A 111,424-nucleotide genomic window follows, 5' to 3' on the forward strand; every position below is an offset into this window, starting at 1 on the left:
GAGCTGGTCAAAGAAACCGGCATCAACGCCGTCACCCTGCGCACTTGGCGTGATGCAGTCCGTCAGGAAGGGTGCTGCGTGCCCGCTGACAAGCCCAGGGAGCGCTGGAGCAGCACCAAGAAATTACAGGCAGTTCTGCAGACAGCGCCGCTCAGTGAAGAGGAGATCGCGACTTAGTGCCGAACCAGGGGCATCTTGCCCGAGCAGCTGCAGCAATGGCACCAAGCCTGTGAACGGGCCAACGGCGGCGCAGCTCCTGTACATGAACAGGACCCTGTGATCAGCTCTGACACGCAGCAGCAGCTACGCAATCTCGAGCGGGAACTGCAGCGCAAATCCGAGGCGTTGGCGGAGGCAGCAGCGTTGCTGGTTCTCAGAAAAAAGGCGGATGCGATCTGGGGCAGGGACGAGGACGTCTGATCAATACCCAAGATCGCAAACAGGCCATGGAGTTGATCGACGAAGCCATTGGCGGTGGTGCCCGGCACGGACAGCCAACAAGCTCGGCGAAGCCGAACGTCAGCCTGTGCTCGATGTCGCCAATCGGGCCGACTGCGCCAGTCTCACGCCACACCAGATCGTGCCAAAGCCGGCCGACTAGGGCCTGCATCTGGCCAGCGAATCGACGTTCTACCGCGTGCTCAGGGCTGCAGGCGTGAACCGGCGACGGGGACGCAGCAAAGCGCCGGTGGCGCGGCCCTTGACCACGCACTGAGCGGATGCACCCAAGCAGCTGTGGAGCTGGGACCACCTGGATGCCAGGCACCGTCAAGGGCCGCTTCTTCTACTGGTACATGGTCAAGGACACCTACAGCAGGAAGCTCGTTGCCAATGAAGTGCACGAAGCAAAATCCTCGCAGCATGCATCCCAACTGCTGCACAAGGCATGCCTGCGTGAGCAAACGGCAGGTAGCCCGCTGGTGCTGCATTCGGACAATGGCTCGGTAATGAAGGGCGGCAATGCAGACCCTGGGCGTGGTGCCGTCATACAGCCGGCCTCGGGCCAGCAACGACAACGCCTACGCCGAGGCCTTGTTCCGCACGGCCAGATACTGTCCGCTGTGGATCGCCCGCCCGTTCGGCAACGTGCAGCAGGCCAGGCAACGGGTGCTGCGCTTTGTAGCTTGGTACAACGAAGAGCATCGCCACAGCGCGCTGAAGTATGTAAGGCCAGGCCAGCGTCACAGAAGGCAGTACCGGCGGTTGCTGCAGCAACGCATGCAGCTGTACGCGCAGGCCAGAAAGCACAACCCGCAGCGCCGGAGCGCGGGGCCGCTCAACTGGCATCGGCCGGATGAGGTGTGCCTCAATCCGGAGCGTGCGCAAAACGAGATGAGCAGGCGAGTGGCCTGACTACTGACGCGACAACTACCTTGGCACACGCCGCATTTCAATAGCAAGCTATCTAATGAATTCCGTGTTTTCGACGATTCATCTTTGTCAGCTCAATCGAGGCGAAATAGGCTCAAATAGGGTGATCTGAAAAGTCAACCTGAATCGGTGCGGGACGATTCCTATTTTTCAGAATTCAGGTGCGGGTCGCCGACAAGAGTCTGAGTTCGGGGGGACATGCCGCTGCGGCGTCGGCATGCCGGTGAAAAGCTTGAAATGACGGCCGGCCTGAGGATGGCCGGCCGCCTCTTTTACTGCCGCGCCGAGCGCACGTTGGCCGGCAAGGCGCCCGGGTGGCTGGTGCGGAAGGGGTTGATGTCCAGGCCGCCGCGGCGCGTATAGCGGGCGTAGACGGCCAGCTTGATGGGTTTGCAGCGGGTCCAGATGTCCATGAAGATGCGTTCCACGCATTGCTCATGGAATTCGTTGTGGTTGCGAAAGCTCACCAGGTACTGCAGCAGACCTTCCTGCTCGATCTGCGCACCGCTGTATTGAATCTGCACACTGCCCCAGTCGGGCTGGCCGGTGACCAGGCAGTTGCTCTTGAGCAGGTTGCTGACCAGGGTTTCGCTGACGGGGGCTTCGTCATGGTTGGCGCGCAGCAGCTCGGGAGCCGGCGTGTACTGGGTGCACTCCACATCGAGGCGGTCCAGCAGCAGACCGTCGAGCTCGTGCACTTGCTGGGCATCGAACTGCTGCGCTTCCAGCAGTCGCACGCCCACGCTGCCCTGGGTCTCGCTGCCGCGCCAGGTGGCTTCGGACAGATCGGTGCGCAGGCGCGCCAGCACCTCGCTGGCGTCGGCAAAACGGGTGTTGTTGAAGCTGTTCAGATACAGCTTGAAGGACTTGCTCTCGATCAGGTTGGGCGTTTCGCAAGGGATGGTGAAATGCGCCAGCGCCACCTGGGGCTTGCCGCGCAGGTTGAGCCACGAAACTTCGAATGCCGTCCACAGATCGGCACCAAAGAAAGGCGGGTTGATGGCGGCGCCGATTTCCTCGCGCTTGGCGAGGCGTGGCAGGGGAAAGAGCAGGGATGCGTCGTACTGGTCCACATAGGCCGAGCTTTTGCCCAGCTGCGATTGTTCAGGGGTGTGCATGATTCAAAAACAAAATGGCCAGCAGTAGAAAAGATAGCTGCTGGCGCTTTATGGGTAAGGGTTGGAGCCTGTTTTTACTTGAACTCTCGTTCGCGCAGCCACTTGGTGGCAATCCATTTTTCGCCCTCCAGCACGGGAGCGCCGCCGTGCAGGGTCTTGGTGGCCGGGTCGGGCCGGTTATAGCTGAAGAATACGGCATTGCCACGACGCGGAACGACCTGCAGCCCTACATCGGGAAAGGTGGTTGCGCCGCCGCGCGCGGGCTCGTTGAGATACACGACCAGGGTCCCCACGCGCTGGCCACCACGCTTGAGTATGGTCGGCGTGCCGGGCTCGTTGGGCGCAAAGTAGTCGTAATGCGGCTTGTATTCGGCGCCTGGTCGGTAGTGCAGCACCTGCATGCCTTCGCCGTTTTCCAGCGGCCAGTTCAGCAGTCGGGCAATGCGCTGCTCCACACGGCTGATGAGGTCGTTCTCACCGCGCTGGAAGAACATGCCATTGCTGGTGCGGTCGTCATTGACGGCCTCGCCGCCGCTCTGGTTGTCCACGGTCAGCGAGCGCTGCATGCGCGGGCGCGCTGCTGCGATGATGGCATCGCATTCCTCGTTGGAGAGCAGGTTGCCGAACACCACCACTCGCGGGTGGCGCACGCTCATCAGCACATGGACATCGCGATCGCCGGCATGGACGCAGCAGGGATCGGTCAGCAGATCGGGCTCGGGAACGCCCGACTCATGGACCTGCACTGCCACTTCGGCTTCGGGCCTGGCTGCTGCGAAAGGCAAGGGCAGTTCACCCTCTTCGGGCAGGGCCAGCGCGCGGCGCGCCAGATGCTCGGCCCAGCCTGCCTTGCGCATGGATTGCAGCAGCGATGGCAGTGGCACGCCAGAGGCCCTTTGTGTTCGCACCCATTGCATCAGCTCGGGTGTCAGGCCGGGAGGTGTGACGAACTCGTCTTGGGTGGAGGTGCTCATGTCGACAATGCTAGTGTGCACTGATGCCGATTTCAATGCGCAGCGTCAGTCTTGCTGCTTGCGGCGGAACACCAGCTTGCCGGGCGTGCTGGCCTGCTCGGCCAGTGCATAGCCTTCCAGGTCGAACTTGCGCAGGTCGGCCACCTTCCTGGCCTTGTGTTGCACGGCCCAGCGCACCATCAGCCCGCGCGCGCGCTTGGCATGGAAGCTGATGATCTTGTATTTGCCGCCCTTGAAGTCCTCGAAAACGCATTCGACCACGGGGACCTTGAGCGCCTTGAGATCCACGGCCTTGAAGTATTCCTGCGATGCCAGGTTGACGACAATGCGCTCGGTCTGGGCATCACCGTGCTCGGCTTGCGCACCACTGCGCTCGTTCAGATAGTCGGCAATCTGGGTTCCCCAGAACTGATAGAGGTTGCTGCCCTTGGCGTTTTCCAGCCGGGTGCCCATCTCCAGGCGATAGGGCTGCAGCAGGTCCAGCGGGCGCAGCACGCCGTAGAGGCCGCTCAGAATCACGACATGCTCCTGGGCCCAGTCCAGCTCCTTGGGCTTGAGGCTGGCGGCATTCAGACCCTCATAGACATCGCCATTGAAGGCCAGCACCGCCTGGCGTGAGTTCTTGGCGGTGAACCTGGCACTGAACGCTTCGTAGCGGCCCACATTGAGTACGGCCAGCTTGTCGCTGATGCTCATGAGCTCCGAAATCTGCTGGGGCGATTTCTCGCGCAGCACTTCAATCAGTTCCAGGGGCTGCTTTTTGAAAACCGGCAGCGTGTGCGGCAGTTCGGCGGAAATAGGGCTTTCATAGTCCAGCGATTTGGCTGGAGAGATCAGAAACAACATGGCTTGACGTTCACTCAATCAAAGAAAGGGCGCATGAAAAAGGGCCAAGGCCCCATCCACCGAAGTGGACAGTCCCCTTGGCCCTGTGATGCCGGAAGGCAGTCTGCTTAGGCGTTGACGCCTGCAGCCTGTTCTTCCTTCTCGAATGGCAGCTGCATCAGGCTCAGATCCTTGCGGGTCTCGACCAGAATCAGCGGGCCTTCGTCGAGCACCACCACGGGTGGGCGCTCGCGCGGAATGCGCACGGGCTTGGGCTCGGCGGCAATCGCAGCCTGGACGGCGGCGATCTTTTCGGCATCGGAGTTGATCCATTCCAGGCCCGATGCGGCTGCCAGGGCTTGGAGTTCGGCAATCGGCAGCGCATAGCTCTGAGCCTTGGGCGTTGCGACTGCCGGGGCAGGAGTCACGGTTTCAGCCACAAGCTCCACGGCGGCAGCTTGAGGCTCTGCGGCAGCAGCAGGCTCTGCCTGCACGGGCTGAGAGAGTTCTGCAACAGGCGCGACAGCTGCTGCCACGGCTTCTGCAATCACGGGCGCCTGCACTTCTGCAGCAACAGGTGCCTGTTCTGCTTGAGCCTGAGGTGCAACAGCATCAAAGTAGCTGCGGCGTGCCGGCTGCTCGCCAGCGTCGGTGGCAGGCGCTTCGACCGGAGCCTGGGCTTCGGCAGTCTGCTCTGCAGCCTGGCCTTCTGCCTGGGCATCGCGCGGTGCACGGTCACGGCGGTCACGACCATAGCGGTCACGCGAACGGCGCTGACGGGGCTCGCGAGCCTCGCCGCCTTGTGTGCCATCCTGCGCCTGAGCGTCAGAACCTTCGACCTGGGCGGTGTTCAGCGCCGCTTCGTCGACCACGGCCTGCATGGCGGGCTGGGCGTCGGCGTTGCGATTCTGGCGCTCGCGGCGGCCTTCACCGCGTTCGCCGCGCTCATTGCGTTCCGCACGGTCACCACGTTCCTGGCGGTTGCGCTCGGGCTTGGGAGCTGCGTTGAACTCTTCGCCGTTCAGAGCGGCTTCTGCCACCTGGGGCTGGCGGTCGTCGCGGCGCTCGTTGCGTTCGCCACCGCGGCGGTTGCCGCGCTCGGGGCGGTCCTGACGCTGTTGCTGCTGCTCGGGACGCTCGTTGCGTTGCTGCTCATCACGGCCCTGGGCATTGCGGCGGTTGTTGCGGTCTCCGCGTTCGCTGCCATTGCGCTCTGCGCTGTTGCGGTCGCTGCGCTCGTTGCGGTCACCTCCACGGCGATTGCGATCGCCGCCACGGCCTTCGCCTCGGCGGCCGTCGCGGCTGCCTTCACGGGCGGCAGGAGCGGGAGCCTCGACCACGGCAGCGGGCGCTGCCACGGGGGCGGGTGTGCCGAAGCCGAACAGATTCTTGAGCCAGGCAAAGAAGCCTTGCTCGCGCACCACCGGGCGGGCCGCAGCGGGAGCGGGCGTCGCAGCGGCAGCGCGAGGCTGGCGGGGTGGACGAGGCTCTGCAATCGGTGCGGGAGCATCGGGCAGGACCCCCTTGATGACGGGAGTCTGCTTGTTGGTGGGCTCCTGCGAGCGGCGGGTGACGGTGGTCACCTCTTCGGGCTCGTCGGCCAGCTTGTAGCTGGCTTCCATGGATTCCAGGCGCGAGTCGTCGTGCTTGAGGCGTTCGAGCTTGTAGTGCGGCGTGTCCATGGACTTGTTGGGCACCATGATCACGTTGACGCGCTGCTTGAGCTCGATCTTGGTGATTTCGCTGCGCTTCTCGTTGAGCAGGAAGGAGGCCACTTCCACGGGCACCTGGCAGTGCACGGCGGCCGTGTTGTCCTTCATGGACTCTTCCTGGATGATGCGCAGAATCTGCAGCGCCGAGCTTTCCGTGTCGCGGATGTGGCCGGAGCCGCCGCAGCGCGGGCAGTTGATGTGGGCGCCCTCGGACAAGGCGGGCTTGAGGCGCTGGCGGCTCATTTCCATCAGGCCGAACTTGCTGATGGTGCCGAACTGCACGCGGGCGCGGTCCTGGCGCAGGGCATCGCGCAGGCGGTTTTCCACTTCGCGGCGGTTCTTGGCCTCTTCCATGTCGATGAAGTCGATCACGATCAGGCCGCCCAGGTCGCGCAGGCGCATCTGGCGTGCCACTTCGTCGGCTGCCTCGAGGTTGGTGCGGGTCGCGGTTTCCTCGATATCGCCGCCCTTGATGGCGCGAGCCGAGTTCACATCCACGGAGACAAGGGCTTCGGTGTGATCGATCACGATGGCGCCGCCCGAGGGCAGGGTCACGGTGCGCGAGTAGGCGGACTCGATCTGGTGCTCGATCTGGAAGCGCGAGAACAGGGGGGCGTCGTCGCGGTAGCGCTTGACGCGGGCAGCGTGCTCGGGCATCACATGTGCCATGAACTGCTGGGCCTGTTCGTAGATGTCATCGGTGTCGATCAGGATATCGCCGATGTCATTGTTGAAATAGTCGCGGATGGCGCGGATCACCAGGCTGGATTCCTGATAGATCAGGAAGGCGCCCTTGGAGGCCTTGGCGGCGCCGTCGATGGCGCTCCACAGCTTGAGCAGGTAGTTCAGGTCCCACTGCAGCTCGGGAGCCGAGCGGCCGATACCGGCAGTGCGTGCAATGATGGACATGCCCTTGGGGTACTCGAGCTGATCCATGGCCTCCTTGAGCTCGGCGCGGTCCTCGCCCTCGATGCGGCGCGAGACGCCACCGCCACGGGGGTTGTTGGGCATCAGCACCACATAGCGGCCGGCCAGAGAGATGAAGGTGGTCAGGGCTGCACCCTTGTTGCCGCGCTCTTCCTTCTCGACCTGGACGATCAGTTCCTGACCTTCGCGGATCACGTCGTTGATGCGGGCCTGGCTGGGCGAGACGCCTTCGGCAAAGTATTGCTTGGAGATTTCCTTGAAGGGCAGAAAGCCGTGGCGGTCTTCGCCATAGTCCACAAAGCAGGCTTCGAGAGACGGCTCGACGCGGGTCACGACGGCCTTGTAGATATTGCCCTTGCGTTGTTCGCGACCTTCGATTTCGATCTCGTAGTCCAGCAGCTTCTGGCCGTCCACAATGGCCAGGCGGCGTTCTTCAGACTGCGTCGCGTTAATCAGCATCCGTTTCATGATGCACTTCCTTTATTCGTTTTATGGGGCACGTTGGTCACAGACCAACGCACCTTTGACTGGTAATCAAAGACAGGCTCAACAGGAGCCGTGATGCCAGACGAACGAGTTGAAACGGATGAGGAATCTGGGGCGGTACAGGACGGCGCTACTGGCCTGATCTCAAGTCAGTAGCGGAGGTACAGGCCGGGGGACGAGCGGGAGAGGACGCGCATGCAGACGGGGTACAAAAGAAGCCGACGCGCGTGCTAGGGAGGTGGGTGGTTTCTTCGAGACACGACTCGTCCCGGGGGCCGGCCGTGCCTTGCCCCAGAGGTTGATCAGCAATGTCCAAAAGATCCACATGCTCGTTGAGAGAACCGGCAGTTGCAGGCTGCTTTTGCCTGGACAACTACACGGTATGAGATTCCGTATCAGTGTTTCAATTCGTCAGCCTTTGCCAGGCTTTCACAGGCTGCTGCAGCTCATCTTGACTGCAATTTGCGTGTGCAAAACTGGCGGGCATCGACCTGCCTGTGCGGTGGGAAATGATTGTTTGGACTAAACTCCATGCGAATCAATCACTTACAACTAAGCTCGGCACAGGTGAAACACATTATAGAGGGCAAACCGGCACAGGACCGGTCCCAGAATACGGCCACGGCCTCGGTACGGCTGATCGAGGTCGATGAAGACTCCGCCGGACAGCGACTCGACAACTTTCTCATGCGCCACCTCAAGGGGGTGCCCAAGACCCATGTCTACCGCATCATCCGCAGTGGTGAAGTACGGATCAACAAGGGACGCGTGAGTGCCGAGACCCGGGTTCAGCCTGGCGATGTGGTGCGTCTTCCTCCGGTCCGGATCTCCGACAAGGTGGCTGAAAAAGCAGAACGCCCGGCGCCGGCTAAGGACTTTCCCGCCCTGTTGGATGACGAACACATGCTTGCGTTGTCCAAGCCTGCCGGCGTGGCCGTGCATGGAGGCTCGGGCGTGAGCTTTGGCGTCATCGAGCAACTGCGCCAGGCGCGTCCCGATGCCAAGTTCCTCGAGCTGGTGCACCGGCTGGATCGCGAAACCTCGGGCATTTTGCTGGTCGCAAAAAAGCGCTCCGCACTCATCAATCTGCAGGACCAGTTTCGCGAACGCGAGACCGGCAAGACCTATCTGGCACTGGTGCAGGGGGCCTGGCCGGCCAACAAGAAGGTCATTGACCTGCCACTGCACAAGTATCTGCAGGCGGACGGCGAGCGTCGCGTGCGTGTGACCACGGCCGATGACCCGGACGGAATGCGATCCATCACCCTGGTCAAGGTCAGAAAGCTGATCGAGCCGCGCCCTCTGCAGGGACTGCCTGCCATGAGCCTGCTGGAGGTGACCATCAAGACGGGCCGCACCCACCAGATTCGCGTGCATCTGTCGTCTCAGGGGCATCCCATCGTGGGCGATGACAAATATGGTGATTTTGATCTCAACCGTCGTGTGCAAAAGCAGGGCCTCAAACGCATGTTTCTGCACGCCTGGCGGCTACAGTTCAATCATCCCGCCAGTGGCGAGCGTGTCGAGCTGCGCGCCGAGCTGCCGCCGGAGCTGGCGGATTTTGTGAACTGACTAGGCTTCATGACTACTGAAAACCATAGCGCCCGGCGACCACGCCGCTTCGATCTGATTGCATTCGACTGGGACGGGACCGTGGCGGATTCCACGGCCATCATCAGTCGCAGCATCCAGGAGGCAGTGCGTGATGTGGGGGGCATCGTGCCCAGCGACGAGCAGGCTGCCTATGTGATCGGCATGGCGCTGATGCCGGCACTGGCGCGCGCGGCTCCCGATGTGCCACCCGAAAAATACCCGGAGCTGGCCAATCGCTATCGCTTCCACTTCTTCAAGCATCAGGACGATATCTGCGTGTTTGACGGCATCCTGCCGTTGCTTGCCGAGCTGCGCGAGCGGGGGCACTGGCTGACCGTGGCCACCGGCAAGAGCCGCATGGGACTCAACCACGCGCTGCAGGACCCGCAGCTCAAGGGATTGTTCGACGGTTCGCGCACGGCCGACGAGACCGCCGGCAAGCCCAGTCCGCTGATGCTGCACGAGCTGATGGCCGAATTCGGTGTGGATCCCGAGCGAACACTGATGATTGGCGACACCACGCACGATCTGCAGATGGCGCAGAATGCCGGCTGTGCCTGTGTGGGGGTGTCCTATGGTGCCCATGCACCCGACGGCTTTGCCCAGTTCGATCCGCTGTTCGTGGCCGATTCCGCGGCGCAGTTGCGGGCCTGGCTGTTGGCCAACGCGTGAAGCCAGATATGACAGATGCCGTGGAGCTGTGCGCCAGTGCCGATCTGGTCGACGGCGGCCGGGCGGTGAGCTTTGATGTGCTGTATGCCGGTCAGAGCAACCGCGCTTTTGCGATTCGCTACCAGGGGCAGGTCTATGCCTATCTGAATCGCTGCAGCCATATTCCCATGGAAATGGACTACCAGGAAGGTCAGTTTTTTGACGATTCCGGTCGCTGGCTGTTGTGTTCTACCCACGCAGCGGCCTACGAACCTGACAGCGGTGCCTGTGCAGGCGGTCCTTGCCGTGGCGGGCTGGTAAAAATCGCCTTGAGCGAAAGCGATGGCGTGGTGCGCTGGCATACTGGGCCACAACTGAAACCTCCAGAGTTTTGAGATGAGTTCCCCAAACACCCCTGACAACCATGACTCCCAGCCGCATGTGACGCCGGGCGCGGACCTGTGGTCCAAGGCTTCTGCCGCATCCGCAGAGGCGCCCGCCGCAGCCAAGGCCTCCGGGAATGGGGGCTGGGAGCGCGATGTGCTGGAAAAGCTGGTATTCGCTTCCATCAAGGAACAGCGAGCAGCACGGCGTTGGCGCTTTTTCAGCCGTCTGCTGTGGTCCGTGGTGGTGTTGCTGGTGCTGTGGGCAGTGTTCTTCAAGGATACGGCCACCAAGACCAGCACCTCGCCCCATACCGCAGTGGTGGAGATCAAGGGCGAGATCGCCTCGGGAGCGGACGCCAGTGCCGAGTTCGTGGTGGCCGCCATGCGCAGCGCCTTTGAGGATTCGGGTTCGCGCGCCGTGGTGCTGCTGATCAACTCGCCCGGCGGCAGCCCCGTGCAGGCAGGCATCATCAACGACGAGATGACGCGTCTCAAGGCCAAGTACAACAAGCCTCTGTATGCGGTGGTCGAAGAGTCCTGCGCCTCGGCGGCCTACTACATCGCGGCGGCGGCCGACGAGATTTTTGTCGACAAGGCCAGCATCGTGGGCAGCATCGGCGTGCTCATGGACGGCTTCGGCTTCACGGGGGTGATGGACAAGGTGGGTGTTGAACGCCGTCTGCTGACGGCTGGCGAGAACAAGGGCTTTCTCGATCCGTTCAGCCCCATGTCGGCGCAGCAGAAGGAATTTGCGCTGCAGATGCTGGAGCAGATTCACCAGCAGTTCATCGGCGTGGTCAAGGCCGGCCGCGGTGACCGTCTGCATGAAACTCCCGAAATGTTCAGCGGACTGTTCTGGACCGGCCAGCAGGCCGTGGAGCTGGGTCTGGCCGACAAGCTGGGCAGCCTCGACTTTGTGGCACGTGAAGTGGTCAAGGCCGAGGAAGTCATTGACTACACCCGTCGGGACAATGTGGCCGAACGTCTGGCCAAGCGATTTGGTGCCGCCATTGGCGAGGGATCGGTAAAAGCCATGCGCGGGCTGGTGCCCAGCATTCGCTGATCGCGCATCAGAGAGGTGCCAACCATTTCTGGATAAGCGTCGGTAGCTATCAAAAAAGCCTGCGGTTTGGCTGCAGGCTTTTTTGTTTCTTGGCGCTCAACGGCCTATGGCAAACACCACCGGCGTGCGATTGTCGGGTGGTGCATTGCGCTGGCGCCATTCGCGCACCAGATGGCTTTCAATGCGCGCTGTCTCCAGCGTCAATCCGCTGGCCAGAGCCAGCCTGGTATTGGGCTGCAAGGTTTGCAGCAGCGCCTGCCAAAGGGCTGCGTTGCGGTACGGCGTCTCGATGAACTGCTGGGTCTGGCCATGGCGCAGGGCCAGGCTCTCCAGTTCCTTGATGCGGGCCGTGCGCTCGGTGCCATCCTGAGGTACATAGCCGACAAAGGCGAAATTTTGGCCGTTGAGGCCGCTGGCCGCCAGGCCCAGCAGCAGCGAGACTGGTCCCGTCAGCGGCACGACACGAATGCCCAGATCATGGGCGGCACGCACGATGGAGCTGCCGGGGTCGGCCACGGCGGGCATGCCCGCCTCGCTGATCAAACCCATGTCCTGCCCGGCCAGTGCCGGTGCCAGCAGGGGTTTGGGGTCGAAGACGGCGCCGCCCTTGTTGCCATGGTCGCCTTTTTTGTGGGCTTCGCGTGGCAACTCGGCAATGTTCTGGGACTGCAGCGGAGCAGCGAGCGGGAACAAGGCGTCGATGCGCTTGAGATAGGCGCGTGCCGTCTTGGCGTTTTCGCTGATCCAGTGAGTCAGAGAGGCGGCACGGCGCAGCGTGCCTTCGGGCAGCACCTCGGTCAAAGCAGTCTGGCTTTCGCAGCCGAAATCGAGTGGGGCGGGCACCAGATAAAGGGTGCCCGCTTTGCTTCTTGATGTTTCGCTCATGGCAGAACCACTCCTGCGGCACGCAGCAACTGGCAGGTGCGGATCAGCGGCAGACCTATCAGTGCCGTGGGGTCGTCGCTGACGATGGCGTCCAGCAGGGCGATGCCCAGGCCTTCGCTCTTGGCCGAGCCTGCGCAGTCATAGGGCTGCTCGGCGCGCAGATAGCGCTCGATCTCGAGGTCGTTCAGTTCGCGAAAGCGCACTTGTACCGTGACCACGCTGGATTCCGTGAAGCCGGTTTCGGCACAGCTCACGCAGACGCCGGTGTGGAAATTCATCTGGCGACCGCTCATCTGGCGCAGCTGTTCGGTGGCGCGCTCATGGCTGCCGGGCTTGGACAGGGGCTGGCCATCGAGCTCGGGCACCTGGTCGGAGCCGATCACGATGGCGTCGGGGTGCAGTTGGGCCACGGCCTGCGCCTTGGCTACGGCCAGGCGCAGACTCAGCCCGTGGGGTGTTTCGCCGCTGAGCGGGGTTTCATCCACTTCCGGAGACACCGTCTCGAATGGCAGTTGCAGGCGGCTGAGCAGCTCACGACGGTAGCGCGAGGTGGAGCCAAGAATCAATGGACGCTCAAGTCGTCCGGCAATCAATAAGTCGGGCATTGCGGGATTCTCTTACACTGGCTGCATGAGCAAGGATTTTTCTGCGACCCGGCTGGATGTGCGTGCTTTCGCGCAGGCTGAAGGTCATCTGCATGGTCAGGCACCATTGTCGGACTTCAAGCGTCTGGCGGCCGATGCGCTGGCGATTACCGGCGAGCAGCCCCTGGTGCGCTGGGAAGCCGAAGGCGAGCTGGTGGAGCAAAAAGGCGGCAGCGGCCATGTGTGGCTGCACCTGAGCGCCGAGGTGGCTTTGCCGCTGACCTGCCAGCGCTGCCTGACCGAGGCCGATATTCCCCTTTACGTGGATCGGTCATTTCGCTTCGTTCCGGACGAAGCGACGGCAGAACTGGAAGATGACGACAGCGATGAGGATGTGCTGGCATTGAGCAGCGAGTTCAATCTGCTGGAGTTGATCGAGGACGAGCTGCTGATGGAAGTGCCTGTAGTGCCTCGCCATGAGGTCTGCCCGGTACCCGTCAAGCTGGAGGTCAGCGACGACGCCTTCGAGCAGGTCAATGAGCAAAAGGAAAACCCTTTTGCCGTGCTGCAATCTCTCAATGTAGGCAAGTCTGCCGACTGATCCATCCCATGGCGCGGTGGGGATTTGATTTTGTATAGGCTGCGAAAAGCGTTTGCGCTATAATCGTGAGCTTCGCGCGAAACCCCCTCGTGTCTTTAATGGGCTGATCGCGTTTTTTTAGGACTTGCACAGACAAGGGCGCTCTCTAGATAGGTGCGTCAAAAGGCAGAGTTTTTTGCCCGGTCTTGCTGTGTGGGTCGTGTTACCAACCCTTTCAAGATACACAGGAGCCATCATGGCTGTTCAGCAAAACAAGAAGTCTCCCTCCAAGCGCGGCATGCACCGTTCGCACAATGCACTGAATGTGCCTGGCATCGCTGTTGAAGCCACTACTGGTGAGACACACCTGCGCCATCACATCAGCCCCAACGGCGTGTACCGTGGCCGTCAAGTGCTGAAGAACAAGTCCGAAGCCTAAGCGACGACTGCATTCGCAAAGCCTGTTGCTACATTTTTTGTAGCAACAGGCTTTTGTTTTTATGGAAGATATTTGCAAAACCTGTCATGGCGGGCCTTGCTGCAAAATCTCAGCGCCGGTTTTGCAAATAACTTCTGTTGCGGTCCTCGGATCCTTCAATTCATCATCCCAAGCCTAATTGGATTTGTCAGTCGCCCATGATTAATTTGGCTGTTGACTGCATGGGGGGCGACCATGGCCCCCGCGTCACGCTGGTCGCGTGCCGTCAGTTTCTGAATTCACACCCCGATGCGCATCTGCTGCTTGTCGGCAAGGCCGAGGAGTTGGCCGGCTTCAAGCATGAGCGCGTGACCATCGTTCCCGCCACGGAAGTGGTGAGCATGGATGACCCTGTGGAAATAGCCCTGCGCAAGAAAAAGGATTCGTCCATGCGCGTGGCCGTACAGCAGGTCAAGAATGGTGCGGCTCAGGCTGCAGTGTCGGCGGGCAATACCGGGGCGCTGATGGCGATCTCGCGCTATCTGCTCAAGACGCTGGATGGTATTGACCGTCCTGCCATTGCCTTTGGTTTGCCCAACGCCAAGGGTAGCGACACCACCATGCTGGACCTGGGGGCCAATGTGGACTGCACGGCGGAGCATCTGCTGCAGTTTGCGGTCATGGGCTCGGCCCTGGTGTCGGCGCTCAAGAACACGGAAGCACCCAGCGTCGGCCTGCTCAATATCGGTGAAGAGCTGATCAAGGGCAGCGAAGTCATCAAGCGTGCCGGCGAGCTGCTGCGCGCTGCAGGCGATGCGGGCAACCTCAACTTCTACGGCAATGTGGAAGGCAACGACACCTTCAAGGGTGTGGTGGACATTGTCGTGTGCGATGGTTTCGTTGGTAACGTCGCGCTCAAGACCACCGAGGGGGTTGCCTCGATGATCTCGGGGATTCTCAAGGAAGAGTTCAAGCGCAACATCTTCACCAAGATTGCTGCCATCATTGCCTATCCGGTGCTATCTGCGCTGATGAAGCGTGTTGATCACCGTCGTTACAACGGTGCCGCGTTGCTGGGTCTGCGAGGGCTGGTCTTCAAAAGCCATGGCTCGGCCGATGCAATGGCATTCGAGCATGCTTTGAACCGCGCGTATGATGCGGCACGCAACAACCTGCTTGACCGTGTCCGCAGCCGTATTGCTGCTGCCGCACCATTGCTGCTGGCAGCACAGACGGAATCTGGAACTTCGGCGCCCTGATAGAAGACATGAGACGCTACGCACGCATCATTGGCACCGGCAGTTACCTGCCGCCCCGCCGCCTGACCAATAACGACCTCGCAGCCGAGCTGGCTCAGCGCGGCCTGGAAACCTCGGACGAGTGGATCGTCGAGCGCACAGGCATTCGTGCTCGCCACTTTGCCGAGCCCGATGTGACCAGCAGCGACCTGGCTCTGGAAGCCAGTCGCAAGGCTATCGAGGCTGCAGGCATAGAGGCTTCGGATATCGATCTGATCATTGTCGCCACGTCCACTCCGGACATGGTGTTTCCCTCGACGGCCGCCATCCTGCAGCACAAGCTGGGCATCAGCAACGGTTGCCCTGCCTTCGATGTGCAGGCGGTGTGCAGCGGTTTCGTCTATGCCCTGACGGTGGCCGATTCCATGATCCAGACCGGCGCTGCCAAGCGCGTGCTGGTGGTGGGCTCGGAAGTCTTCAGCCGCATCCTGGATTTCAATGACCGCACGACCTGCGTGCTGTTCGGCGACGGCGCCGGCGCCGTGGTGCTGGAGGCGTCCGACGAGCCCGGCATTCTGTCCACCGAGCTGCACGCCGATGGCAGTCATGTCGGCATTCTCTGCGTGCCGGGCAATGTCTCCGGCGGCAATGTGCTGGGCGATCCCTTGCTCAAGATGGACGGTCAGGCCGTGTTCAAGCTGGCAGTGAGCGTGCTGGACAAGGCGGCTCGCTCCGCACTGGAAAAGGCAGGTCTGACGGATGCCGACATCGATTGGCTGATTCCGCATCAGGCCAATATTCGCATCATGCAAAGCACGGCGCGAAAGCTCAAGCTGTCCATGGACAAGGTGGTAGTGACCGTTGATCAGCATGGCAACACCTCGGCTGCGTCGATTCCCCTGGCGCTGGACCATGGCGTGCGCAGCGGTCAGGTCAAAAAAGGCCAGACTGTGCTACTCGAAGGTGTGGGTGGTGGCTTCACCTGGGGTGCTGTGCTCCTCAAAATGTAGCTTTAAACGAAATATAGATAAGCGTTTCAGGCAATTTTTATACTAAGAAATATGAAGAAGTTCGCATTTGTATTTCCTGGCCAGGGCTCTCAGTCCGTAGGCATGCTGGACGGCTGGGGTGACCATCCTGTCGTGGCCCAGACCGTGGCTGAGGCCTCCGAAGCTCTGGGTGAGGATGTGGGTCTGCTGATCAAGCAAGGCCCCAAGGAAGCGCTGGCGCTGACCACCAATACCCAGCCCGTGATGCTGGTGGCCGGTGTGGCGGCCTGGCGTGTCTGGCAGGCCGAAGGCGGTGCGCTGCCCGATACCGTGGCCGGTCACTCCCTGGGTGAATACTCCGCGCTGGTTGCGTCCGGCGTGCTGACGCTGGCTCAGGCCGCACCCCTGGTGCGTCTGCGTGCTGCTGCCATGCAGGATGCCGTGCCTGTGGGCACGGGCGGCATGGCGGCCGTGCTGGCGCTGGATGCCGAAAAGGTCAAGGCAGTCTGTGCCGAAGTGACGGCCCAGCTGGGCGGCGCTGAAGTGGTGGAAGCCGTGAACTTCAACGACCCTGGTCAGACCGTGATTGCCGGCAGCAAGCTGGCCGTGGAAAAGGCCTGCGAAGCGGTCAAGGCGGCCGGTGCCAAGCGCGCCCTGCCTCTGCCGGTCTCCGCACCTTTCCACTCCAGCCTGATGAAGCCCGCTGCAGAAAAGCTCAAGGCCGCGCTGGCCGAGCTGACGCTGGCTGCACCCTCGATTCCCGTCATCAACAATATCGACGTCACCGTCCAGACGGACGCTGATGCGATTCGCGATGCCCTGTATCGTCAGGCCTTTGGTCCGGTGCGCTGGGTGGAGTGCGTGCAGGCCATCAAGGCACGCGGCGTGACCCATATCGTGGAGTGTGGACCCGGCAAGGTGCTGGCCGGCATGGTCAAGCGTATTGACGCCGACCTGACGGGTGTTCCCCTGTTTGATGCAGCCACCCTGGCTGACGTGAAAGAATTGCTCGCATGACTGATAACCAGACCAAGCCCCAGGTTGCCCTGGTCACCGGTGCCACCCGTGGCATTGGTGCCGCCATCGCGCAGGAGCTGGCCTCCAAGGGCTATCAAGTGATTGGCACTGCCACCTCGGATGCCGGTGCTGAAAAGATCAGCCAGGCGCTGTCCGCCTTCGGTGGCCGTGGTGTCACGCTGAACGTGACCGACGGCGCTGCCGTGGATGCCCTGATCGACTCCATTGTCAAGAATGACGGCGGCCTGCATGTGCTGGTCAATAACGCCGGCATCACCCGCGATACCCTGGCGATGCGCATGAAGGATGACGACTGGGATGCCGTCACCGACACCAATCTGAAGGCTGTTTTCCGAGTCAGCCGTGCGGCTATTCGTCCCATGATGAAGCAGCGTTTCGGCCGCATCATCAGCATCACCAGCGTGGTCGGTGCCTCGGGCAATGCCGGTCAGGCCAACTACGCCGCAGCCAAGGCTGGCGTGGCTGGCATGACCCGTGCCCTGGCCAAGGAACTGGGCAGCCGCGGCATCACCGTGAACTGCGTGGCTCCCGGCTTCATCGCCACGGACATGACGGCAGATCTGCCAGAGGCGCAGAAGGCTGCGCTCAAGGCCCAGATCGCCATGGGCGATCTGGGTCAACCCAGTGACATTGCCCATGCCGTAGCCTATCTGGCTTCTGCTGGTGCCGGCTATGTGACGGGTCAGGAACTGCACGTCAACGGCGGCATGTACATGTAAGAAATTTCGGCAGTTTGCGCGGCGTTTGTCGCACTTGCTGCCAGAAGCTGAACACTTTTGCAAGTTCAGTGGCCGTTTCCTCGCGACGGCCAGCCGCCAAGGGGCTTCTCCCGAAACGGCTAGAATCGCGGGTTCATTCACAACCCCCTGAGGGAAACCATGAGCGATATCGAAGCACGTGTCAAAAAAATCATTGCCGAACAACTCGGCGTTGAAGAGTCCCAAGTGACCAACGAAAAGGCCTTTGTGGCTGACCTGGGCGCTGACTCCCTGGACACAGTGGAACTGGTGATGGCCCTGGAAGATGAATTCGGCATCGAGATCCCTGACGAAGACGCAGAGAAGATCACGACGGTGCAAAACGCCATCGACTACGCCAATACCCACCAAAAGGCCTAAGGTCTTTTTTCAGCGATCAGTTAAAGGTTTGAACGCATGAGCCGTCGTCGCGTTGTCGTGACCGGTCTGGGCTGCATCTCCCCCGTGGGTAACACGGTGGGCGAAGCCTGGGCCAATCTTTTGGCCGGCCAGTCCGGTATTGACCTCATCACCAAGTTCGATGCATCGAACTTCTCCTGCAAGATTGCGGGTGAGGTCAAGGGATTTGATGTGGAGAAGTACATGAGCGCCAAAGATGCGCGCTCCATGGATACCTTCATTCATTACGGCATCGCGGCTGCGGAGCAAGCCGTTCTGGACGCAGGCCTGCCCACAGGTGAAGCCCTGTCCGAAGACCTGGCCACACGCATTGCCTGCGTGATCGGCTCGGGCATTGGCGGCCTGCCGCTGATCGAAAACACTCACGCAGAACTGGCTGCCCGCGGTCCTCGCCGCATCACGCCGTTCTTCGTGCCTGCTTCCATCATCAATATGGTGGCAGGGCATGTGTCCATGCGATTTGGCTTCAAGGGGCCGAATCTGTCGATCGTGACAGCCTGCACCACAGGCCTGCACTGTATCGGCGAAGCCGGACGCATGATCGAATACGGCGATGCTGACATCGTCGTGGCCGGTGGTACGGAAGCCACCGTCTCGCCTCTGGGGGTCGGCGGCTTCGCTGCCATGCGTGCGCTTTCCACGCGCAACGACGACCCCAAGGCTGCCTCGCGCCCCTGGGACAAGGATCGTGACGGCTTCGTACTCGGCGAAGGTGCCGGCGTGCTGGTGCTCGAAGAGTACGAACATGCCAAGGCCCGTGGCGCCAAGATTTACGCGGAGCTGGCAGGCTTTGGCATGAGTGCCGACGCAGGTCACATGACGGCTCCCAACATGGACGGCCCCCGCCGCGCCATGCTCAATGCTTTGCGCAATGCCGGTGTGAACCAGGATCAGGTCAACTACCTGAATGCGCACGGAACGTCCACGCCGCTGGGCGATGCGAACGAGTCCAATGCCATCAAGGCGGCCATGGGCGAGTTTGCGAAGAAGAATCTGGTGGTCAGCTCGACCAAGTCCATGACGGGTCACCTGCTGGGTGGCGCAGGTGGTATCGAGAGCGTTTTCACCGTGATGGCGCTGCACGACCAGAAGATTCCTCCGACCATCAACTTGATCAACCAGGATCCCGAGTGCGATCTGGACTATTGCGCCAATACGGCGCGTGACGCCAAGCTGGAAGTCGCCGTGAAGAACAACTTCGGCTTCGGTGGCACCAACGGCACGCTGGTCTTCAAGCGCGTCTGAGTCGCTGCTAGCCGCTTCTGCACAAGCCCGCACAGGCCCAGGCCTTGCGGGCTTTGCTCTATGTGCGGCTTGATCGTGCTTTCCCTAGCTTTGCGGCAGCCGGTTTTTCGCACATGGTCAGCCCATGAGTGCCCGCTACCATGCTCCTGCCGTTGCCTATGTCTTCTTCCGGCCTGGCTGGGCCGGAGGGGTGCTGCTGCTGACCGGGATAGTATTGCTGATGGCCCTGCTGGTCTGGTGCCTGCACGTCCAATCGGGCTGGTTGCAGGTGTTGCTGGCTTTACCCGCCTTGATCCTGACTGCGGTGCTGCTTTGCGGACAGTGGCGTAACTGGCCGCAAGGACGTCTGCTCTGGAATGGTGAGCATTGGATGCTGGAGGCCGAAAACCTGTCAACCGCTCGGTCACTGCCTGTGCGGCTGGCGGTGGGGCTTGATGGTGGCCACTGGCTTTGGCTCAGTGTTTCGGATGTTTTGGTGTTCAGGACCAAGGGCGGCAGGCGCAAGGTGCTATGGATTTTCCTGTCTCAGCGACACAGCCCTGAGCAGTGGGGAGACTTGCGGCGTGCGGTATATTCCTCCATCGTGCCGCTGGCAGAGCAAGGCTAGGCCTTCGCCGGTTATGGCAGCACGCCGCTTGGCCTTTCATGACACCTCCCGATTTTCCCACTCCCTCTGCCGACAGCGATCTGGCTCTGGTCGAACGAGCCAATGCTGGCGACACGCGGGCTTTTGAGCTGCTGGTCATCAAGTACCAGCGTCGTATCGAACGTCTGGTGGGCCGCATGGTGCGCGATGTCGATCTGGTGCCCGACATCACGCAGGAAACCTTCATCCGCGCCTATAAGGCCTTGCACCAGTTTCGCGGCGAGGCCCAGTTCTACACCTGGCTGTACCGCATTGCCGTCAACACGGCCAAGAAGGCCTTGATGGAAATGCATCGCTCGCCGGTGATGACCGAGAGCGCGTTACACACTGGGGACGATGAGGATGAAACTTCTGTTCACAGACAGGAACTAACGACTCAGGAAACCCCGGAAACAGTGTTGGCGGCGCGTGAAATTGCCGAAGCCGTCAATGCCGCCATGGAAGCTTTGCCCGAGGATTTGCGCCAGGCGGTCACGCTGCGCGAAATCGAGGGGCTAAGCTATGAGGAAATCGCGCAGGCGATGGACTGTCCCATAGGCACGGTGCGCTCGCGCATCTTTCGGGCACGCGAAGCGATTTCGGCCAGGGTCAAGCCCCTGCTGGAGCGCCAGGGTGGAAAGCGTTGGTAGTACAGGCAAGACGAGCAGGTGAACTTCATGAATGACGATCTGATCAAGCAGGAACAGTTGTCGGCCCTGGTGGATGGCGAAGCCTCCTCGGTCCGGATGCAGGCCGTGCTTTCCTATGCGGAAAGCGACGAAGGCCGGCAGTCCTGGGCCATGTATCACCTGATTGGCGATGTGCTGCGTTCTCCCGAACTGGCCCATCACAGCCAGCACGATATTCTGAGCGGCGTGCGCGCCCATATGGAGCGCGAGCCGATTCGCGGCATCCATCTGCCCGGAGTGACCGCAGATGTGGCCAGTTCCCTGGGCTTGGGCGGTCTGGAGCAGATCACTGCAGCCGAGGAGCGGGGCCAGGCACTGGGCAACGGCGCAACGGTGGTCAGCCTGCCTGCCCGTCAGGCGGCCAATGCATCGGTCTTTCGCTGGAAGATGGCAGCCGGCTTTGCCTCGGTTGCAGCCGTGGCCGCCGTTGGCTGGGGAGTCATGCTTGCAGGCTCGGGGGGGCTGTACGGTCGCCAGGGTGGGGCGCAACTCGCCGCTCTCAGCCCGAATGCCGTGGTGGCCGCCGCGCCTGCCGCATCGCTGGGCTTGAGCCAGCCTGTTTCTGGCAGTGAGGAGACGGCCATGCCCTTGGGTTCGGAAGCCCAGTCTTCCACCGTGGTGGCAGTTGCTGGTCCCAACGGCCAGACCGTGATGCTGCGTGATCCGCGTCTGGACGAGCTGCTGGCTTCTCACCCTCAACAAAGCAGCGCGCCCAATCTGCAGATGCCTGCCAGCTTTTTGCGCAATGCAGGCTTTGCTACGGCTACCCGCCATTGATGCTTCTTCGCACAGCAGTCTTAGGCCTGAAATGCATGGTTTCAAGCCTAGGCTTTTATGCTGCTTGCGTACGCAGCTATTGATTTAGGATCAGTTGGGCGCAGATACTGTTTTATCTGTGCCCAATTTGACGGGCCGGAGCGCTTTCGGTCGATGGCGGCTTTTGCCAGAATGCGCTTCAATGCTCTCACCTGTTTTCTCTCATGGGTCTGATTTGGCGACCCGTTCTGTCCGACGACTCGAACAAGGAATAAAAACGATGCGCACACCAGCCTGGATGACGCTCAAATCCCGTGTTTCGGCTACAGCCATTGCCAGTTCGATGGCGATCGCGGCCCTGATCGCAGGAGGCATGCTGCCGGTTACTGCTGCTCATGCCCAAAGTGCTGCAACGGCGCGCGGCCTGCCGGACTTCACGGATCTGGTCGATCAGGTCGGTCCTTCGGTGGTCAACATTCGAACGCTGGAGAAGGTCTCCAACAACAGCGCCGAAGCTCTGGGCATGGATGAAGACATGCTGGAGTTCTTTCGCCGCTTCGGCCTTCCCGTGCCCAATGTGCCGCGTCAGCGCTCGCCCAAGGGCGGTCAGTCCGAGGAAGAGCAGCCACGTGGCGTGGGATCCGGATTCATCCTCACGGCTGACGGCTATGTGATGACCAATGCCCATGTGGTTGATGGCGCCGATGAGGTCATCGTCACGCTGACCGACAAGCGGGAGTTCAAGGCAAAAATAGTCGGCGCAGACAAGCGTACCGATGTGGCCGTGGTCAAGATCGATGCCAAAGGGCTTCCTGCAGTCAAGATCGGCGATGTGAGCAAGCTGCGCGTGGGCGAGTGGGTCATGGCGATAGGCTCGCCCTTCGGGCTCGAAAATTCGGTCACTGCCGGCATTGTCTCGGCCAAGCAGCGCGATACCGGCGACTATCTGCCCTTTATCCAGACCGACGTGGCCATCAATCCCGGCAACTCGGGCGGACCGCTGATCAATATGCGCGGCGAGGTGGTGGGGATCAATAGCCAGATCTATTCGCGCTCGGGTGGCTTCATGGGCATCAGCTTTGCAATTCCCGTGGATGAAGCGATTCGTGTCAGCGATCAACTGCGTGCCACTGGCAAGGTCACGCGCGGGCGTATCGGCGTGCAGATCGGCCCCGTGACCAAGGATGTGGCCGAGTCCATAGGCCTGGGCAAGCCAGAAGGCGCCCTGGTGTCGGCCGTCGAGCCGGACTCTCCTGCGGCCAAGGCCGGTGTGGAGGCGGGCGACGTGATCACCAAGTTCGATGGCAAGGCCATCGAGAAGGTCTCCGATCTGCCGCGTCTCGTGGGCAATACCAAGCCCGGCACCAAGAGCAGCATTACCGTGCTGCGCCGTGGCAAGCTCAAGGAGTTGAGCATGGTGATTGCCGAAGTGCCTTCCGACGAATCTGCCAAGACCAAGGCTGGCAGCGGCGGTGCAGGCAAGACTCCATCCGGCACGCTGGAGAACAAGTCGCTGGGTCTGACGCTGAGCGAGCTGACGGCTGCGCAGAAGAAGGAGCTGGCCATCAAGGGCGGCGTGCGCGTGTCGGCTGCGGTGGATGCCGCAGCCCGTGCCGGCCTGCGTGAAGGTGATGTGATCCTGCAACTGGCGAATGCGGAAGTCTCGGATCTCAAGAGCTTCGAGGCCGCCTGGGCCAAGGCCGACAAGTCCAAACCCGTCAATGTGCTGGTGCGCCGTGGTGACTGGGCGCAGTATGTGTTGATTCGCCCTGCCAAATAACTGTGGTGAAAAGCCTGCATGGGCTTGTTGCCATTTCGTGATCTGAAATGACAACAAGCCCTCAGCCTGTCAGTGCCCCTATGCCATTGGGTAGAATCCCACGCAAATGCATGGTGGTTGGACGCAAAAAATCACGCTGACAGGCGGTTTTCAAGCGGTGCAAAAGCCTTTGCAATCTCCGGCTGCTGATGGCTAAACGGTGTTTTCTGGTTTGTGGATAATTTGTTGATAAATGAATTCGAAGATCACAAACCGAAACTTGTCAAGCCTTGCTGGGTCTTGGCTTGCGGCCAGTTTTGCCTACAATAAAGTCCCAACTATCGCAGTTGCCAGAGATTGTTGGTTAAGGGCGCGCCGCTTGAGGGACGCGCCCTTTTTTCTTGCTGCTGCAGGCCACTTTTTTCAATTCCAAGCTGTCTTTCTCGTTGATGAATCACATCCGTAATTTCTCCATCATTGCGCACATTGACCATGGCAAGTCCACGCTGGCGGACCGCCTGATCCAGCGCTGCGGCGGCCTCGCCGAACGCGATATGGAAGCCCAGGTGCTGGACTCGATGGACATCGAGAAAGAGCGCGGCATCACCATCAAGGCCCAGACCGCGGCCCTGCAGTACAAGGCCAAGGACGGCAATGTCTACAACCTGAACCTGATCGACACCCCCGGTCACGTGGACTTCTCCTATGAAGTCTCGCGTTCGCTGTCCGCCTGCGAAGGCGGTCTGCTGGTGGTTGATGCCTCCCAGGGCGTGGAAGCCCAGACCGTGGCCAACTGCTACACGGCGCTTGATCTGGGCGTGGAGGTATTCGCCGTTCTCAACAAGATGGACCTGCCCCAGGCCGATCCCGAGAATGCCAAGGCCGAGATCGAGGACGTGATCGGTATCGATGCCAGCGACGCCATTCCCTGTTCGGCCAAGACCGGCATGGGCATCGACGAGATTCTGGAAGCCATCGTGGCCAAGGTGCCGGCCCCCAAGGGCAATCCCGATGGCCCTCTGCGTGCCATGATCGTGGACAGCTGGTTCGACCCCTATGTGGGCGTCGTGATGCTGGTGCGCGTGGTGGATGGCGAACTCAAGAAGAACGAGCGCTTCAAGATGATGGCCAGCGGTGCTGCCTATGAAGCCAACAGCATCGGCGTGTTCACTCCTGCCAACCAGCCGCGCGACGTGCTCAGGGCCGGTGAGGTGGGTTACATCATTGCCGGCATCAAGGAGTTGAAGGCCGCCAAGGTGGGTGACACCATCACGCTGGAAAAAAAGCTGCCCAACAATCTGGGGCCTGCCGACAAGCCCCTGCCTGGCTTCAAGGAGGTCAAGCCCCAGGTGTTTGCGGGGCTGTACCCCACCGAAGCCAGTGAGTATGACCAGTTGCGTGATGCACTGGAAAAGCTGCAGCTCAACGATGCGGCACTGCAGTTCGAACCCGAAGTCTCGCAGGCTCTGGGCTTTGGCTTCCGCTGCGGTTTCCTGGGCCTGCTGCACATGGAAATCGTGCAGGAGCGTCTGGAGCGTGAATTCGACCAGGATCTGATCACCACGGCCCCCAGCGTGGTCTACCAGGTGGTCAAGGGTGATGGCGAGCTGATCGACGTGGAAAACCCGTCCAAGATGCCCGATGTCGGCCGCATCCAGGAGATTCGCGAGCCCATCGTGACCGTGCACCTCTACATGCCGCAAGACTATGTGGGCCCGGTGATGACGCTGGCCAACCAGAAGCGTGGCGTGCAGATGAATATGCAGTACCACGGCCGTCAGGTCATGCTGACCTACGAGATGCCGCTGGGCGAAATCGTGCTGGACTTCTTCGACAAGCTCAAGAGCGTCTCGCGCGGCTATGCCTCCATGGACTATGAGTTCAAGGAATATCGCGCGTCCGACGTGGTGAAGGTCGATATCTTGCTCAACGGCGAAAAGGTGGATGCACTGTCCATCATCGTGCACCGCTCGCAGTCCGTGTATCGCGGCCGCGCCGTGGTTGCCAAGATGCGCGAGATCATCAGCCGTCAGATGTTCGATGTGGCCATCCAGGCTGCCATCGGTGCCAACATCATTGCGCGTGAAACCGTCAAGGCCATGCGCAAGAACGTGCTGGCCAAGTGCTATGGCGGCGACATCACGCGTAAGCGCAAGCTGCTCGAAAAGCAGAAGGCCGGCAAGAAGCGTATGAAGCAGATCGGTTCGGTGGAAGTGCCGCAGGAAGCCTTCCTGGCCATTCTGCAAGTGGAGGATTGATGCAAGTCATGCAGTGGATCACGGCCGCCATCCTGGCGGCCTTTGTAGGCTATATCGCGGCCTGGTACACCGGCTCCATCGAGGGCAACTTCGCGCTGCTGCTGTTTCTGGCAACCGTGGTGACCGGCGTGTACTGGCTGGCCGAGCGCTTTTACTTCTGGCCTCGGCGCCGCGCGGCTGCGGCTGCGCTGGAGCAGGCCGCCGTCGAGCGCCGCGCCGAGCTGGATCGCATGGGCATTGCCAAGACTGACATCGAAGTCTCCGAAGACGCCAAGGGTCGCATTCTCATGCAGCCCTGGTGGCTGGACTGGACCGCCGGTCTGTTCCCGGTGATCGCCATCGTCTTCGTGCTGCGCTCCTTCCTGTTCGAGCCGTTCAAGATTCCCTCGGGCTCCATGATTCCGACGCTGATGGTGGGCGATCTGATCCTGGTCAACAAGTTCACCTACGGCATCCGTCTGCCCGTGATCAACAAGAAGATCACCGAAGGCAACAAGCCCCAGCGTGGCGATGTGATGGTGTTCCGCTACCCGCCCCAGCCCACGCTGGACTACATCAAGCGTGTGGTGGGCGTGCCCGGCGATGAAGTGGCCTATATCAACAAGCGTCTGAGCATCAACGGCAAGGAGCTGCCCACGCGCGAGCTGCCGGACTTTCTGGACCGTGACGTGATGCGCTACTTCAAGCAGTTCGAGGAAACTCTGGGCGAGCAGGCGCACCGCGCCATCGTCAACAACGATGTGCCGGCCTTCATTCAGGGGGCAAGCAACTTCGATTTCAAGGAAAACTGCCGCTACAGCGTTGAAGGCGTGACCTGCAAGGTGCCAGAAGGCCATTACTTCATGATGGGCGACAACCGCGACAACTCGCTGGATTCGCGCTACTGGGGCTTTGTGCCGGACCAGAACATCGTGGGCAAGGCATTCTTTGTCTGGATGAACTTCGGTGATCTGGGCCGTATCGGCCGTTTCCACTGAGCATTGGCAATCGTTTCGTCATTTTTCTGGGATACACGGGCAGGAACATGCCCGACTTGCGAGGGGAAAAGCATGAAAAATCTGGCATCGCGCTCCAGGCAGCGTGGTCTGTCCTTCATCGGTCTGGTGTTTCTCGTGGCCATCATCGTGGCGGTTGCCGCAATTGGCGCACAATCGGTGCCCGTCTTCCTGGAGTACCAGGCCATCACCAAGGCGGCCAACAAGGCCGCCGCTGAAGGCAGTACCGTTGCCGAAGTCAAGGCCAGCTTCGATCGTTCGGCCTCCATTGATGATTTCAAGTCCATCTCCGGCAACGATCTGAACGTGACCAAGGTCAACGACAAGATCGTCGTGGGCTTCGAGTATTCCCGTGAGATTCATCTGGCAGGCCCTGCCTACCTTGTTTACCGTTTCAAGAAATAGACCTTTCAGGTGGAACCTGCTCTAGTCGCTCTGCAGCAAAGGCTGCAACATCAATTTGCCAACCCGGCGCTGCTGCAGCGTGCCATCACGCACCGCAGCTTTTCGGCCGACAACAACGAGCGACTGGAGTTTCTGGGCGACTCGGTGCTCAGTCTGGCCATCTCCAGCTTGCTCTATGCCAAGCTGGCTTCCATGCCCGAAGGCGATCTCTCGCGTGTTCGGGCCAATCTCGTCAAGGAAGGCACGCTGCACAAGATTGCGCTGAAGCTGCAGCTGCCTGATTTGCTGCGCCTGGGTGAGGGCGAAGCCAAGTCCGGTGGCAAGCAGCGCCCGTCCATCCTGGCCGATGCCGTGGAGGCGCTGATCGGTGCCGTCTACCTCGATGCCGGCTTTGCCGCAGGCGAGAAAGTCGTCCACCACCTCTTCGAGGGCGTGGACATCAACCCCCATATGCGTGCGGCCGACAAAGACCCCAAGACCGCACTGCAGGAATTGCTACAGGGCAAGCGCATGAAGCTGCCGCAATACCATGTGGTGGAAATCAGTGGCGCGGCGCACAAGCAGACCTTCAAGGTCGAGTGCACGATTGCCGAATGGAATATCAGCGCCCAGGGCTCGGGAGCATCCCGTCGCATGGGCGAGCAGGCAGCCGCCGCTGCCTTGCTGGAAAAAGTGAAAGCCAAAAATCCATGACCGATGCTGCTAAGAAAAAGATAGCGGGCACCGCAGGTGCAGAAAAAGCCAAGGGCCAAAAAGGCCCCAAGTCTGTGACTACCGATATCAGCGACCCCAGCCTGGACTACATCAGCGCCATGCTGGCTGCTGCCAAGCCCGGCAGCACGCCGACCGCCATCCGCGACCAGGAAGAGGAGGCTCCGGCGCGCGTCTACGCGCCCGAAGAGCAGCGCTGCGGCCTGATCGCCATCGTCGGCAAGCCCAATGTGGGCAAGTCCACGCTGATGAACGCACTGGTGGGCCAGAAGATCTCCATCACGTCGCGCAAGGCCCAGACTACGCGCCACCGCATCACCGGCATCCGCACCAAGGACGAGACCCAGTTCGTCTTTGTGGATACCCCCGGCTTCCAGACCAAGCATTCCACCGCCCTGAACAAGTCGCTCAACAAGACCGTGATGGGCGCCATCGGAGATGTGGACCTGATCCTGTTCGTGGTGGAGGCGGGCAGCTTCACGCTGGCCGATGCCAAGGTGCTGAGCCTGTTCAAGCCCGGCATTCCCACGCTCCTGATCGCCAACAAGCTCGATACCGTGGGTCGCCGCGCCGAGATCGCTCCCTGGCTGCGCGATATGCAGGAGCGCCATCCTTTTGCCGAGTTCGTGCCCATGTCGGCCAAGAACAAAAAGGATATCGAGCGCATGTATGGCATCTGCGCCAAATACCTGCCGCAGCAGCCCTGGTTCTACGGCGAGGACGAACTGACCGACCGCAGCGAGAAGTTCCTGGCTTCCGAGACCCTGCGCGAGAAGCTGTTCCGTTTCACGGGCGACGAGCTGCCCTATACCTCCACCGTGGTCATCGACAAGTTCGAGGAGGAGCCCAGCCCCAAGTTCGGTCGCTTCATGCGCGTTGCCGCCACCATCGTGGTCGAGCGCGACGGCCACAAGGCCATGGTGATCGGCCAGGGCGGCGAGCGCCTCAAGCGCATCTCCACCGAAACCCGCCAGGAACTGGAAAAGCTGCTCAACGCCAAGGTGTTCCTGGAAGTCTGGGTCAAGGTCAAGTCCGGCTGGGCCGATGACGAGGCCCGGGTCAAATCCTTCGGCTACGAGTAAACTTTTTTGACCCCCACGCTCGCTCACTGCGTGTGCTCGCTGCCCCCGAGGGGACCCTGACCCGGCTTAGGCCGGGTTTTGCCTTGGGGCGGCCCGGCGGCAAAACCGCCCCCTTCACATTCTTGTTGTGGTACGGAGCAATTCATGGCTAGCGCCAAACGCGTCGGCGACGAACCCGCATATATCCTGCACCAGTACGACTGGAGCGAATCCAGCCTGATCCTGGAGGTGTTCACGCGCCATCGCGGGCGCGTGGCGCTCGCGGCCAAGGGAGTCAAGCGTCATACCTCCAACTTTCGCCCCGTGCTGCTGCCGCTGCAGCCGCTCAAGCTCAGCTACACGCTGGGTGCGGAGGGCAATGCCGAGATTCACACGCTCAAGGGCGCGGAATGGGCGGGCGGCCATGTCATGCCCCAGGGCGATGCACTGTGGTCGGGCATGTACCTGAACGAGCTGCTGCTGCGCCTGCTGGCGCGCGATGATCCGTATGCGGCGCTGTTCGACATCTATGCCGGTGTGGTGCGCGTGCTGGCAGGCCAGCATGGCGGTACTACCGAGGCCATCGAACCCGTGCTGCGCGCCTTCGAGCTGGTGCTGCTGCGCGAACTCGGTCACCTGCCCGATCTGAGGCAGGAAAGCGCCACACTCAGCCAGGTCAACAGTGTTTTTCGCTACACCCTGGTGGCCGACGGTGGCCTGCGCCAGGCCGCAGGCTACGAACGCGCGGCGCTGACCGGCCTGCAGTGGCAGGGCATAGAGCTGGCGCTGCAGGCCGAGCAGCCATTTCCGCGAACCCTGAACGCGCTGGCCGAGCCCGAAGTGGCCCAGGCCCTGAAGCCGCAATTGCGCCATCTTCTGCAATACCATTGCGGCTCAACCATGCTGCGCACCCGCCAGCTGATGATGGATCTGCAATCGCTATGAATACCTCTGCCTCCCCCCGCACCGCGCTTTCGGTCAATGTCAACAAGGTGGCGCTGCTGCGCAATACCCGCCATCTGGGCATTCCATCGGTGACGCGTGCGGCGCAGATCTGCCTTGAAGCGGGAGCGCAGGGCATCACCATTCACCCGCGTCCCGATGAGCGCCATATCCGTGCGCAGGATGTGTTCGAGCTGCACGAGCTGCTCAAGAACTGGCCTGAGGCCGAATTCAATATCGAAGGCAATCCCACGCAGAACCTGATGGATTTCATCCGCCAGACGCGTCCGCATCAGGCCACCTTCGTGCCCGACAGCGAAGACCAGTTCACCAGCGACCATGGCTGGAGCTTTCCCCAGGATGCCGAGCGCCTCAAGCCGCTGATTGCCGAATGCAAGGCGCTGGGCGTGCGCGTGAGCCTGTTCATGGACCCCATTCCCGAGCAGATGGCGGCTGCCAAGGCCGTCGGCGCCGACCGCGTGGAGCTCTACACCGAGCCTTTTGCCGCCAACTGGGGCAAGTCCGGGCAGGAGCAGCAACTGCAAGCCTATGCCATGGCCGCCCAGGCCGCGCTGGATGCGGGCCTGGGCATCAATGCCGGCCATGACCTGAACCGCGACAATCTGGCCGTCTTTGTAGCCCGGGTGCCCGGTCTGGCCGAAGTCTCCATCGGCCATGCCCTGATCGCCGATGCACTGGAGCTGGGCTATTCCGAGACCGTCAAGGCCTACCAGGCCTGCATCGACTCTGGCATGGCACAGAAGAAGTCCTGAAAATATAGCTTTCAACGCTTGGTAGATAAGCGCTTGCAGCATTTTTCTCTATAAGGAGCCAGGGATGATCTACGGCATCGGAACCGATATCTGCGATGTGCGCCGCATACGCGCAAGCCTGGAAAAGCATGGCGAGCGTTTTGCCCGCAAGGTTCTGGCCGATGGCGAATTGGCGACCTGGAAGGCGCGCAGCGAGCGCTGGCCCGAACGAGGCATCCGCTATATGGCCACGCGCTTTTCTGCCAAGGAAGCGTTCAGCAAGGCCGTGGGAATGGGCATGGTCATGCCCATGACCTGGCGCCATTGCGAAGTCATCAAGCTGCCCAGCGGCCAGCCTGCGATTCGTCTGCATGGCGAACTCAAGGAATGGTTTGAGAAGAACAATCTGACGGCCCATCTTTCAGTCACCGATGAGTCCGACTATGCAGCCAGCTTTTGCGTGGTCGAAAGAAAAGAATGAAATATGGTGCTGGCGCTTAATGGATAAGCGCTAGTAGCTATCAAAAACAAAGTACATCATGAGCATGCACGCCCCTCTCATCATCGATATTGCAGGTACATCGCTGACCGATGTGGACCGCGCACGCCTGGCCCATCCTCTGGTGGGTGGCATCATTCTCTTCAAGCGTAACTGGGAGGACCGCAGCGCGCTGGTCCAGCTGTGCGCCGATATCAAGGCCGTCAAGCCCGACCTGCTGATCAGCGTGGACCATGAGGGCGGCCGCGTGCAGCGCTTTCGCACCGATGGCTTCACGCATATTCCGCCGATGCGCGCCTTTGGCGAGATGTGGATGGATGACGGCGGCAAGGGCAGGAAGTACCGCGAAGGCAGTGGCGCCATGCGTGCCATGAACGCCGCCACGGCCGCCGGTTATGTGCTGGGGACGGAGCTGCGCGCCTGCGGTGTGGATTTCAGCTTCACGCCCGTGCTGGATCTGGATTATGGCGAATCCTCGGTCATCGGTGACCGCAGCTTTCACCGCGACCCGCGCGTGGTGGCAGCCCTGGCCAGGAGCCTGATGCACGGCCTGTTGCAGGCCGGCATGGGCAACTGCGGCAAGCATTTCCCCGGTCACGGCTTTGTCAAGGCGGACTCGCATGTGGACATTCCCGTCGACAAGCGCAGCCTGACGGCCATTCTCGACGAAGACGCTGCCCCCTATCCCTGGCTGTCCAGCGTGCTCACCGCCGTCATGCCTGCCCATGTGATCTACCCCAAGGTGGACAAGCGCCCGGCAGGCTTCAGCGAAAAATGGCTCAAGGACATCCTGCGTGCTCGCTTGCGCTATGACGGTGCCATCTTCAGCGACGACCTCAGCATGGAGGGCGCGCGCCGTATCGGTGGCGAGCTCATCAGCTACACCGATGCTGCGTTGACGGCCCTGAATGCGGGCTGCGACATGGTGCTGCTGTGCAACCAGAGCCTGGGTCTGGGCGAGCATGTGGATGAGTTGCTGGACGGCATGGACGCTGCGCTGCGCGATGGCCGCTGGGTGCCCGATATCGACTCCGAATCGCGCCGTGTCTCGTTGCTGCCCGATACCGAACCCCAGGCCTGGGAGGATCTGATGCGCCAGCCGGCCTATCTGCAGGCGCTGGATCTGTTGCCCTAGACGGTACTGGGCCGACCCCGCCATCCGCTGCCTTTGACGCAAGGGCAGCGGATTTTTTTATGTCTTTCGAAGGCCGGGCAGGGCGCTGCCGGCATTTAAGTCTGGCCTCAGCTAGCCGGCTTAGGGTGTGCTCAGAAGCCTGGCAGCGGCATCACCGCTGCGCCAGTTGTTCATGAATCACCGAAAGCCTGCATGAATTCCAAGAGCCCGGGACTTGAGTCCTGCAAACACCGGCCAGGCGTGCTGCGCCAGGCCTTTACCCTGACCCGGCCCTATTTCCAGTCCAAGGAGAAATGGAGGGCCTGGGGGCTGCTGGCCGCCATCGTAGGCCTCAATCTCGCCGCAGTGTTCATGCTGGTGCAGATCAATGAATGGAACCGTGTGTTCTACGACGCATTGCAGAACAAGCAGGCCGAGGTGTTCTGGCAGCAGCTATGGCGCTTTCTCTGGCTGGCCCTGGTGTATATCGTCATCGCGGTCTACAAGTTCTATCTGACGCAGTTGCTGCAGCTCAACTGGCGGCGCTGGCTGACCGAGCACATATTGCAGCGCTGGCTGTCGGCCAAGGCGTTCTACCGGCTGGAGCTGGGGCGCTATGGCGTGGACGGCAATGCCAAGGCCCCCGACAACCCCGACCAGCGGATTCAGGAGGACCTGAATCTCTTCACCACCTATACCGTGTCGCTGTCCATGGGGCTGCTGAATGCGGCCGTCACCTTTGTGAGCTTCGTCGGCATTCTGTGGAGCCTGAGTTCCGTCGTCGATATCGGTCTGCCGGCCCTGTTCGGCGGCGGACAGCTGCAGATTTCCGGCTTCATGGTCTGGATGGCGGTACTGTATTGTCTGGTCGGCAGTGCGATCACCTTCTGGATCGGCAAGCCTCAGGTCCGTCTCAACAACCGTCAGCAGCAGCTGGAGGCCAATTTCCGCCACCACCTGATCCGCGTGCGCGAGCATGCCGAAGCCATCGCCCTGGACGGTGGCGAGCGCGTCGAGGGAGCGCAGATCGGCCTGCGTTTTGGCGACGCTCTGAGCAACTACCTGAACCTGATCAAGAAGCAGAAGAGCCTGGGCTGGTTTACCAATTTCTTCGGCCAGGCCGCGGTGGTCTTCCCTTTCATCATTGCGGCGCCGCGCTTTTTCAGCGGCGCCATCCAGCTGGGTCAGCTCATGCAGATAGGCTCCGCCTTCAATCAGGTGCAGGATTCGCTGAGCTGGATCGTCAACAACTACTCCGATATCGCTGCCTGGCGGGCCACGACTGAGCGTCTGGCGGGATTTGACGAGAGCTTGCGCGAGCAGGAAGACAGTCAGGCCGGTGTGCAGCTCGTGCCGTCGGCCCAGTTGCAGACCCGGGCTCTCGATGTGTTCCTGCCCGCAGGCGGTCGCATCGTGACGGATGCCAGCCTTGAGATACGGCCGGGCCAGAGGTTGCTGATCAGCGGGCCTTCGGGCAGCGGCAAGTCCACCTTGCTGCGGGCGCTTGCTGGCATCTGGCCCTATGCGCGAGGCCAGGTGCAGCGGCCTCTGGACGCGATGTTCATTCCTCAGCGCCCCTATTTTCCCGACGGCAGCCTGCGCGATGCCCTGGCCTATCCGGAGCCGGCGGCAAGCTACAGCGACGCCGAGCTCAAGCAGGTCTTGCGCGAGGCGCAGCTGCCGCAGCTGCAGGAGCGGCTGGACAGCCAGGCGGCCTGGAACAGCAGCCTGTCGGGGGGAGAGCTGCAGCGGCTGTCCGTGGCGCGAGTCTTGCTCAAGCGTCCGGCCTGGGTGTTTGCGGACGAGGCCACGAGTGCACTGGACAATGCTGCCGAAGCACAGATCTACAGCCGGCTGGTGCAGCTGGTGCAGGGCAGAGGCGGGGCGCTGGTCTCGGTGGCCCACCGCGACAGCGTGACGGAATTCCACACAGCCCGCTGGTTGCTGCAGCCGCAGCAAGAGGTCCGGGAGGCTGTACTGCCCTAGAGCCGCTGAAGCAGGTGGGGTCGGGGACAAGCAGTCTCAACTGCGGTGCAGGCCTGGGAGGCTTTGGCAGCGACTTTCTCGTGGGATGATGTGCACTCGAGAATCTTTGGAGAGCGAGCCCATGCGCGTTGGTGTGCTGACCGGTGGCGGCGATTGCCCCGGCCTCAATGCGGTGATCCGTGCGGTCACCAAGTCCCTGATCAACCATGGCCAGTGCGAGGTGCTGGGCATTGCCGACGGCTTTGAAGGGCTGATGGATGCGAGCCCGCGCGTCAGAGCTCTGAGCTGGGACGAGGTCAGCGGCATTTTGCATATTGGCGGCACGATCCTGGGCACCAGCAACAGCGCCAACCCGCTGCGCGATGCGGCCACGCTGGCCCAGGTGGGGCGCAATGTCAAGGCGCTGGCACTGGATGTGGTGGTCGCCATCGGCGGCGACGGCACCATGAGTCTGGCCCACGGCCTGGCACAGGTCGGCCTGCAATGCGTGGGGGTGCCCAAGACCATCGATAACGACATTGCCAACTGCGAGCGCAGCTTCGGCTTCGATACGGCCGTGGCCACGGTGACCGAAAGCCTGCGCCGCATCGAGAGCACGGCCATGAGCCACCACCGAGTGATGATCGTGGAGACCATGGGCCGCCACGCGGGCTGGCTGGCGCTGGAGTCCGGTATCGCCGGTGCCGCCGACATCATCTTGCTGCCCGAGATCGATTACGACCTGCAGTCCATCATCAAGGTCTGTCAGGAGCGTGAGCGGCGTCAGCGCTACACCATCATCTGTATCGGCGAGGGGGCCAAGGAAAGCGGCCAGAGCCTGACGGTGCGTGAACGGATTGCGCACAGTCCCGACCCCGTGCGCCTGGGCGGCGTCGGCCATGTGCTGCGCGAGCGCCTGCAACCCCATCTCCAGAGCGAGGTGCGCACCACGGTGCTGGGCCATGTGCAGCGCGGCGGCGATCCGACGCCGTTTGACAGGGTGCTGGCCACGCAGTTCGGCCACCATGCGGCGCAACTGGTGCTGGGCGGCCAGCTGGGCCATATGGTCACGCTGCAGAACGGCCGCATCGGCAGTGTGGCGATTGCCGATGTGGCCAATACCCAGCGCACCGTGCCGCTGGACAGCCCGCTGCTGACCATGGCGCGCGATATCGGAATTTGCTTCGGCGAGGCCTGAGCTGCGCTAAGGTGTGAGCCTGCGCGCACTTTCGGCGCGCCGGAGAAATTCAGCATGGACCGACATGAAGAAGCCGTGATGCAGCTGCTCACGGCCAACGGTGAGACTTTTGTGGCCCCCAAGTACGAGGTGGCCGATGGCTGGCAATGCCCGGCCTTCGTGGCATTGCGCCCGGCTCGTCGCCAGGTCTATGTGGTCGAGGTATCGGCTTCCGGCTATCCGCTGGCGCTGGTCAACCGTCTCAACGAGCGGGTCGAGAAATGGTATGCCCCGCTGCTTTCGCAGCTGCACGGCCTGGGCATCACGCAGCCCGACTGGGAGATCGCCTGCCTGGTATTTGTGCGCAGCGATCAGATCGACTGGCTCAAGGAACGCGTCAAGGACTTGAGCGGCGTTCATGTGCTCGGCCTGGAGCAGGCCAGCAGCCCCTGGGTCTGGGACGATGCGGTCTGGACTTCCGAGATGCGGTTCGACGCGGGAAGTATTCCGCAGCGTGGGGGCAAGGCCGTCGGTCTGACGCATTGATGTCATCTGGATATTTCCATGAAATTGGCCTCAATCCATTTTTATGGAGGCTTTTTTTGCTATCAATGTGATAGTTTTAAAAGCCATGAACACCACTCGCTTGCAGGTAGGCAGATGACTCTTTTCCGAATTCTGATCGCGGCGGCTTTGACCGCCTGCGCCGCTGCCGTCCAGGCTGCTGACTGGCAGATCTGCGATCTCAAGGTGCAGGTGCGAGAAAAGCAAAGCGGTGGTCGTGCGTTGCAGACCCGCGTGCTCGAAGCCAAAGCCAGCGGCGATGCCGAGTGTCCGCAACCGGGCACGGCGCTGAGCTTCAGGCCAGAAACGGTGGACTATCAAAGCGAGCTGCCGCGCAGGCAGTGGCCCAGTCCTGGCGCAGCCGTGACGGTACGCTACCGCTATCTGGACGGGCAATGCAAGAATCGCGGTGCCTGCCGCATCGAGCATTACTCGCCGATGCCGCACTGAATCTTCAATCAGCCGCGCCATGCGCTTCATAGCTCGGCGCTGAAAGCGGCTGAATTGCCAAGCCGCAGCCAGGAAAGGGTTACCTGCTCGCCTATGATCGGGTGCTTGGCCCCATATATGCAGGATGCAACCATGACCACCCTAGGAACCCCTCTCTCCCCCAATGCCACCAAAGTCATGCTGCTGGGCAGCGGCGAACTGGGCAAGGAAGTGCTGATTGCCCTGCAGCGCCTGGGCGTGGAAACCATTGCTGTGGACCGTTATGAAAACGCGCCTGGCCAGCAGGTGGCCCACCATGCGCGCACCATCACCATGAGCGATCCGGCCCAGCTCAAGGCGCTGATCGAAGAGGTCAAGCCCGATCTGGTCGTGCCCGAGATAGAAGCCATTGCCACGCCCATGCTGGAAGAGCTGGAGGCCGCAGGCATCATCACCTGCATTCCCACGGCCCGCGCCGCGCGTCTGACCATGGACCGTGAAGGTATTCGCCGTCTGGCTGCTGAAACCCTGGGCCTGCCCACCAGCCCCTATCGTTTCTGCGACTCCCTGGCCGAGCTGCAGGCCGCGATCGACGGCAGCGACGGCCAGCCCGCCATCGGCTACCCCTGTGTGGTCAAGCCTGTGATGAGCAGCTCGGGCAAGGGCCAGAGCAAGATCGACGGCCCGGCCGATGTGGCCAAGGCCTGGGATTACGCCATGGCCGGCGGCCGTGTCGCCAAGGGCCGCGTGATCGTCGAAGGCTTTATCGACTTCGATTACGAAATCACCCAGCTCACCGTGCGCGCCAAGGGCGCGGATGGCCAGATCGAAACCCATTTCTGCGACCCCGTGGGTCATGTCCAGCAGGCCGGCGATTATGTGGAAAGCTGGCAGCCTCACCCCATGCATCCAGCAGCGCTGGAGAAATCGCGCCAGATTGCCAAGGCCGTCACCGACGACCTGGGCGGCCTGGGTCTGTTTGGCGTGGAACTGTTTGTGAAGGGTGAGCAGGTCTGGTTCAGCGAAGTCTCGCCACGCCCTCATGACACAGGTCTGGTGACGCTGTGCACGCAGTGGCAAAGCGAGTTCGAGTTGCATGCCCGCGCGATTCTGGGTCTGCCTGTGGATGCCAGCCTGCGCAACCCCGGAGCCAGTGCCGTGATCTACGGCGGTCAGGATGCCGAAGGCCTGGTGTTTGATGGTGTGGAGCAAGCCCTGGCAGTGCCTGGCACCGATTTGCGCCTCTTCGGCAAGCCCGAGAGCTTTGTCAAGCGTCGCATGGGCGTGGCCCTGGCGCGCGCCAGCGATGTGGAGCAGGCCCGTGTGAATGCCAAGCTGGCTGCGAGCAAGGTCAGGCCGCGTCTGCCTTGATGGAATCAAAAAAGGGCTTCTCAGGAAGCCCTTTTGCATGGAGGCCGGGTCTCAGCCGCTCTCAGCCCGAGGCAGCTGCGCTGCCGCCAGGAGTCGTGATTGCCACGGCGCACGCTTCTTCCTGGCTGGTGGCTGGCGTGTTCTCCGTCACCATCGGCATCCCGCCTTTCCAGCGGCGAATGACACGCTGGAAGATCAGTGAGTTGGGAATCTGCAGCAGATTGGGCATGCCTGCCGGTGCGCTGTCATCCTGCAAGGTGATGTAGAGCATATTGAGATCGATCACGCGGCCCTTGGCGCCAGGCTTCTCGGCAGTGTCGAGCACCTCGATATAGTCGCCCAGGCGGAAGGGACCGACGGTGACGATCAGCAGCGCGCAAAACAGATTGGAGAGCACGCTCCAGGCTGCGAAGAAGGCAACGGCACCCACTGTGGCAAAGCCGGTGAAAGCCGTCCAGAGCACGGTAGCCGACATGCCCAGGCGCTCCAGAATCGCCAGTATGGCGGCGGCGATGATGATCCAGCGAAACACGCCGCGCAGCGGCATGAGCAGCTCATGAGGCAGGTCATATGCCTTGCCTGCGCGCGAGATGATGCGCTTGATGAGCCAGTTGATCAGCCAGGCCACCAGGATGATGAGAAAGATCTGAACCCCGGGAATCAGGATTTCAAGCCAGTCCTGCATCCAATCGGGCAGGCGCATTTGAAGACGACGCATAACCAGTCACTCGAGAAAAACGGCAGAGGTCAGCCCCGAAGGGCTGACAGGACAATGCGCCAATCCTAGCGTCTCTTGAGAGCGGAGCTGGTAAGTGTCGATTGGGTAGGCCGTGCCGCAACGCTGCCTGGCGGACTGCTAGATCTGTCTCTGCTCTATGGTGTCCATCTGCATCTCGAAGCTGAAGAAGCGGTTGCGCCCTTGAGACTTGGCGGCATACAGGGCTTCGTCAGCCCGCATCAGCATGGATTCGGCGCTGGTGTGCTCGTCGGGAATGCAGGTGGTAATGCCGCCGGAGAGGGTCAGCGGAATATCCTCGGCGGCTCCTGGCGGGCGAATCTTGAGGAACTTGAGCATTTGGCCGAGAGCGCGTGCGAAGGTCATCGAGCCGGAGCGCGGGGTATTGGGCAGGATCATGGCAAACTCTTCACCGCCGTAGCGTGCGGCGATGTCGCGCGGGCGCACGCAGACTTCGCGCAGCAGACGCCCGACCTGCTTGAGGCATTCGTCACCCTGGACATGGCCGTAGGTATCGTTGAAGTGCTTGAAGTGATCGAGGTCGCAAAGCATCAGCGTCAGTGGCCTGCTCTCGCGCCTTGCCGCAGCAATTTCGGCATGCAGCATGCGATCGAGGCCCCGGCGATTGACCAGACCCGTGAGCGCATCGAGCTCCACCATTTCGTTGAGCTTTTGATTCGCCAGATGCAGCTCTGCAGAGACCGTGACCAGGCGGCGGCGCATGTCCAGCAGGCGGCGCATGGCGCGCAGCTTGGCGACCAGCACAATGGGTTTGACGGGTTTGACCAGATAGTCGTCGCCACCCGCTTCAATGCCGCGCCAGACGTCAAGATCGTTGTCCAGGCCGGAGAGAAAGATGATGGGGGTCCACTCCCCGGGCTCGGCCTCGCGCAGCTGACGCGCGACCCAGTAGCCGTCTTCGCCGGGGAGGCGGATGTCCAGCAGCACCAGATCGGGTCTTTCGCTGCGAAACAGTGCCAGCGCGGTGCGGCCGTTTTCGGCTTCCAGCACCTGGGTCACGCCGGCCTGGCGAAGTTCCGTCACCAGAGCAGCGCGCATGACTGCCTGATCCTCGACGACCAGTACGGAGAATGGGGTTGCAGAATCGGGTGACGAGAACCGTGCCCCGCTGGATTCGATGGCAGACAAAGCTGATGCGGAAGATGGCTGAGCTGTCATGGGAGGAAGATCAGGGTCGGACGCATCTGTGGTTCAGGCATGTTCCGAAAAATATATTGTTACCTTATACGCCGGTTTAGGGCAACAGGCTTTGCGAATGGTCACGGAGATACTCAGGCCAATGCCAGCGTGGAGTGCGCCTTGCTGCTTTCATCGTGCCAGATGACAAAAGTCTGTGCCGTCGGGCACTGCGTCGTCGCACCCAGCTGGTCGATAAAGCGACAGGCCGCGAACTGCGCCGATCTGGCCTCGTAGTCCGATACCCACTGCTGGCGCGAAGCCTGTGAGGCGGCCGGCAGGGGCCAGCGCCTTTCCTGGGTGGACAGGCCATTCAGGCCCATGCGCCAGGGTTTGCCGCTGACACGAGCGCGAAAGCACTGCTGCTGGTTGCACAGCATGGCGTAGAGAGGGTCAACCTCGAGTTGCTGGAACAGCGCCTGAACCTCGGGGGAAGAGGGGCTGAATGCGGCGTGAGTGACAATGACGCGCAATCCTTTGGGCGTTTCGTAGACGCGCAGGCCCCAATCCGGGTGTCCGACCGCAAAAGCCTGAACCTTTGCCAGAGCGGCATCGATGGGCGGTGGCTGCAGGGCTTCGGCGCGCCGCGCATGGCGGGCATGCAACCATTGCTTGAGGCCCGACCAGAAGACCAGGCCGATGCCGGCCACCAGCAGCATCAATATCGCGGCACCGAGACTCCAGGTCAGCGGGGTCATCCACAGCCAGGGCAGGGCCAGAGCCAGCAGCAGCGACGAGATGACAGGGAAGCGGGCAGGCTTTTTCTGCCGCGGAAAGTCGATATCGGCAATGGCCACGTTCTCTGTATTCAGGCAGTGTGCGCCATAGCTGTTGCGGGTCAAGACGGACTCATCACGCCGCTCCAGCACCTCTTCGCGAATGGGTGTGCCGCCGTCCAGCCCGTATTCACCACGCCATTCCATGCGCTCGAACCCCGCATCGAGGTGGCGTTGCGTGGGGGCGGCCAGCACGGCGTCCAGCGCGTCCTGGGCTCGTTGCTGCGCATGGTTCTCTGCTTCCTGCTGGCTGTGGTCGGACCAGCCCCAACGCTGGACGGTCGCGCCGTGGCGTTGGCCGGTTGCATGGCGCAGCCGCGCTTGCGCCCAGTATTGAGGGATATGCATGGTGGGCCAGTATAGCCATGGGGCTGATGCCACTGTCGCTGGCCAGATGGCCGACAGCGATTGGATGAGCTTGCGCCGGGCTTTGGCTTGCGCGGCTGAACAGGCTCTCAGGATTGAATGGGCGCGAACGGCAGGTAGTCGATCTGCGTGCCACGCACGACGATCGCCGTCGACTCGGGCACCTGTGCCCAGGCCTGCGGCAGATCGACCAGCGGCTCGGACACGATCAAATACGCATCGTCACCAACGGCCGCGATGCGCGGGTCGTCGGGGTAGAGCGCGTGAAGATGCTTGAAGGAGGTGCTGTGATAGAGCGAGCGCGGCGACTGGCCTTCGCTCGCGTAGCGCACGGCCACCAGTTGCTCGCCATCGCTGGCACACACGGTCATGCTCAGCGGGTGAGCTATCCCGTGGCTGCGCGCCGTGGTCTCGACAAAGCCCGCCATGCGCGCGATGGCCGGCACAGGACTGTGCTCCAGCCCGAAACTCATGGCCAGAAGAAACATGGTCTCCGAGTCCGTCGAGCCTTCCAGCGAGGTGAAGAACTGCGGATCGATGGCCATGAGCAGATCGCGCCGTACCAGAGGAAAGTCCTCGATCATGCCGTTGTGCATGAACATCCAGCGCCGGTGGCGGAAGGGATGGCAGTTGGTCTCCTGCACAGGCGTATGCGTTGCCGCGCGAACATGCGCAAGAAACATGGGCGCCGACACGGCGCGCGACAGCTCGCGCAGGTTGTGATCGTGCCAGGCCGGCTGGATGCAGCGATAGCGAAAGGGCATGTCGCGCGGATGCTGGTACCAGCCCAGTCCGAAGCCATCGCCATTGGTCGTCGTCGCTCCGAATCTCGAATGCAGGCTTTGGTCGATCAGCGAATGGCGTGCGTGGAACAGCATTGTTTCCAGGGAAACAGGATTGCCGGTATAGGCCAGCCAACGACACATGGCGCTCTCCTTGTGGACATGGAACCGAGGATTCATCCTATCGGCACCAGACGCCACCGGGGCAATACCGGTATTTTGCTGATTTTTAATAGCTGGTAGCGCCTGCTCTGCCTGGTTTTCAGTAATAAAAGTATCTGAAAACCAAGACAGTCAAGCGCTAACAGCTATCAATTTTCAGGCTTACTGTTCGCGGCGCAGGGCAGGGAACAGAATCACGTCGCGGATGCTGGCGCTGTCGGTCAGCAGCATCATGAAGCGGTCGATACCGATGCCGCAGCCGCCGGTGGGGGGCATGCCGTACTCGAGTGCGCGCACAAAGTCGTGGTCGAAGTACATGGCTTCGTCGTCGCCGCCGTCCTTGGCTTCCACCTGGGCATTGAAGCGGGCGGCCTGGTCTTCGGCGTCATTGAGCTCGGAGAAACCGTTGCCGAATTCGCGGCCGGTGATGTAGAGCTCGAAGCGCTCGGTCACTTCGGGACGCTCGTCGTTGGCACGCGCCAGTGGCGAGATCTCGGTGGGGTGTTCCATGATGAAGGTGGGGTTCCACAGCTTCTCTTCCACCACCTCTTCGAAGTACAGCACCTGCAGGCTGGCCAGGGTGCGGGTGGACAGCTTGTCCTTGTCTTCCTTCATGCCCAGCTTCTTCAGGGCATTGGTCAGCCATTCGCGGTTGGCCACGTTGTCGCCGGCTTCGGTGTACTTGACGATGGCTTCGGGGATGGTCAGGCGCTCGAAGGGCTTGGCCAGGTCCACGGGCTTGCCGCCATAGCTCAGCGAAAGAGTCCCCACGGCCTTGATGGCTGCGTCGCGGATCAGCTTTTCGGTGTAGTCCATCAGGTCCTGGTAGTTCCAGTAGGCCGCGTAGAACTCCATCATGGTGAACTCGGGGTTGTGGCGCACCGAGATACCTTCGTTGCGGAAGTTGCGGTTGATCTCGAACACGCGCTCGAAGCCGCCGACGATCAGGCGCTTGAGGTAGAGCTCAGGCGCGATGCGCAGGTACATCTCCTGGTCCAGCGCATTGTGGTGGGTGATGAAGGGCTTGGCATTGGCACCGCCGGGGATGGGGTGCAGCATGGGTGTCTCGACTTCGAGGAAGCCGTGTTCGACCATGAAGTCGCGGATGCCGGCCACAGCCTTGCTGCGGGCCACGAAGCGCTTGCGAGCCTCCTCGTCGGTCATCAGGTCCACATAGCGCTGGCGCACCTTCTGCTCCAGGTCTGCCATGCCGTGGAACTTGTCGGGCATGGGGCGCAGGCTCTTGGTGAGCAGGCGGATTTTCGTGGCCTTGATCGACAGCTCGCCGGTCTTGGTCTTCATCAGCTGACCTTCGACGGAGATGATGTCGCCCAGATCCCATTTCTTGAAGTCGGCGTAGACCTCTTCACCCACGGCATCGCGGGTGACATAGGCCTGGATACGACCCGTGGCGTCCTGTACGGTGGCAAAGCTGGCCTTGCCCATCACGCGCTTGAGCATCATGCGGCCAGCCACGCTGACGGCGACGGCTGCAGCGTCCAGAGCTTCGGCATCCTTGTCGCTGTGCTCGGCGATCAGGGCTGCGGCGCGGTGCTCGGGCTTGAAATCGTTGGGAAAGGCAACGCCGCCGTTGGCCTTGGAGGACTCGCGCAGGGCTTTGAGTTTTTCGCGGCGCTCGGCGATGAGTTTGTTTTCGTCCTGAGGGGCGGTGTTTTCTGCCGCAGAAGAGATGTTTTGTTCAGTCATGAAAAGAGAGCGCCAGCGACAAGCGCCGGTTGGAGGCCAGGAATAAGGGCGCGGCAAGGATAGCCGCTGCCCGAAACCGGTGATTTTAAGTTTTTTGCCGAGTCAGCGGTAAGCGACCGGGCAAAGCGCTCGCAGGAACTGCGGAATGTCGCCTCCATGGCCCAGACTGCCGCCGGGCAAGCCAGCTGAATGCTGCCGAAAAAGTAGTGTTTCTACGCCGCCGCTAAAGGGAGGAGCCCAATTCAGGCTTCCTCCTGCGGGCCTGATCCGGTAATGCCGCTTTGCTCCAGCACATCGGCAATCAGCTCCAGTCGCAGCAGCGGGGCATCCAATGTCATGAGCTGCTGCTTGACCCGCACCGGCAGGGGCAGCATCTCGGCCCAGCGATTGGCAACCCAGGCGCAGTCGTGCATCTGCGTCGGAGTGGGCAGTTGCGCGTGGTCGGGGTCGTGGGCCTGCAGGTTCAGCAAGGCCTGAGCCAGTGCATAGGAGGTGCTGAGCAAATGCTTGGGAACAGTGACCTTGGGGTCGTCGGGCAGCATGGCGACATCGGCTACCCACAGGCCATGCGGCAACTGCCAGCAGCGCTGGATATGAAAGCGCTGGATGCCCTTGCATTGCAGGTGTAGCAGTCCGGGCTGGGGGGAGTCGAGCCGGGCGATATGGGCCAGCACGCCCTCCGAGTGCAGGCGCTCGGTCTGGGCGCCGGCCTTGCGTACCTCCTGTCCCGACTGCAGCGCAACCACGCCGAAAGGGGCGTCGGCATGCTGGCATTTGCGGATCATGTCCAGATAACGCACCTCGAAGACCTGCAGGCTCAGCAGGCCTTCGGGAAACAGCACCGTGTTCAGCGGGAACAGGGGCAGGGAATGAAGACTTTGCGTATCGGTCATGGTGCCCGGCTATCATCCCACGAATGGGTGAGTTGCTCACTGTTTTCTGAATTGGGTCACATGCTGTTTGAAATCGTTCTGTTCCTGCTGGATGTCGTCGTCGGCTTGATCACCGGCGCCTGTCTGCTGCGCATGTATATGCAGGCGCAGCGCGTGCCGTTCGGCAACCCCGTGGGGCAGCTGGTCTTTGCGCTGAGCGACTGGATCGTCATGCCGCTGCGCAAGATCGTGCCCGCCAAGGGCCGCTGGGACAAATCCAGCCTGATTGCTGCCCTGCTGCTGCAACTGGCGCAGGTGCTGCTGATCTGGCTGCTGCTGGGTGCCAAGGGCTCGGTGCTGGCGCTGCCCTGGCTGGCTTTTTGCGGACTGGTCAAGGTCATCCTGTCCGGCATGATGGGCATCTTGCTGATCTACGCCATCCTGTCCTGGGTTCAGCCCTATTCCCCCATCTACGGCGTGCTGCAGCGTCTGGCGGAGCCGCTGGTGGCACCGATCCGCAAGGTGGTGCCCCTGATAGGCAATGTGGACTTTTCTGCTCTGATTGCCCTGATCGGCCTGCAGGTGCTGCTGATGGTGCTCAACTATGTGCAGGCCGGCGGTCTGTCCATGATTGCAGGTGTGCGCTAAGGGCGCTGCCCGGGCCGGGAAAGCCGCATCGCCTTGAGGGAAGTCTCGTCAGTTCCAAAGCCTCTTCTGAGGTTCTTTGTGAATGTCCCGAGGCGATGAAGCCGACAAAAAAAACGGCTGACGCAGATGAATGCTGCGTCAGCCGTTTTGCTTTTTGCTCGTCCGGGCTTATTGCACGGCGTCCGCAGGCAGACGTTGCAGCATGGCCAGAGAGCTGGAGACGCGATCGCGCAGCTCGCGGCGGTCGACGATCATGTCCACGGCGCCCTTGTCCTGCAGGAATTCGGCGCGCTGGAAGCCTTCGGGCAGCTTCACGCGCACGGTGGTTTCGATCACGCGAGGGCCGGCAAAGCCGATCAGGGCCTTGGGTTCGGCGATCACGATATCGCCCACGAAGGCGAAGCCGGCGGACACACCGCCCATGGTCGGGTCGGTCAGCACGGAGATATAGGGCAGGCCCTTCTTGGCCAGACGTGTCAGTGCTGCATTGGTCTTGGCCATTTGCATCAGCGACAGCAGGCCTTCCTGCATGCGGGCACCGCCGGTGGCAGTGAAGCAGATGAAAGGCACTTTCTGCTCGATGGCGGTTTCCACGCCGCGCACAAAGCGTTCGCCGACCACGGAGCCCATGGAGCCGCCCATGAAGTCGAACTCGAAGCAGGCTACGACCACATTGATGCTCTTGACGGAGCCACCCATGACGATCAGTGCGTCGGTCTCGCCAGTGTTCTCCAGCGCTTCCTTCAGACGCTCGGGGTACTTTCGGCTGTCCTTGAATTTCAGCGGGTCGACAGGAATGACTTCCTGTGCGATTTCATAGCGGCCTTCGGCGTCGAGGAAATGGTTCAGACGCGCGCGCGCACCGATGCGGTGGTGGTGGCCGCAGGTCGGGCAGACGTTCTGGTTCTTTTCCAGATCGGTCTTGTACAGAACGGTTTCGCAGCTGGGGCACTTGATCCACAGACCTTCGGGAATCTGCTGGTGGCGTTCCGTCGGATTGGTCTGCTGGATTTTTGCAGGCAGAAGTTTTTCAAGCCAGGACATGGTTATTTCCTTTTCAGTTTCCACTGCACTGCGCGCCACCCGCAACCCATGAGAGCGGCGCGGCGCAGGCACTGGCGCAATCCCGGTCAGGGACAGCGAGCAAGGGCCGCCCCGCTGCGAGGCTGTCGTCCCCCTTCAAGGGGGAAGCGGCAAAGCCGCTCAGGGGGTGGCTGATTTCAGGGCTGCATTATGCGTCGAGAGCCTTTCGCACACCACGCAGAAAGTCTATTGCCAGAGGCACGATCTTCTCGTGGGGCTGGTTGTCGAGCAGGTCAATGATGCGGCTGCCGATGATGACGGCGTCGGCAACCTGGCCCACGGTCTGTGCGGTCTGGGCATCGCGAATGCCGAAACCCACGCCCACGGGCACGCTGACATGCTGGCGAATGCGCGGCAGCATGGCCTCCACGGCCGAGGTGTCCAGAGCGCCCGAACCGGTCACGCCCTTGAGCGAGACATAGTAGACATAGCCGCTGGCCACGCGCGCCACCTGCTGCATGCGCTCGTCCGTGCTGGTGGGAGCCAGCAGGAAGATCAGGTCCATGTCGCGGGCCTTGAGCTTGGCTGCAAACTCCTCGCATTCCTCGGGCGGATAGTCCACGATCAGCACGCCATCGACGCCGGCTGCGGCGGCATGGTTGACGAAGGCATCTTCGCCATGGATCTGATCGTAGCGCTCCACGGGGTTGGCATAGCCCATGAGCACCACGGGCGTGGTCTGGTCCTTTTTGCGGAACTCGGCCACATAGGCCAGCACCTGGCTCAGACCCACGCCGTTGGCGATGGCCTTGTCGCCCGCACGCTGGATGGTGGGGCCGTCGGCCATGGGGTCGGAGAAGGGCACGCCCAGCTCGATCACGTCGGCACCGGCTTCCACCATGCCGTGCATGAGGGGCGGGGTGATGGCGGCGAACGGGAAACCTGCTGTCACATAGGGAATCAAGGCCTTGCGGCCTTCTTCCTTGAGCTTGTTGAAGGTGGCGGTAATTCGGCTCATAACTTGTTGCCCCCTGCGGCAGCCTTGGCCGCATCATGTCCGGGAGCGCCCTTGACGGTGAGGCCGCGCATGGAAGGGCGGTCGAAGTATTCGGCACCCGACAGGTCGGCCACGGTGCCGATGTCCTTGTCGCCGCGGCCGGAGAGGCTGACGAGAATCGACTGGTCGGCGCGCATGGTCTTGGCCAGCTTCATGGCATAGGCCACGGCGTGGCTGGACTCCAGAGCCGGGATGATGCCTTCGGCGCGGCACAGATAGTGGAAGGCATCCAGTGCTTCCTGGTCGGTGATGCCCACGTACTGGGCGCGACCGATTTCCTGCAGCCATGCATGTTCGGGGCCCACGCCGGGGTAATCCAGGCCGGCGCTCACCGAGTGGGTCTCGGTGATCTGGCCGTTTTCGTCCTGCAGGATGAAGGTGCGGTTGCCGTGCAGCACGCCCGAGCTGCCTTTTTGCAGCGAGGCCGAGTGTTTGCCGGATTCCAGGCCTTCGCCAGCCGCTTCCACGCCGAACAGCTTGGTGTCTTCGTAGGGGATATAGGGGTGGAAGATGCCCATGGCATTGCTGCCGCCGCCCACGCAGGCGACTACCGCGTCGGGCTGCTTGTCGGCGCCCAGGAACTCGGGCATCTGCGTCAGGCACTCGTCGCCGATGACCTTCTGGAAGTCGCGCACCATCATGGGGTAGGGGTGTGGGCCGGCCACGGTACCGATGATGTAGAAGGTGTTGTCCACATTGGCCACCCAGTCGCGCATGGCTTCGTTGAGCGCATCCTTCAGGGTCTTGCTGCCGGACTCCACGGGCACCACGGTCGCGCCCAGCAGCTTCATGCGGTAGACATTGGGGCTCTGGCGCTTCACGTCCTCGGCACCCATGTAGACGATGCACTCGAGGCCGTAGCGTGCACAGATGGTGGCTGTGGCCACGCCATGCTGGCCGGCGCCTGTCTCGGCAATGATGCGCGGCTTGCCCATGCGCTTGGCGAGCATGGCCTGGCCGATCACATTGTTGATCTTGTGTGCGCCTGTGTGGTTGAGGTCCTCGCGCTTCAGATAGATCTGCGCGCCGCCCATTTCACGGCTCATGCGCGAGGCGTGATAGACGGGCGAGGGACGACCTACATAGTGGGCCAGCTCGGACTGGAATTCGGCGATGAATTCGGGGTCGTTCTGATACTTTGCGTAGGCCTCACGCAGCTCGGTGAGAGCGTGGGTCAGGGTTTCGCTGGCGAAGCTGCCGCCGTAGCGACCGAAATGGCCGTGGACGTCGGGATACTGGTATTCAAACATGTGTCAGTCTGCAAAATTTGGGCATCAGCTGCGCGTACGGCAGCAATGAAGCAATGAATCTTGTGGGCATCCTTGATGCCTTTGAGAGGCTTGCCGTCGGGACCTTCGGCCTCGACACCAGAGCTCACATCAACGGCCAGAGACAACCCGCGAGGGCGCACTTGCAAGATGCCATCGGTCACGTTTGCAGGCGTGAGTCCACCAGACAAAACGAGGTGAGAGTCGACGCTTGTTGGCAGAAGTGACCAATTGAATGCCTTGCCGCCGCCACCATAACCATCGACATGGGCGTCGAGCAGGATGGCTTGGGCCTTTGAATAACGTTGGGCATATTCTACGAGGTCAAACTGCGCCGCATCGTCTCCAAGGGGTATGCGCGCTGCGCGCAACCAGGGCTGGATGCCCCGGGTGGAGGCTTCGCAATCCGCTGCCGATTCATCACCATGAAATTGCACGCAGGCGTTTGGTATCTGGTCGCAGGCAGCTATCACATTGGTAGCTGTTTCATTCACAAAGAGCAAAACAGGTGTGACAAAGGGCGGTAGTCGCCGGGCCAGCTCGGCCGCACGTTGCAGCGTCACGGCGCGCGGGCTTGGCGCATAGAGCACAAAGCCGACGGCGTCGGCTCCGGCGGCCACTGCAGCGTCGACATCCTGTTCGCGGGTCAGGCCGCAGATCTTGATGCGGGTGCGGGGGGCAATGGAAGACATGACAAGTCCCTGGCGTTGCAGCAATGGATGGTGCTTGGCCGCTCAGGGCAGCCAGGCAAACGGGGGAGTGTCTACAGGCAGGCCCCAGCGTGTATCGTAAATGGGGCCGAGAAAGTACAGCCCGTCAGGGGAGAAGGTGGGGGCTGCAACCTCACGCGAGCGTGCCTCCAGCACTTGCTGCATCCATTCCACGGGCTTGGAGCCCTGGCCCACGTAGATCAGGCAGCCCATGATGTTGCGGATCATGTGGTGCAAAAAGGCGCTGCCCTCGAACTCGAAACGCCAGTAGCCGCATTCCATCTGTCCGTCACGCATGGGGGCCTGGCCAGCGGAGCGGTAGTGGATGTCGATGCGGCGCAGGGTCTTGACCGGGCTCTTGGCCTGGCAGCCCGCGGCGCGAAAGGACGAAAAATCATGCTCGCCCAGCAGCAGATCGGCGGCTGCGCGCATGCGCTGCGCATCCAGAGTCTGAAACACCCAGCCCACCCGGCCATGGTCGACGCTGGGGCGCACAGGAGACTGCAGCAACACATAGGCATAGCGACGTGCGGTGGCACAGGCGCGGGAATGGAAACCATCCAGGCCGTCGGCCACCTCGGCCGCCCATTGCACGGCAATGTCCTTGGGCAGAAAGGTGTTGGTGCCGCGCACCCAGGAGTTGGGCGCGCGCTGCAACTCGGTGTCGAAGTGCACGACCTGCATCAGGCCGTGCACACCGGAATCGGTGCGACCGGCGCAGATGGTGGAGACTTCTTGAGCAGCAAAGCGGCCCAGGGCCGCTTCGAGTTTGTCTTGTACGGTGTTGCCATCGGGTTGGCTTTGCCAGCCGCGATAGGCCTGACCGTTGTAGCTGACGCCAAGAGCTATGCGCATGGCATGGCTCCCGGCGCGGGGTCTGAATGCATCAAATCAATCAACCAATCTGAGAGAGGAGGCTGTGAGCCTTGGCCTTGAGATCGCCATGGGCTTCGGCGATCACTTCCTCGATCAGTGTACGCGCTCCGTCGCTGTCGCCGATGGCATTGAACTCTTCGGCCAGGGCCAGCTTGGTGGCCAGCGGGTCCTCGGGTTCGGAAGGCGCCGGTACGGCATCTACAGCTGCAGCATCATCGGAGGTGCCCAGATCCAGCGACAGGCCGCTGAGGTCGAAAGTCACCTCGGGTTGTGCAGGAGCGGCGGCGGGGCTGTCGCTCTCCTCGGCGGGCTGCTGCAAGGTCAGGGCTTCGGCACCTTGCACTTCGTCCAGTTTCTCCAGGCCGGAGGATAGGTTCAGCGGGGCTGTTTCCTGTGCGCCGTCTGGCCCGGGCGGTGTCTGCAACGGCAGGGTGAAACTGTCGAGGTCGAACTCGAGCGCATTCAGAGAGCTTTGCTCGGCGGGGGCGGGAGTTGCGTCTGGGGCCGGGGCTTGAGATGCCGTGGAGGGCAGGCTGAACGAAGCCAGATCGTCGAGGTTCAGGTTCAGCCCATTGTCTGCTGCGGGGGCCGGCTCGGATGCGGTGACGGGAGTGTCCCACTGCGCCAGTGCCGCGAAATCCTGCTCGTTGGGCAAGGAAACGGGCTCGGAGGCCACGGGCGCTGCGCTGGCCGCAGTGTCGGGCAGGCCTGCTGGCAGTTCCAGATCCATGTCGAAGTCCATGCCGGCTGGCTCCGTGGGAGGGCCTTCGCGGCTGGCCGCCGCTTCGGCGGCCTGTGCGGCAGCCAATGCCGAGCCGAAGCCCACGGCGGCGGCCACGCCGCCTTGCAGGGCGGTCGATGGATCGGTGGGGCTGAAGGCGCTTGGGGTCGCAACTGCAGCTGCATGAGCTTGGGGGGCGCCGCCCAGTTGGTAGGTCAGATTGTCAGGATCCAGGATGCGGCCCTGATCGGCCAGCCGCTGCCATTCGGGGCCCTTGCCCTGGGTCAGGGCAAAGACGTTGTTGGCTACTGATGCGTAGGCCATGCGGTCATGGCGCTTGGCATAGATTTCAGCCAGCTTCTGGTGCAGCACCAGACGGTTGGGGTCGGTGCGCAGCGCTTCCTTGAGGATTTCCTCGGCCTGCAGGTCACGGCCGTAGGCCAGGTACACATCGGCTTCGGCCAGTGGGTCCACATCGCCGGCGTCGAGCTGGCTGGGAGAGTACTGCATGGACTGGCCCGACATCTGGCTGCTGCTGGTCGTGGTGTCCACGCGCTGGCCACCGCTGGCGCCGAAGAAGGAGTCCGCCGACAGCTGGCTGTCGCCCAGCGTGCTGTCCGCGCCTGCCGCAGCGGCTTTGCGACGCTGAGAAACACGGTAGCCGCCATAGCCCAGCAGCAGGGCCAGCAGTGCTGCACCAGCCAGCGGGATGGTCGGGTCTTCCATCAGGCTGTCGATAAAGCTGGGTTCTTCGGGAATGGGGGCCGGTGCCACCACAGGCTTGGGAGGTGCAACCGGTGCCGGTGCAGGCGCTGCAGGTTCGGCAGCGGTCTGTGCAGGTTCGCCTTCGGCCGGAGCGGGCGCAGGCGTGGTGTCGCCTGGCTTGCCGGCATCGGCTGCCGCAGTCTCGGGTGTGGCTGGTGCAGCAGATGTGGCAGCCGCATCGGCAGCCGGAGCGGGGGCAGGTGCTGCGGCATTGGTGGCGCTGGCAGCGGGCGCGGTGACTGCAGGGCTTGCCGCTGGTGCAGCTGCAGCCGGTGTGCCTGCTGCGGGAGCTGCGACCGTACCTGCAGGCTTGGTGGCTGCCGCAATCTGGCTCAGCTCGGCCATATTGCGCTTGAGCTCATCGGCGCGCGCAGACTGGTCTGCGGCCTGTTTTTGCTGGGCCACTTGCTCATCGGCAGCCACGCCCTTGACGGAGCCCTTGGACAGGGTCAGCTTGTCGGGGGCTGCGGTGGCGGCCTTGGCATCTGCAACATGGGCCTGAACCTGGCCGGAAGCGCTGCGCGATGCGGCTTCCACAGGAGCCACAGGCGCCACGCCAGCCAGTTGACGGCGGAACTGGTTGAAGTCCTGAGACTGGGCCGCCATGATCTGGCGTGCTTCCCTGGCCGAGGTGGCCTGGGCAGTGGCCTGATCGGGCAACTGGATTACCGCGCCGCTGCGCATGCGGTTGACATTGCCATTGACAAAGGCCTGCGGGTTGCTGCGCAGCATGGCGACCAGCATCTGATCGAGCGAGACGCCTGCTGGCTTGTGCGCTGCAGCAATGCGACCTGCGGTATCACCTGTCCTGACACGAACTTCATCACTGCTGCCCGCTGGTGTTGAAGCGCCGGCCTGGCGTTTTCGTTGAGGCTTGGTTGCAGCCTCGTCCTGATCGCGGTCATTGCGCAGGTCACGACCGGCCGTGTTGACAGGGCTGGACGCTGGACGTGCAGTCACGGCGGGACGCGCCGGCGTTGCCACGGCGGCAGGCGTGGCCTGGGCAGCGGTGGTGGGCGCAGGAGCAGGGCGGCGTGTTGCAGGGGGGTCGAGCAGCAAGGTGTAGTTGCGCTGCAGTTTGCCCGATGCCCAGTTGGCATCGATCACCAGGTCGACGAAGGGATCGTTGACCGGCTGAAAGCTGCTGAGCTTGAGCACGGCCGAGCCGTTGGCGCGTTTTTGCACCTGCACACGCACCGAGTTGGCCGTGCCTGTGAATTCCATGCCCTGGGCGCGGAATGCAGCTGGCGATGCAATGGCTGCCTGCAGGCTGTCAGCCTCGGCCGCGCTGAGTTGAGGGATCTCGACCTCGGCACGCAGAGGCTCGCCCAGAGCCGACTGCACCGTGATGCGGCCCAGTGCCAATGCCCATGCATCGGTGGCCGGGAGGCTTGACAGTGCGAGGGTGGCTGCGGCGAGCGCAGAAAGTTTCCAGCGTTGCATAGGGCTCAGACTTGATTCGTGCAGCCTACAGCCCTCTTGTTCTTGATCGGGTTTGTGGCTGCGGTGCACATAAAAATGGGAAATTCCAGCAGGCGGCAAAGGTCTCTCAGCCCGGCGGATACAGTTTGCATTGTCAACGACGCTATTGCAATGTGAGCAAAAGCCTGGCTGGCAAGGCTCTCAATTGTTGTCGATTGGCAACGAGATGAGACCTAATGTAGGTCTGCTGACGGTTTGCATTCGCTCGAATAGACCAACAATTGTCACCCAAGCCCAGAGCTTGGACATGAAAAAAGCGCCAGTCATCACTCGGATGACTGGCGCTTTGCTGTGCTGGATCAAGTCAACAGCCGGCTTGATGGTGTCCGGGGTCAGGCAGCCAGCAGGATGCGCAGCATGCGGCGCAGGGGCTCGGCAGCGCCCCACAGCAACTGGTCACCGATCACGAAGGCCGAAACGTACTCAGGGCCCATATTGAGCTTGCGCACGCGGCCCACGGCAACGTCAAGGCCGCCTGTGGTCGCTGCGGGAGTCAGTTCCTTGACGGTCAGGGCGCGGTCGTTGGCCACGAACTTGACCCAGGGATTGCCACCCTTGATCAGGGCTTCGATCTCTTCCAGGGGCAGATCCTTCTTGAGCTTCAGAGTCAAGGCCAGGGAGTGGCAGCGCATGGCGCCAATGCGCACGCACAGTCCGTCCACGGGGATGGTGGCTTCGGTGCCGAGAATCTTGTTGACTTCGGCCTGGCCCTTCCATTCTTCCTTGGACTGGCCGTTGGGCAGCTGCGCGTCGATCCAGGGGATCAGGCCGCCGGCCAGAGGCGCGCCGAAGAATTCGGTGGGCACATCTTCGCGGATGGTCTGGGCGACCTTGCGGTCGATTTCCAGAATCGCCGAAGCAGGAGTCGCCAGCTCGTCGGCGACGGCAGCGTGCACCACGCCCATGCCCTTGAGCAGCTCGCGCATGTGGTTGGCGCCACCGCCCGATGCAGCCTGGTAGGTCATGGAAGAGACCCATTCCACCAGACCGGCCTTGAACAGACCGCCCAGACCCATCAGCAGGATGGAGTTGGTGCAGTTGCCACCGATCCAGTTCTTGCCGCCGGCGGCCAGCTTTTGCTGGATCAGATCGTCGTTGACGGGGTCCAGCACGATGACGGCGTCGCCCTCCATGCGCAGCGAGGAGGCGGCGTCAATCCAGTGGCCGTTCCAGCCGGCAGCGCGGATCTTGGGGAAGACTTCCTTGGTGTAGTCGCCGCCCTGGCAGGTGATGATGATGTCGCACTTGGACAGCTCGGCGATGTCGTTGGCGTCCTTCAGCTCGGTGTGCACCGTGGCCATGGCCGGGGCCTTGCCGCCGGCATTGGAGGTGGAGAAGAACATGGGCTCGATCAGCGCGAAGTCGCCTTCGGCCTGCATACGATCCATCAGCACGGAGCCGACCATGCCGCGCCAGCCCACCAAACCTACCAATTGCTTGCTCATTTGAAACGCCTTTTCAGTTTTGAAAACAGTAGCTTGAGACTGCTTCGTCCGGCTCGTCAGGGCCGGAAAGGGCGCGCGACGAACCGGGCTGGGTCAGCCTGTAATCGTCTTAATGGTGATTGCGCGCGCATTCACACCGGCAAGCTTTGCGGGTGTGATGATCTCGGGAGCGAAGGTGCGTGCGGCAAACATAAGAGTTGTCATTCTAGCGACTAGAGCAAAAGCTTGAAGAATTAAAAGTGCTTGAAACTCTAGTCAAATCGTCGAAATAAATGATTTATTTTTGACGTTTTGTTTTGTTTGATGCCAAAAAATGCGTCGAACAAAAAAGCCACCGCTTTGGGGCGGTGGCTTGGCACCGGTCGTTCTCGCCTCAGACTCCGGCCAGGGCCTTGACCACGGCATCGCCCATTTCACGGGTGCTGACCTTGGTCGTGCCTTCGCTGTAGATGTCGGCGGTACGCAGGCCGTCGGCCAGCACCTTTTGCACGGCGGCTTCGATCTTCAGGGCGGCTGCTTCCTGACCCAGGCTGAAGCGCAGCATCATGGCGGCGGACAGGATGGTCGCCAGGGGGTTGGCAATGCTCTTGCCGGCGATGTCGGGAGCCGAGCCGTGGCTGGGTTCGTACAGGCCTTGTTTCTTGTCGTTGAGGCTGGCGCTGGGCAGCATGCCGATGGAGCCGGTCAGCATGGAGGCTTCGTCGGAGAGGATGTCGCCGAACATATTGCCGGTCACCACCACGTCGAAGCGCTTGGGCTCCTTGACCAGCTGCATGGCGGCGTTGTCCACGTACATATGGTCCAGGGCCACGTCGGGGTACTGCTTGGCGACTTCGCTGACCACGTCCTTCCACAGCTGGAAGGTTTCCAGCACATTGGCCTTGTCCACGCTGGTCACGCGCTTGCTGCGCTTCTGGGCAGCCTGGAAGGCGACATGGGCGATACGCTCGATCTCGGGACGGGTATAGCGCATGGTGTCGAAGGCTTCCTCGGCGCCAGGGAAGTGACCGTCGGGAGCCACACGGCGGCCGCGCGGCTGGCCGAAGTAGATGTCGCCGGTCAACTCGCGGATGATGAGGATGTCCAGGCCCGCCACCAGCTCGGGTTTGAGGCTGGAAGCGTGGGTCAGTTCCTTGTAGCAGATGGCGGGACGGAAGTTGGCGAACAGGCCCAGGGCCTTGCGCAGGCCCAGAATGGCTTGCTCGGGACGCAGGGGACGGTCCAGCGTGTCGTACTTCCAGTCGCCCACGGCACCGAACAGAATCGCGTCGGCTTCCTGGGCCAGCTTCAGCGTGGCAGGAGGCAGGGGGTGGCCGGCGGCTTCGTAGCCGGCGCCGCCCACGGGAGCGGTTTCCATCTCCAGACCCAGATTCAGGGCCTCGAGCACCTTGACGGCTTCTGCGACGATTTCGGGACCGATGCCATCACCGGGCAAAACTGCAATCTTCATGATGTTCCTTTGATTAATTTGATAGCTGTTAGCACTCGTTATTCATAGATTTCAGATTGAATATCTATCAAAGTCTATTGATGGCAAGCGCAAGCAGCTCATTTATTAATAGTTTTACTTCGGGCTCAAGAGGCGGGCATCCCTCAACTGAGTGAGACCGGCACAGCAGAGAACCTTACCTCCAGCACGGCCCAAGTGAGAGACGGCCAGCAAGAGCCGCCTCGCGGCAAAGGCCGTCGTCCCCCTGGGGGGAAGCCGCGGGGCGGCTCAGGGGTTACTTCTGAATCAATGTATGCGCCAGCCAGGGCTTTTGCGCCAGGCGCTCGGCTTCGAAAGCCTTGATCTTGTCGGCATGGCGCATGGTCAGGCCAATGTCGTCGAAGCCGTTGAGCAGGCAGTACTTGCGAAAGGCGATGACGTCAAACGGGATCTCTTCGCCCTGGGGGCGCACGATGACCTGACGCTCCAGGTCGATGGTCAGCTCGTAGCCGGGGAAGGCTGCGACATCGTTGAACAGCTGGTCGATCGTGGCCTCGGGCAGCACGATGGGCAGCAGGCCGTTCTTGAAGCTGTTGTTGAAGAAGATGTCGGCAAAGCTGGGGGCCAGGATGGCGCGGAAGCCGTACTGGTCCAGGGCCCAGGGCGCATGCTCGCGGCTGGAGCCGCAGCCGAAGTTCTTGCGCGCGATCAGGATGCTGGCGCCCTTGAAGCGGGGCTGGTTGAGCACGAAGTCGGGGTTGGGCTTGCGGTCGGCTTCGGGCACGCCGGGCTGGCCGGGCTGGTCCAGATAGCGCCACTCGTCGAACAGATTGGGGCCGAAGCCGGTCTTCTTGATGGACTTCAGGAACTGCTTGGGGATGATGGCGTCGGTGTCGACGTTCTCGCGGTCCATGGGGGCGACAAGGCCCTTGTGCACGGTGAATTTTTGCATGGTGTGGTTCCAGAATCTTTAGTCTTGGCGACGTTCGCGTCTTGCATCAGAGACGGCCAGCAAGGGCCGTCCCGCAGCAAAGGCCGTCGTCCCCCTTGGGGGAAGGCGCGCAGCGACTCAGGGGGTTACGCAAATTTACGGATGTCGACAAAGTGGCCATGGATGGCTGCCGCTGCGGCCATGGCGGGGCTGACGAGGTGGGTGCGGCCACCGGCGCCCTGACGGCCTTCGAAGTTGCGGTTCGAGGTCGAAGCGCAGCGCTCGCCGGGCTCCAGGCGGTCGGCGTTCATGGCCAGACACATGGAGCAGCCGGGTTCGCGCCATTCGAAGCCGGCGGCCTTGAAGATCTGGTCCAGGCCTTCGCGCTCGGCCTGTTCCTTGACCAGACCGGAGCCGGGCACCACCATGGCCAGCTTGATGCTCTTGGCAACCTTCTGGCCCAGCTTCTTGACCACGGCTGCGGCTTCGCGCATGTCTTCGATGCGGCTGTTGGTGCAGGAGCCGATGAACACCTTGTCGACAAAGATGTCGTTGATGGGCTTGCCGGGTTCCAGAGCCATATAGGTCAGTGCACGTTCGATGGCGCCGCGCTTGTTGGAGTCCTTTTCCTTGTCGGGATCGGGAACGGCGGCATCGATGCCCAGCACCATCTCGGGGCTGGTGCCCCAGGTCACCTGCGGCACGATGTCGGCGGCGTTCAGCTCCACCACGTGGTCGAACTTCGCATCGGCGTCGGAATGCAGCGTCTTCCAGTAGCTGACGGCGGCATCCCATTCGCCACCCGTGGGCGCCAGGGGGCGGCCCTTGATGTAGCTGATGGTCTTGTCGTCCACGGCCACCAGACCTGCGCGGGCGCCGCCTTCGATGGCCATGTTGCAGACCGTCATGCGGCCTTCCACGCTCAGGTCGCGGATGGCTTCGCCGGCAAACTCTATGGTGTAGCCCGTGCCGCCGGCGGTGCCGATCTTGCCGATGATGGCCAGCACGATGTCCTTGGCGGTGATGCCGGGCGCGACCTTGCCGTTGACCTGAACCAGCATGTTCTTGGCCTTCTTGGCCAGCAGGGTCTGGGTGGCCATCACATGTTCGACCTCGGAGGTGCCGATGCCGTGGGCCAGCGCGCCGAAAGCGCCATGGGTGGAGGTGTGGCTGTCGCCGCAGACCACGGTCATGCCGGGCAGGGTCGCGCCTTGCTCGGGGCCCATGACGTGAACAATGCCCTGGCCCTTGTCCATGAAGGGAAAGAAGGCCGCCGAGCCGAACTCGGCAATATTGCTGTTCAGCGTGGTGATCTGTTCCTTGCTGATGGGGTCGGCAATGCCGTCATAGCCGCGCTCCCAGCCGTCGGTGGGGGTGTTGTGGTCGGCCGTGGCCACGACCGAGCTGACGCGCCACAGCTTGCGCCCGGCCATGCGCAGGCCTTCGAAGGCCTGGGGGCTGGTGACTTCATGGACCAGATGGCGGTCGATATAGAGGACAGAGGTGCCGTCTTCCTCGGTGTGAACGACGTGCTCGTCAAAAATCTTGTCGTAGAGGGTGCGTCCCATGGTGGTCTCGTGAGGTTGGTTTGTTGGGAGGATTCTGTGGTGGCTTGATGCGATGTTTCAAGCCTTGGCACTGGCGGGGCAGAGGTGATCGACCAGCAGGCGGGTGGTCACCGGCAGCGCTTCAAAGTCGCGCGCCACCACGCAGAGTTCGCGGTGCGCCCAGTCGTCGGTGAGCTGCACGGCGCGCAGATGGCCCACGCCATGCATCAGCTCGAAGGCGCGGTCGGGCAGCAGGCCCAGCCCCAGGCCGTTGTCGATCATGCGGCACATGGCGTCCAGGCTGGTGACCTGGATGCGCTGGTGCAGCGGGTGGCCGGCCTGGGCTGCGGCAGCACGCATGGCCAGGCTGATCGAGGAGCCCGCATGCAGGCTCACGATGTCCCATTCCAGCACGTCGGTGAATGCCACGCTTTCGCGCTCGGCCAGGGCATGGCGCTCGGGCACGACGACGACCAGTCGGTCCTTGCGATAGCGGCGGTACTGCAGCGGCACATTGCCCTGGCTCAGTTGCACGGTGGCCTGATTGCCTTCGCCGCCCCTGATATTGCCCAGCGTGCAGATGCCGATATCGGCCGTGCCCTCGGCCACGGCGCTCAGCACGTCGGGGCTCAGGTGCTCCTGCAGGTCGATCTTGATCTGGCTGTGTTCGCGCGCAAAGGCCCCCAGGTCTTCGGGCAGAAACTGCACGATGGCCGACATATTGGCGTGCATGCGCACATGGCCGCGCACGCCGTCGGCGTATTCGGAGAGCTCGCCCTGCATGCGCTCCAGCCCGTAGAGCACATTGCGGGCATGGTGCAGCAGACTCTCGCCGGCCGGCGTCAGCGTCACGCCGCGGCTGTGGCGATAGAGCAGGGCGGTGTCCACCGTCGCCTCCAGGTCGGACAGCCGCTTGCTGACGGCCGAGGCTGCAATGAACTCGCGTTCAGCAGCGCGGCCAATGCTGCCCAGTTCGCACACGGCGACGAACAGCTGAAGCGAGGTGAGATCGATGCGGCGCGCAAAACTGCGCTCTGAATTCTTCATGGGGTAGGCTCAAGTCTTCTCGTTTCGAGAAGTTTTCAGCATTTTTACCGATTAATCCAGTCGTATCCATCTTTGAATGAGATGTCTGGCTTGGCGATGGGTAAATTTTGGAGATGGGTGATTTCTTGTTTTGCGATGGATTGAGCAGACCTGGAAAAGCGATGTTGCATTTGTCAGTCTTGCGCACTTGCATTTTCATAGCGAAGACTCTAGATGCCTGAATCGTTCAAGCCGGATCCGGCCTGGGGGCGGTAGCCTTGCAGGTGCCGGAGCTCCGGTATTTTTTTACAAAGTAAATCGTCAGTAAAGCAGCCCGGAATCGACGCTATTCGCTGCAAAAATGTGAGTCATGAGAGTTCCCAATCATCCGATGTCCGACAGTGAGCCTTCCGAGTTGCCAGCTATGGCTTCGGGGGCGTTTCTCTTGCACCGCAGTCGTTGCTGGGGGCAGGTCTGCCTGCTCGCAGCTGCACTGGCGCTGGGCGGCACCGCCTTGCCAGCCGTGGCCAAAGGCAAGACCCCGGCCAAATCCAGTGCGGCCGCGCCAGCCAAATCGTCCAAGTCCACCAAGAGCACGAGTGCAGGTGCTGCCAAGTCTTCATCGGCCAAGTCGGCCAAGTCGGCCAAGTCGGCCGGCAAGGCCGGTAAAAAAGGGCGCGCCGGCCGCAATGCAGCGGTCGCTGGTGCTGCGGCCGCAGGTGCGGCAGCGGCCGCTCCGCTGGGTCGTGAGCATTGGACGCCGGAGGCCGGGAACAATCAGGCTGAAGATGCCAAGGAACTGGCCGCCATGCGTGCGGCAGCACAGACGGGCGACGCCAAGGCCCAGTATCTGCTGGGCTCGCGCTATCGTTTTGGCAAGGGTGTGAATCAGGACCTGGCCCAGGCCGTGCACTGGTATCGCCAGTCGGCCGACCAGGGCTATGCACCTGCGCAGTCCGACCTGGGAGTGCTCTATGCCAATGGGCGGGGCGTGACTCTGGACGAAGTGCAGGCCGTGAACTGGTACCGCAAGGCGGCAGAGCAGGGTGACGGCATCGCCCAGAACAATCTGGGTCTGATGTATGCCGAGGGCCGTGGCGTGGCGGCCGATGATGCGCAGGCCGTGCAATGGTTCGAGCGTTCGGCCAAAAGTGGCGAGGCTGCAGGTCAGTACAGCCTGGGGGTAATGCTCTCCAGCGGCCGGGGTGTCAAGGAGGATGGACGCGCCGCTTTGCAATGGTTTGAGCAGGCGGCCGAGAAAGGCCATGCCGACGCCCAGTACAACACAGGCATGATCTATGCCGTGGGTGCGCTGGTGCCGCAGGATCTGACGCGCGCGGCACGCTGGCTGGAAAAGTCAGCAGCTCAGGGCAATGCGGCGGCTCAGTCGTCTTTGGGTTTCCTGTATGCCAACGGCCAGGGCGTGCCGCAGGATGCAGGCCAGGCGGCGCGCTGGTTCGATCGCGCCGCCAAGCAGGGCTACACCCTGGCGCAGTCGAATCTGGCAGCCATGTATGTCAGCGGTCAGGGCGTACAAAAAGACATGGGCAAGGCCTATTTCTGGCTGGCTATCGCTCATGCCAAGGATCCCTCGCTGCAAAGCCGCATGCAGACGGCCGAGCAGGCATTGAGCCCCGCAGAGCGGCTGAGGGTTCAGCGCGAGGTGCGCAACTGGAAGCCCGGCAAGGAGTGATTGGCGCGCCATGAAAAAAGCCCATCAGGCATTGCTGATGGGCTTTTTGTTGGGTGTAGAGGCCTAGCTGAAGAAGCTCTTCAGGCGGTCCGTCCAGCTCTCGCCGCTGGGCGAATGCTTGGAGCCGCCTTTCTTGAGCGATTCGTCCAGATCCTTGAGCAGCTTGCGCTGGTACTCGGTGAGCTTGACCGGAGTCTCCACCACGATGTGGCAGTACAGATCGCCGGGGTAGCTGGAGCGAATGCCCTTGATGCCCTTGCCGCGCAGGCGGAACTGCTTGCCGGCTTGCGTGCCTTCGGGGATGTCGATCGCAGCCTTGCCTTGCAGCGTGGGTACTTCGATTTCGCCACCCAGGGCGGCGGTGATGAAGCTCACGGGCACGTTGCAGTGCAGATCGTCGCCGTCGCGCTCGAAGATGTCGTGATCCTTGACGCGAATCTCGATATAGAGGTCGCCTGCCGGTCCGCCATTGGTGCCGGGCTCCCCGTTGCCGGCCGAGCGGATGCGCATGCCGTCGTCGATGCCGGCGGGAATCTTCACTTCCAGCGTCTTCTGGCGCTTGACCTTGCCCTGGCCGCCGCAGGACGTGCAGGGCTCGGGGATGATCTTGCCCGTGCCACGGCAGTGCGGGCAGGTCTGCTGCACGCTGAAAAAGCCCTGGCGCATCTGCACCGTGCCCATGCCGTTGCAGGTGGTACAGGTCTTGGTGCTGGTGCCGGGCTTGGCGCCGCTGCCGCTGCAGGTGTCGCAGCTGTCCCAGCTCGGAATGCGGATCTGGGCATCCTTGCCCTTGGCAGCCTCTTCCAGGGTGATCTCCATGGAATAGCTGAGGTCGTTGCCGCGGTAGACCTGGCGGCCGCCGCGACCACCGCGGCCGCCACCGTTGAACATATCGCCAAAGATGTCGCCAAAGGCCTCGGCAAAGCCGCCAAAGCCCTCGCCGCCGCCCATGCCGCGATTGGGATCCACGCCGGCATGGCCGTACTGGTCGTAGGCCGCACGCTTCTGGCTGTCGGAAAGCATCTCGTAGGCCTCTTTGACCTCCTTGAACTTTTCCTCGGCTTCCTTGGCCTTCTCGCCCTGATTGCGGTCAGGGTGGAACTTCATCGCCAGCTTGCGATAGGCCTTCTTGATGTCATCGTCCGAGGCGCTTTTGGCAACGCCCAGAACTTCATAATAGTCACGTTTGGACATGTGAGTTTTCGGTCGGATGGAACAGGAACGCCGCGCCAGCTCCTGGGAGCCCGGCGCGGCGGCAAGCGGTCAATGGTTTGAGGCCAGGACCTGCCCGCGCTTAGTCCTTCTTGACTTCCTTGACTTCGGCGTCAACCACGTTGTCGTCAGCGGCTGCCGATGCGCCGGCACCGGCGGAGGCACCTGCTGCGGCAGCAGCGGCTTCGGCACCGCCAGCGGCCTGTGCGTCGGCGTACATCTTCTCGCCCAGCTTCTGGCTGGCCGTCATCAGGGCCGTTGTCTTGGCGTCGATGGCGTCCTTGTCCTCGCCCTTGAGCGCTTCTTCCAGCTCCTTGACGGCGGTTTCGATGGCGCTCTTTTCGGCGGCGTCCAGCTTGTCGCCATGCTCGGCCAGGCTCTTGTTGACGCTGTGAACAGCGGCTTCGCCCTGGTTCTTTGCAGTCACCAGCTCCAGCTTCTTCTTGTCGTCGGCTGCGTTCAGTTCGGCATCCTTGACCATGTTCTGGATTTCTTCTTCCGACAGGCCGGAGTTCGCCTTGATGGTGATCTTGTTTTCCTTGCCGGAAGCCTTGTCCTTGGCGGACACGTTCAGGATGCCGTTGGCGTCGATGTCGAAGGTCACTTCGATCTGGGGCACGCCACGACCTGCGGGCGGAATGCCTTCCAGGTTGAACTCGCCCAGCATCTTGTTGGCGCTGGCGATCTCGCGCTCGCCCTGGAACACCTTGATGGTCACGGCAGGCTGGTTGTCTTCAGCCGTGGAGAAGGTCTGCGCGAACTTGGTGGGAATGGTCGTGTTCTTGCTGATCATCTTGGTCATGACGCCGCCCAGGGTTTCGATACCCAGCGACAGGGGAGTCACGTCCAGCAGCAGCACGTCGGAACGCTCGCCACCCAGCACCTGGCCCTGCACGGCAGCGCCCACGGCCACGGCTTCGTCGGGGTTCACATCCTTGCGGGGATCCTTGCCGAAGAATTCCTTGACCTTTTCCTGTACCTTGGGCATGCGGCTCATGCCGCCGACCAGGATCACGTCGTGGATGTCGGAGACCGAGATGCCTGCATCCTTGATGGCGGTGCGGCAAGGCGCAATCGTGCGCTCGATCAGATCGTCCACCAGCGACTCCAGCTTGGCGCGGGTCAGCTTGATGTTCAGGTGCTTGGGGCCTGTTGCATCGGCCGTGATGTAGGGCAGGTTGATGTCGGTCTGTGCGGAGTTCGACAGCTCGATCTTGGCCTTTTCGGCGGCTTCCTTCAGGCGCTGCAGGGCCAGCACGTCCTTGGACAGGTCAACGCCTTGTTCCTTCTTGAACTCGTCGATGATGTAGTTGATGATGCGCTGGTCGAAGTCTTCGCCGCCCAGGAAGGTGTCGCCGTTGGTCGACAGCACTTCGAACTGCTTTTCGCCGTCCACGTCGGCGATTTCGATGATGGAGACGTCGAACGTGCCGCCGCCCAGGTCATACACGGCCACCTTGCGGTCGCCCTTGCCCACCTTGTCCAGACCGAAGGCCAGGGCAGCAGCGGTAGGTTCGTTGATGATGCGCTTGACTTCCAGACCCGCAATACGGCCGGCGTCCTTGGTGGCCTGGCGCTGGGCGTCGTTGAAGTAGGCGGGCACGGTGATGACGGCCTCGGTCACGGCTTCGCCCAGGAAGTCCTCGGCGGTCTTCTTCATCTTGCGCAGCACTTCGGCGCTGATCTGGGGAGGAGCCAGCTTCTGGTCGCGCACTTGCACCCAGGCGTCGCCGTTGTCGGCCTTGACGATCTGGAAGGGCATCAGGTCGATGTCCTTTTGCACCTCGGCTTCGGCGAACTTGCGGCCGATCAGGCGCTTGGCCGCGTAGATGGTGTTCTTGGGGTTGGTGACGGCCTGGCGCTTGGCGGATGCGCCGACCAGGATTTCGCCGTCTTCTTGGTAGGCAACGATGGAGGGGGTGGTGCGGGCGCCTTCGCTGTTCTCGATCACGCGGGTGTTGTTACCCTCCATGATGGCGACGCAGCTGTTGGTGGTACCCAGGTCAATACCGATGATTTTTCCCATAATTCTCTCCGTAATCTGTTGAATGTTTGCTTGATTCGTCACTTGTGGGCGTAGTGGCCGGCTTCAAGAGCCGTCACTCACAATTTTTTGCCCTGACGGTGGTTTTTTGAGGGCTGGCCGGCTCAGCCCTGAGCCACGGTCACCAGCGCGGGGCGCAGGATGCGGTCGGCGATCACATAGCCCTTTTGCAGCACGGCCACCACGGTGTTGGCTGGCTGGTCGGCGGGGACCATGGAGATGGCCTGGTGGTGGTGAGGGTCGAACTTCTCGCCCGCAGCGGGATTGATGGCGAGCACCTTGTTGCGCTCCAGAGCCGAATTCAGCTGGCGCAGCGTGGCGTCCGAGCCTTCGCGCAACTGCTCGGGTGTGGCGTTCTGGATGGCCAGGGCCGCGTCCAGGCTGTCGATCACGGGCAGCAGGCTTTCGGCAAAGCTCTCGATGCCGAACTTGCGCGCCTTGGCGACCTCTTCTTCGGCGCGGCGGCGCATGTTCTCGGCGTCGGCCTTGGCACGCAGGTATTGATCGGCCAGTTCGGCGCTCTTGGCCTTGAGTTCTTCCAGCTCGGCCTGCAGACGACCCAGTTCGTCCGACGCATTGGCTGCCAGGGCCGCTTCCAGTTCCTCGGGGCTGGCGTCGTTGATGGTGTTGGGGTTGTGGTTCTCGGTCATGGTTGGTGAAGGTTTCTCAAAACTTAAGACAATCTGTCTTCCAGATGCGCTCCAGCAGGTCTATTTCAAGACCTGTGCCGCCCGACAAGGGCGAAGGGCGCAGCGGCTGAAGTGAGCCTGCAGGATTTACGGAGCATTCTTGGAGAGTGAGCACTTGTGATTTCAGTGCCTCTCGCCTTGATTGACCGATGGTAATCGCAGGTTTATAGGCCCCAGAGTGTACAGATAGTCTGCCACTCGGCTAGAATCTCACGTTTTGCCTTGCCGCACCGCTACAGACGCAGTGGGCGGCGTTTACCCAAAAGGAGTCGTTATGCGTCATTACGAAATCATTTTGTTGATCCATCCGGATCAAAGCGAACAAGTTCCCGCGATGCTGGAGCGCTACAAGGGCATGATTGCCGCTGGTGGCGGCAAGGTGCACCGCGAAGAAGATTGGGGCCGTCGTCAGCTGGCTTACATGATCAACAAGCTCGCTAAGGCTCACTACCTGTGCCTGAACATCGAAGCCGACCAGGCTGTGATGGCTGAACTGGAACACGCCTTCAAGTTCAACGATGCCGTGCTGCGTCACCTGACTGTGCAGAAGAAGAAGGCTGAAACAGCTGCTTCCGCCATGATGAAGAGCGTTGAGCGCGAAGAAGCCCGCAAGGCCAACCAGGCCGAGCACGCTTAACAGCATCAGACACTGAAGGAGTGGAAAACCGCGTTGTATTGACGGGCCTTCTCGCAGAGCAAGCTGCTTTGCGCTACACGCCCGCCGGATTGCCGGCCCTGGATTTGCGAATTGAACACAGTTCGCAGCAGCAAGAGCTGGGCAGTGCGCGCAACGTGAATGCATCTGTCAAGGCTGTTGCCTTTGGCGCCCTGGCTGAAAAGCTGGCCCGCCAAGCACCCGGTAGCCAATGGACCTTTCAAGGTTTTCTGGCCACGCCGCGCAATAGCAAGATGCTGGTTTTACACATTCAGGATATTCAACAAAATTAATTTTCAAGAGGTCCAGCAATGGCCACGTTCAAGAAATTCAACAAGGACAAGCGTCCTAAGCGCAACACCCAGTCGCTGCTGTTCAAGCGCAAGCGTTTCTGCCGCTTCACAGTCGCCGGCGTCGAAGAAATCGACTACAAGGATGTCGACACCCTGCGTGACTTCATCGCCGAAAACGGCAAGATTGTGCCCGCACGCCTGACCGGCACGCGCGCCATCTACCAGCGTCAGCTGAACACAGCCATCAAGCGCGCTCGCTTCCTGGCTATGCTGCCCTACTCTGACCAGCACAAGATCTAAGGAGCACGACTATGCAAATCATTCTGCTCGAAAAGGTTGTGAACCTGGGTAACCTGGGCGATATCGTCAAGGTCAAGGACGGTTACGCTCGTAACTTCCTGATCCCCTCCGGCGCTGCACGTCGTGCAACAGCTGCTGCCAAGGCTGAATTCGAAGCCAAGCGCGCTGAGCTGGAAAAGGCTGCTGCCGAGAAGCTGGCTGCCGCTCAAGAACTGAGCGAAAAGCTGAACGGCGTCAATGTGAAGATCACTCAGAAGGCCGGCGTTGACGGTCGTCTGTTCGGCTCCATCACCAACGCCGACATCGCTGAAGAACTGGTCAAGGCCGGTTTCGCAGTGAACAAGTCGCAAGTGCGCATGCCCAACGGCCCCATCAAGACCGTTGGCGACGCCACTGTGGTGGTGGCTCTGCACACCGACGTGGCTGCAGAAGTGGCTGTCTCCGTGTACGGCGACCACTCCTAATTCAGGCCCTGTTCTGAATTGGCAAAAAGCCGCCTTCGGGCGGTTTTTTGTTTTCTGGTAATTGTTTGTCTCGCCAGCGTTTTTATCGTCACCCGCCGTGACGTCGCCACCGCCTCCCGCTACGATGGAGGACTTGTCTCTAGGAGTCTCATGTCGTCAGTAATGCCCCCGCTTGATCTGCAAGATGATGCATTCGCCCCGGTTCCGCCTGCTGATCAGCAGGTGGCGCAACTGCGTGTGCCGCCGCACTCCATGGAGTCGGAATCTTCGGTGCTCGGCGGTCTGCTGCTGGACAACAATGCCTGGGAGCGCGTGGGCGACCTGCTCGGCGACGGTGACTTCTATCGACACGAGCACAAGCTGATCTACGAAGCCATAGGCAAGCTGATCAACGCCAGCAAGCCGGCCGATGTGATCACGGTCTACGAGCATCTGCAGGGCATGGGCAAGGCCGAGGAAATCGGCGGCCTGATGTACCTGAACCAGCTGGCGCAGTATGTGCCCAGTGCCAGCAATATCCGCCGCTATGCGGAAATCGTGCGTGAGCGTGCCATCTTGCGCAAGCTGGTCACGGCCAGCGACGACATCGCGACCAATGCCTTCAATCCGCAAGGCAAGACCGTGGAGCGCATCCTGGACGAGGCCGAGCAGAAGATCATGGCGATCGGCGAGGAGGGAGCGCGCAACAAGCAGGGCTTCCAGTCGCTGGATTCGCTGGTGGTGGACCTGCTGGACCGGGTCCAGGAGATGGCCGACAACCCCATGGATGTGACCGGCGTGCCCACGGGCTTTGTCGATCTGGATCGCATGACCTCGGGTCTGCAGGCCGGCGACATGGTGGTGCTGGCGGCGCGTCCCTCCATGGGCAAGACCTCGTTTGCCGTGAATATTGCCGAGCATGTGGCGCTCAATGAAGGCTTGCCGGTCGCCATCTTCTCCATGGAAATGGGCGCGGCCCAGCTGGCGGTTCGTATCGTCGGCTCCATCGGTCGCGTCAATCAGGGCAATCTGCGTACCGGCAAGCTCAGCGATGAGGAGTGGCCGCGTCTGACCGAGGCCATCGAGCGCCTGCGCACGGTGTCGCTGCATATCGATGAAACCCCGGGCCTGTCACCGACCGAGCTGCGTGCCAATGCGCGTCGTCTGGCGCGCCAGTGCGGCAAGCTGGGCCTGATCGTGGTTGACTACCTGCAGCTGATGAGCGGCTCGGGATCTGCCGCCAGTTCCGACAACCGTGCCACCGAGCTGGGCGAAATCTCGCGGGGTTTGAAGATGCTGGCCAAGGAGCTGCAATGCCCGGTGATCGCGCTGTCCCAGCTCAACCGCTCGGTGGAGCAGCGTACCGACAAGCGCCCCATGATGTCCGACCTGCGTGAATCGGGCGCCATCGAGCAGGACGCGGACATCATCATGTTCATCTACCGCGACGACTACTACAACAAAGAGAGCAAGGAGCCCAATATTGCGGAGGTCATTATCGGCAAGCAGCGTAACGGGCCGACGGGGACGGTAAAGCTTTTCTTCCAGAAGAACCAGACGCGTTTCGAGAACCTGGCGCAGGGCTACGGCACGGACGAGTACTAAAAATCATAGCTGCCAGCGCCTGTCGGGAGGGGATTTCAGAACTCTATGAATATGAAATCTATGAATATCAAGCGCTGCCAGCTATCAAATTGAAGACATGAGAAAAGCCCGCAAGGCACAGACCTTGCGGGCTTTGTTTTTTGAGCAGCTGCGGGGCTAGCGGCTGAACAGGTAGACGCCAAGACCGATCACGCACAGTCCCAGCACGCCGCAGGCCCAGGCCAGGCGCTGTGCGCCTATGCGCAGCGCGCCCACGGTTGCGACGATCTGGGCATTTTGCTGGGCCAGCTTCTCGATGATCTCCAGCGACTGGCGCTGTGACTGCTCCAGCTGGGCGATGCGCTCCTCCTGCTGCTGGATCAGCAGCAGCGCCTGCTCGCCGGCAGAGGCTGGTGGCGAAATGCGCTGTGCAGTGCTTTGCGCGCTGGCGTCCTGCTCGCGCGCCTCGGCCTGGGCCTCTTTCTTCTTGAGCATGCCCTGGGCGGCCTTCACCACCTGAGGCGTGGCCTTGATGACCTCGCCCCAGGGCACGAGCTTGAGCGCCGCGATCCAGCTTGCCACTTACAGCACCTCGCTGGCGAAGTCCGCCAGGCGCGAGCGTTCGCCGCGCGCCAGGGTGATGTGGCCGCTATGGGGCCAGCCCTTGAAGCGGTCCACCACATAGGTCAGGCCCGAGCTGCCTTCGGTCAGATAGGGGGTGTCGATCTGGGCCAGATTGCCCATGCAGATGATCTTGGTGCCGGGGCCGGCACGGGTGATCAGGGTCTTCATCTGCTTGGGCGTCAGGTTCTGGGCCTCGTCGATGATGACGTATTTGTTCAGGAAGGTGCGACCGCGCATGAAGTTCATGCTCTTGATCTTGATGCGGCTGCGGATCAGCTCATTGGTGGCGGCGCGCCCCCACTCGCCGGCATTGCCGCCGTCGCCCTTGGCCAGGAACTCCAGGTTGTCATCCAGGGCGCCCATCCAGGGACCCATTTTTTCCTCTTCCGTGCCGGGCAGGAAGCCGATGTCCTCGCCCACGCTGACCGTGGCGCGGGTCATGATGATCTCGGTATAGCGGCGCTCGTCCAGCACCTGGGCCAGACCGGCAGCCAGGGCCAGCAGGGTCTTGCCGGTACCTGCCGTGCCCGTCAGCGTGACAAAGTCGACTTCGGGGTTGACCAGCAGGTTCATGGCGAAGTTCTGCTCGCGATTGCGTGTGGACACGCCCCAGACGGCATTCTTGGGATTGCCGAAGTCGCGCAGCGTCTTGAGCACGGCCGTCTTGTCGCGGATCTCGGTCACGCGCATGTAGAGGCTGGGCTCGCCCGGTGCTTCGTAGTAGACGAACTGGTTGATCATCAACTGGTCGACGATGGCACCGCTGACGCGGTAGTAGGTGATGGCGCCTTCCTGCCAGCTCTCCACATTCTTGCCGGCCTTGGCCCAGAAGTCGTGAGGCAGGGCCAGTGCGCCAGAGTACAGCAGATCGCCGTCTTCCAGCACCTTGTCGTTCTGGTAGTCCTCGGCGGCCAGGCCCAGGGCGCGCGCCTTGACGCGCATATTGATGTCCTTGGACACCAGCACGACTTCGCGATCCTTGTGCTGCTCGCGCAGGGCGGCGACCACACCCAGAATCTGATTGTCGGCCTTGCCCTGCGGCAGGCTCTCGGGCAGGGATGCATCCAGAGGGTTGGTCTGGAAGTACAGCGTGCCGGTGGCGCTGCGCTGGCCGGTGGCGTTCAGTGGCAGGCCTTTTTCCAGGCCGTCGGCGGGCTGGGAGGCGACCAGGGAGTCCAGCGTGCGGCTGACCTGGCGGCCGTTGCGCGCCACCTCGGTCATGCCCTTCTTGTGGTTGTCCAGTTCTTCCAGCACCACCATGGGCAGGAAGATGTCGTGCTCTTCAAAACGGAACAGGCTGCTGGGGTCGTGCAGCAGCACATTGGTGTCCAGAACGAACAGCGTGGTCGGGCCGGTGCGCGTATTGCGGGCGCGGCGGGCAGGCTTGGCGGCTGCGTCGGCGGGTTTTGCCGGTACTGCGGCAGCTGGTGCTGCTGCCGTCGGCGCTGCGCCAGTCGTTGTGGCTGTCTTGCGCGGCTTGGCGGCGGCGGGCTTGCTGGTGCTGCGGCGCGGCTTGGTGGCCGCAGGGGAGGTCTCTGGAGCTGCGCTCAGGGCGGCTCCGGTGGAGGGGTTCAGATCCTCGTCAAGCTCTGCAGTCTGCCTGGCAGACTTGCGGATGGACGAAAAGGCTTCTGCGGAAAGCTTTGCGGCGCGGTGGCCGGGTGCGGGGGGCAGGGGCATAGTGGACGAACCGTTCTCAACAAGATTCAAAAAGCACAAAGCCGCCTGGAAACCGAGGCGGCTTTGGTGGGGTGAACAGAGAATACTGCGTAGCACTGAGGCATGCCCCATTATGCATAGGCCGCGAGGGCCTGAACGCAGTATTTCCTGTTTTGCCTTGTTTAAAGACTTTGAAATACTTTGCGTGTAGATAATTGCAAGGTCTTCAGTCCCGGGCGGGGCTCAGGCCACCTTCTTGTCCTGAGTCTTCAGGCTTTTGACGGCCTTGAGAACTTCGTCCACATGGCCGGGGACCTTCAGGCCGCGCCATTCCTGCATCAGGATGCCGTCGGCGCCGATCAGGAAGGTTGAGCGCTCGATGCCCTTGACCTTCTTGCCGTACATGATCTTGTTCTTGACCACGCCAAACATGTGGCACATCTTTTCTTCGGTGTCGGCAATCAGCTCGAACGGCAGTTCCAGCTTTTCCTTGAAGTCGTTGTGCGAGTTCATGTTGTCGCGCGACACACCGAACACGGTGGCGCCAGCCTTCACGAAATCCTTGTACTTATCGCGGAATTGCATTGCTTCCGTGGTACAACCCGGCGTGTTGTCCTTGGGGTAGAAATACAGGATCAGAATCTGGCCGTTGTGCGAGGTGTTGGACACCTTGACGCCGCCGGTGGCATTGGCTTCAAATTCTGGGAGTGGTTTGTTGACAACGATCGCCATGCGCTTGTATCTCTCGGGTGTGTTCGTTGAAATGCCGAGGGCGTCGGTGGTATTTTTGTTTTTATCAATCGATCGCCCCCAACCGCAACCTGCGATTTTACCCTGAAATACGTATTTCTCTCAATGTAGGCTCAGAAGTCTATGCTAGCAGCAGGGCTGCGACCACGTTGCGGCCTTCGCTGGCCAGAACGTTATAGGTGCGGCAGGCCGAGGCGGTGTCCATGCTCTCCAGGCCAATGCGTTTGGCGATCAGCGGCTTGAGCCAGGCCACGGGCGGAAAGCGGTTCTTGCTGCCGCTGCCAAAGAGGACGACTTCCGCATCCAGCTTGGCAAGCTCCTCGAAATGCTCGGCAGTCAGGTCTTCGAAGCGGGCGCAGTTCCACTCGGTCAGCAGGCCGCGGGCACCTACCAGCAGACTGGTTTCGTGGTTTTGCTTGTCAACGGCGATCCAGCCCGGGCCATAGCCGGTGATGGTTTGCGCATCGGATTTGTCTGCCTGAAATTTCATGATGGAGAGTGTGCGCAATCGGCGCGCTGGACGGGTGCGATGGCTGCTGTCTCCATACAGAGAGGGTGGGGACATTGCTGCAGCGCGGAACTGTGCTTAAATTATAGGTTTCACCATGGCACTTAATGCGCCCTGGCGTGCCTGAAATCCTTTTGTATTGATTCGCATGAAAACCGTTCAAAAATCCGCCAAGTTAGCAAACGTCTGTTACGACATCCGCGGGCCGATCATGGACGCGGCGAAGAAGATGGAGGACGACGGCCAGAAGATCATCAAGCTCAATATCGGCAATCTGGCCGTTTTCGGCTTCGATGCTCCCGAAGAAGTGCAGCAGGACATGATCCGCAACCTGCCCAACTCGGCAGGCTACTCCGACAGCAAGGGCATCTTCGCTGCGCGCAAGGCCGTGATGCACGAAACCCAGCGCCAGGGCATCAAGGGCGTGACGCTGGACGACATCTATCTGGGCAACGGTGCTTCGGAGCTGATCAGCCTGGCCACCAACGCGCTGCTGGACAACGGCGACGAGATGCTGCTGCCTGCGCCCGACTATCCGCTGTGGACGGCTGCCACCAGCCTGTCCGGCGGTACGCCCGTGCATTACATGTGCGACGAGTCCAATGGCTGGATGCCCAATATGGACGACATCCGCGCCAAGATCACGCCGCGCACCAAGGGCATCGTCGTCATCAACCCCAACAATCCCACGGGGGCGCTGTACTCCAGGGAGCTGCTGCTGCAGATCGTGGAGCTGGCGCGCGAGCATGGCCTGGTCATCTTTGCGGACGAGGTCTACGACAAGGTGCTGTACGAGGATGCCAAGCACACGCCGCTGGGCAGCCTGTCCATCGATGTGCTGACCATCACCTTCAATTCCCTCTCCAAGGCCTACCGTTCCTGCGGCTACCGTGCTGGCTGGATGGTGATTTCGGGCGACAAAAAGCCCGCCAAGGATTACATCGAGGGCCTGAACATGCTCTCCAACATGCGCCTGTGCGCCAATGTGCCTGGCCAATGGGCCGTGCAGACGGCGCTGGGCGGTCATCAGAGCATCGATGCTCTGGTGCAGGAGGGCGGCCGCCTGCGCGTGCAGCGCGATCTGGCCTGGGAGCTGATCAATGCCATTCCCGGCGTGAGCTGCGTCAAGCCCCAGGGCGCGCTGTACATGTTTCCGCGTCTGGATCCGGCCGTCTACCCCATCCAGGACGACCAGGAGTTCTTCCTCGAAGTGCTGCAGGAAACCAAGGTCATGCTGGTGCAGGGCACGGGCTTCAACTGGCCCGAGCCTGATCACTTCCGCATCGTGTTCCTGCCGCATGAGGCAGATCTGCGCGAGGCCATCAACCGCTTGGCCGCCTTCCTCGAGAAGTACCGCAAGCGCCATGGCACGGACAAGCCCAAGGCAGTGCCGGCAGAAAAGGCACTCAAGCCTGTCAAGGCTGAGAAAGCCGCGTAACTCATCTTTTTGATAGCTGGTGGCGCTTGATTTTCAAGCGCTTCAGCGCTTTTTTGACCTTAGAACTTATGAAACCCATCCAAGTAGGCCTGTTGGGCATTGGCACCGTAGGCAGCGGTACTTTCAATGTGCTGGAACGCAATCAAGACGAGATTCGCCGTCGTGCGGGTCGTGGCATTGAAATTACCATGGTCGCCGACTTGGATACCGAACGCGCCAAGAGCGTGGTGGGTGACAAGGTCAAGGTGGTCGGCGATGCACGTGAAGTCATCGCCAACCCCGATATCGATGTGGTGGTCGAGCTGATCGGCGGCTACGGCATCGCCAAGGCCCTGGTGCTGGAAGCCATCGCGGCCGGCAAGCATGTGGTGACTGCCAACAAGGCCCTGCTGGCAGTGCATGGCACGGAAATCTTCAAGGCTGCGGCCGAGAAGGGCGTGATGGTGGCCTATGAGGCCGCCGTGGCCGGTGGCATTCCCATCATCAAGGCCCTGCGCGAAGGCCTGACTGCCAACTCCATCCAGTGGGTGGCCGGCATCATCAACGGCACGACCAACTTCATCCTGTCCGAAATGCGCGACAAGGGTCTGGACTTCGACGTGGTGCTCAAGGAAGCACAGCGTCTGGGCTATGCCGAAGCCGACCCCACCTTCGACATCGAGGGTGTGGACGCTGCCCACAAGGCCACGCTGATGAGCGCGATTGCCTTCGGCATTCCCGTGCAGTTCGACAAGGCCTATGTGGAAGGCATCACCAAGCTGGCCGGTGCCGATATCCGTTACGCCGAGCAACTGGGCTACCGCATCAAGCTGCTTGGCATCACCAAGCGCACGGACAAGGGCATCGAGCTGCGCGTGCACCCCTCGCTGGTGCCTTCCAAGCGTCTGATCGCCAATGTGGAAGGCGCGATGAACGCCGTGGTGGTGAACGGCGATGCCGTGGGCACCACGCTGTACTACGGCAAGGGCGCCGGGTCCGAACCCACCGCTTCCGCCGTGGTGGCTGACCTGGTCGATATCGCCCGTCTGGACGGCTCCGATCCTGCACACCGAGTGCCTGCGCTGGCCTTCCAGAGCAGCAGCCTGGCTGCTGCTGGCAGCGAACTGCCCGTGCTGCCCATGGCCGAGGTCGTGACCAGCTACTACCTGCGCATCCGCGTGGCCGACGAAGCTGGCGTGCTGGCCAAGATCACCGGCTTGCTGGCGGGTGCCGGCATCAGCATCGACGCCGTGCTGCAGCGCGAAGCCGACGAAGTGGGTGGCGAAGGCTCGACCCAGACCGATCTGATCATCCTCACGCACGACACGCGCGAAGGTGATATGGACAAGGCCCTGGCCGAAATCCAGGGGCTGCCCACGGTGCTGGCTCCCATTACCCGCATCCGCAAGGAAGAGCTGAACTAAGGACTTGAGCATGCACCCTCGCACTCAAACCGGTTTATTCCCTGTTCAGTGCGGTGGCGGTATTGCAAACCCCTTCAAAGGCTGGCGCCCTATGGCGCCAGCCTTTTTGCTTTTGGCGGCAGCGGGTGCACAAGCGGCGCCTGTCGATGTCTATCGTGGCACGCTGGGCGGCTCGGCGGTGGTGATGGAGCTGGGCAAGCCGGGTGAGGGCGGTGAACGCCAGGGGCGCTATTTCTATCTGCGGCATGGAGTGGATATTCCGCTCCGGGGCGCGCTGAATGCGCTGTCTGAGGCACGTCCTTTGAATAACGACTGGGCGCGTGAAAGCGGTGGCGAGCCTCCCGTGTTGACCGACTCCCAACAGCGCCGCATCGTTTGGCAACTGCGCCAGCAAGGCAGTGCTTTGGCAGGTGAATGGGTGGATGATATTCACGGCAAAAAACTGCCGCTAGCCCTTACCCATATTGCGCAGTACGACCCTGAAAAGATAGCGCCAGTCGGTGTGGAGGCCGTGACGTTGGCGATTGTGCAAGGTGCGGGCAGTGGTATTGCATCGGGCGTTGCCATCTCGGCACAGGCCACGCCCTACGACTATCTGAAAGTGGCCGAGCAAAAGCTGGAGCAGGGCAGGGAAGTGGTGGTCAGCCCTACGCTGGCCTGGAGGCCGGTGCGCGATGCGCGTACCCAGTTCTGGTATCCGCGCCTCACGCGTCATCCGGATCCCAAAATTCTGGCGCAGACCAATACCGTTCTGGAGCAGCGCCACTGGGGCATGAGTCTGGAGGCGCTGGCCTGTGTGGGCTCGATCTACCAGAACGCGGGCCCGGCGGCAGGCTCACTGGGGGACTTCAATAACGAATCGATCAAGGTGACCTACCTCTCAAGCGCCTTGATGAGTGTGGTGGAGTCCGGTTCAACCGGTTGCGGTGGCGCTCACCCCAACAATCATTACGACCCCTTTGTGCTGGACTTGCTGCGGGGCGGCTATATGGACTTCACCCGCCTGCTCAAGGACGTGAAATATGGCGAGTACAAGCTGGAATATGGTGATCGGCTGTCGCGTTTTCTGAGCAAGGCAGTGGACCGGTATTCCGAGGATGACAAGGAGTGCACCGAGCTGCTGCCCCAGTACATGGCACTGATGCTCGACAAGCCTGACAAGATGAGCTTTGTGATTTCAGGCATAGGTCATGCCATGGGGGTGTGCCTTGGCAGCGGCGTCAGTGTCCCGTTCAAGGAGCTCAAGCCCTATATCAAGCCGGGGGCGCAACGCTATTTCCAGCCCTGAGTCCCGTCCGGCGCGATATGAGGCAATGGCGTTGGCCGGTCTCTGCATTCGCGCACAGTCAAATCGGGCTTGCTGACCGATAATGGTCGGCTTGGCGGCATGACTTCTGTCCGTTTGGCTGTCCGTTCCGAATTTTAGTTTTTGGCGAGTTTGAGATGCTGTATCTGTCCACCCGCGGCCATGCTGACCGCAAGCGTTTTTGCGACATTTTGCTCGAAGGCCTGGCTCCCGATGGCGGCCTGTACCTGCCCGTCGAGTATCCCCAGATCGACGATGCCAAGCTGAGCCAGCTGCGCGAGACGCTGGCCAACAAGGGCTATGCGGCCCTGGCCTTCGAGATTCTGTCGCTCTATATCGACGACATTCCGGCCGAGGATCTGCGCGCCCTGTGTGCCAAGACCTATACCAGGGAAGTCTTTGGCAGCGATGCCATCGTGCCTGTGCGCCAGCTGGACGGCGTGCTGCACATCGAAGCCCTGTCCAACGGCCCCACGCTGGCCTTCAAGGACATGGCCATGCAGCTGCTGGGCAATCTGTTCGAGTACGAACTGGCCCGCCGCAACGAGGAACTGAATATCCTTGGTGCCACCAGCGGGGATACCGGCAGCGCGGCCGAATACGCCATGCGCGGCAAAAAGGGTGTGCGCGTCTTCATGACCAGCCCCCACGGCCGCATGAGCCCCTTCCAGCAGGCGCAGATGTTCAGCCTGCAGGACGAGAACATCCACAACATCGCCATCGAAGGCGTGTTCGACGACTGCCAGGACATCGTCAAGGCCGTCTCCAACGACCACGCTTTCAAGGCCCGATACAAGATCGGCACGGTCAACTCCATCAATTGGGCGCGTCTGCTGGCCCAGGTGGTCTACTACTTTGCCGGCTATCTGCAGGCCACCCGCTCCAACGACCAGAAGGTGAGCTTCACCGTGCCTTCGGGCAACTTCGGCAATATCTGCGCAGGCCATGTGGCACGCCAGATGGGTCTGCCGATTGCCAAGCTGGTGGTGGCCACCAACGAAAACGATGTGCTGGACGAGTTCTTCCGCACCGGCGTCTACCAGGTGCGAGGCTCGGCCAATACCTACGAGACATCGAGCCCCTCGATGGACATCTCCAAGGCCAGCAATTTCGAGCGCTTTGTGTTCGATCTGGTGGGGCGCGACGGCGTGCGCACCAAGCAATTGTTCGCCGAAGGCGTGGCCAAGGCGGGCAAGTTCGATCTGAGCACGGATCCTGCCTTCAAGGATGCCGCCGGCAAGTACGGTTTTGTGAGCGGCAAGAGCACGCACGCCGACCGTCTGGCCACCATCAAGGACACCTTCGAGCGCTTTGATCAGATGATCGACACCCATACCGCCGACGGTGTGAAGGTGGCGCGCGAGCATCTGGGTGCCGAGCCCATGCTGGTGCTGGAAACCGCTCTGCCCATCAAGTTTGCCGCGACGATCGAAGAGGCGCTGGGCCGCCAGCCCGACCGTCCCGCCAAGTTCAACGGCATCGAAGACCTGCCCAAGCGTGTGGTCGTCATGGCTTCCGACGTGGACAAGGTCAAGGCCTTTATCGCCGAAAACTGCAGATAAAGCCCTGCGGCGCTAAGCTTGAAAAGCACCTGTAGCTTGGCGACAGGTGCTTTTTTTTCTTTGAATAGAATTGGCGTTCAGTGCTTTACCGTAGAGCGTTGGAAGCTATCAAAAATATATTGAAATCAAGATGAAGGTCATAGGCTTTGCCGGATATTCGGGCGCGGGCAAGACCGCCCTGGTCGAGGCGCTGGTGATGCTGATGAAGCAGCGCGGGCTCAGGGTCTCGGTCATCAAGCATGCCCATCATGACTTTGATGTGGATCGCGAAGGCAAGGACAGCTGGCGTCACCGCAAGGCTGGCGCTTATGAAGTGCTGCTCGCGTCCGATAGGCGCATGGCGCTGATGCGCGAATACGAGCAGCCTGCACCGCTGAGCGTGCACGACATGCTGGCGCAGCTGGACCCCAGCGTGGACTGGGTGCTGGTCGAAGGCTTCAAGCATGGCGAGCTGCCCAAGATCGAGGTCTGGCGGCAGCAGCAGGACAGGCTGGACAGAGGCAAAAGTCTGGAGCCGCTGTTTCCGCATGACCCTCGGGTGCTGGCGGTTGCCACCGACGCTGCCAATGACCTGCCGCAAGCGCCGATCCAGCCCGTGCTGGATCTGAACCAGCCCCAGCTTGTGCTGCAATGGCTGCTGGCTCATTCGGACTCTCTGCAATACAAGAACTAAGGAAAGACACAGCAATGCAAGCACCACAGACGCCTCGCAAGCCGCTCAAGCCTCTGGATGAAGCCCTGCAGGAGCTGCTGGCTCATGCCCAGCCCCAGGCCGGCGCACAGATGGTGGACACTTTTGATGCCGATGGCCGCGTGCTGCTGCAGGCGGCCGTCTCGCCGCTGCAGGTGCCGCCCCAGGATAACTCGGCCATGGACGGCTATGCGGTGCGCGCCGCCGAATGCGCGGGCGGCACGGCGGTGCTGCCGGTGTCGCAGCGTATTCCCGCCGGCACCTCGCCCCAGGCGCTGGCCGCTGGCTGCGTCGCCCGCATCTTCACGGGCGCGCCCGTGCCGGCCGGGGCCGATGCCATCGTCATGCAGGAGGATTGCGAACTGCTCGAGGACGGCCGCGTGCGCATCAAGGCCCAGCCCAGGGCTGGGCAGTGGATTCGCCGCGCGGGCGAGGACATCACGCAAGGAGCGACCGTGATCGAGGCCGGTACCCGCCTCACACCGGCCCACCTGGGTCTTGCAGCCAGCATGGGCTTTGCCCGCCTGCAGGTGGCACGCAAGCCGCGTGTGGCCCTGTTCTCCACCGGCGACGAACTGGTCATGCCCGGTACCGTGGCACCGCAGGACATGCCGGCGGGCAGCATTTACAACAGCAACCGCTTCTTCCTGCGCGCATTGCTGCTGCGCATGGGCTGCGAGGTGACGGATCTGGGCATTGTTCCCGACGACCGCGAGGCCACGATTGCCGCGCTGGCCGATGCCGCCATGGACCACGACGTGATCGTCACCAGCGGCGGCGTCTCCGTGGGCGAGGAAGACCATATCAAGCCTGCCGTGCAGGAGCTGGGTCAGCTGGACCTCTGGCAGATCAACATCAAGCCCGGCAAGCCTTTTGCTTACGGCCGTGTCAATCGAGAGTCCGGCACGGGCTTTGCGCACTTCATCGGGCTGCCGGGCAACCCGGTCTCCAGCTTTGTCACCTTCCAGGTGCTGGTGCGCCCCTTTTTGCTGCGTCTGCAGGGCGTGCAGCATGTGCTGCCGCGTGCCATCGAAGCGCGCGCCGATTTCGAGTGGCCAAAGGGCGACAAGCGCAGAGAGTTTTTGCGGGTGCGCTACAACGAGCGTGGCGGGCTGGAGCTGTTCAGAAACCAGAGCTCGGGCGTGCTGACTTCCACGGCCTGGGGCGACGGCGTGGTGGACAACCCTGCCGGCACCACGATTGCCGTGGGCGACAGTGTGCGCTTTATCCCGTTTGCCGAGCTCATGGCTTGATGGAGTTGGAGATGAAGACCGTTACGATTCGATATTTCGCCTCTATCCGGGAGGCCCTGGGTATGGGCAGCGAAAGCCTGCAGACCCCGGCAGCCACCGTGGGAGCATTGCGCGAGCAACTGATGAGCCGCAGCGATGCGGCTGCCCAGGTGCTGGCTGCCGGCAAGGCCGTGCGCATGGCGCTGAACCAGGATATCTGTGATGCCGATGCCATGCTCAGCCATGGCGACGAAGTGGCGTTTTTTCCGCCAGTGACCGGGGGCTGATGAGCCCTTGAGCGCATGGCGGCGGCTCCAGGAGCTTTGCCGCTTGTTGCCTCACACACCGCTGTTGCTGTTCCCGCAATGGTTGCGGGGTCAGCCGCTGAGTCATATATCCATCTCTGCTGCCATGACCGAAACCGCCGATCTGTCCACGCCCGAAGTCAATCCCGAGATCAGCGCCCGCACCCGCAAGGCGTTGGCCCAAGCGCGCGAGCGCGGAGTCAAGCTGGGCACGGCCGGTGCGGCCAATATCCGCGCCACGGTGGAAAAGCGCAAATCGGCGGCCGATGCCTTTGCCAGGCAGCACGAAGCGCTGTTCGCCCAATTGCTGCAACAAGGTCTGACCCACCGCGCCATGGCGGCCGAACTCAATGCACGGGGCATTGCGGCCGCCAAGGGCGGCGAGTGGACCCATGGTCAGGTGCAGCGCATTCTGAACCGCTATGCGGACTGGAAGGCTGCCGAGTCGGCCTAGGCCCGAGGGCAGCCTCCGAATCTCGAGCCGTGCCGCTTCTGCCGCACGGCTTTTTTGATGGCGGCGGTAATTGCTGAGCATTGGCCTGGAGCGATGAGCCACGCAGTGCGGCGCAAGACAGTGATTCAGCGCCTGTCTGCCATGGCCGTCGCGGGCTTCTGCCTTGTGGCTGCCAGTGCCAGCAAGCCCAGCGCAATCAGCATCAGGCCATAGCCATAGGTGGTGGGTACCAGCCCCAGGCTCTGGGTCAGCAGGCCTGCTGCGATGGCAGGCAGGCTGAAGGCCAGATAGCTCAGCACATAGATGGTGGCCAGCAGGCCGCCGCGTTCATGCGGCTCGGCCAGCGGCAGCACGCTGCGCAGCGCCCCCTGAAAGCCCACGCCAAAGCCCGCACCGGCAACCACGGAGGCAGCCACCATCAGTGCCAGGCTGTGGCTGGCCACGCCCAGCAGCAGAATCACGATGCCCAGCGGCAGCACCGAGCCGCCAAAGCGCAGCATGCGCTGGGCCGTCCAGTGGCGAAGCAGCCAGATGGCCGCTGCGGCACTCAGGGTGTTGATGCACACGGCCAGGCCTGCCATCAGGGGGGAGCCGGTGATCACGCGCAGCAGGGTGGGGCCTAGCGACAGATAAAAGCCCGCCAGCGCCCAGGCAGCGATATCCAGCGGCGCCATACGCAGGAAGGCCGGGCGGATATGTGCGGGAAGGCGGATGCGAGGGCGCATGGAGGCCAGGGCTCCGTTGCGACGGCTGACGGTTTCAGGCATCACGGCAATGGCCCAGGCCGATGCCGCAAAGACCAGCAGCAGCCACCAGTAGATCTGATGCAGCCCGTCATGGCCGTGGCTGGCCAGCTGGTTGGCGCCGAACACGCCGGCTGCCATGCCGATCATGGGAGACAGCGTGTTGATCAGTGCACCGCGTTCGCGGTCCATGTCGAGCAGGGCCGCGCCCAGGGCCGCACTCGCCATGCCGGTGGCAAAGCCCTGCACCACGCGAGACCAGAGCAGGGCTTGCGCATCCTGTGCATGGGCAAACATCAGCATGGAGAATGCTTCCAGTCCCAGGGCGGCAAGAATGACGGGGCGCCGGCCCAGGTAATCGGACAGTGCGCCCATGGTGAGCAGGGCGACGAGCAGACTGAAGGCATAGACCGCGAAGATCAGGGTCAGCATACCCGACGAAAATCCCCAGGCCTGCTGGTAGAGCCTATACAAGGGCGTGGGAGCGCTGGATGCCGCCAGAAAACTGGCCAGGGTCAGGGCGACAGCAGCCATATGGCGAGTGCCGGACACCGCAGTCAGGGATACAGAGGATGTGGACATGGAAAAGCAGGCTCCGCTACCATAAAAGCAAATTTTTTGCGTTTGCGTATTCTGCGTTAATTTTTCATTAACGCAAATATTTAGCTTTAATGACCATGATTGCAAAAGACCCAGTCCAATCCCGGCCGGGCGGGCGCAGCTCCCGTGTACAGGCTAGCGTGCATCAGGCGGTGAGGAAACTGCTGGAGCAGATGCCGCGCGAGGAGCTGACCTTCCCCCTGATCGCTAGCGAAGCCGGCGTGACGCCTTCCACGCTGTACCGCCGCTGGGGCGATCTGCCGCAACTTCTGGCCGATGTGGCGCTGGAGCGCATCCGTCCCATCGCCGAGCCGGCGGACACGGGCAGCCTGCATGGCGATCTGCAGGCCTGGACCGAGCAATACATCGAGGAAATGGGCTCGCCTCTGGGGCGCACCTTGCTGCGCGATACCTTGGTGGCAACCCAGGAAGACCAGGTGACCTGCGCCTGCGTGGACATCATCCGAGACCAGCTTGGCATTGTGCTGAGCCGGGCCCGGGCGCGTGGCGAGTCGGGTCCCGATGTGGACACCATGCTGGACCAACTGGTGGCACCCATCGTCTATCGCATTCTCTATGGTCTGCAGCCCGATGTGGCTTTCGGGCGCAAGCTGGTCGAGCAACTGACGCCCGAGCAGGCCTGAGGCGCTTGCACTAGAATCGCGGCTCACAGGTGCTAAGGGGCGCCTGCCCGCACAAGAGGCTCTCACCCTTGCTTTAGGCAGCGTGTTCACGCTCGATTCGATGTTCTGTCAGACCATGGTTGTTCTAAGGGCCCAGCGCGGGAGGCTCCGATGCAACCTGGAGCACTGTCATGACTTCATCTCTCCATCCCCAGGCGCGGCGCACGCTGGCGCGGGACTACAAACAGGCGTTTCCCGCCATGGGTATCTATGCGGTGCGCTGCGATGCTGCCGACTTGTTGCGCCTGGGTGCCAGCCGCAATGTGGACGCAATACTCAACCGCATGCGGTTCGAGCTGAGCAATGGCTCCCGGCGCGATGCGGCACTGGCCCAGGCCTGGGCCCGCCACGGCGCACAGGCATTCCGTTTTGAGGTACTGGACCGCGTGAAGGAGCGCGACGACCCCTTGTTCGACTATGACGCCGAACTTCAGGCCCTGCTGTCTCTATGGCAGCAAGAGCTGCAAGGGGTGCAACCATGAGCAGCGAAACCGCGAATTCCATGAGATCAGGCCAAGCGCTGTCCGCTGGTGCTGCAGCCATTGGTCACTCGGGTCCGGCCATGGAGGCGGGTTCTGTTGCTGAATTCATTTCGCCGCAGACGCTGGTCGACGAGATCAAGGTGCGTGCCCGTGTGCGCTTGAGCCGCGCGCGGCGCGAGGGGACTGGTGGCTCGGCCACATTGCGTGACCACTTGCATCAGGCGGCGCGCGAGGTCGGGTTTGCGGGCTGGGAGCAGGCGCGTCGGGTGCTGGGGGCGCAGGCAGCACCAGGAGATGACATGGGCAGCTTCTGGCATGTGCCGCGTAGCGGCATTCTTCTGCACATCTGGTTCAGCGAGCACGCGCAGGCGTGCAGCGTGCTTGCGCAGCAGGCGGATGGATTTTTGCTGCCTTATCGGCGCCAGTGTTTCATCGTGCAAGCGCCGTTCATCGAGGCCTTGGGTCTGAACCCGGCCGACCCGGCCTGGGCCGTCATAGGGCGCGATCTGGTCGCCGCCTATGGAACGCCTGCCTGGCGGGCCCTGGCCTGGCAGCGTCTGCATGCGCCTGCCGGAGCCTTCTGATCTGCTCCCGAGTGGAAGAGGCTCCTGAGGCTTGAAGCGAAAAATGCGGGTCTGACAGCGCTGAAAACCGGTTTCGTCCGGGCTTTCACGCCGGGTCTGCAGGAGTGGGGAACTGCGGTGCACGCCATTCCAGCAGCTCGGCCAGGCGCTGCACGATCCAGACCGCTTCCAGCGCCGTGACGACCGAGCCCTGCGCGGCCAGGCCCGCATGCATGCCCAGCAGCACCTGCTCTTCGGAGGAATTGCCCGAGTGATAAAGCGTCTGTGCCTGCTCGGTCAGATGGCTTGCCAGGTCTTCGCACAGCTCATAGCGTGCGACGACCTCGGCAATCGGGGCGGACAGCTTGCCGCTGCGCGTGCGAAACAGCTCGGCAAAGCTGGGCGGCGGCTGAATCTGGCTGGTATCGTCCATAGGGCCTTGAACTTTAGCTTGGCTCGAACAGGCGCTCGAAACGCTCGATGTCCACGGCCAGCTCGCAGGTAATGAGCTGGCCCGATTTGTTGTCGCGCTTGCGGTGGGCGGCAAACAGCGTGGCCTTGCCCTTGAAGTTGTAGTCGGGCAGGTGGATCAGCTCATAGGGATAGGGCACAAAGAGCTGGAACTCGAAAATCATCCGGTGCTCGTTGCGCGGAGAGGGGTACAGCGTGTACTCCGGCAGATTGATGGTTTGTGTGGCCATGGCCCAATGCTAATGCGCCGGACATGCCCATGCTGGCCTGCGACAATGCAGGCATGACTGAAGCACGTGTATCCATTCAGACCCAGGACTTTGACCTCTCGGCCGAGATTGCCGCTCTGCGCGCCGGCGATGCACGCGTGGGCGCGGTCTGCAGCTTTGTCGGCACGGTGCGCGACCGCAACGAGGGAGATGCCGTCTCCAGCATGGAGCTCGAGCATTATCCCGGCATGACCGAGAAGTCGATCGAGACCATCATCGACAAGGCCGTGGCGCGCTTCGGCATCTATGGCGCGCGCGTGATTCACCGTATCGGCCTGCTGCAGCCCATGGACCAGATCGTGCTGGTGGCCGTGACCAGCGCCCACCGCGGCAAATCCTTCGAGGCCTGCGAATACATCATGGACTATCTGAAGTCCGAAGCGCCGTTCTGGAAAAAAGAGCAGACCGGGCAAGGCGCACGCTGGGTGGATGCGCGTGTCAGCGATGAGCAGGCATTGGCGCGATGGCAATAATTCCATGAATTGATAGCTGCTTACGCATTTACTCATTGAGTTTCAATTGAAAAATCATCTGAAACGCAATATTGAATAGCGGTGGATGCTATGCTTTTTGCGGATCGTTCGGCTGCAGCCAGCGGGGTGGCTTGAAGACCAGTACATTGCCAGCCATCACCAGGATCAGGCCCAGCATGCCGGCGGCAGTCCACTGGTAGCCTTCGAACAGAGCCGAGATATTGAGCGCCACAATGGGAAACAGCACTGTGGCATAGGCGGCTTTTTCGGGTCCCAGTCGGCCTACCAGTGTGAGGTAGGCGGTAAAGGCAATCACCGAGCCGGGAATGGCCAGATACAGCAGCGCGCCTGTATATTGCAGGCTGGTATCAAAGTGCCAGGGCAGACCGGCAATCAGCGCATACGCCAGCAGCAGCAGCGTGCCGGCCAGCATGCCCCAGGCATTGGTGTGCAGCGGCTTGTAGCCCAGGCGCTGCAGAGATGCAGAAAGCATGTTCCCGCAGGAAAAGCACAGTGTTCCACCCAGCGCCCACAACAGACCTTGCCAGCTGGCGTGCTGGCCTTGCTGCAGCTCCGGCCAGAACAGAATCACCAGACCCGTCAGGCCCAGAGCGCTGCCTGCGAGCACATTGGGCGCAAGCCCGCGACCGTGGATGACTCGCGCCAGAAATGCATTCCAGATGCTGGCACTGGAAAACACCACGGCAGCCAGACCGCTGGTCAGGGTCTCGCTGGCGTGCATGAAGCAGACAAAGTTCAGGCTGAACAGGCATAGCCCCTGGCCCAGCACGCGTGGAATGGCTGCGCCGCGGGGGGCGCGCCACTGGCGGGTCAGCAGCAGCCAGGCAAAAAGCACCAGGGAGGCAAGGCCAAAGCGGTAGGCGATGGACAGCTCTACGGGTACGCTGCCCAGTTGCATCTTGAGAGCGATCCAGGTGGAGCCCCAGATCAGCACGACCAGGGCATAAAGAGGCATAAGCATGGCAAGTCTTGGTGCTTGGAAGAACCAAGATCTTGCGCGCCTGGATTTGCGCTGCGTTGCACATTCCTGCGGTTTTGTGGCGCTGCAGCAAGCGCGGCCAGATGGCTGGCGCCACAATGCAGGCATGCCCGCCAGCGTTGTATCCGCCCCATCGCATCTGAGTCATGTACTGGCTCGGTCACGTGCCCAGATCAGGCGCAGAACGGGTTTGAGCCAGTCGCTGGAATTGGCTATCTGGGCCAATCACGATGATGAGGTGCACTACCGCCAGCAAGGGCATCACACGCTGTCTGTCTATCTGAGCGGAGGTCAGGGATCGCAACTCAAGGACGATGCACTGGCCCGAGGCGAAGCAGGGCGCTTTTGCGTTCTCCCGGCCGAGCATGAATCGCGCTGGCTGGTGCGCGAGCCCGTGCAGTTTCTGCACCTGTATGTCTCGGATATTGCCTGGGCCGACCGTGTGGTGCGCCTGCTGGATGCCGAGCCGCGCAGCATTACGCTGACACCGCAGATTTATTCCCAAGACCCAATTTATGCGCAATGGGCACAGGCGCTGTGGCGACTGGACTGGAGTGGGGCTCACGACATATGGCAGGCGGACTGCCTGAGCCAGCAAGTGCTGGACCGGCTGGTGCTGCAGTCGGCGGCGCCCTGGCAGCGGCACAAGCTGCTGAAACCACTGGGTGGCCTGTCATCCACGGCCCGGCGCAAGGTGCTTGACTATGTGGATGCCCATCTGGCCGACAGCAAAGCCCTGAGCTTGCCCGCGCTGGCGCAGGTCGTGGCCTTGTCCGAATATCACTTTGCCCGTATGTTCCATCAAAGCATGGGTTGCACCGTGCATGACTGGGTCATGCAGCGGCGTCTGCAGCAGGTCTGTGCCCGCCTGCAGGGCAGCGCAGGCAGTGCGAGGGGGCGCGCGCCGCAGCTGGCACGGCTGGCCGCCGAAACGGGGTTTGCCAATGCCAGCCATTTGCTGCGCAGCTTTCGCAAGCACTATGGGCTTACTCCTACGCAACTGGCCCGCTGCTGGCACGATGCTTGACTTGATATACCGCAAGCAGAGCAGTTGCGGATCTGCTTTTTGCTGTTTTTTGCGCATTAAGGTCTTGAAACCCCCTGTTTGACTATCAGATAAATGGCAATGAATCTGATTGGAGCGAAAGCGACAAACCATGCGAATTGACAAACTGACGACCAAATTCCAAGAAGCCTTGGCCGACGCGCAGTCCCTGGCGCTCGGTGCTGATCAATCCACCATCGACCCTCTGCACCTGCTGGTGGCCATGCTGCGCCAGGACGACGGCCCGCGCGCGCTGCTGCAGCGTGCCGGCGGCAATGTGCAACAACTCAAGAGCCTTGCCGAGCAGGCCATGGCAGACCTGCCGCGCGTGCAGCAGCAAGGCGATGTACAGGTAGGCTCCGAGCTGGCTCGGCTGCTGCAGGCCAGCGAAAAAGAAGCCCTCAAACGTGGTGACCAGTTCATCGCCAGCGAGCTGTTTCTGCTGGCGCTGGCCGATGCCGCAGGCTCGGCCACGCGTGCCGGTGCCTTGCTCAAGCAGAGCGGCGTGAGCAAATCCAGTCTGGAAGCGGCCATCAATGCCGTGCGAGGAGGGCAGAACGTGGACAGTGCAGAAGCCGAAGGCCAGCGCGAAGCGCTCAAGAAATACACGCTGGACCTGACCGAGCGTGCCCGCAGCGGCAAGCTGGACCCGGTAATCGGCCGCGACGACGAAATCCGCCGCGCCATCCAGGTGCTGCAGCGCCGCAGCAAGAACAACCCCGTGCTCATCGGCGAGCCCGGCGTGGGCAAGACCGCCATTGTCGAAGGCCTGGCCCAGCGCATCGTGGCCGGCGAAGTGCCCGAGAGCCTGCAGAACAAGCGTGTGCTGTCGCTGGACATGGCGGGCCTGCTGGCCGGTGCCAAGTACCGCGGCGACTTCGAGGAGCGCCTCAAATCCGTGCTCAAGGAAATCGCACAGGACGAAGGCCGCATCATTCTTTTCATCGACGAGATCCACACCATGGTGGGCGCCGGCAAGGCCGATGGCGCCATGGATGCCGGCAATATGCTCAAGCCCGCGCTGGCGCGCGGCGAGCTGCATTGCGTGGGTGCGACCACGCTCGATGAGTACCGCAAATACATCGAAAAGGATGCTGCGCTGGAACGCCGCTTCCAGAAGGTCATCGTGGACGAGCCTTCGGTGGAGGACACCATCGCCATCCTGCGCGGCCTGCAGGTGAAGTACGAGGCGCATCACAACGTCGATATCACCGACCCCGCCATCGTTGCCGCTGCGGAGCTGAGTCATCGCTACATCACCGACCGCTTCCTGCCCGACAAGGCCATTGACCTGATCGACGAGGCTGCGGCCAAGATCAAGATCGAGATGGACTCCAAGCCCGAGGTGATGGACAAGCTCGAGCGCCGCATGATTCAGCTCAAGATCGAGCGCGAAGCCATGAAGCGTGAAAAGGACGAGGCTTCGCAAAAGCGTCTGCAGCTGATCGAGGAAGAACTCGAAAGCCTGGAGCGCGAGTACGCCGACCTCGAGGAAATCTGGAAGGCCGAGAAAGCCAGCGCTCTGGGTTCTGAGCAGATCCGCAAGGAAGTGGACCAGTTGCGCATACAGATCGAGGAGTTCAAGCGCAAGGGCGACTTCAACAAGGTGGCCGAGCTGCAGTACGGCAAGCTGCCTGCACTTGAAAAGCAGCTGCATGAAGCTCAGGCCAAGGAGGAAGGCCAGGACGGCGCGACGGCCAACAAGCTGCTGCGCACCCAGGTCGGAGCCGAAGAGATCGCCGAGGTGGTGAGCCGTGCCACGGGCATCCCCGTGTCCAAGATGATGCAGGGCGAAAAAGACAAGCTGCTGCACATGGAAGACAAGCTGCACGAGCGTGTGGTGGGCCAGGAGGAGGCGATCAGCGCCGTGGCCAATGCCATCCGCCGCTCGCGCTCGGGTCTGTCCGATCCCAATCGCCCCACCGGCTCCTTCCTGTTCCTCGGCCCCACCGGTGTGGGCAAGACCGAACTGTGCAAGGCGCTGGCAGGATTCCTGTTTGACAGCGAGGACCATCTGGTGCGTATTGACATGAGTGAGTTCATGGAAAAGCACTCTGTGGCACGCTTGATCGGTGCGCCCCCCGGCTATGTGGGTTACGAGGAAGGCGGTTACCTGACGGAAGCCGTGCGCCGCAAGCCCTATAGCGTGCTGCTGCTGGACGAGGTGGAAAAGGCCCACCCCGATGTCTTCAATGTGTTGCTGCAGGTTCTGGACGATGGTCGCCTGACGGATGGCCAAGGTCGCACGGTGGACTTCAAGAACACCGTGATCGTGATGACCAGCAATATCGGCTCGCATCTGATACAGGCCATGGTTGGCGAGGATGCCGATGATGTGAAGGAAGCGGTCTGGGGGGAACTTAAAAACCATTTCCGACCCGAATTCCTGAACCGTATCGATGAAACCGTGGTCTTCCATGCACTGGATGCCAAGAACATCGAGGCGATTGCCAGGATTCAGCTGAAGTTGCTGGAAAGCCGTCTGCAGAAGATGGAGTTGAGCATGCAGGTGTCCGAGCAAGCCCTGGCCGAGCTGGCCAAGGTGGGCTTCGATCCCGTGTTCGGGGCCCGTCCGCTCAAGCGTGCCATCCAGCAGCGTATTGAAAACCCGCTGTCCAAGTTGTTACTCGAAGGAAAGTTCCCGCCCAAGAGTACGATAGCCGTGACAGTAGACCCGGTGAATGATCCCGGGGTGTTCCGGTTCGAGTCCGCAGGCGCTGCCTGAGGACCTGACCCCTAGAAAGAGGTATTGCTTTGAACGATTTCGCCGCCACTGCAACCCGTTGGTCCGTCCGCATCATGCTGATGCTGGTGGGCCTGGTGTTCTTCCTGTGCCTGATGGCTGTGGCCTGTCTCATCGCCCTGGCCTGGGGCGTGCGCGCCCTGTGGGCCAGACTCACGGGCCAGCCCGTGGTGCCCATGAGCATGGGAGCCATGAGCCCCTTTGCCGGCTGGCAGACGGTGTACCGCTCGGGAGCCGAGTGGATGGCGCAATCGTCGGGCAATGCCGAGGCCAAGAAGGATGGGCGTGAAGCCCGCGGGCGCCGCGGCGTTCTGCCCGGTGCCGGCGATGTCACCGATGTGCAGCCGCGCGAGGTCCATGAATCCTGATAGAGCTGTGAGCTGATCGCCAACAAAGAGCCTGCGCTTGTATGTGTCAGGCTCTTTTTTTACGCGCTACTTACCTCGCTTGCGCTGAAGTAGGGACGAATTCAAATTCTTCGAGGGCACAATGGCAAAAAAGACACCTGAGCAAAAAGCTGCCGAGGAGCGCCGCTACATTGCAGCCTGCGGCGCTGCCAACGTGCAAGAGCTGGAGCCTTTCCTGACGGACCCCAATCAAGCCATCCGGGCGACTGCCGCGATGAATCCAGATGCGGATGCAGAGATTCTTGACCGTTTTGCAGATGACAAGTTCTGGGGCGTGCGCATGGAAGTCGTTCGCCACGCCAATGTCGGCGAAGCCACGCTGCGCCGCCTGCTGGAATCCAGCCTTCCCAAGCGTGGCGTGGTGCACCATGCCGCGCGTGCCAGGCTGGAAGAGCGCGGCATTGCATTTGGTGCAGATGGCATGCCGCTGGAGATGTCTGTATGAGGGGAAGCTGGTCTGATTACAGGCGCTGGCTTGGGTAAGAATGAAAACGAGTGAACAGAGGTTTTGAAGACAGGCATGAACTACATGGACTTGCATCGCATCTTTGACTTGCAATACCAAGCCAGCCGCGCGCAGGTTGATGTACCTGTGCTGGTGCGCCGCGAGCGTTTGCTGCGCCTGCAGAAGATGCTGGATGAGAATGGCGAGCAGCTTTGTGCCGCAGTGCAGCAGGACTTTGGCGTGCGCTCCGAGCGCTGGACCGAGATGCTGGATCTGATGCTGGTGCGAAACATGCTCAAGCACACGCTCAAGCATCTGGGCAAGTGGGCCAAGCGCCAGCGTGTGCGCACGCCGCTGATGCTGCAGCCAGGCAAGGCCTGGGTGGAGCGCCAGCCGCTGGGCGTGGTGGGCATCATCTCGCCCTGGAACTATCCGCTGCAGCTGTCGCTGGCGCCGGCCATCACGGCGCTGGCGGCGGGCAATCGCGTGATGCTCAAGCCCAGCGAGCTGACGCCGCATACCTCGGCAAAAATGGGCGAGCTGGTCGCCCAGTTCTTTGCACCCGAAGAGTTCTGCGTGATCGAGGGAGACGTGGCCGTGGCCACGCAGTTCTCGGGCCTGCAGTTCGACCATCTGCTGTTCACCGGTTCCACGGCCGTGGGGCGGCGTGTGGCGCAGGCGGCAGCCGTGCACCTGACGCCCACCACGCTGGAGCTCGGGGGCAAGTCGCCCTGCATCATTGCGCAGGACTGCGATATGCAGGCCGCTGCGCTCAAGGTGGCCTATGGCAAGCTGGTCAATGCCGGGCAGACCTGCATCGCTCCCGACTATGTGCTGCTGCCGCGCGGCAAGGAGCAGGAGTTTGCCGAGGCCTATCAAGCGGCGGTGCAACAGCTGTACCCGCGCATTTCGGGCAACCCGGATTACACGGCCATCATCAGCAAGCGCCATCTGGCACGGCTCAAGCAGATGCTGCGCCAGGCGCAAAGCCTGGGAGCACAGGTGCACTGGATGCATGAAGCGGCTGCCCCCGCTGCGGACGGCGACACCACGGCCTGGGGTGAGGCCGTGGAGCGGCAGTTCGCTCCCGCGCTGGTGTTTGGCGCCACGGGCGAGATGCAGCTGATGCAGGAAGAGATATTCGGCCCCATCCTGCCTGTGATCTCCTACGAGCATATCGAAGACGTGATCAATGCCATCAACGCCAGCCCGCGTCCGCTGGCGCTGTACTGGTTTGGCAATGACGAGGCCGAGCGCGACGCGGTGTTGATGCGTACCGTCAGCGGAGGCGTCTGTGTGAACGACACCTTGCTGCATGTGGCGCATGAGAACCTGCCGTTCGGCGGTGTCGGCGACAGCGGATGGGGCGCCTATCACGCAGAGCAGGGCTTTTTGCGCTTTGTGCACCAGAAGGCGGTTTTCGTGCAGTCGCGTTGGGCGGCGGCTTCCCTGCTGTACCCGCCATTCGGGGAAAAATTCGATCGGGTGATGGACTTTATGCGACGCTGGCTCTGAAATTTCTTGGCCGTCGCAAAGGGATTGAGCGCTTCCACGCTGTGGTGAGCGCTTGCCATATTGTCATCAAATGTGACGCAAACCATTGATGGTTGCGGGCTTGCTGCTCTGCTTAGTGGAGCGCATAGCACATAGATTGCGCCATAGCAAGAAATTGCGAACAGCCGCAGTTGAGCAAATGGCTAACCACTGCACCGCGTGCCAAAACTCTGAATCTGTAGACAATTACGCCCTTCTATTCTTACATGTTTCCGCCCCGGTTTTTCCATGTCTAGTATCCAGGTCCGTCCCGCTACTCTTCGCGATGCAAAAGCGATTGCCCAGATCCATACTGCTTCCGCACTGGAGGCTTATCGAGGTCTGGTTCCCGATGATCAACTGAAGGCCATGTCCTCGGTTGAAAAGCGCCAGGCTTACTGGCGCGAAGCTATTGAATACTGTGAGCCACAGGTCCAGGTCGCCATCGACGGCGACAAGATCGTTGGCTTTGTCGGCTTTGACCGTTCCCGTGATGAAAAGTCCCGCCAGACCACCGGCGAGATCTGGGCTATCTATGCAGCTCCCTCGCACTGGAATCAAGGTGTTGGCGTTGCCCTGTGGGACGCTGCCCGAGATGGTCTGCTGGAAGAAGGCTGCACCAATGTGACCGCCTGGATTCCGCTGCGCAACGAGCGTGCCCTGCGTTTCCATGAAATGGCAGGTTTCAAGCGTGAAATGTCCACGGCCAAGACGGCTGTGATTGGCAGCATCAAGATTGAAGAAGTGCGCGTCAAGCGTCCTCTGAACGGCTGATCACAGCGTTCAGCACTCACTGAAAGACAGGCCGTGACGTCTCCCAACAGCAAGCTCGCGGCCTCAGTCTGCGCACCCGCATCTGCTTTCGACCTGCTGCAATGGCAGGAGCAAGCCCAGGCCCATACGGCTTTGTGGCGCAGCGAAAGCAGCTTGCCCAAGCCTCGCCGCATCGAAATTGCCGATGACACCATGCCCGCTGATACGGCGTTTCGCCATATCAGCGAAGGTGTGTCGCTGCTGTGGCGCGGTGATTTCCAGAATGCGCGTCAGCTGTTGCTGGCACTGGGCCGCCGGCTGGACAAGAAGTCGCGCCGCAAGAGCCCGGCAAAAAGCCCTGCTGCTACAGGCTTTCCCCACGCGTTCCATCTGTACCGCCAGTCCCAGGCCCAGCGCGCACGGATGCTGGCCAGCATTCTGATTGAGCTGGATATGCAATGGCATTGCGCCTTGCGCCGGGCTCCGGACTGGAGTCTTGCATGTTCCGAGGCCTGGGGCGCAGTCCCGGCCGAAGCGCATGCGCAGTCCGTGCTGGTGCCGCTGCGAGATCTGCTGGGTGTGGTCGGCGCCCATGAATGGCGCAAGAAGGGGGTGGAGATACCCGCCCTGGATGGCGCCCGCATTCATGCGCACTACGGTGTCTTCTCGCCCGTGCGCGGCGAGTATCTCGATCTGGTGGCGCGTGCGAGCATTCCTGCTGCCGGATTGCAGCAGGCCTGGGATATCGGCGTGGGCACAGGCGTGCTCTCGGCACTGCTGCTCAAGCGCGGCGTGAAGTCGGTGCTTGCCACCGATATGAGCGAGCGTGCTTTGGCCTGCGCCTCCGAGAATCTGCAGCGGCTGGGTCATGCTTCCAGGGTGGAGCTGCAGCATGTCGATCTGTTCCCGCAAGGGCAGGCCGGCCTGATCGTCTGCAACCCGCCCTGGCTGCCGGGCAAGGCCGCATCGGTGCTCGATCAGGCGATTTATGACGAAGACAGCCGCATGCTGCGCGGTTTTCTGCAAGGGCTGGCAGCGCACCTGCTGCCAGGCGGCGAAGGCTGGCTCATTCTCTCTGACCTGGCCGAGCATCTGAAGCTGCGCACGCGTGAGGAGCTGCTGGGCTGGATTGAATCGGCCGGCCTCAAGGTGCTGGGGCGCGAGGATGTCCGCCCGCACCATGGCAAGGTACAGGACCGCGAGGACCCCTTGCACATTGCGCGCTCTGCCGAAGTGACGTCGCTCTGGCGTCTGGCCAAAGCCGGCTGACAGCCAGGCTGCTAGGCCGTCGCTCCTTGAAGTTCCTGACTGGACGGATCGGCGGCTTCGCCATGCGCCAGCAGGGCAGCCAGCCTTTCGCGCAGCGACTGGGCGCGTTCTTTGCCCGCATATTCCTCTACCGCCGTCAGCAGGCTGATACCGGCGCTGCGCAAGCTGTTCAGGTCTCTGGCCTCGCGCAGTTGGGTGCGCAATGTCTGGGCCAGCGTCTCATGACGGTTGGCAAACAGGCGCTCGCACATATCGAATAAATACATGCGGGTACCCGCCATATTGATGGCTGGTGCCGAATCGGTGGCTTCCTCGGCTGGCGCCAGGGCTGGTGTGGCCGGACTGTATCCGGCTTTGGCGAGGGAGCTTGCTGGATGAATGGCCATGCTGCGCTCCCTGGGGGCGCTGGATGGCACCAGCTGAAGATATCCCTGCTCCACCAATTGCTGGGCCAGTGCGGCATGATCGCTGCCCAACATGGCTGCAAGTTCTTCCATGCTCTTGCCGCCGGCCAGCAACAGCAGGGAGCGTGCGCGCTGCGGTAGCTGGCGCGATCCTGGCTGAAGTTCTTCCTGGGCCTTGGCGGTTTTTTGCAAAATCATGGCTGCTGCGGTCTGGCGCGTTGCAAGTGCGGATGCGCTATTGCATGGGCTGACGATGACACTGGTGTGAATCTGCGCCAATTCGCAGCGGATCATTCCGTCATTGCTGTTCAAGCTTGCCAATTGCTTCTGAATTACTAGCTGCTGGCGTTTTCTGATAAGCGCTGCAGGTCAATCTGATTTGAATCTGAAATGAGACTGCTGCTTGCGCCCATGGAAGGGCTGCTGGATTTTGTGCTGCGCGATGTGCTGACCCGGGTGGGCGGCGCGGACCGCTGCGTGTCCGAGTTCATTCGCATCAGCGGCTCGCTGCTGCCGGACAAGGTCTATCTGCGTACCATGCCCGAGCTGCGCAATGGCAGCAGGACGTTGGCCGGGGTGCCGGTGCGGGCGCAGCTGCTGGGCTCCGACCCCGTCAGCATGGCCGAGAACGCTGCCAATCTGGCGCGCCTGGGACCCGAGGGCATCGATCTGAATTTCGGCTGTCCGGCCAAGGTGGTCAACCGCCATGGCGGCGGTGCATCGCTGCTGCAGGATCCCGAGCAGATCGTGCGCGTGGTGGATGCTGTGCGCCGTGCCGTGCCCGCGCAGATGCCGGTGTCGGCCAAGATGCGGCTGGGCTTCAACGATCGGGCGCTGATGACCGAGTGTGCCCAGGCCATGGAGCAGGGGGGCGCCTGTGAGATCGTCGTCCATGCACGCACCAAGCTGGACGGCTATCGTCCGCCGGCCTATTGGGAAGAGATTCCGCGCATCCGCGATGCGGTGGGCGTGAATGTGGTGGCCAATGGCGAGATCTGGACTGTGGAAGAGGCCTTGCGCTGCCGCGAAGTTTCGGGCTGCGACGATCTGATGCTGGGGCGCGGCATTGTGGCCGACCCAGGTCTGGCCCTGGCCGTGCGCCGCGCCGTGGAGCAGGGCAGTGTCAGCGCGGCAGCCGGCATTGACTGGCTGGCGCTGGTGCCCCAGGTGCAGCGTTTCTGGCATATGGTCTGCGAGGATCTGGAGCCGCGCCAGCGTGCGGGTCGCCTCAAACAGTGGCTCAACCTCATGCGCAGACGTTTTCCCGAAGCCGAGCTGGCTTATCAGGAAGTGCGCACCCAGACCGATCAGCGCGCCATCAGCGATTGGGTGGCGGCCTTGCCCCAGCGTGATCTGCAGCGGGAATGGCCCTGGCCAGAGCGGGCGGAAGTCACAGCAGACTGTCCGGAGCCAGAGGCCCGAGCAGCTGCAGCATAAGGCGCAGACCCAGGCTGGCATCGGGTTCGGAATACGAATCACTGAGCCCGCTGTCCTGCGGTGCACGCCAGACCAGTTGCCCCTTGGGATCCAGATCCACGCGCCAGCTGTTTTCAGGCAGGCTTTCATCGATGCTGTCGCTGGCCAGCTGGCTGAAGCGGCGGCTGGCGATCAGTACGGCGATCTCGGTGTTCTGCAGGCGTGAGCGCATATCCAGATTCATGGAGCCCACGGCGACCAGACGCCCGTCTATGACCAGCAGCTTGGTGTGCAGCATGGCCCGCGAAGCGCCGGAGCTGCCGCCGCTGGAGCCCGTGCCGCCCGCGCGCAGGGCGGAGCTGACATTTGCTGCTTCGCTGCGCATTTCATGCAATTCGACGCCGATCTCCAGTAGTGCCTTGCGGTGGCGAGCATAGCCGGCATGTGCCAGCGGAGCATCGTTGGAGGCCAGTGAGTTGGTCAGAACCCGGATGCGTACGCCTTTGCTGCGTGCAGCGCGAAAGGCATCCATGATCTCCGGCCCAGGTACAAAGTAGGGCGAAACGACCAGCAAGTCCCGCCTGGCAGAGCGAATCAGAGCCAGCAGGCCATCGACCACCGATTCGGCATTCAGTGCCGGTGCGGCCAAGGGAGGGAGGCTGTTGGCGTCGTCGGCCTTGAGTACTGCTGCTTCGAATGACTCATCGGCGGCAGTCCGCTCCGCTCCTTCAGCGGGAATCTTGGTCGGGCTGTCGGCCAGCACCATGGCCTGGGCCCAGATCCACGGGATCTGCTTCAGACTCAAGGGGCGGTCTTCGGGCTCCGGTCTCGGGGCGGTGGTGTTGCGAGCATGCTCGGCTTCGCTCCTGGCGTCTTCCTGGTCGAACTGCTTTTTGAGTTTGAGCAAGTCAGGCTCGCTGATCAGCGACTGCACGGGGTAGGCGCGAACATTGTTCCAGTAGCGATCAAAACTGCGCGACAGGTCTTTGACGACCGGGCCGCCGGTCAGAACATCGAGGTCGACAAAATTGCCGTCATTGGAGGCGTCAAAGTAGGCATCGCCCAGATTGCGCCCGCCAATCACAGCCAGGGTGTTGTCGGCCACAAACAGCTTGTTGTGCATGCGCTGCTGCGCGCGCTGAAAGTCGGTCAGCAGCGTCCAGGCCCGGCCGATGGTGGAAGCGCGCGAGCCGGCCAGAGGGTTGAACATGCGCATCTCCACATTGGGTACAAAAGCCAGGCGCATGATCTGTGCGTCCGGCCCCGTGCTGTGGAAGTCGTCCAGCAGCACGCGTACGCGCACGCCGCGCTTGGCAGCCTGCACGACGGCGTGCAGCAGTCGTCCGGTACTTTGGTCTGCATGGATGGCGTAGTACTGCAGATCCAGCGTTTTCTGTGCATTTTCCACCAGCGCCATGCGGCTGCTGAGGGCATGCTTGGGGCCGGATATCAAGGCGAAAGCCGAGGCATCTGGCTTTGCCTTGGCTGGGCGAGCCTGAGAGATGAACAGGCCCAGGTCGGTGTTTTGGGGCTGGCTCAATGCGGTGCTGACGGGGCGCTCCACATCCTTGGGTAGAGACGCCGCGCAACCCGTGAGCAGCAGCGCGATGAAAGCGCCGGCAAGCAATGCCTGATACTTTGGCCACCGCAACGGCTGCAGCCATGACGATGTGGAGATAAAAGCCGTCATTGCTGCTTTGTAACCCATGATGATCAAGTTGGCATGTCGGACACAGACTGCGCTAGAACTGCTCTCGGCCCTGGATTCTGGCAACAATGCGCAGGTCCGGTCCCAGGCGGGCGACATCATGGAACACCAGTGGCAGGCCTTGCTCCAGGCTGTCGAGCGGGCCGAAGTTGGCAATGCCCATGGCTCCCGTGCCCAGCAGCTTGGGGGCCTGATAGAAGAGAAGCTCATCGATCAGGCCTTCGCGAATCAGGGAGCCATTGAGTTTGAAGCCAGCTTCCACATGCAGCTCATTCGTGCCGCGCTCGGCCAGATCGCGCAGCATGGCAGCCAGGTCCACCTTGCCTGCCGCATTCGGCATACCAATAACCGTAGCGCCTAGCGCTTGCAATTTCTCGATCTTGGATTGATTTGTACTGCAGGTATAAATGAGACAACCGCTAGGCGCTTTCAAAACATGAGCATCCAGCGAGATGTCAAGCCTGCTGTCCACCACCGCAACACGCGGCTGGCGTGGTGTTGGCACATCGCGTACGTTCAGCCGCGGGTTGTCTTCCAGTACCGTGCCTATGCCGGTCAGAATCGTGCAGGCCCGGGCTCGCCAGGCATGTCCGTCGGCCCGGGCGGCCGCCGAGGTAATCCACTGGCTTTGGCCGTTGTGCAAGGCCGTGACGCCGTCCAGCGAGCTGGCAGCCTTCATGCGCACCCAGGGCGTGCCGCGAATCATGCGGCTGAAAAAGCCGACATTGAGCTCGCGTGATTCAGCTGAGCCGGGGCCTATCTCCACATCGACACCCGCGGCGCGCAGCCGCGCGAAACCCTGGCCGGCCACTTGCGGATTGGGATCCGTCAGCGCACCCACTACCTTGCCGATGCCGGCTGCGACCAAGGCGTCGCAGCAGGGCCCGGTGCGGCCATGGTGCGAGCAGGGTTCCAGCGTCACATAGGCCGTAGCCCCGTGCACGTCATTTCCCTTGGCCGCTGCGTCGCGCAGCGCCATGATCTCGGCATGGGGGCCGCCGGCCTTCTGGGTAAAGCCCTGGCCGATGATCTGGCCAGCGTCATTGACGATCACGCAACCGACACGCGGGTTGGGTGAGGAAAGAAAAAGCGCCTGAGCAGCCTGCTCAAGCGCCTTGTTCATGAAGTGGGAAGAGTTTTTCATCTTGCCCAGAATGGTAATGCAGTGGGTAGGCTTTATTTACTCCAGCATTCCGTAGCGGTCATTTCGCTTGAAAGATTCTCTGCCCCTCTTGCTCCGGTGTGAGTCAAAGTGAAGTCGCCGCATTTGTCGGCGGCCTGGGGCCCTGGGTCTTTTCGCGTGGCAATCAAGGTATATGTCGAATTAGTACTGGTACCGGCCTTAACACCAATGGTGTAGCGTTTGCTCGCATCACCGGTCCAGCTCAGTGCAGCAGGCAGGATCTTGGTAGTGTCCGCGTTTGTCGGATAGACCCCCGTCGCAGTCGCTGCCCTCTCCATCCACATCTGGGCTTGCAGCAGCCCAGTGCGGGCATCCGCCCTATGGCCTCGCCGTACATACTCCGTATAGCTGGGATAGGCGACCGCACTCAAAATGCCGACGACGGCGAGAACAATCATCAACTCGATCAAGGTGAAGCCGCGTTGGTTTTTGTGTATGCGATGAATCATGGCTTTTCCTGTTATTTGATTTGGCGCCAGCTTGGGCGTGTGGACTGCTCAGGCATGCGTGCGAGAGTGTCACGGGGGCCGCCACCGCCAGTCTTGTCCACAATGCGATCACGCTTGGTGATCAGCAGCGGCGTACCAGTATTGACAGCCACTCGTGAAACGTTCCCGTCTGCATTGTTGTAGAAGCCGTCATTATTGGTGTCCATTACCTGAATGCTGGGGCGCTTTCCATCCATGATATTGATGAGCGTGCGCCACTGGGCGCCTGCGCTGGTATCAACCTTGACTGGGACGCAGCTCTCGTTGATGTTGTCGCTGGCGGCATTTTTGGTGCCTGAGGGCGACTCGCTGTAAACGGCCAGGATATTGCTGCCGTCATAGAACTGCATGGGCTTGAGCAGGCGCTCGCCGCTGGCAGGCAAGTCAAGGAACCAGCCCTTGTAGTTCTGCCAGGTTGCTGCGCTCAATTCCTGATCGGCGGTCTTGGGGCTGATGGTTGCATCATCCTTGAATGCTCCAGTGCCAGTGAATGCGGCAATGACTTGCTGAGCCAGCAGCCTGCCTGTGCTGTTCATGGTGCCAACCGGAGCGGGTGTGGGGATTGGGGGGCTGGCACTGGCGTCGCCAGGGTGAACTTCCAAGGCTGTTTTATCCGAATTCATGCGGTAGCGTGTGTTGTCAAGAACCGAATATAGGGTTTGAACGTTCTGCTGGATGCTGGTGTTGCGGTCGTTGGCGGTCAAGTTGCGGCCTGTGCCAAAGGCAACCATCATGCCGCCGATGGGCAGGGTTTTGGCAGCTGTCCCAGTGCCTGTAGTCATGCTTCGGTCATTGGCACGAACGATGGGGGGGGCAGTGATCGGCTGTACCTGGTCGCGTGTGGAGCTGTTCAGCGCGACAGGGCCGCGGGCGGTGAACAGTGGCTGGCCGCCGAAGGCCACGGCCCAGCTGTCGGCATTTGTACTGGTCAGATCGAATTTCCAGAGATTGCCCAGGTTGTCGCCCGCATAGACCACATCGGTCTTGCCGTCGCCGTCCAGATCCACCAGCGCGGGAGAGGCCAGGCCGTTGTCGGCGGCATTGCCGCTACCTGGGGTAGCTGTGTTGGTGGTAACAGGGATGAGCTTCAACTCTTTGTTGCCATCCAGGTACTGAACCAGAAGCACCGGGCGTTGCTTGGCGCTGTTATAGCCATTGCCCATCACTACTGCCCAGCGGCCATTGTTCATGCGCGTGATCTGCGTGGCTTCCTGCAGGCTGGCGGGGTTGCGGTTTGGGCGGGCGGTGATATTGCCAATATCTGCGTCATCAGCTACGGCTGCGGTGCAGGCCTGCACCGCAGCACCGGTGAGCGCGCTGCAATTGGGTGCGGCTTCGCTATTGCCGCGAGTACGGTCTTTCACCACCGATGCTGCGGTAAGGCCAGGCCTGGCGGCACTGCCAGGATTGGTCACGTCTAGCAGAAAGTAACCCTTGCCCCCTGCGCCCAAGGTGCCTACCAGCATGGTCTTCCAGTCGTCGCCGTCCTTGATATCGCCCGTCATGGGCGAGCCATCGACGTAGTACTGGTGTCGATAGTCCTTGTCGGTCAGTTTTTTCAGTCCGCCTACAACGCCACGCGGTACATAGGCCATCAGTTCGCTGCCATCCTTCGCTGAAAAACCATGCAGCATGCCGTCATTGCCGCCAGCATAGAGAACAGGCGTACGGTCTTTTTGTGCTTGGACAAAGCTGGCATAGCCCATGCCATGATTGCTGATGGGGCCGCCCGTATACCAGATTTCGGAGTTCACGATATCGCCCTGGCGGCTGGTGCGCACGCGCAGAGGCTGGGCATCCGTAGTGCCTTCCAGAGAGCGATCGCCTCGAATGTAGTTGATGATATTGCGCGCTAGGGTTGACAGGGCAGTCGTGATGACATCGCTGCCGCTCAAGCCCAGTAGCGCTCGCTTTTGTGCTGTGCTGTAAGCAATCTCTGTGCTGTCCGTCCATTTGAATGGAGTTCCGGCGCCGGTTTCATCACTCCAGGTTAGAACCAGACGATTATCCACCGATGCCAGTTCGTCCAATCGGTCTGCTGTGCTCTTGCCATCCCAGCCAGATACCACATCGGGGAAGCGAATGCAGATTTTTTCAGGATCGTCTTTGCTAGGGCAGGCATATTTTTCTGGCTCAAGTGCGCGCGTTGCGGCGATATATCCGCTCCAGCCATCCTTGGGGCTATAAGCCGAGGCATAAATACCGGCATTGTTTTGAGAAACGTTATAGCCAGTGGTACTGCCGCCACCAGCAATCGAATCCGGCAATGGTGCACTTTCGTCGCTGATCTTGCCGATGATCTCGCGGAACGCTTTGGCAAGGTCTTCGGCTTCTGTCACTGCATAGTAACCACCGCGGCCGTTAATGGCTGCATGCCATAAATCCAGTGAGCGCTTGTATTCGCTGTCCATAGCTGGCCATTTTTGCCAGCCTGTTACCAGATCGACAAAGCTATTGTCATAGCCGAAAGGCACTTTTACTGATGGAGCAATAATATCGCTGGCGCCTGGCCAGGTGACGGCCTCATCACTGAAGCCAATCGTATAAGTGACCATATGTGGCCATGTTGCAGGGTTGTATTTTGGATTCCAGTATTTCCCCAGATTAACGGTTTTTGTTTCTTCTTTTGTTCCCACTTTTACTGGTGTTGTACCAATTTGACCTTGAGTCCATTGCGTACATCTTCCCCTTTTGTCGTACTTTAGGCATGGGGATACATCTCCGTATACAGGCTGTTCTTCATAAACATCTACGGTTTTTGTTTTTGAGAAAGTCTCGGCGAGTGGGGCTTCTTGATACGTCTGCGAAGGCTTTAGCTTGTCGGAATTTATCAGCAATGATGCATCCTGCAATGGATCCATCCAGCTCTTGAATGCCCAGTCGGACAAGGTATCCGAGAAGCTGTCGTAATAGACTCTGGTCTGATCGGATGTAGTGCTGTACATCTGGCGGCCATTCAGCGCAGCCCAATCTTTGCCATCCTGATCTCCGCCGGAAACATCCCCATTCCAGCGACCATCGGTCATCATGATGTGGTAGTTGCGGCGACAGCCCAGGTACTCGGTGCTCTTGCTGCCGGTGCCTCCTGGGTCGCTGGACCACGGGCTGTTCTTGCCAAGAGGCTGGCGCATATAGGAGTCCGCCTGGCTGAACATTCTATGGGAAGGTGTTCCATTCCCGGGGGATAAATTTTTGACGAAATCGAGGAAATTATCGCGATGCTTCTTATTGTTTATCGTCGAGTCAATGGATCTCATTGAATTGGTGTTCATTTTTGAGCTATTGACATTTCCTGCACTACTTGATCCGCCATTGTTATGCATTGCCTGCCAGGCGATACGTATTCTGTTCTCTGGTATCAGTTCCTTATTGTTGAATACGGCATCTAGAGCATATTTGAGAACATTAATGCGTCTGGCTTCGTCGTTCCACTTTCCAAGGTCATCAGGGATTGTATATCCCTTGCCGGTGCGCGATGAACCAGTGTAGGAAGTTTTGACACCGTAATTCATACTTCCAGAATCGTCGACCGAGATAATCACATTCGGCGCTACAAAGGCTGATTTGGATGTGGGGAGGGGCGGCTCTTGTACCATATCCAGCGCCCAGCTTGTGGTGGGGGGAAGTAATGTGCTGATGGCGATTGCCAGCAGGCTCTTCTGAAAGGGAAAACGCTTGGTAAGGGGCATGAGGCGCTCCTGGAAGAACAGATTCATAAAAGAAGTAAAAAGGGCTTGAAATACCTGAAGGAAATTGCGGTTTACTATCTGTTTGAAAGGCAATTTCGGGTCTGGATTTCAGTCCTTCATCCGCTGGCGGGCATAGGTTTCCTGTAGTACGACGGCGGTACCTTTCTTGCGTCCTTTGGCCAGAGCTGTAATTCGGAAGATGACATAGACGTCAAGGTTTAACGGCAATTGGCTGGTTTTGGAATCCATGATTAAGTTGGCGCTCTTGGCAGCGTCGCTATAGCGCATGACTTCAATCCAGTACCAGCCGCCTTTTTCCGCTGCGGTTTCGGTCAATATGGGGTTGAGCTGGCCGTCGGCCGTGGTATTGGCCGCGCCGGTGTATTGGCCATAGCGTGCGCCTACGGCCATGAGGTCGCTCAGAGGCACTTCGCCCAGGGTGGCGTCGGCCACAGGATCGACGGAGGTGTCTTTGTCGTAATTCCAGAAATCCTGTCTGCCCACGCGTCGCGCGCACAGTCCGTCCTTGCAGCGTGTCGCTTCACTCTGCAATGTGGTGATCAGTGGGTTGATTTCGTTGGTGTCCCCAGGGAACTGCAATGCGCTGCTATAGGCGCGGCAGGGTGGGGCGTTGCAGGCGCTACCGTCGGATTTTTCACCGCGTATATCGAGTTCGGCGTCTTGCAGCAGGGCCTGTGCGGCTTCAAAGGCGCGTTGGTAGTCTGCGTCGTTGCTCACGATCATTTCGTTGAACCACGCGGTGCGTGATGCCCATAGTGCCAGCAGCATGGCGAGCATGACGAAGATGATGACGACAAACAGCGCCACGCCGCGCTGTCGGTCAGCAGCGCGGCGGGGCATGGCAAAGTGTGAGAGGTGCAGCATGGCAGTATTCGTAGGTGTTGCTCAGATCAGCCCTTGGCTGCGTAGCTGGAAGGTGTTGCGGAACAGCAGGTGCATGCGGTTCTTGCGTTTGGTGTCGGTCAGGGTGGTGATGTCCACGGCCTTGCCATCGCAGTCGGTGTAGCTGCTGCCGGCGGGCATGTCTATGAGTTCGCTGCCGTAGAGCACTAGACAGACCTGCACACCCTGCACACTGCGCCATTTGGGGTCTGTAGAGGATGTAGGCATGTCCCCGCCCTTGACATATTGCACACTGCCGTCGGCATTGGTCTGAACCAGATAGCTGACCTGAAATTGAGCAACGTTCTGTGCAATGGGCTGGGCGGTGGTGACCCCGTTTCCGCTGCACTGGAGGCTGTTCTTGGTGCTGTCGAAGGCAAAGATGCTTTCGACCCGCTCGTCGGCATTGATGGTGCCGTTCTTCTCGTAGGCGGGGGCGCCCACACAGTTGCGAGCCAAGACATCGAGGCTATCGGTGTTGGTGGTCAGAAAAATCCTGTCCGCATAGCGTCTAAATCCCGTGGTCAGGCTGTCTGCGGTGCCGGAGATGGCGTCTGTCTGGTCGAAGCTGTTGCCGCCGTCGTGCGCGATGGCCTTGATTTCAAACACCACGGCGCTCAGTGGGTCGTTGCTGGCGCTGTTCCTGGGATCAGGATTGAGGTAAAGAGAACCTGCTTGGCGCAGTTGCTGGCCAATCACCCGAAGAGTGTGGGCCCCTTGCTGCTGTATGGAACTGGCATCGTTGACGGAGCCTGAGATGCCGCGCGAGAGCATCAGCGCTCCCATGGCGGTGGCAACGACCAGCAGGCCGATGGCCAGGCCGACCATCAGCTCAAGCAGAGTTACGCCCTGTTGTTGGGACAGGTGCCGAGTGCGGCGCAGGGAAGGAGGAGTGTGGGGAAGCACGGGTATCGATTCCATGGTGGCGGGTAGCAGCGTGATCATGAGCAATACATGGTGTTGCCATACGGCGCGCAGCGGGCGGAGATGGGCAGGTATTGCAGATGGCATGTGAATCCGTCAGGGCAGGTGTTGGTCTCATCGGTGCCAGCGCCGAAGCTGCCATCGGCATTAAGGAATTTGCTGGCGTCGATGTTGTCCTTGAATTTCTTTTTATCGTCGGTGTCGCTGATGTCCTGTTCGTTCTCTCGCCAAGCAATGATTACGCCGAGCTGTCGGCGGTTGGCATCAACTGTTTCACCGGGGGCGAGGAAGATGCTGCCTTGCCCCAGCGGAAGTGTTTGTTCCACTGAGGTTTTCCATTGCTTGAGGTCATACGCAGCTTGTGCTGCTGGAGCGCATGTGGCCTGGTGGCAATCGGCGCTGGCATAGTCCTTGGCTTTTTTGTCATACCCAGAGACATATCCGCTCAACCCTAGCAACGCATTGGGGTTGACTTTCATGCGCTCACTCAGGTCCTCGATCAGTCGGATGGCCTGCGCCCGCCGCACTGTGGTGGTGGTGTCAACCAAAGTGCGCATTTGCGCACCGATGATGCCCAGAATGCCCAAGGCGACGACGATCAGCGCAACCAGCGATTCAATTAGCGTAATGCCGCGCTGTTGGGGTAAGGACTTGGTGTTCATGAAGTGCATGGAATTTCTTCCGAAGGAATGAGGCGTATGCGTCCGCCCGAGCTCATGCAGAGGCCTTTGGCCGCAGAGTTTGCGGTGGACTTGTTCAGGGGGACGATGCTGAAGCTTAGAAAGGCTCCGTCGACCAAGCCCCAGCGATTGAGTTTGATGGTGCCAGCTCCACCGGAGCGTGTTATCTGAACATCGCGTGGTGCATTTACGATTTGCAGAACGGGATCGGTTTGGGTGCAGGTGCCGCTGTTATTGCTGTCATTGCAGATGATCCAGCCGCAGTCCCAGTCTGTTTTGTTGGTGGCGGTCGTGCAGCCGTCAGTGTTGTTGGCTATTTTCTGGATCACGACCTTGCCCCCGCGCTTGATGGCTTCCGAGCGGGCAAGCATCAGGCTGGATTTCAAGCTCTCGGTGGCTTGCAGGACGCGCCAGCGCTCGAATAGCGTGCGAAAGCTAGGCATGGCAATGGCTGACAGAATGGCCAATATCGCGAGGGTCACCATTAGTTCGACGGCTGTGAAGCCATGGCGTGCAACTCTGCTGACGTAGCGCAGGTGCAATGTGCTGTTGGCGGAGGTGTGCATAGAGATTCCTCATCAAAGATTGCGACCTCTGTAGCGACGCTGATAAGAGCGGGTGTCTGGCTTATGTGCACGATGTACTGTCTGTGTCAGGCGTGTAGATGCGGCCAGTGCTGCTAATGCACATGGTGCTGGCTTGCGCTTCGCTGCTTCCCTTGAGTTCTATGGCTGCATTGGCAGCTGAGAGCAGGCCCCAGCGATCCACCTTGATGAGGGTGGGCTCGCTGATGCCAGTTAATTTGACACTGACTTTTGAGGGCAGGGCGATGGTCTGCAAGGTGTCTTCGCCGCTGTCCTGCTTGCCATCATTGTTGGTGTCGACAAAGACGGTCCAGCCGCAGCTCCAGAGGCTGGTGTCGCTGCCGACAGTGGTGCAATCTGTCGTGTTACCGCTGCGCAGTATGGCGATGCCGCCGCCGCGCTTGATTGCTTCCGAGCGAGCCACATAGAAAGTGGATTGCAGCTCTTCTGTAACTTGGCGAACTTTCCAGCGTTCGATCAATGGCTTGAAGCTGGGGGCTGCAATGGCTGCAAGCACGCCAAGAATGGCGATGGTCACCAGTAGTTCGATGGCGGTGAAGCCTTTGACAGAACGGCGTGAGGGCATTTTGAACATGCCCTGATGTTACGTTTTGAGAGCTTGTGTAAATAATGAGCTTGGACAGGTGGCAGAAAGGTCGGGACAAACGGTAGCTCACCAGGGCTTGCGCAAACCGGGTTCAGGCAAGACCTGCACCTCAGAAGCAGTCCTGGTGCATTCCGGCTTGCGTAAGTTCCACCCCTATTCGCTAACGCTTGCTGCCCTGAGGTTTCTGCGTATACCCCGAACAGGCTCCTGAGTTGGGTCTGCCCTGACATTCCCGGTAGAGGCGCCGGTCGCGCTCGGCAGTGGTTTCGTCCGAGCTGCTGCGAATGTTCTGGATCCTGATTTTGCTGCTCTGGTCCTTGCTGTTTTTGCGCCCAGCAGCAAGGGTGTCGGTGGCAAGTGTTGCTGCTATCAATGCTGCAACAGTCACGGCGGCGTACTGGAGCTTGTGAGCGTGTTTGAGCCAAGGTGTCATGGTCAGTCCTCGGTGAAGCTGTGACGGCTCATTGCAGCGTGTGTGCCATTGGCTGGCAATATGGGTTTGCGTGTGAGGAGTAGTGGATGCCAGGGAAATGGGCTCTTGATATAATCGCCGGGTTTTGCATGGTGCAAGACGCACGCTGAGGCCTTTCCAGTCTTGGCGCAAGTAACCAAGGTGCTCCTCGTCGAGTGCCAAATCCTAAGGAAAACAAAATGATCGCTGCCGATAAGAAGGCTGAAGTTGTCAAGGCCAATGCCCGTTCCGAAAACGACACTGGTAGCCCCGAAGTGCAAGTGGCTCTGCTGACAGCTCGCATCAACGAACTGACTCCCCACTTCAAGGCTAACGCCAAGGACCACCACGGTCGTCGCGGTCTGCTGCGCATGGTGAGCCGTCGCCGCAAGCTGCTGGACTACCTGAAGTCCAAGGACGCTGACCGCTACACAGCACTGATCGCCAAGCTGGGCCTGCGCAAGTAAGCACGGTGAAAGATCGAAACGCCTGAGTTAGATTGCCTAGCTCAGGCGTTTTTTACTTCGGAGTTCGCAAAACAGAGCGAAGCTGTGTCATTCCAGTGCTGCACTATTTGTAGCGTCTAGCGCAGCACTGGAATGGCATCGTGTTCTGTTTGCACTCCAAATCAAGACTGGATAAGCGCATCCAGCTATTCATGAAGGAGTCAATATGACCATGTTTAACAAAGTTACCAAGACCTTCCAGTGGGGCCAGCATACGGTCACCATGGAAACCGGCGAAATCGCGCGTCAGGCATCCGGCGCCGTGCTGGTCAACATCGACGACACCGTGGTGCTGGCCACTGTTGTGGGCTCCAAGATCGCCAAGGCCGGCCAGGACTTCTTCCCCCTGACCGTTGACTACATCGAGAAGACCTATGCAGCCGGCAAGATCCCCGGCAGCTTCTTCAAGCGCGAAGCCAAGCCTTCCGAGCTGGAGACTCTGACCTCGCGTCTGATCGACCGTCCCATCCGCCCCCTGTTCCCCGAAGGCTTCTACAACGACGTGCATGTGGTCATCCACACCATCTCGCTGAACCCCGAAGTCGACGCCGACATCGCTGCCATGATTGCTGTCTCCGCTGCCCTGGCAGTGTCGGGCCTGCCTTTCAACGGCCCTATTGGTGCAGCCCGTGTGGGTTACATCAATGGCGAATACGTGCTGAACCCTGGTCAGACACAGCGCAAGGATTCGCAGATGGATCTGGTCGTTGCCGGCACCGAATCCGCCGTGCTGATGGTGGAGTCCGAAGCCCTGCAACTGCCTGAAGAAGTGATGCTGGGCGCCGTGGTGTTCGGCCACGAGCAAGGCAAGATCGCTATCGACGCCATCCATGACCTGGTGCGCGAAGGCGGCAAGCCCGCATGGGACTGGACTGCTCCCGCCAAGGACGAAGCGCTGATCGCCAAGGTGGTCGAGCTGGGCGAAGCCAAGCTGCGTGCTGCTTACCAGGAGCGCAACAAGCAGGTGCGTACCCTGGCTTGCCGCACTGCCTACGCTGACGTCAAGGCCGCCCTGACCGAGCAAGGCGTGGCATTCGACGGCGTCAAGGTTGAAGGCATGCTGTTCGACATCGAAGCCGGCATCGTGCGTTCGCAGATCCTGGCGGGCGAGCCCCGTATCGACGGCCGCGACACCCGTACCGTGCGTCCCATCGAGATCCGCTCCTCCGTGCTGCCCCGCACCCACGGCTCCGCGCTGTTCACGCGTGGTGAAACCCAGGCCCTGGTGATCTCCACGCTGGGTACCGAGCGCGACGCTCAGAAGATCGACGCGCTGGCTGGCGAGTTCGAAGACCGCTTCCTGTTCCACTACAACATGCCTCCCTTTGCCACCGGCGAAGTGGGTCGCATGGGCTCGACCAAGCGCCGTGAAATCGGCCACGGCCGTCTGGCCAAGCGCGCTCTGGCCGCTTGCCTGCCGACCAAGGAAGAATTCCCCTACACCATCCGCGTGGTGTCGGAAATCACCGAGTCCAATGGCTCCTCGTCCATGGCTTCGGTCTGCGGCGGCTGCCTGTCCATGATGGACGCCGGTGTGCCCATGAAGGCGCATGTGGCCGGTATCGCCATGGGTCTGATCAAGGAAGACAACAAGTTCGCCGTGCTGACCGACATCCTGGGTGACGAAGATCACCTGGGTGATATGGACTTCAAGGTGGCCGGTACTACCAACGGCATCACTGCCCTGCAGATGGACATCAAGATCCAGGGCATCACCAAGGAAATCATGCAGGTCGCCCTGGCTCAGGCCAAGGAAGCCCGCATGCACATCCTGGGCAAGATGCAGGAAGCCATGGGTGAAGCCAAGACCGAAGTCTCCAGCTTCGCGCCCAAGCTCTACACCATGAAGATCAACCCCGAGAAGATCCGTGACGTGATCGGCAAGGGCGGTGCCACCATCCGTGCGCTGACCGAAGAGACCGGCACCCAGATCAACATCGAGGAAGACGGCACCATCACCATTGCCGCCACCGATGGCGCCAAGGCCGAAGCCGCCAAGCTGCGCATCGAGCAGATCACGGCCGAAGTCGAGATCGGCAAGGTCTACGAAGGCCCCATCGTCAAGATTCTGGAATTCGGTGCCCTGGTCAACCTGCTGCCCGGCAAGGACGGTCTGCTGCACATCAGCCAGATCGCCCACGAGCGCGTGGAAAAGGTCACCGACTACCTGCAAGAAGGTCAGGTGGTCAAGGTCAAGGTTCTGGAGACCGACGACAAGGGGCGTGTCAAGCTGTCCATGAAGGCGCTGACCGAGCGTCCAGCCGGCATGCCCGAGCGCGAGCCGCGTGAACCCCGTGGCGATCGCGAGTACCGCGAACGTGCTCCTCGTCAGAATCGCGAACCCCGCGAAAACCGCGAGCCGCGCGAAAACCGCGCAGCCGCCGACGAGCAGCAGCAACAGCAGCAGTAATGGCTGAGCAGGAGGCCGTCGTGAGGCGGCCTCCTGTTTTGTCGTTTGCTGGCTGATCCTGTTTTGTGGCTGCTGGCGCTTTCTGCCTAAGCGTTTGAGCCTGATTTATTTGATAGAGCAAAGCCTGACTATGCAAGCCAACACAATGCGAGCGGTGGAAATCACCAGCTATGGTGCGCCAGACGTGCTGCGCATGGGTGTACGTCCCATGCCGGCTGCGGCTGAGGGGGAGGTGCTGATTCGCGTTGCCGCGAGCGGCATCAACCGCCCCGATGTGCTGCAGCGCAAAGGTCATTACGCGCCACCTCCCGGCGCCTCCGATCTTCCGGGGCTCGAGGTGGCGGGTGTGATCGTGGCGGGCGACGAGGCCGCCATGCGCAAGGCAGGCTTCAAGCTCGGCGACCGCGTCTGCGCGCTGGTGGCCGGTGGCGGCTATGCGAGTTTCTGCGCTGCGCCCGTGGACCAGTGTCTGCCGGTGCCTGCAGGCTTCAGCGACGTGCAGGCGGCTGCCTTGCCCGAGACCTTTTTCACGGTCTGGAGCAATGTGTTTGACCGGGGGGCTCTGCAGCCCGGCGAAACCTTGCTGGTGCAGGGCGGCAGCAGTGGCATTGGCGTGACGGCGATTCAGCTGGCCAAGGCCTGGGGTGCGACGGTCATTGTCACGGCGGGCAGCGATGCCAAGTGCGATGACTGCCTCAAGCTCGGTGCCGACCACGCCATCAACTACAAGACCCAGGACTTCGCGGCAGAAGTGCAGCGCATCACGGCAGGCGAAGGCGTCAACGTCATCCTCGACATGGTCGCCGGCAGCTATGTGGCGCGCGAAGTCCAGTGCCTGGCTCCTGATGGTCGCCTGGTCATCATCGCGGTGCAGGGGGGGGTCAAGGCCGAGTTCGATGCCGGTCTGGTGCTGCGCAAACGGCTGACCGTGACCGGCTCCACGCTGCGCCCGCGCTCCGTGGCCTTCAAGGCGGCGATCGCCGAGGCGCTCAAGCGCAATGTCTGGCCCCTGCTGGAGTCCGGCAAGGTGCGCCCAGCCATCTATCGTGAATTCGATGCTGCTGATGCGGCGCAGGCTCATGCGCTGATGGAATCCAGCCAGCACACCGGAAAAATCGTTTTGACTTGGGAAACATGAAGCAAAAACTCATTGTTGGCAACTGGAAGATGAACGGCAGCCTGGCTGCCAATGCCGCTTTGCTGCAGGCCATCAAGCAGGGCTTGCCTGCTGACAACAAGGCGGGCGTGGCTGTGGCGGCTCCTGCTGTCTATCTGGCTCAAGTCCAGGCAGAACTTGCGGGTACTTCCATCGGTGTGGGCGCGCAGGATGTGTCCCAGCACGAGCAGGGCGCATTCACGGGCGAAACTTCGGCGGCCATGCTCAAGGAGTTCGGCGTGCGTTATGCGCTGGTCGGTCACTCCGAGCGTCGTCAGTATCATGGCGAGACCGATGCCGTGGTTGCAGCCAAGGCTCAGGCCGCTCTGGCCAAAGGAATCACGCCCATCGTCTGCGTGGGTGAGACCCTGGCGGAGCGTGAAGCAGGTCAGACCGAGGCTGTGGTCAAGCGTCAACTGGCAGCCGTGATTCATCAGGTCGGCCACTGCGTGAGCGAACTGGTGGTGGCGTATGAGCCTGTCTGGGCCATAGGCACCGGCAAGACTGCCACGCCCGAGCAGGCCCAGCAGGTGCATGCCGTGCTGCGTGCACAGCTGGCTGCTGCCAGCGACAAGGCCAATCGCGTGCCTTTGCTTTACGGTGGAAGCATGAATGCAGGCAATGCGGCGCAGCTGCTGGCTCAGGCCGATATTGACGGCGGCCTGATCGGTGGCGCGGCTCTCAAGGCTCCGGATTTCCTCATCATTATTGCGGCAGCGCAATAATTCGTCTGCGCCACACTCCGGTGTGGTGCGCAATGATTCAGACTTTTAGGTTTTGATATGAACGTCTTTTCCAGCGTCATTCTCGCGGTCCAGATGCTGGCCGCCCTGGGCATGATCGGCCTCATCCTCATGCAGCACGGCAAGGGTGCCGATATGGGGGCTTCCTTTGGCAGCGGTTCGTCGGGCAGCCTGTTTGGCGCCTCGGGCAGTGCCAACTTCCTGTCGCGCTCCACGGCGGCCCTGGCCACCGTGTTCTTTGTGGCTACATTGGCACTGGCTTATCTGGGCAACGCTCGCCCAGTGAGTTCGGGTAGTGTGCTGGAAGGTGCTGCTCCTGTTTCGGCTCCTGCGCCTGCTGCCAATGTGCCGCCCGCAGCTGCTGGTGATGCAGCCGTGCCTGCTGCTGCTCCAGCGGCTGGTGCTGAAGG

Annotated in this window: 110 protein-coding genes (2 of these 110 running past the window's edge); 65 read left to right on the forward strand and 45 right to left on the reverse strand. The window is 61.4% G+C overall.

The annotated features are described in order from the left end of the window. The 3 genes from F0P97_RS05350 to F0P97_RS05360 form a co-directional block, all read left to right on the forward strand. Positions 1–177, forward strand: partial view of a hypothetical protein gene (locus F0P97_RS05350; protein ID WP_182285925.1) — the 3' portion only. The gene continues 6 nt to the left of window position 1, outside the view; 177 of the gene's 183 nt are visible here — the last part of the coding sequence; its start codon lies beyond the left edge, outside the window; it ends in the stop codon at positions 175–177. A gap of 18 nt (positions 178–195) precedes the next feature. Beyond that, a complete protein-coding gene (locus tag F0P97_RS05355) occupies positions 196–420 on the forward strand; it encodes a transposase (protein WP_182285927.1) in 225 nt (74 codons plus the stop codon). Positions 421–960: 540 nt separating this feature from the next. Further along, positions 961–1,353 (forward strand): integrase core domain-containing protein, encoded by a 393-nt coding sequence (locus tag F0P97_RS05360; protein WP_182285929.1) that lies wholly within the window; start codon positions 961–963, stop codon positions 1,351–1,353. 290 nt (positions 1,354–1,643) lie between these two features. On the opposite strand, the gene queF is transcribed toward F0P97_RS05360, so the two are convergent. The 4 genes from queF to F0P97_RS05380 all read right to left on the reverse strand — a co-directional run bounded on the left by queF (position 1,644) and on the right by F0P97_RS05380 (position 7,395). After that, entirely contained in the window at positions 1,644–2,489 is an 846-nt protein-coding gene (gene queF / locus F0P97_RS05365) for an NADPH-dependent 7-cyano-7-deazaguanine reductase QueF (protein ID WP_182285930.1), read from the reverse strand. Positions 2,490–2,563: 74 nt separating this feature from the next. After that, the gene (locus tag F0P97_RS05370; RefSeq protein ID WP_182285932.1) at positions 2,564–3,463 is read right to left on the reverse strand and encodes a 2OG-Fe(II) oxygenase; all 900 of its coding nucleotides are present in this window, start codon (positions 3,461–3,463) and stop codon (positions 2,564–2,566) included. A 45-nt stretch (positions 3,464–3,508) separates the two neighbouring features. Beyond that, entirely contained in the window at positions 3,509–4,309 is an 801-nt protein-coding gene (yaaA, locus tag F0P97_RS05375) for a peroxide stress protein YaaA (protein WP_182285933.1), read from the reverse strand. Positions 4,310–4,416: 107 nt separating this feature from the next. Beyond that, entirely contained in the window at positions 4,417–7,395 is a 2,979-nt protein-coding gene (locus F0P97_RS05380; protein ID WP_182285934.1) for an Rne/Rng family ribonuclease, read from the reverse strand. 585 nt (positions 7,396–7,980) lie between these two features. Between F0P97_RS05380 and F0P97_RS05385 the strand changes: the two genes are divergently transcribed. The 4 genes from F0P97_RS05385 to F0P97_RS05400 are packed head-to-tail and all read left to right on the forward strand — an operon-like array spanning position 7,981 to position 11,106. Then, entirely contained in the window at positions 7,981–8,985 is a 1,005-nt protein-coding gene (locus tag F0P97_RS05385) for an RluA family pseudouridine synthase (protein WP_034400767.1), read from the forward strand. Between the two features lie 9 nt (positions 8,986–8,994). After that, positions 8,995–9,678 (forward strand): HAD family hydrolase, encoded by a 684-nt coding sequence (locus tag F0P97_RS05390; protein ID WP_182285935.1) that lies wholly within the window; start codon positions 8,995–8,997, stop codon positions 9,676–9,678. 8 nt (positions 9,679–9,686) lie between these two features. Further along, positions 9,687–10,052: a Rieske (2Fe-2S) protein gene (locus F0P97_RS05395; protein WP_182285937.1), complete on the forward strand. Its 366-nt coding sequence runs from the start codon at positions 9,687–9,689 to the stop codon at positions 10,050–10,052. A 1-nt stretch (position 10,053) separates the two neighbouring features. Further along, positions 10,054–11,106 (forward strand): S49 family peptidase, encoded by a 1,053-nt coding sequence (locus F0P97_RS05400; protein WP_182285938.1) that lies wholly within the window; start codon positions 10,054–10,056, stop codon positions 11,104–11,106. 96 nt (positions 11,107–11,202) lie between these two features. On the opposite strand, the gene F0P97_RS05405 is transcribed toward F0P97_RS05400, so the two are convergent. Then, positions 11,203–11,991 carry an SAM-dependent methyltransferase gene (locus F0P97_RS05405; RefSeq protein ID WP_182285940.1) on the reverse strand — a complete coding sequence of 263 codons (789 nt, stop codon included), beginning with the start codon at positions 11,989–11,991 and terminating at the stop codon, positions 11,203–11,205. Next, positions 11,988–12,596 (reverse strand): Maf family nucleotide pyrophosphatase, encoded by a 609-nt coding sequence (locus F0P97_RS05410; RefSeq protein WP_182285942.1) that lies wholly within the window; start codon positions 12,594–12,596, stop codon positions 11,988–11,990. Before F0P97_RS05410 ends, F0P97_RS05405 begins: the two co-directional genes overlap by 4 nt. 25 nt (positions 12,597–12,621) lie before the next feature. Between F0P97_RS05410 and F0P97_RS05415 the strand changes: the two genes are divergently transcribed. From F0P97_RS05415 to purT, 26 genes are all read left to right on the forward strand, one after another. Further along, positions 12,622–13,176, forward strand: a complete 555-nt coding sequence (locus tag F0P97_RS05415) for a YceD family protein (protein ID WP_182285944.1) — start codon at positions 12,622–12,624, stop codon at positions 13,174–13,176. Between the two features lie 235 nt (positions 13,177–13,411). Next, a complete protein-coding gene (rpmF, locus tag F0P97_RS05420) occupies positions 13,412–13,594 on the forward strand; it encodes a 50S ribosomal protein L32 (protein ID WP_003058062.1) in 183 nt (60 codons plus the stop codon). A 197-nt stretch (positions 13,595–13,791) separates the two neighbouring features. Further along, positions 13,792–14,832 carry a phosphate acyltransferase PlsX gene (gene plsX / locus F0P97_RS05425; RefSeq protein ID WP_182285946.1) on the forward strand — a complete coding sequence of 347 codons (1,041 nt, stop codon included), beginning with the start codon at positions 13,792–13,794 and terminating at the stop codon, positions 14,830–14,832. An 8-nt stretch (positions 14,833–14,840) separates the two neighbouring features. Further along, entirely contained in the window at positions 14,841–15,821 is a 981-nt protein-coding gene (locus F0P97_RS05430; RefSeq protein ID WP_114862970.1) for a beta-ketoacyl-ACP synthase III, read from the forward strand. Between the two features lie 51 nt (positions 15,822–15,872). Next, complete coding sequence (gene fabD / locus F0P97_RS05435; RefSeq protein ID WP_182285948.1) at positions 15,873–16,817, forward strand: ACP S-malonyltransferase; 945 nt, start codon at positions 15,873–15,875, stop codon at positions 16,815–16,817. Further along, on the forward strand, positions 16,814–17,557 hold the full coding sequence (gene fabG / locus F0P97_RS05440; RefSeq protein ID WP_003058052.1) for a 3-oxoacyl-ACP reductase FabG: 744 nt from the start codon (positions 16,814–16,816) through the stop codon (positions 17,555–17,557). Before fabD ends, fabG begins: the two co-directional genes overlap by 4 nt. A 159-nt stretch (positions 17,558–17,716) precedes the next feature. Further along, positions 17,717–17,956 (forward strand): acyl carrier protein, encoded by a 240-nt coding sequence (gene acpP / locus F0P97_RS05445; RefSeq protein ID WP_003058049.1) that lies wholly within the window; start codon positions 17,717–17,719, stop codon positions 17,954–17,956. A gap of 36 nt (positions 17,957–17,992) precedes the next feature. Beyond that, on the forward strand, positions 17,993–19,240 hold the full coding sequence (fabF, locus tag F0P97_RS05450) for a beta-ketoacyl-ACP synthase II (RefSeq protein ID WP_003057981.1): 1,248 nt from the start codon (positions 17,993–17,995) through the stop codon (positions 19,238–19,240). A gap of 124 nt (positions 19,241–19,364) precedes the next feature. Next, positions 19,365–19,847 carry a hypothetical protein gene (locus F0P97_RS05455; protein WP_182285949.1) on the forward strand — a complete coding sequence of 161 codons (483 nt, stop codon included), beginning with the start codon at positions 19,365–19,367 and terminating at the stop codon, positions 19,845–19,847. 38 nt (positions 19,848–19,885) lie between these two features. Further along, entirely contained in the window at positions 19,886–20,515 is a 630-nt protein-coding gene (gene rpoE, locus F0P97_RS05460; protein WP_003064186.1) for an RNA polymerase sigma factor RpoE, read from the forward strand. A gap of 27 nt (positions 20,516–20,542) precedes the next feature. Continuing rightward, on the forward strand, positions 20,543–21,331 hold the full coding sequence (locus F0P97_RS05465; protein ID WP_182285951.1) for a sigma-E factor negative regulatory protein: 789 nt from the start codon (positions 20,543–20,545) through the stop codon (positions 21,329–21,331). Between the two features lie 259 nt (positions 21,332–21,590). Beyond that, positions 21,591–23,090: a DegQ family serine endoprotease gene (locus F0P97_RS05470; protein WP_182285953.1), complete on the forward strand. Its 1,500-nt coding sequence runs from the start codon at positions 21,591–21,593 to the stop codon at positions 23,088–23,090. Positions 23,091–23,518: 428 nt separating this feature from the next. Further along, entirely contained in the window at positions 23,519–25,327 is a 1,809-nt protein-coding gene (gene lepA, locus F0P97_RS05475) for a translation elongation factor 4 (RefSeq protein WP_182285955.1), read from the forward strand. Next, positions 25,327–26,304: a signal peptidase I gene (lepB, locus tag F0P97_RS05480; RefSeq protein WP_182285957.1), complete on the forward strand. Its 978-nt coding sequence runs from the start codon at positions 25,327–25,329 to the stop codon at positions 26,302–26,304. Before lepA ends, lepB begins: the two co-directional genes overlap by 1 nt. A gap of 72 nt (positions 26,305–26,376) precedes the next feature. Next, complete coding sequence (locus F0P97_RS05485; RefSeq protein WP_034378690.1) at positions 26,377–26,727, forward strand: DUF4845 domain-containing protein; 351 nt, start codon at positions 26,377–26,379, stop codon at positions 26,725–26,727. Between the two features lie 9 nt (positions 26,728–26,736). Beyond that, positions 26,737–27,420, forward strand: coding sequence for a ribonuclease III (gene rnc / locus F0P97_RS05490; protein ID WP_003057967.1), 684 nt, complete (start codon positions 26,737–26,739; stop codon positions 27,418–27,420). After that, positions 27,417–28,520, forward strand: coding sequence for a GTPase Era (era, locus tag F0P97_RS05495; protein ID WP_003057966.1), 1,104 nt, complete (start codon positions 27,417–27,419; stop codon positions 28,518–28,520). Before rnc ends, era begins: the two co-directional genes overlap by 4 nt. Before the next feature lie 144 nt (positions 28,521–28,664). After that, positions 28,665–29,444: a DNA repair protein RecO gene (gene recO, locus F0P97_RS05500; RefSeq protein WP_182285959.1), complete on the forward strand. Its 780-nt coding sequence runs from the start codon at positions 28,665–28,667 to the stop codon at positions 29,442–29,444. Next, complete coding sequence (locus F0P97_RS05505; protein ID WP_182285961.1) at positions 29,441–30,214, forward strand: pyridoxine 5'-phosphate synthase; 774 nt, start codon at positions 29,441–29,443, stop codon at positions 30,212–30,214. The genes recO and F0P97_RS05505 overlap by 4 nt, the downstream gene beginning before the upstream one ends. Before the next feature lie 64 nt (positions 30,215–30,278). After that, positions 30,279–30,674, forward strand: coding sequence for a holo-ACP synthase (gene acpS, locus F0P97_RS05510; RefSeq protein WP_003064212.1), 396 nt, complete (start codon positions 30,279–30,281; stop codon positions 30,672–30,674). A 58-nt stretch (positions 30,675–30,732) separates the two neighbouring features. After that, entirely contained in the window at positions 30,733–31,827 is a 1,095-nt protein-coding gene (nagZ, locus tag F0P97_RS05515; RefSeq protein WP_182285962.1) for a beta-N-acetylhexosaminidase, read from the forward strand. Between the two features lie 192 nt (positions 31,828–32,019). Beyond that, on the forward strand, positions 32,020–33,792 hold the full coding sequence (locus tag F0P97_RS05520) for an ABC transporter ATP-binding protein/permease (protein ID WP_182285964.1): 1,773 nt from the start codon (positions 32,020–32,022) through the stop codon (positions 33,790–33,792). A gap of 121 nt (positions 33,793–33,913) precedes the next feature. After that, entirely contained in the window at positions 33,914–34,969 is a 1,056-nt protein-coding gene (locus tag F0P97_RS05525; RefSeq protein WP_003057959.1) for a 6-phosphofructokinase, read from the forward strand. Positions 34,970–35,023: 54 nt separating this feature from the next. Next, positions 35,024–35,494 carry a hypothetical protein gene (locus tag F0P97_RS05530; RefSeq protein WP_003057958.1) on the forward strand — a complete coding sequence of 157 codons (471 nt, stop codon included), beginning with the start codon at positions 35,024–35,026 and terminating at the stop codon, positions 35,492–35,494. 114 nt (positions 35,495–35,608) lie between these two features. After that, on the forward strand, positions 35,609–35,962 hold the full coding sequence (locus F0P97_RS05535) for a hypothetical protein (RefSeq protein WP_182285966.1): 354 nt from the start codon (positions 35,609–35,611) through the stop codon (positions 35,960–35,962). Between the two features lie 132 nt (positions 35,963–36,094). After that, a complete protein-coding gene (gene purT / locus F0P97_RS05540) occupies positions 36,095–37,312 on the forward strand; it encodes a formate-dependent phosphoribosylglycinamide formyltransferase (RefSeq protein WP_182285967.1) in 1,218 nt (405 codons plus the stop codon). 61 nt (positions 37,313–37,373) lie between these two features. Here purT and F0P97_RS05545 read toward each other — a convergent pair whose 3' ends face one another. The 6 genes from F0P97_RS05545 to F0P97_RS05570 all read right to left on the reverse strand — a co-directional run bounded on the left by F0P97_RS05545 (position 37,374) and on the right by F0P97_RS05570 (position 43,931). Then, complete coding sequence (locus F0P97_RS05545) at positions 37,374–38,030, reverse strand: mechanosensitive ion channel family protein (RefSeq protein WP_182285969.1); 657 nt, start codon at positions 38,028–38,030, stop codon at positions 37,374–37,376. Positions 38,031–38,168: 138 nt separating this feature from the next. After that, positions 38,169–39,107 carry a diguanylate cyclase domain-containing protein gene (locus F0P97_RS05550; protein WP_003064229.1) on the reverse strand — a complete coding sequence of 313 codons (939 nt, stop codon included), beginning with the start codon at positions 39,105–39,107 and terminating at the stop codon, positions 38,169–38,171. A gap of 233 nt (positions 39,108–39,340) precedes the next feature. Then, positions 39,341–40,369 carry a hypothetical protein gene (locus F0P97_RS05555; protein WP_182285971.1) on the reverse strand — a complete coding sequence of 343 codons (1,029 nt, stop codon included), beginning with the start codon at positions 40,367–40,369 and terminating at the stop codon, positions 39,341–39,343. Between the two features lie 107 nt (positions 40,370–40,476). Further along, positions 40,477–41,313, reverse strand: coding sequence for a class II glutamine amidotransferase (locus F0P97_RS05560; protein WP_182285973.1), 837 nt, complete (start codon positions 41,311–41,313; stop codon positions 40,477–40,479). Between the two features lie 180 nt (positions 41,314–41,493). Continuing rightward, positions 41,494–43,038, reverse strand: a complete 1,545-nt coding sequence (lysS, locus tag F0P97_RS05565) for a lysine--tRNA ligase (RefSeq protein ID WP_182285974.1) — start codon at positions 43,036–43,038, stop codon at positions 41,494–41,496. A gap of 242 nt (positions 43,039–43,280) precedes the next feature. Further along, positions 43,281–43,931 carry an LON peptidase substrate-binding domain-containing protein gene (locus tag F0P97_RS05570; protein WP_182285976.1) on the reverse strand — a complete coding sequence of 217 codons (651 nt, stop codon included), beginning with the start codon at positions 43,929–43,931 and terminating at the stop codon, positions 43,281–43,283. A 60-nt stretch (positions 43,932–43,991) separates the two neighbouring features. Here F0P97_RS05570 and F0P97_RS05575 point away from each other — a divergent pair, with 60 nt between their 5' ends. After that, on the forward strand, positions 43,992–44,558 hold the full coding sequence (locus F0P97_RS05575; protein WP_182285978.1) for a YggT family protein: 567 nt from the start codon (positions 43,992–43,994) through the stop codon (positions 44,556–44,558). Positions 44,559–44,726: 168 nt separating this feature from the next. On the opposite strand, the gene accD is transcribed toward F0P97_RS05575, so the two are convergent. From accD to F0P97_RS05630, 11 genes are all read right to left on the reverse strand, one after another. Next, on the reverse strand, positions 44,727–45,602 hold the full coding sequence (accD, locus tag F0P97_RS05580; protein WP_182285979.1) for an acetyl-CoA carboxylase, carboxyltransferase subunit beta: 876 nt from the start codon (positions 45,600–45,602) through the stop codon (positions 44,727–44,729). A 187-nt stretch (positions 45,603–45,789) separates the two neighbouring features. Beyond that, the gene (trpA, locus tag F0P97_RS05585) at positions 45,790–46,599 is read right to left on the reverse strand and encodes a tryptophan synthase subunit alpha (RefSeq protein WP_034364947.1); all 810 of its coding nucleotides are present in this window, start codon (positions 46,597–46,599) and stop codon (positions 45,790–45,792) included. After that, positions 46,596–47,888, reverse strand: coding sequence for a tryptophan synthase subunit beta (gene trpB, locus F0P97_RS05590; protein ID WP_182285980.1), 1,293 nt, complete (start codon positions 47,886–47,888; stop codon positions 46,596–46,598). The genes trpA and trpB overlap by 4 nt, the downstream gene beginning before the upstream one ends. Further along, positions 47,813–48,598 (reverse strand): phosphoribosylanthranilate isomerase, encoded by a 786-nt coding sequence (locus F0P97_RS05595; protein ID WP_182285982.1) that lies wholly within the window; start codon positions 48,596–48,598, stop codon positions 47,813–47,815. The genes trpB and F0P97_RS05595 overlap by 76 nt, the downstream gene beginning before the upstream one ends. 42 nt (positions 48,599–48,640) lie before the next feature. Then, positions 48,641–49,471 (reverse strand): tRNA pseudouridine(38-40) synthase TruA, encoded by an 831-nt coding sequence (gene truA, locus F0P97_RS05600; RefSeq protein ID WP_182285984.1) that lies wholly within the window; start codon positions 49,469–49,471, stop codon positions 48,641–48,643. Between the two features lie 40 nt (positions 49,472–49,511). Continuing rightward, a complete protein-coding gene (locus F0P97_RS05605) occupies positions 49,512–52,421 on the reverse strand; it encodes a FimV/HubP family polar landmark protein (RefSeq protein ID WP_182285986.1) in 2,910 nt (969 codons plus the stop codon). Positions 52,422–52,792: 371 nt separating this feature from the next. After that, positions 52,793–53,905, reverse strand: coding sequence for an aspartate-semialdehyde dehydrogenase (gene asd / locus F0P97_RS05610; protein ID WP_182285987.1), 1,113 nt, complete (start codon positions 53,903–53,905; stop codon positions 52,793–52,795). A 373-nt stretch (positions 53,906–54,278) separates the two neighbouring features. Continuing rightward, positions 54,279–55,355 carry a 3-isopropylmalate dehydrogenase gene (gene leuB, locus F0P97_RS05615; protein WP_182285989.1) on the reverse strand — a complete coding sequence of 359 codons (1,077 nt, stop codon included), beginning with the start codon at positions 55,353–55,355 and terminating at the stop codon, positions 54,279–54,281. A 274-nt stretch (positions 55,356–55,629) separates the two neighbouring features. Further along, complete coding sequence (gene leuD / locus F0P97_RS05620; RefSeq protein WP_182285990.1) at positions 55,630–56,286, reverse strand: 3-isopropylmalate dehydratase small subunit; 657 nt, start codon at positions 56,284–56,286, stop codon at positions 55,630–55,632. 125 nt (positions 56,287–56,411) lie between these two features. Then, the gene (leuC, locus tag F0P97_RS05625; protein WP_182285992.1) at positions 56,412–57,833 is read right to left on the reverse strand and encodes a 3-isopropylmalate dehydratase large subunit; all 1,422 of its coding nucleotides are present in this window, start codon (positions 57,831–57,833) and stop codon (positions 56,412–56,414) included. Between the two features lie 57 nt (positions 57,834–57,890). Further along, positions 57,891–58,859 carry a LysR family transcriptional regulator gene (locus F0P97_RS05630; protein WP_182285993.1) on the reverse strand — a complete coding sequence of 323 codons (969 nt, stop codon included), beginning with the start codon at positions 58,857–58,859 and terminating at the stop codon, positions 57,891–57,893. A 370-nt stretch (positions 58,860–59,229) separates the two neighbouring features. Here F0P97_RS05630 and F0P97_RS05635 point away from each other — a divergent pair, with 370 nt between their 5' ends. Continuing rightward, positions 59,230–60,531, forward strand: a complete 1,302-nt coding sequence (locus F0P97_RS05635; protein ID WP_182287112.1) for a tetratricopeptide repeat protein — start codon at positions 59,230–59,232, stop codon at positions 60,529–60,531. A gap of 63 nt (positions 60,532–60,594) precedes the next feature. Here the strand turns inward: F0P97_RS05635 and dnaJ are convergent, their stop codons facing one another. The 3 genes from dnaJ to grpE all read right to left on the reverse strand — a co-directional run bounded on the left by dnaJ (position 60,595) and on the right by grpE (position 64,437). After that, positions 60,595–61,725 (reverse strand): molecular chaperone DnaJ, encoded by a 1,131-nt coding sequence (gene dnaJ, locus F0P97_RS05640; protein ID WP_003064279.1) that lies wholly within the window; start codon positions 61,723–61,725, stop codon positions 60,595–60,597. Positions 61,726–61,825: 100 nt separating this feature from the next. Next, positions 61,826–63,769 carry a molecular chaperone DnaK gene (gene dnaK / locus F0P97_RS05645; protein ID WP_003064285.1) on the reverse strand — a complete coding sequence of 648 codons (1,944 nt, stop codon included), beginning with the start codon at positions 63,767–63,769 and terminating at the stop codon, positions 61,826–61,828. A gap of 122 nt (positions 63,770–63,891) precedes the next feature. After that, entirely contained in the window at positions 63,892–64,437 is a 546-nt protein-coding gene (grpE, locus tag F0P97_RS05650) for a nucleotide exchange factor GrpE (protein WP_182285995.1), read from the reverse strand. A gap of 313 nt (positions 64,438–64,750) precedes the next feature. Here grpE and rpsF point away from each other — a divergent pair, with 313 nt between their 5' ends. From rpsF to dnaB, 5 genes are all read left to right on the forward strand, one after another. Further along, positions 64,751–65,113, forward strand: coding sequence for a 30S ribosomal protein S6 (rpsF, locus tag F0P97_RS05655; protein ID WP_003064289.1), 363 nt, complete (start codon positions 64,751–64,753; stop codon positions 65,111–65,113). A gap of 20 nt (positions 65,114–65,133) precedes the next feature. Continuing rightward, entirely contained in the window at positions 65,134–65,424 is a 291-nt protein-coding gene (gene priB, locus F0P97_RS05660; protein ID WP_003076580.1) for a primosomal replication protein N, read from the forward strand. Between the two features lie 18 nt (positions 65,425–65,442). Beyond that, on the forward strand, positions 65,443–65,724 hold the full coding sequence (gene rpsR / locus F0P97_RS05665) for a 30S ribosomal protein S18 (RefSeq protein WP_003057920.1): 282 nt from the start codon (positions 65,443–65,445) through the stop codon (positions 65,722–65,724). Positions 65,725–65,735: 11 nt separating this feature from the next. Then, the gene (gene rplI / locus F0P97_RS05670) at positions 65,736–66,188 is read left to right on the forward strand and encodes a 50S ribosomal protein L9 (protein ID WP_003064296.1); all 453 of its coding nucleotides are present in this window, start codon (positions 65,736–65,738) and stop codon (positions 66,186–66,188) included. A 150-nt stretch (positions 66,189–66,338) separates the two neighbouring features. Then, positions 66,339–67,772 (forward strand): replicative DNA helicase, encoded by a 1,434-nt coding sequence (dnaB, locus tag F0P97_RS05675; RefSeq protein ID WP_182285997.1) that lies wholly within the window; start codon positions 66,339–66,341, stop codon positions 67,770–67,772. 156 nt (positions 67,773–67,928) lie between these two features. On the opposite strand, the gene F0P97_RS05680 is transcribed toward dnaB, so the two are convergent. From F0P97_RS05680 to F0P97_RS05695, 4 genes are all read right to left on the reverse strand, one after another. Beyond that, positions 67,929–68,333 (reverse strand): hypothetical protein, encoded by a 405-nt coding sequence (locus F0P97_RS05680; protein ID WP_182285998.1) that lies wholly within the window; start codon positions 68,331–68,333, stop codon positions 67,929–67,931. Further along, positions 68,334–70,055 (reverse strand): PhoH family protein, encoded by a 1,722-nt coding sequence (locus F0P97_RS05685; RefSeq protein WP_182285999.1) that lies wholly within the window; start codon positions 70,053–70,055, stop codon positions 68,334–68,336. 222 nt (positions 70,056–70,277) lie between these two features. After that, on the reverse strand, positions 70,278–70,766 hold the full coding sequence (locus F0P97_RS05690; protein ID WP_003057908.1) for a peroxiredoxin: 489 nt from the start codon (positions 70,764–70,766) through the stop codon (positions 70,278–70,280). A 139-nt stretch (positions 70,767–70,905) separates the two neighbouring features. Then, positions 70,906–71,274, reverse strand: coding sequence for an Mth938-like domain-containing protein (locus F0P97_RS05695; protein ID WP_003064306.1), 369 nt, complete (start codon positions 71,272–71,274; stop codon positions 70,906–70,908). Positions 71,275–71,440: 166 nt separating this feature from the next. Here F0P97_RS05695 and F0P97_RS05700 point away from each other — a divergent pair, with 166 nt between their 5' ends. From F0P97_RS05700 to F0P97_RS05735, 8 genes are all read left to right on the forward strand, one after another. Beyond that, positions 71,441–72,730, forward strand: coding sequence for a pyridoxal phosphate-dependent aminotransferase (locus F0P97_RS05700; protein WP_182286000.1), 1,290 nt, complete (start codon positions 71,441–71,443; stop codon positions 72,728–72,730). Between the two features lie 68 nt (positions 72,731–72,798). Continuing rightward, positions 72,799–74,133, forward strand: coding sequence for a homoserine dehydrogenase (locus tag F0P97_RS05705; RefSeq protein ID WP_167005674.1), 1,335 nt, complete (start codon positions 72,799–72,801; stop codon positions 74,131–74,133). Positions 74,134–74,224: 91 nt separating this feature from the next. After that, on the forward strand, positions 74,225–75,421 hold the full coding sequence (locus F0P97_RS05710; RefSeq protein WP_182286001.1) for a hypothetical protein: 1,197 nt from the start codon (positions 74,225–74,227) through the stop codon (positions 75,419–75,421). 155 nt (positions 75,422–75,576) lie between these two features. Next, a complete protein-coding gene (gene thrC, locus F0P97_RS05715) occupies positions 75,577–77,001 on the forward strand; it encodes a threonine synthase (protein WP_182286002.1) in 1,425 nt (474 codons plus the stop codon). Between the two features lie 130 nt (positions 77,002–77,131). Beyond that, positions 77,132–77,674 (forward strand): molybdopterin-guanine dinucleotide biosynthesis protein B, encoded by a 543-nt coding sequence (mobB, locus tag F0P97_RS05720; protein WP_182286003.1) that lies wholly within the window; start codon positions 77,132–77,134, stop codon positions 77,672–77,674. Between the two features lie 14 nt (positions 77,675–77,688). Next, entirely contained in the window at positions 77,689–78,945 is a 1,257-nt protein-coding gene (glp, locus tag F0P97_RS05725) for a gephyrin-like molybdotransferase Glp (protein WP_182286004.1), read from the forward strand. An 11-nt stretch (positions 78,946–78,956) separates the two neighbouring features. Further along, positions 78,957–79,211, forward strand: a complete 255-nt coding sequence (moaD, locus tag F0P97_RS05730; protein ID WP_182286005.1) for a molybdopterin converting factor subunit 1 — start codon at positions 78,957–78,959, stop codon at positions 79,209–79,211. A gap of 124 nt (positions 79,212–79,335) precedes the next feature. After that, entirely contained in the window at positions 79,336–79,683 is a 348-nt protein-coding gene (locus tag F0P97_RS05735; protein WP_182287113.1) for a recombinase family protein, read from the forward strand. A 125-nt stretch (positions 79,684–79,808) separates the two neighbouring features. Here F0P97_RS05735 and F0P97_RS05740 read toward each other — a convergent pair whose 3' ends face one another. Beyond that, positions 79,809–81,008 carry an MFS transporter gene (locus F0P97_RS05740; RefSeq protein WP_232538133.1) on the reverse strand — a complete coding sequence of 400 codons (1,200 nt, stop codon included), beginning with the start codon at positions 81,006–81,008 and terminating at the stop codon, positions 79,809–79,811. A gap of 89 nt (positions 81,009–81,097) precedes the next feature. Between F0P97_RS05740 and F0P97_RS05745 the strand changes: the two genes are divergently transcribed. From F0P97_RS05745 to F0P97_RS05755, 3 genes are all read left to right on the forward strand, one after another. Further along, complete coding sequence (locus F0P97_RS05745) at positions 81,098–81,670, forward strand: TetR/AcrR family transcriptional regulator (protein WP_182286006.1); 573 nt, start codon at positions 81,098–81,100, stop codon at positions 81,668–81,670. 170 nt (positions 81,671–81,840) lie between these two features. Beyond that, the gene (locus F0P97_RS05750; RefSeq protein WP_182286007.1) at positions 81,841–82,191 is read left to right on the forward strand and encodes a GIY-YIG nuclease family protein; all 351 of its coding nucleotides are present in this window, start codon (positions 81,841–81,843) and stop codon (positions 82,189–82,191) included. Then, the gene (locus F0P97_RS05755) at positions 82,188–82,775 is read left to right on the forward strand and encodes a hypothetical protein (RefSeq protein ID WP_182286008.1); all 588 of its coding nucleotides are present in this window, start codon (positions 82,188–82,190) and stop codon (positions 82,773–82,775) included. The genes F0P97_RS05750 and F0P97_RS05755 overlap by 4 nt, the downstream gene beginning before the upstream one ends. 85 nt (positions 82,776–82,860) lie before the next feature. Here F0P97_RS05755 and F0P97_RS05760 read toward each other — a convergent pair whose 3' ends face one another. Continuing rightward, the gene (locus tag F0P97_RS05760) at positions 82,861–83,187 is read right to left on the reverse strand and encodes a hypothetical protein (RefSeq protein WP_182286009.1); all 327 of its coding nucleotides are present in this window, start codon (positions 83,185–83,187) and stop codon (positions 82,861–82,863) included. Between the two features lie 13 nt (positions 83,188–83,200). Next, complete coding sequence (locus F0P97_RS05765; protein WP_003057869.1) at positions 83,201–83,455, reverse strand: hypothetical protein; 255 nt, start codon at positions 83,453–83,455, stop codon at positions 83,201–83,203. Positions 83,456–83,508: 53 nt separating this feature from the next. On the opposite strand from F0P97_RS05765, the gene moaE reads away from it, so the two are divergent. Further along, positions 83,509–83,967, forward strand: a complete 459-nt coding sequence (gene moaE / locus F0P97_RS05770; RefSeq protein WP_182286010.1) for a molybdopterin synthase catalytic subunit MoaE — start codon at positions 83,509–83,511, stop codon at positions 83,965–83,967. Positions 83,968–84,055: 88 nt separating this feature from the next. Here the strand turns inward: moaE and F0P97_RS05775 are convergent, their stop codons facing one another. Next, complete coding sequence (locus tag F0P97_RS05775) at positions 84,056–84,949, reverse strand: DMT family transporter (protein ID WP_182286011.1); 894 nt, start codon at positions 84,947–84,949, stop codon at positions 84,056–84,058. Between F0P97_RS05775 and F0P97_RS05780 the strand changes: the two genes are divergently transcribed. The 7 genes from F0P97_RS05780 to F0P97_RS05810 all read left to right on the forward strand — a co-directional run bounded on the left by F0P97_RS05780 (position 84,948) and on the right by F0P97_RS05810 (position 93,162). Beyond that, the gene (locus F0P97_RS05780) at positions 84,948–85,994 is read left to right on the forward strand and encodes a helix-turn-helix domain-containing protein (RefSeq protein WP_182286012.1); all 1,047 of its coding nucleotides are present in this window, start codon (positions 84,948–84,950) and stop codon (positions 85,992–85,994) included. The two genes, F0P97_RS05775 and F0P97_RS05780, sit on opposite strands and share 2 nt — an antisense overlap. A gap of 130 nt (positions 85,995–86,124) precedes the next feature. Beyond that, positions 86,125–88,737, forward strand: coding sequence for an ATP-dependent chaperone ClpB (gene clpB, locus F0P97_RS05785; RefSeq protein ID WP_182286013.1), 2,613 nt, complete (start codon positions 86,125–86,127; stop codon positions 88,735–88,737). Between the two features lie 29 nt (positions 88,738–88,766). After that, on the forward strand, positions 88,767–89,123 hold the full coding sequence (locus F0P97_RS05790) for a hypothetical protein (protein ID WP_182286014.1): 357 nt from the start codon (positions 88,767–88,769) through the stop codon (positions 89,121–89,123). A 121-nt stretch (positions 89,124–89,244) separates the two neighbouring features. Continuing rightward, positions 89,245–89,607 carry a hypothetical protein gene (locus F0P97_RS05795; protein ID WP_003076538.1) on the forward strand — a complete coding sequence of 121 codons (363 nt, stop codon included), beginning with the start codon at positions 89,245–89,247 and terminating at the stop codon, positions 89,605–89,607. Between the two features lie 75 nt (positions 89,608–89,682). After that, positions 89,683–91,122 carry a coniferyl aldehyde dehydrogenase gene (locus F0P97_RS05800; RefSeq protein ID WP_182286015.1) on the forward strand — a complete coding sequence of 480 codons (1,440 nt, stop codon included), beginning with the start codon at positions 89,683–89,685 and terminating at the stop codon, positions 91,120–91,122. A 267-nt stretch (positions 91,123–91,389) separates the two neighbouring features. Beyond that, positions 91,390–91,914 (forward strand): GNAT family N-acetyltransferase, encoded by a 525-nt coding sequence (locus F0P97_RS05805; RefSeq protein ID WP_034348967.1) that lies wholly within the window; start codon positions 91,390–91,392, stop codon positions 91,912–91,914. Positions 91,915–91,947: 33 nt separating this feature from the next. Further along, positions 91,948–93,162: a methyltransferase gene (locus F0P97_RS05810; protein WP_182286016.1), complete on the forward strand. Its 1,215-nt coding sequence runs from the start codon at positions 91,948–91,950 to the stop codon at positions 93,160–93,162. A gap of 11 nt (positions 93,163–93,173) precedes the next feature. Here the strand turns inward: F0P97_RS05810 and F0P97_RS05815 are convergent, their stop codons facing one another. Further along, positions 93,174–93,764, reverse strand: coding sequence for a hypothetical protein (locus F0P97_RS05815; RefSeq protein ID WP_182286017.1), 591 nt, complete (start codon positions 93,762–93,764; stop codon positions 93,174–93,176). 192 nt (positions 93,765–93,956) lie between these two features. On the opposite strand from F0P97_RS05815, the gene F0P97_RS05820 reads away from it, so the two are divergent. Next, positions 93,957–95,003, forward strand: a complete 1,047-nt coding sequence (locus F0P97_RS05820; RefSeq protein ID WP_182286018.1) for a tRNA dihydrouridine synthase — start codon at positions 93,957–93,959, stop codon at positions 95,001–95,003. Here F0P97_RS05820 and F0P97_RS05825 read toward each other — a convergent pair. The 10 genes from F0P97_RS05825 to F0P97_RS05870 all read right to left on the reverse strand — a co-directional run bounded on the left by F0P97_RS05825 (position 94,957) and on the right by F0P97_RS05870 (position 106,181). Continuing rightward, positions 94,957–96,672 carry a phospholipase D-like domain-containing protein gene (locus F0P97_RS05825; RefSeq protein WP_182286019.1) on the reverse strand — a complete coding sequence of 572 codons (1,716 nt, stop codon included), beginning with the start codon at positions 96,670–96,672 and terminating at the stop codon, positions 94,957–94,959. The genes F0P97_RS05820 and F0P97_RS05825 overlap by 47 nt on opposite strands. Positions 96,673–96,724: 52 nt before the next feature. Beyond that, the gene (ribD, locus tag F0P97_RS05830) at positions 96,725–97,834 is read right to left on the reverse strand and encodes a bifunctional diaminohydroxyphosphoribosylaminopyrimidine deaminase/5-amino-6-(5-phosphoribosylamino)uracil reductase RibD (protein WP_182286020.1); all 1,110 of its coding nucleotides are present in this window, start codon (positions 97,832–97,834) and stop codon (positions 96,725–96,727) included. 32 nt (positions 97,835–97,866) lie between these two features. Then, the gene (locus tag F0P97_RS05835; RefSeq protein ID WP_182286021.1) at positions 97,867–98,322 is read right to left on the reverse strand and encodes a type IV pilin protein; all 456 of its coding nucleotides are present in this window, start codon (positions 98,320–98,322) and stop codon (positions 97,867–97,869) included. Between the two features lie 11 nt (positions 98,323–98,333). Next, the gene (locus F0P97_RS05840; protein ID WP_182286022.1) at positions 98,334–102,143 is read right to left on the reverse strand and encodes a pilus assembly protein; all 3,810 of its coding nucleotides are present in this window, start codon (positions 102,141–102,143) and stop codon (positions 98,334–98,336) included. Positions 102,144–102,158: 15 nt separating this feature from the next. Beyond that, complete coding sequence (locus tag F0P97_RS05845; protein ID WP_182286023.1) at positions 102,159–102,935, reverse strand: pilus assembly PilX family protein; 777 nt, start codon at positions 102,933–102,935, stop codon at positions 102,159–102,161. Between the two features lie 21 nt (positions 102,936–102,956). Further along, entirely contained in the window at positions 102,957–103,898 is a 942-nt protein-coding gene (locus F0P97_RS05850; protein ID WP_232538135.1) for a PilW family protein, read from the reverse strand. Next, positions 103,895–104,548: a type IV pilus modification protein PilV gene (pilV, locus tag F0P97_RS05855; RefSeq protein WP_182286024.1), complete on the reverse strand. Its 654-nt coding sequence runs from the start codon at positions 104,546–104,548 to the stop codon at positions 103,895–103,897. Before pilV ends, F0P97_RS05850 begins: the two co-directional genes overlap by 4 nt. Then, on the reverse strand, positions 104,536–105,123 hold the full coding sequence (locus F0P97_RS05860) for a GspH/FimT family pseudopilin (RefSeq protein ID WP_182286025.1): 588 nt from the start codon (positions 105,121–105,123) through the stop codon (positions 104,536–104,538). The genes pilV and F0P97_RS05860 overlap by 13 nt, the downstream gene beginning before the upstream one ends. A gap of 61 nt (positions 105,124–105,184) precedes the next feature. Continuing rightward, positions 105,185–105,736: a GspH/FimT family pseudopilin gene (locus F0P97_RS05865; RefSeq protein ID WP_182286026.1), complete on the reverse strand. Its 552-nt coding sequence runs from the start codon at positions 105,734–105,736 to the stop codon at positions 105,185–105,187. Between the two features lie 172 nt (positions 105,737–105,908). Next, entirely contained in the window at positions 105,909–106,181 is a 273-nt protein-coding gene (locus F0P97_RS05870; protein ID WP_182286027.1) for a hypothetical protein, read from the reverse strand. Between the two features lie 218 nt (positions 106,182–106,399). On the opposite strand from F0P97_RS05870, the gene rpsO reads away from it, so the two are divergent. The 5 genes from rpsO to secG form a co-directional block, all read left to right on the forward strand. Further along, positions 106,400–106,666 (forward strand): 30S ribosomal protein S15, encoded by a 267-nt coding sequence (gene rpsO, locus F0P97_RS05875; protein ID WP_003057844.1) that lies wholly within the window; start codon positions 106,400–106,402, stop codon positions 106,664–106,666. A 205-nt stretch (positions 106,667–106,871) separates the two neighbouring features. After that, complete coding sequence (gene pnp, locus F0P97_RS05880) at positions 106,872–109,115, forward strand: polyribonucleotide nucleotidyltransferase (protein ID WP_182286028.1); 2,244 nt, start codon at positions 106,872–106,874, stop codon at positions 109,113–109,115. 145 nt (positions 109,116–109,260) lie between these two features. Continuing rightward, entirely contained in the window at positions 109,261–110,253 is a 993-nt protein-coding gene (locus F0P97_RS05885) for an NAD(P)H-quinone oxidoreductase (RefSeq protein ID WP_182287116.1), read from the forward strand. After that, positions 110,250–110,996: a triose-phosphate isomerase gene (tpiA, locus tag F0P97_RS05890; protein ID WP_182286029.1), complete on the forward strand. Its 747-nt coding sequence runs from the start codon at positions 110,250–110,252 to the stop codon at positions 110,994–110,996. Before F0P97_RS05885 ends, tpiA begins: the two co-directional genes overlap by 4 nt. Positions 110,997–111,053: 57 nt before the next feature. Next, on the forward strand, positions 111,054–111,424 hold the 5' portion of the coding sequence (gene secG, locus F0P97_RS05895) for a preprotein translocase subunit SecG (protein ID WP_182286030.1). 25 nt of this gene lie beyond the right edge of the window; the window shows 371 of its 396 coding nt (coding positions 1–371); it begins with the start codon at positions 111,054–111,056; its stop codon lies off the right edge, out of view.

Source organism: Comamonas testosteroni (genome assembly GCF_014076415.1).
Lineage (GTDB): Bacteria > Pseudomonadota > Gammaproteobacteria > Burkholderiales > Burkholderiaceae_C > Comamonas > Comamonas testosteroni_F.

Coding starts and splice junctions, on each gene's coding strand:
- F0P97_RS05360 (WP_182285929.1), top strand. CDS start 961: ATGCAGACCCTGGGCGTGGTGCCGTCATACAGCCGGCCTCGGGCCAGC.
- queF (WP_182285930.1), bottom strand. CDS start 2,489: ATGCACACCCCTGAACAATCGCAGCTGGGCAAAAGCTCGGCCTATGTG.
- F0P97_RS05370 (WP_182285932.1), bottom strand. CDS start 3,463: ATGAGCACCTCCACCCAAGACGAGTTCGTCACACCTCCCGGCCTGACA.
- yaaA (WP_182285933.1), bottom strand. CDS start 4,309: ATGTTGTTTCTGATCTCTCCAGCCAAATCGCTGGACTATGAAAGCCCT.
- F0P97_RS05380 (WP_182285934.1), bottom strand. CDS start 7,395: ATGAAACGGATGCTGATTAACGCGACGCAGTCTGAAGAACGCCGCCTG.
- F0P97_RS05390 (WP_182285935.1), top strand. CDS start 8,995: ATGACTACTGAAAACCATAGCGCCCGGCGACCACGCCGCTTCGATCTG.
- F0P97_RS05395 (WP_182285937.1), top strand. CDS start 9,687: ATGACAGATGCCGTGGAGCTGTGCGCCAGTGCCGATCTGGTCGACGGC.
- F0P97_RS05400 (WP_182285938.1), top strand. CDS start 10,054: ATGAGTTCCCCAAACACCCCTGACAACCATGACTCCCAGCCGCATGTG.
- F0P97_RS05405 (WP_182285940.1), bottom strand. CDS start 11,991: ATGAGCGAAACATCAAGAAGCAAAGCGGGCACCCTTTATCTGGTGCCC.
- F0P97_RS05410 (WP_182285942.1), bottom strand. CDS start 12,596: ATGCCCGACTTATTGATTGCCGGACGACTTGAGCGTCCATTGATTCTT.
- F0P97_RS05415 (WP_182285944.1), top strand. CDS start 12,622: ATGAGCAAGGATTTTTCTGCGACCCGGCTGGATGTGCGTGCTTTCGCG.
- rpmF (WP_003058062.1), top strand. CDS start 13,412: ATGGCTGTTCAGCAAAACAAGAAGTCTCCCTCCAAGCGCGGCATGCAC.
- plsX (WP_182285946.1), top strand. CDS start 13,792: ATGATTAATTTGGCTGTTGACTGCATGGGGGGCGACCATGGCCCCCGC.
- F0P97_RS05430 (WP_114862970.1), top strand. CDS start 14,841: ATGAGACGCTACGCACGCATCATTGGCACCGGCAGTTACCTGCCGCCC.
- fabD (WP_182285948.1), top strand. CDS start 15,873: ATGAAGAAGTTCGCATTTGTATTTCCTGGCCAGGGCTCTCAGTCCGTA.
- fabG (WP_003058052.1), top strand. CDS start 16,814: ATGACTGATAACCAGACCAAGCCCCAGGTTGCCCTGGTCACCGGTGCC.
- acpP (WP_003058049.1), top strand. CDS start 17,717: ATGAGCGATATCGAAGCACGTGTCAAAAAAATCATTGCCGAACAACTC.
- fabF (WP_003057981.1), top strand. CDS start 17,993: ATGAGCCGTCGTCGCGTTGTCGTGACCGGTCTGGGCTGCATCTCCCCC.
- F0P97_RS05455 (WP_182285949.1), top strand. CDS start 19,365: ATGAGTGCCCGCTACCATGCTCCTGCCGTTGCCTATGTCTTCTTCCGG.
- rpoE (WP_003064186.1), top strand. CDS start 19,886: ATGACACCTCCCGATTTTCCCACTCCCTCTGCCGACAGCGATCTGGCT.
- F0P97_RS05465 (WP_182285951.1), top strand. CDS start 20,543: ATGAATGACGATCTGATCAAGCAGGAACAGTTGTCGGCCCTGGTGGAT.
- F0P97_RS05470 (WP_182285953.1), top strand. CDS start 21,591: ATGCGCACACCAGCCTGGATGACGCTCAAATCCCGTGTTTCGGCTACA.
- lepA (WP_182285955.1), top strand. CDS start 23,519: ATGAATCACATCCGTAATTTCTCCATCATTGCGCACATTGACCATGGC.
- lepB (WP_182285957.1), top strand. CDS start 25,327: ATGCAAGTCATGCAGTGGATCACGGCCGCCATCCTGGCGGCCTTTGTA.
- F0P97_RS05485 (WP_034378690.1), top strand. CDS start 26,377: ATGAAAAATCTGGCATCGCGCTCCAGGCAGCGTGGTCTGTCCTTCATC.
- era (WP_003057966.1), top strand. CDS start 27,417: ATGACCGATGCTGCTAAGAAAAAGATAGCGGGCACCGCAGGTGCAGAA.
- recO (WP_182285959.1), top strand. CDS start 28,665: ATGGCTAGCGCCAAACGCGTCGGCGACGAACCCGCATATATCCTGCAC.
- F0P97_RS05505 (WP_182285961.1), top strand. CDS start 29,441: ATGAATACCTCTGCCTCCCCCCGCACCGCGCTTTCGGTCAATGTCAAC.
- acpS (WP_003064212.1), top strand. CDS start 30,279: ATGATCTACGGCATCGGAACCGATATCTGCGATGTGCGCCGCATACGC.
- nagZ (WP_182285962.1), top strand. CDS start 30,733: ATGAGCATGCACGCCCCTCTCATCATCGATATTGCAGGTACATCGCTG.
- F0P97_RS05520 (WP_182285964.1), top strand. CDS start 32,020: ATGAATTCCAAGAGCCCGGGACTTGAGTCCTGCAAACACCGGCCAGGC.
- F0P97_RS05525 (WP_003057959.1), top strand. CDS start 33,914: ATGCGCGTTGGTGTGCTGACCGGTGGCGGCGATTGCCCCGGCCTCAAT.
- F0P97_RS05530 (WP_003057958.1), top strand. CDS start 35,024: ATGGACCGACATGAAGAAGCCGTGATGCAGCTGCTCACGGCCAACGGT.
- F0P97_RS05535 (WP_182285966.1), top strand. CDS start 35,609: ATGACTCTTTTCCGAATTCTGATCGCGGCGGCTTTGACCGCCTGCGCC.
- purT (WP_182285967.1), top strand. CDS start 36,095: ATGACCACCCTAGGAACCCCTCTCTCCCCCAATGCCACCAAAGTCATG.
- F0P97_RS05545 (WP_182285969.1), bottom strand. CDS start 38,030: ATGCGTCGTCTTCAAATGCGCCTGCCCGATTGGATGCAGGACTGGCTT.
- F0P97_RS05550 (WP_003064229.1), bottom strand. CDS start 39,107: ATGCGCGCTGCTCTGGTGACGGAACTTCGCCAGGCCGGCGTGACCCAG.
- F0P97_RS05555 (WP_182285971.1), bottom strand. CDS start 40,369: ATGCATATCCCTCAATACTGGGCGCAAGCGCGGCTGCGCCATGCAACC.
- F0P97_RS05560 (WP_182285973.1), bottom strand. CDS start 41,313: ATGTGTCGTTGGCTGGCCTATACCGGCAATCCTGTTTCCCTGGAAACA.
- lysS (WP_182285974.1), bottom strand. CDS start 43,038: ATGACTGAACAAAACATCTCTTCTGCGGCAGAAAACACCGCCCCTCAG.
- F0P97_RS05570 (WP_182285976.1), bottom strand. CDS start 43,931: ATGACCGATACGCAAAGTCTTCATTCCCTGCCCCTGTTCCCGCTGAAC.
- F0P97_RS05575 (WP_182285978.1), top strand. CDS start 43,992: ATGCTGTTTGAAATCGTTCTGTTCCTGCTGGATGTCGTCGTCGGCTTG.
- accD (WP_182285979.1), bottom strand. CDS start 45,602: ATGTCCTGGCTTGAAAAACTTCTGCCTGCAAAAATCCAGCAGACCAAT.
- trpA (WP_034364947.1), bottom strand. CDS start 46,599: ATGAGCCGAATTACCGCCACCTTCAACAAGCTCAAGGAAGAAGGCCGC.
- trpB (WP_182285980.1), bottom strand. CDS start 47,888: ATGTTTGAATACCAGTATCCCGACGTCCACGGCCATTTCGGTCGCTAC.
- F0P97_RS05595 (WP_182285982.1), bottom strand. CDS start 48,598: ATGTCTTCCATTGCCCCCCGCACCCGCATCAAGATCTGCGGCCTGACC.
- truA (WP_182285984.1), bottom strand. CDS start 49,471: ATGCGCATAGCTCTTGGCGTCAGCTACAACGGTCAGGCCTATCGCGGC.
- F0P97_RS05605 (WP_182285986.1), bottom strand. CDS start 52,421: ATGCAACGCTGGAAACTTTCTGCGCTCGCCGCAGCCACCCTCGCACTG.
- asd (WP_182285987.1), bottom strand. CDS start 53,905: ATGAGCAAGCAATTGGTAGGTTTGGTGGGCTGGCGCGGCATGGTCGGC.
- leuB (WP_182285989.1), bottom strand. CDS start 55,355: ATGAAGATTGCAGTTTTGCCCGGTGATGGCATCGGTCCCGAAATCGTC.
- leuD (WP_182285990.1), bottom strand. CDS start 56,286: ATGCAAAAATTCACCGTGCACAAGGGCCTTGTCGCCCCCATGGACCGC.
- leuC (WP_182285992.1), bottom strand. CDS start 57,833: ATGGGACGCACCCTCTACGACAAGATTTTTGACGAGCACGTCGTTCAC.
- F0P97_RS05630 (WP_182285993.1), bottom strand. CDS start 58,859: ATGAAGAATTCAGAGCGCAGTTTTGCGCGCCGCATCGATCTCACCTCG.
- F0P97_RS05635 (WP_182287112.1), top strand. CDS start 59,230: ATGTCCGACAGTGAGCCTTCCGAGTTGCCAGCTATGGCTTCGGGGGCG.
- dnaJ (WP_003064279.1), bottom strand. CDS start 61,725: ATGTCCAAACGTGACTATTATGAAGTTCTGGGCGTTGCCAAAAGCGCC.
- dnaK (WP_003064285.1), bottom strand. CDS start 63,769: ATGGGAAAAATCATCGGTATTGACCTGGGTACCACCAACAGCTGCGTC.
- grpE (WP_182285995.1), bottom strand. CDS start 64,437: ATGACCGAGAACCACAACCCCAACACCATCAACGACGCCAGCCCCGAG.
- rpsF (WP_003064289.1), top strand. CDS start 64,751: ATGCGTCATTACGAAATCATTTTGTTGATCCATCCGGATCAAAGCGAA.
- rpsR (WP_003057920.1), top strand. CDS start 65,443: ATGGCCACGTTCAAGAAATTCAACAAGGACAAGCGTCCTAAGCGCAAC.
- rplI (WP_003064296.1), top strand. CDS start 65,736: ATGCAAATCATTCTGCTCGAAAAGGTTGTGAACCTGGGTAACCTGGGC.
- dnaB (WP_182285997.1), top strand. CDS start 66,339: ATGTCGTCAGTAATGCCCCCGCTTGATCTGCAAGATGATGCATTCGCC.
- F0P97_RS05685 (WP_182285999.1), bottom strand. CDS start 70,055: ATGCCCCTGCCCCCCGCACCCGGCCACCGCGCCGCAAAGCTTTCCGCA.
- F0P97_RS05690 (WP_003057908.1), bottom strand. CDS start 70,766: ATGGCGATCGTTGTCAACAAACCACTCCCAGAATTTGAAGCCAATGCC.
- F0P97_RS05695 (WP_003064306.1), bottom strand. CDS start 71,274: ATGAAATTTCAGGCAGACAAATCCGATGCGCAAACCATCACCGGCTAT.
- F0P97_RS05700 (WP_182286000.1), top strand. CDS start 71,441: ATGAAAACCGTTCAAAAATCCGCCAAGTTAGCAAACGTCTGTTACGAC.
- F0P97_RS05705 (WP_167005674.1), top strand. CDS start 72,799: ATGAAACCCATCCAAGTAGGCCTGTTGGGCATTGGCACCGTAGGCAGC.
- F0P97_RS05710 (WP_182286001.1), top strand. CDS start 74,225: ATGGCGCCAGCCTTTTTGCTTTTGGCGGCAGCGGGTGCACAAGCGGCG.
- thrC (WP_182286002.1), top strand. CDS start 75,577: ATGCTGTATCTGTCCACCCGCGGCCATGCTGACCGCAAGCGTTTTTGC.
- mobB (WP_182286003.1), top strand. CDS start 77,132: ATGAAGGTCATAGGCTTTGCCGGATATTCGGGCGCGGGCAAGACCGCC.
- glp (WP_182286004.1), top strand. CDS start 77,689: ATGCAAGCACCACAGACGCCTCGCAAGCCGCTCAAGCCTCTGGATGAA.
- moaD (WP_182286005.1), top strand. CDS start 78,957: ATGAAGACCGTTACGATTCGATATTTCGCCTCTATCCGGGAGGCCCTG.
- F0P97_RS05735 (WP_182287113.1), top strand. CDS start 79,336: ATGACCGAAACCGCCGATCTGTCCACGCCCGAAGTCAATCCCGAGATC.
- F0P97_RS05740 (WP_232538133.1), bottom strand. CDS start 81,008: ATGTCCACATCCTCTGTATCCCTGACTGCGGTGTCCGGCACTCGCCAT.
- F0P97_RS05745 (WP_182286006.1), top strand. CDS start 81,098: ATGACCATGATTGCAAAAGACCCAGTCCAATCCCGGCCGGGCGGGCGC.
- F0P97_RS05750 (WP_182286007.1), top strand. CDS start 81,841: ATGACTTCATCTCTCCATCCCCAGGCGCGGCGCACGCTGGCGCGGGAC.
- F0P97_RS05755 (WP_182286008.1), top strand. CDS start 82,188: ATGAGCAGCGAAACCGCGAATTCCATGAGATCAGGCCAAGCGCTGTCC.
- F0P97_RS05760 (WP_182286009.1), bottom strand. CDS start 83,187: ATGGACGATACCAGCCAGATTCAGCCGCCGCCCAGCTTTGCCGAGCTG.
- F0P97_RS05765 (WP_003057869.1), bottom strand. CDS start 83,455: ATGGCCACACAAACCATCAATCTGCCGGAGTACACGCTGTACCCCTCT.
- moaE (WP_182286010.1), top strand. CDS start 83,509: ATGACTGAAGCACGTGTATCCATTCAGACCCAGGACTTTGACCTCTCG.
- F0P97_RS05780 (WP_182286012.1), top strand. CDS start 84,948: ATGGCAAGTCTTGGTGCTTGGAAGAACCAAGATCTTGCGCGCCTGGAT.
- F0P97_RS05775 (WP_182286011.1), bottom strand. CDS start 84,949: ATGCTTATGCCTCTTTATGCCCTGGTCGTGCTGATCTGGGGCTCCACC.
- clpB (WP_182286013.1), top strand. CDS start 86,125: ATGCGAATTGACAAACTGACGACCAAATTCCAAGAAGCCTTGGCCGAC.
- F0P97_RS05795 (WP_003076538.1), top strand. CDS start 89,245: ATGGCAAAAAAGACACCTGAGCAAAAAGCTGCCGAGGAGCGCCGCTAC.
- F0P97_RS05800 (WP_182286015.1), top strand. CDS start 89,683: ATGAACTACATGGACTTGCATCGCATCTTTGACTTGCAATACCAAGCC.
- F0P97_RS05805 (WP_034348967.1), top strand. CDS start 91,390: ATGTCTAGTATCCAGGTCCGTCCCGCTACTCTTCGCGATGCAAAAGCG.
- F0P97_RS05815 (WP_182286017.1), bottom strand. CDS start 93,764: ATGATTTTGCAAAAAACCGCCAAGGCCCAGGAAGAACTTCAGCCAGGA.
- F0P97_RS05820 (WP_182286018.1), top strand. CDS start 93,957: ATGAGACTGCTGCTTGCGCCCATGGAAGGGCTGCTGGATTTTGTGCTG.
- F0P97_RS05825 (WP_182286019.1), bottom strand. CDS start 96,672: ATGACGGCTTTTATCTCCACATCGTCATGGCTGCAGCCGTTGCGGTGG.
- ribD (WP_182286020.1), bottom strand. CDS start 97,834: ATGAAAAACTCTTCCCACTTCATGAACAAGGCGCTTGAGCAGGCTGCT.
- F0P97_RS05835 (WP_182286021.1), bottom strand. CDS start 98,322: ATGATTCATCGCATACACAAAAACCAACGCGGCTTCACCTTGATCGAG.
- F0P97_RS05845 (WP_182286023.1), bottom strand. CDS start 102,935: ATGCTGCACCTCTCACACTTTGCCATGCCCCGCCGCGCTGCTGACCGA.
- F0P97_RS05850 (WP_232538135.1), bottom strand. CDS start 103,898: ATGATCACGCTGCTACCCGCCACCATGGAATCGATACCCGTGCTTCCC.
- pilV (WP_182286024.1), bottom strand. CDS start 104,548: ATGCACTTCATGAACACCAAGTCCTTACCCCAACAGCGCGGCATTACG.
- F0P97_RS05860 (WP_182286025.1), bottom strand. CDS start 105,123: ATGCACACCTCCGCCAACAGCACATTGCACCTGCGCTACGTCAGCAGA.
- F0P97_RS05865 (WP_182286026.1), bottom strand. CDS start 105,736: ATGTTCAAAATGCCCTCACGCCGTTCTGTCAAAGGCTTCACCGCCATC.
- F0P97_RS05870 (WP_182286027.1), bottom strand. CDS start 106,181: ATGACACCTTGGCTCAAACACGCTCACAAGCTCCAGTACGCCGCCGTG.
- rpsO (WP_003057844.1), top strand. CDS start 106,400: ATGATCGCTGCCGATAAGAAGGCTGAAGTTGTCAAGGCCAATGCCCGT.
- pnp (WP_182286028.1), top strand. CDS start 106,872: ATGACCATGTTTAACAAAGTTACCAAGACCTTCCAGTGGGGCCAGCAT.
- F0P97_RS05885 (WP_182287116.1), top strand. CDS start 109,261: ATGCGAGCGGTGGAAATCACCAGCTATGGTGCGCCAGACGTGCTGCGC.
- tpiA (WP_182286029.1), top strand. CDS start 110,250: ATGAAGCAAAAACTCATTGTTGGCAACTGGAAGATGAACGGCAGCCTG.